Raw genomic sequence first — 91,612 nt, 5'->3', positions numbered from 1 at the left:
TCTCCATAAAGTGTTTGACTTGCTCGTTTTTGTGACTAAAAGTCACGTTGACGAAGCTTGCGCTTCATTCATTGTTTGTATCCGAAGATACGTTTTTTGCCTCATCGTTCAGTTTTCAAAGTTCGTCCGCGCCTGTTTTGGCGACTCAATTAGAATACCAAGTCTGGAACGATAAGTCAACAACTTTTTAAAAGAAGTTTTTCTCGTTCGTTTCAAGCGTGCGTCCTCTTTAGGACATGAAATAATATACCATGCGATTTATTATCGTGCAAGAATTTTTGATAATTAATTTTAATTTCTTTAAAAATTGTTTTATAGCTTTTGATTAGACTTTCATTTTTTGTTGGTATAAGTGGCTTTTGACACGTCTTCCTGTTTTTGAGCCGCACCTTTCGACTTTTCATCCTAAAGAGTATCTACCTTTTTAGGAAACCTGTCATGTGCGGCTCAAACAGAAATCTAACCTATTCCCATTAACTTAGCAGGTCGAGACAGGCAAATCCGACACGATAGCCCATCCCTGTAGACGCTCACTCTTCATGAAAGTTGATTTCCAGCCTGATTAAACTACGTGTTTCTTCTATATAGTAAGTTTGCTTTAATCCATCAGCTGCATGATGTTCAACTGCCGGTCTTCCATTAAGTCTTTCACGACTTGTTGATTATGTTCTTCGTACATGATGACAGGTCGGTCAAAGAGTACATTCTTTCGGGCGACAGTCGCTATTTTTCCATTACTCATCAAAACACGATCGCCGACATCGATGGGTAAAAGCAACTGTCCAAGCAACGTGACATATTTCGAATCATATTGCATCGGTCGCGCTTTTAAATGACAATACGCATCATAGGCAGTGTACGGCTCACGATATGGACGCCAGCTTGTCATTGCAGCAAACACATCTGCCACGATGAAGAGTCGTGTATGATCCATGATTTTATCACCGGTCGCCTTTAACGGGTAGCCCGATCCGTCTAAACGTTCATGGTGTTGGACGATTAAACGTTTAACCGTATCTGAAATGACCGTATCTTTTTGTAACGCTTGATATGCCATCGCCGGGTGCCGATGGAAAATCTCTTGTTGCATGGCTTCGTATTTTTTCGTGTGACGCCACTCCATGATCCGGGCGAGTCCATAATCAGCAAAGTAAGAAGCAGTCCAGAATTCATGAATCATCTTCCGTTCCTTCCCGATTGCTTCCCCTAACAATTGGGCAAGCGCGCCTCGGTAAATGGCATGGCGTACCGTATAGGCCTCTGTTCCCCGCTCGAGGAAGAACGGAAGGACATCTTCTCTTCGTACCGCAGTTGGCATTGATTCATTGACCCATTTTAAGGCTTCATATGTATTCGGAGCGAATCCTTGCTCCCACGACGTAAAGACTTGATTGTAGGAATCGACAAGCTTTTCGAACGGATTTCCGTTGATGTCCTGCAACTCGATCATCTTTTCTTGTCCGTCTTCTACTAACCCTTCCGGTCGTTCCTCGATATCGACTTCCTTAATCAAAAACCTCTTGATTCGTCGTAACTCATCTGCCCCGATTTTTTTTCCTGCTTCAACAATCGGCGTATCTGTATGTAGAAATACAGATTCAGTTATTCGATCCCCAATGATGAGTCGCTCACTTGCGATACGCATCTCGCCTCGTCCCTTCTCCCCTAGATTTCGTTGGTAGAAAAACAGCAGAGCTAAGACATCTACTGTCCTACTCTGCTGTGCTTCACTTCATACGTCGTCTTACTCTTCTGTGTCTTCGATGATCGGTGATACTTCTTCTGTTGAAGAAACCGTTTCTTCGTCCGAAACAGTCGAGAGTTCGTCAGCAATGACTTCTTCACTCTCTTCGTTCTCTTCTTTTTTCAGCTTCGCAACGGTAGCGACACGGTCACCTTCTTCAATCCGAATGACCTTAACGCCTTGTGTGTTCCGTCCGACACGTGAAATGTTTTGTGAATCGGTCCGGATGACGATTCCGCCTTCTGTCATGATCATGATGTCATCATCGACGTCAACAATCCGTAGAGCAGCGATTTGACCAATCCGGTCGTTCACTTTACTTGCGATCAATCCTTTACCACCACGCGTCTGGCTTCGGAACTCAGTCATTGGTGTCCGCTTCCCGAATCCTTTTTCTGTGATGACGAGGACATCTTGTTCGTCACGCGCAAGCTCCATGCCGATGACGATATCTTCCTCTGCTAGTTTCATCGCTTTGACACCACGCGCACCACGTCCCATCGAGCGAACGTTTGTGATCGGGAAACGAATCGCTTTACCACGGTTCGAAACGGTAAAGACTTCATCGTCTGTCGATGCGAGGCGGACAGATGTCAATTCGTCGTCTTCAAACAGACGAATCGCAATCAGACCGTTTTTATTAATCCGGGCATAAGCAGAGAGTGGCGAACGTTTAACGCGTCCTTTGCGTGTCATAAAGATTAATGATTTTTGCTCATCTTGCATGACTTCTTCTGCGTCAAGAACCTCTTCCGCTTCTTCTTCCGGTGCCACGTCGTCATCCGATTCGATCGTTGCGTCGATGATGGATTCTTCGACGACATGTTGCTCTTCCAAGTAACGTTTGAAGTTAACTGGAATCATCGTCTCGACCTTTTCATCCCGTTCAATCTGAATCAGGTTGATGATTGGTACACCTTTTGATGTCCTGCTCATCTCCGGTACTTCATACCCGCGAATCCGGTAGACTTTCCCACGGTTCGTAAAGAACAGGATTGTATCATGCGTCGAACAAGACAAGAGACGCGTTACATAATCCTCATCGTTCGTTCCGATACCTTGGACACCACGTCCACCACGACGTTGCGCACGGTACGAATCCGTCGTAAGACGTTTAATGTATCCGCTGCTCGTCAATGTGATGATGATATCTTTTTCAGGAATTAAATCTTCATCTTCGAATTCGATGTGATCCATTCGAATTTCAGTCCGACGTTTATCGTTGAAGCGTTCTTTCACTTCTTCGAGTTCCGTCCGAATCAATTCGAGTAATTCTTCATCGCTATTGAGAATTTTCTTGAGTTCCGTAATCAACTGCATGATTTCATCATATTCTGCATCGATTTTCTCACGTTCAAGTCCTGTGAGACGTTGAAGACGCATATCGAGAATCGCTTGTGATTGTTTCTCGGATAAAGCAAACCGATCCATCAACTGTTCCCGTGCCGCATCGGCTGTTCGGTTCGCCCGGATGATTTTAATGACTTCATCCAAGTGATCGAGTGCGATACGAAGACCCGCTAGAAGATGTTCCCGTGCTTCCGCCTTCTCGAGGTCGAACTGTGTCCGGCGACGGACGATTTCTTTTTGGTGCTCGAGGTAATGATAGAGCATCTCTTTGAGTGTCAACGTCTTCGGACGACCACCGACGATCGCGAGCATGTTGACGCCAAACGTCGTTTGCATCGATGTCTGTTTGTATAGGTTATTTAAGATGACACTTGCGTTTGCATCACGACGAATTTCCATGACGATCCGCATACCACGACGATCGGATTCGTCACGTAAGTCTGTAATGCCTTCAATTTTCTTCTCACGGACGAGATCGGCGATTTTCTCAACAAGTCGTGCTTTGTTGACTTGATACGGCAGTTCCGTCACGATGATCCGCTCACGGTCTTTTTTAGCCTGTTCGATTTCTGCTTTCGCACGGACGATGATTGACCCACGTCCCGTTTCATAGGCACGGCGAATTCCGCTCCGACCTAAGATTTCACCAGCTGTCGGGAAATCAGGACCTGGAATGTGTTGCATCAATTCGGAAATCGTAATTTCCGGGTTGTGCGTTAGCGCAAGGACACCATCGATGACTTCACCTAATTGGTGCGGTGGAATGTTTGTTGCCATCCCGACTGCGATCCCGCTTGATCCATTGACAAGTAAGTTCGGAAAACGAGCCGGTAAGACTTCCGGCTCACGTTCCGATCCATCATAGTTATCTTTGAAATCAACCGTGTTTTTATTGATGTCACGGACGATCTCCATTGCGATTTTTGACATACGGGCTTCCGTATACCGCATCGCAGCGGCAGAGTCGCCATCGACGGAACCGAAGTTTCCGTGACCATCGACGAGCTCATACCGGTAGCTGAAGTCCTGTGCCATCCGGACCATCGTGTCGTATACGGCAGAATCACCGTGCGGGTGATACTTACCGATAACTTCACCGACGATACGGGCGGATTTTTTATGCGGTTTATCTGCACGGATACCGAGGTCATTCATCGCATAAAGAATCCGGCGATGTCCTGGTTTTAAACCGTCACGTACATCTGGAAGTGCACGTGCGACGATGACGCTCATTGCATAATCCATGAAGGATGTACGCATTTCTTGACTGATATTTATATCTTTAATGATCCCTTGTTGATCGGACATTCGTCTGGCCACCCTCTCTATTCAACGTTAAATATCCAAGTTCTTCACGTAATGCGCGTGCGACTGGATAAAGTCACGACGTGGTTCTACCTGATCTCCCATCAAGATATCGAACACTTCATCCGCTTCGATGGCATCTTGAAGCTCGACCCGAAGCATTTGACGACCACTTGGATCCATCGTGGTTTCCCAAAGTTGCTCTGGATCCATCTCACCGAGACCTTTATAACGCTGAATGTCGTAACGCGCGTTTTCCGGAAGTGCGGCTAATGCCTCGTTCAGTTCGCGTTCGTTGTGCACATATGTGATGTTTTTCCCTTGTTTAATCCCGTAGAGCGGCGGCTGTGCGATATAGACATAACCGTGCTCGACGAGTGGACGCATATACCGGTAGAAGAACGTCAATAAGAGCGTCCGAATGTGGGCGCCATCGACATCGGCATCGGTCATGATGATGACTTTGTGATACCGTGCTTTTTCGATATTGAATTCTGAACCGATACTCGTCCCGAGTGCCGTAATGATCGTCCGAATCTCGTTACTACCGAGAATTTTATCGAGACGCGCTTTTTCGACGTTGAGGATTTTACCACGGATCGGCAAAATCGCTTGGAAGTGACGGTCACGACCTGATTTCGCAGATCCACCCGCCGAGTCACCCTCGACGATGTAGATTTCTGAAATCGTCGCATCCCGTGACGAACAGTCCGCTAGTTTACCAGGAAGTGAACTCACTTCGAGGACACCTTTACGACGTGTCAACTCACGCGCACGTTTTGCTGCCATCCGGGCACGTGATGCCATCATTCCTTTTTCAACGATGGCGCGGGCATTCGTCGGGTTTTCCATCATGAATTGTTCAAACGTAGACGAGAACAACGTATCTGTCGCCGTTCTTGCATCCGAGTTCCCGAGCTTCGTTTTCGTTTGTCCTTCGAATTGTGGATTCGGGTGTTTGATCGAGACGATTGCCGTCATACCTTCACGGACGTCTTCACCAGACAACGTACCGTCCGCTTCTTTCATCAGACCGAACTTCTTCGCATAGTCATTGATGACACGCGTCAACGCCGTCTTAAAGCCGGTTTCGTGCGTACCGCCTTCATGCGTCGGAATGTTGTTCGTAAAGGAATAGATGTTGGCTGCGAATCCGTCGTTGTATTGAAGTGCGACTTCGACTTCAATCCCGTCTTTCGTCCCGTGGACATAGACCGGTTCCGGGTGGACGACTTCTTTTGAGCGATTCAAGTGCTCGACGTACGATTTGATTCCGCCTTCGTAGTGGAAACTACGCGTGATCGGTTCATCCGCGCGGTCGTCCGTGATGACGATGTTCAAGCCTTTGTTCAAGAACGCAAGCTCACGGAGACGTGTTGCAAGCAAATCATAGTCATATTCGAGTGTTTCCTGGAAGATTTCACTGTCCGGGAAGAAACGAATCATCGTTCCTGTTTCTTCAGAAGTCCCGATGATTTCGAGATCTTGTGCCGGTACACCGCGGTGGTACGCTTGATAATAAAGCTTTTCGTTCCGCTTAACGAATACTTCAAGTTTCGTCGACAACGCATTGACGACGGATGCTCCGACACCATGAAGACCACCCGATACTTTGTAGCCTCCACCACCGAACTTACCGCCGGCATGCAGGACGGTTAAAATAACTTCGACTGCAGGACGCCCCATCTTTTCTTGAATATCGACCGGGATTCCCCGTCCATTATCCTCGACTAAAATCGAGTTGCCCGGTTCGATTGTAACTTTGATTGTGTCACAATATCCTGCGAGCGCTTCATCAATCGAGTTATCGACAATCTCCCATACTAAATGGTGGAGCCCTTTCGACGCGGTTGATCCGATATACATACCTGGACGTTTCCGAACGGCTTCAAGACCTTCAAGTACCTGAATCTGATCGGCACCGTACCCTTGTTCCAATTCCATATCTTCATGATTACTCATCGGTTTTCTCACCTACTGTTTCTTTATAGGATGTCTCTTCCAAAATAACTGCCCCTTGTTTCACGTGGAACAACTTCGCTTGTCTGATCGTTTCATGGGCGATTCCCTCGACACTCGTCGTCGTCAGGATCGTCTGGACCTTTTGTTGCATCGTATCGAGCAGATGGGTTTGACGATGGTCATCGAGTTCCGACAATACATCATCTAGAAGCAGTAGCGGGTATTCCCCGACTTCTTCATGAATCAGTTCGATCTCTGCTAGTTTCAACGAGAGCGCAGCCGTCCGCTGCTGTCCTTGCGAACCGTAGGTCTGAACGTTACGTCCATTGACCTCCATTTCGAAGTCATCACGGTGTGGTCCAAATAACGTCACGCCCCGTCTAATTTCATTATCTTTTATTTTACCAAACTTCTGCGTATAAGAAGCAGTCATTCCTTCGACATCTAGGGAATCATCACTAAATGTATCGGAGCGATAGCGTAGAACGAGTTCTTCCTGTCCACGACTGATTCCATCATGAATCGGTCGCGCCCACTTTTCGAGCTGGGCGATGAAATGATGACGGCGTTGAACGATTTTAACGGCAAGCGTAATCATCTGTTCCGTCAAAATGTCGAGGAACGTCTCGTCCCCCCCTTTGATTGACAACTGTTTCAACAACGCATTCCGTTGTTTCAACACTTTCAGGTATTGACTTAATTCATGCAGGTAGACCGGACTGACTTGACCAATCTCCATATCTAAAAAACGACGCCGGACTTGTGGACTGCCTTTAACGATATGCAAATCCTCTGGTGCGAACAATACGATATTGAGCGCCCCGATATAATCACTGAGGCGTCGCTGTTCGAGATGATTGAGTTTCGCCTTTTTCCCACGACTTGAAATCTGAATTTCCTGCGAATGGGGACCCATCCGCTTCATGACACGCCCTTCGACGCGTGCTGCCTCTGCGTCCCACTGGATCAGTTCCTTATCGTGTGTCGTCCGGTGTGATTTTGCGAGCGCCAATACGTGGATCGCTTCGAGCAAGTTTGTTTTGCCTTGGGCATTTTCCCCGATTAAGACGTTCGTCTTTTCAGAAAAGAACAATTCCAGCGACTCATAGTTGCGATAATGACTGAGTCGTACCGAATCTAATCGCACGTTAGTTCGCCTCGTTCTTGATGACGAATTGACCGTAATCCTCTACGTCAATGACATCTCCATCCCGTAGTTTACGACCGCGTCGCTGATCGACTTCACCGTTGACGAGAATAGGTACCTCCGCTAGAAATGGTTTTGCTTGTCCACCGCTCGAGATAATATCAGACAGCTTCAAGAACTGACCTAATGTGACATATTCCGACGTGATTTTGATTTGATTCATGGATTGACTCCTCCTACCTACATATTATAAATGACGTACTCTTTATTGTACTAAAAAACTCATGATTTAGCAAAATGAACGAACGTATATACGGATTACAAAAAAAGCCCAAGAAACCAAGTCGGTTTCTCGGGGAACGAATTACGCGGTACGGACAGGTAAAATCAATTGCAAGACGTTATCTTGGTCGACCGGATGAAGAATGAACGGTCGAATCGATCCCGTGAATTGAATTTCAATATCTGTCGCATCGAGTGCTTTCAAGGCATCCATCATGTATTTCGAGTTGAAGGAAATCTTCAGCTCTTCGCCTTCGAGCGATAAGATGCTCACTTGTTCGGAAACTTTCCCGACTTCCGGTGAGTGCGATGAAATTTCGACGGCCGTCGTACCTTCTGCGGCGAACTTGATGACGTTGTTGCGGTCTTCACGCGCGAGGAGTGACGCCCGGTCGATGGCTTGAAGCAAATCCTTCGCATTCATGCGGACGGCTGTGCGGTATTCTTCCGGAATCAGACGCGATGTGTCCGGATAGTTTCCGTCGAGTAGACGCGAGAAGAATAAGACGTGTTTCATTTTGAACAGAATTTGTTGGTTCGTGATCGTGATGTCGACATGACCGTCCCCTAACAGCTTTGATAGTTCGTTTAAGCTCTTACCCGGCACGATGACATTTTGGAACGAAATCTCGTTCTCTGTCTCAAACTGTGCCCGACGTAATGCAAGGCGATGACTATCCGTCGATACGCATGTCAAAATACCTTTATCTGCTGAGAAGTTAACACCCGTCAAGACTGGACGTGTTTCCTGGACCGCGACGGCAAAGCTCGTCTGACGGATCATCGAACGTAACAGATCCGCTGGTAAACGGAACCGTTGTCCTCCGTCGACTTGTGGAAGGCGTGGGAACTCGTCAGGATCAAGACCGTTCAAGTGGAATTCAGCTGTCCCCGATTGAATCCGTGTCATGAAGTTTGGAGAGACTTCAAGGATGACTTCGTCTGTTGGTAATTTTTTAACGATGTCGCCAAAGAAACGTGCATTGAGGACAACACTCCCTGCGCGGTGAACCGTTACATAAGAAGTCCCGTTCTCTTCCGCATAGATCGTCCGTTCAATTGAAATCTCTGTATCGCTTCCCGTTAACGTCATACCGTCACCATGGGCTTCAAGTTTGATCCCGGTTAAGATTGGAATCGTCGTTCTAGATGAGACAGCTTTTGCTACGTCTTGGATGGCTTGGATTAAAGTATCGCGTTGGATTGTAATATGCATATTGTCGTTAAGCTCCTCTCAAAATGGGCGTTACATCATCATAACATAATAATATATTTTTTTAATAATAGTATTAGGGCCTGTGGATAGTGTGGATAAGTCGGTGGATAACTTGGTATAGAGCCAAAACGCGTGTGGATAACTTGTGGATAACTAGCCTCTTTTATCCACAGCTTATCCACAGGTTTACGAATGTTTCAATTCATGCTTGATTTGTTCGATGACTTTTCCTGTTTCCCCATCCGATTTGACGAGCATGCTGATTTTTTCATGCGCATGGATGACCGTCGTGTGATCGCGTCCACCAAACTCCTCACCAATCTTCGGTAATGAGCTTTCCGTCATCTCGCGTGAGAGATACATGGCGATTTGTCGGGGGAAGGCAATCGATTTTGTCCGTTTTTTTGCTTTTAAGTCGTCAAACGGTAAGTTGAAATGTTTGCTGACCGACTCCTGGATGTCGCGAATCGTGACTTTTCGTGGTTCCGTGACCGGCATGATGTTATGCAGTGCTTCTGCCGCAACATTCGGGTCAATCGTCCGTCCGACCAAGTTCGCATAGGCGATGACGCGTGTCAAAGCCCCTTCGAGCTCCCGGATGTTCGTGTCAATTTGACTCGCGATATAGAGCATGACTTCGTTTGAGACATCGAGTTGCTCTGCATTGGCTTTTTTCCGCAGAATTGCAATCCGTGTCTCAAGATCCGGTGGCGTGATGTCCGTGATTAATCCCCATTCGAACCTGGAGCGAAGCCGATCTTCAAGCGTCGGGATTTCTTTTGGTGGTCGGTCGCTTGAGATGATGATTTGTTTTTGATCATTGTGTAGAGCATTAAATGTGTGGAAAAACTCCTCTTGCGTCTGCTCTTTTCCTGCGAGGAATTGAATGTCATCTATTAATAGAACATCGATGTTCCGGTATTTGTTCCGAAATTCAACGGTCTTATTGTCTCGAATCGAGTTAATGAAGTCATTCGTAAAGCGTTCGGAAGAAACATAGGCGATGCGAGTCCCGAGGTTTTGATCTTGGACGTACTGGCCAATCGCATGCATCAAATGGGTTTTACCAAGTCCGACTCCTCCATAGATGAATAAAGGATTATAGGCTTTCGCAGGTGCTTCTGCTACGGCTAAGGAAGCGGCGTGGGCAAAACGGTTACCTGATCCAATGACAAACGTATCGAACGTATATTTTTCGTTTAACTGACCGAGTTCACTCATGACAAGCTCATCGGTCGGTTTTCGTAACTGTTTCGTCCGAGAAGTTGTTTTCGCGGGTGCCAGGCTTTCTGACGCTTCCTCATTTTGACGATCAAGCATCTTCTTCGCTTGACCTTCCTCGATAAACTGAATATCAAGTCGACTCCCAGTCACTTCTTCCACCGTATCTTCGAGTAACGATAAGTATTGACGTTCCAGCCAAGTGACGGTAAATGCAGCTGGCGCTGAAATAATAAGTGTTGTTCCATTCAGCGTGACGCCCTCTGTGGATTTTAACCACATGTCATAACTTGCTTTTGGTGTCCGTTCTTCTTCCTCGATCACAGACAATACATTATGCCAAAGTTCGGCAGCGTTTTTCATAAATACCCCCCTTTTTCTATCATGATATAAAAAACTATACACAGGTTTATGCACAGAACAAGGTTAATGAAGAAACTCGACTTATCCCCACAACATAAAAACTGTGGATAACGTTATCCACAGGCAAGGAAATCTGTGTATAAAGTTATCCACAGGGTGTGTATAACTTGAATCTTCCATTTCGTTCGTGTCGTTGTTATGCACAATTAGTGTATCAAATGAAATGAGCCCTGGCAATGCCTAGAGTGATTTATCCACAAGTAAATAAAGATATACACAGGCAGTTACCCACAGGCTGTGGATAGTGTGGATAAACTGTGGATAAGGTGTGTATAACTTTTTGAAAGAGGAAGCGTAAAAAAATAGTTATACACAAAATCAAAAATGGATCGGGAAAGATGTCGAAAATCAAACCTTGACGACGATTTTAAAAAATACTATTGTAGACAAAGTGAAGAGTTATCCACGGAAAGTGTGGATAGTGTGGATAAGTCTGTGGATAGTTTTATATAGAGGGAGTTTACGATACTTCGTCCGGATCTGATTCCTATCCTGTCATACGAAGCATGAACTGGATTTCTATCGTAATGAACGGTTGGAATCAGCCAAGATAATTCTTACGAACTTTCATTGACAAGGTCCCTTTTGATTTATATAATGTACAAGACTGCCTTAAAGTAGAAAACGATGTTTTTTAATAGAGTACTTTTTAAAGGAGGTGCAGACTAATGAAACCAACTTTCAACCCAAACAACCGTAAGCGCAAAAAAGTTCACGGATTCCGTGCGCGCATGGCAACGAAGAGTGGCCGCCGGATCTTGGCTGCTCGCCGTCTTAAAGGCCGCAAAGCCTTGACTGTATAATCGAGCGATGATGAGATCACTTCTGGCGATGCCCGAGGTGATCTTTTTTTTGCTTTTTTTTAAGGGTGTTCGTGCTTTTGTCACAACCCCCTCTCGCAGAGCAGGATTATTCTATGATATGATGAAAGACGACGAATTTTCGTGATGTCAGGATGGAGTGTGATCAAGGTGAAGAAGGAATACCGCGTCAAGAAAGACAAGGAGTTCCAAGCGGTGTTTACTCGAGGAGCCTCTGTCGCCAATCGGCAATTTGTCGTATACGCACTAAAAAAAGACCAGCAAGCTCATTTTCGGATTGGTTTATCAGTGAGTAAGAAAATCGGAAATGCTGTCGTACGTAATCAGGTAAAACGGTACCTTCGTGAAGCATTTTTGTTACACGAAGCTTCGATTGCACCAGATTATGATCTTGTAATCATCGCCCGCAATCCAGCTGCGAAGATGACTGCGCAAGAAGTCGCAGATAGTTTGCGACATGTATTAAAGCGTTCCGGCGTCTGGAAGCGGCAAGTTAAATAAATACGTAGTATATTCTGTTTGATTTGTAGCGGTTTATCGCTTTCTTCTATATGTAGAGAGTGGAATCGACAATGTGTAAACATCATTAGGAGGAATTATGAACAAGAGAACTAAGATTTGGCTGACACTCGGACTGATGTCAGTACTCGCGGTCGTATTGTCAGGTTGTACTCCGAGTAACTACGGAGCACACGAAGAAATCACGGGAGACACGGAAGGATTTTGGAAACACTATTTCGTATGGCCGATGGCTTGGCTCATTCGGGAGATTTCACATTTAGTTGGAGATAACTACGGAATCGGGATTATCATCACGACATTGATCGTCCGTCTCGTCATCCTTCCATTGATGATTAAACAGACGAAGAGTATGGGTGGTATGCAGGTCATCCAGCCAGAAATGGTCAAGTTACGTGAAAAGTACAGTTCGAAAGATCAGGAAACACAACAGAAATTGCAACAGGAAATGATGAAACTCTACCAAGAGCATAACGTCAATCCGCTTGCCGGCTGTTTACCGATTTTGATTCAGATGCCGATTTTGATTGCTTTCTACAATGCGATCATCTATACACCGGATATCTTTTCGCATCAATTCCTCTGGTTCAACCTCGGGAAACCGGATCCGTATTTCGTCTTACCGATTTTGTCGGCCATCTTTACGTATCTGCAACAGAAACTCTCGATGGCGGGACAAGACGATAACCCACAGATGAAAATCATGTTGTACGTCTTCCCAATCATGATCTTCGTGATGGGTGTGACGTTACCATCAGCCTTGTCGCTGTACTGGGTCGTCGGTTACATCTTCTCGATCATCGTGACGATCGCAATCATGAAGCCGATGCGTGAGAAGATTAAAGCGCAAACGGAAGCAACGATTGCAGCGAAGCGTCAGCAAGAAACGGCTGAAGCCGCGCAAGCTCCGAAGAAACCGAAAAAGAAACGTTAACAGCAAGAGTGATACTCCGTTTTTACAGAGTGTCACTCTTTTTCTTTTGGGCTATTTCGTGTATAGTTGTCACGTTATACCCATTTATAATGAACCGATGCATTTAATCATAGAAACGATAGAAGAAAACGAGGTGTGAATGACGAATGATGGAATTTGATACGATAGCTGCGATTTCGACACCGATGGGCGAAGGGGCGATTGCAATCGTCCGGTTGTCAGGTCCGCAAGCAGTAGCGACGGCAGACCGAGTCTACCGCGGTGCAAATCAGTTACTTGAGGTACCGACCCATACCATCCATTACGGAAAATTGGTCGACCACGAGACAGAACAGGTCGTCGACGAAGTGATGGTCAGTGTCATGCGGGCGCCGAAAACGTTCACGCGTGAAGATGTCGTCGAATTGAATTGCCATGGTGGAGTTGTCGCGGTCAATCGTGTACTCGAACTCATTCTGGCACAACCCGATGTTCGGTTAGCAGAACCGGGTGAATTCACGAAACGCGCCTTTTTAAACGGACGAATCGACTTATCCCAAGCAGAAGCCGTGATGGACTTAATCCGTGCGAAAACGGACCGGGCGATGACGGTAGCGATCGGTCAAATCGAAGGACGGCTTTCGAAGCTCGTCCAAGATTTACGTGAGCAACTGTTACAGACGATTGCTTCGATTGAAGTCAATATCGACTATCCGGAATACGATGCGGAAGAAATGACGCAACAAATCGTCCAAAAAGACGCAGGCGAAGTCCGACGTATCTTAACGGAACTGCTCCGGACGGCGCGCCAAGGAAAAATCCTGCGCGAAGGGCTCTCGACCGCGATCATCGGGCGACCGAACGTCGGGAAATCGTCTTTGCTCAACACATTGGTGCAAGAAGCAAAAGCAATCGTGACCGATATCGCAGGGACGACGCGTGATACGATTGAAGAATACGTCAATGTCCGTGGAGTACCGCTTAAGTTGATCGATACGGCAGGGATTCGGGAGACGGAAGATATCGTCGAACGGATGGGTGTCGAAAAATCACGCCAAGCGCTCAATTCGGCGGATTTGATTTTACTTGTCTTAAACGGAAATAACGAATTGACGGAAGAAGATACGTTATTGTTTGAAGCGATTCGCGATATGAACGCGATCATCATCGTCAACAAGAGTGACCTTGTGCAACAAATCGACTTAACGCGTGTCGAAGAGTTGGCGGCAGGACGCCCTGTCGTCACGACATCCTTGCTTGAAGAAGCAGGTGTCAACGACCTTGAAGCAGCAATCGCTGCCCTCTTCTTCGAACAAGGCGTCGAAAGCCAAGACATGACGTACGTCTCGAATGCACGTCATATTCAATTGATTAAACAAGCGAGTCAGATGATTGAAGATGCGCTCGGTGCGGCAGAAGCTGCAATGCCGATCGACATGGTCCAAATTGATTTACGCCGGGCGTGGGATACGCTTGGAGAAATCAATGGCGATACAGCGCAAGATAGTCTGCTCGATAAATTATTCTCACAGTTTTGTTTAGGGAAATAACTGTACTGTCAGGTTGTTGATTCATAAAAGGAGGAACCGAAGTTATGGCTTATCAAGCAGGTGAATTCGACGTCATCGTCGTCGGAGCCGGACATGCCGGAATCGAAGCTTCACTCGCGTCAGCGCGAATGGGATCGAAGACGGTCATGTTAACGATGAATCCCGACATGGTCGGATTCATGTACTGTAACCCGTCGATTGGAGGTCCCGCAAAAGGGATCGTCGTCCGGGAAATTGATGCATTAGGTGGCGAGATGGCACGGGCGATTGACGCCACGTACATCCAAATGAAAATGCTCAACACGTCAAAAGGTCCAGCTGTCCGCGCGTTGCGGGCGCAAGCAGACAAATTCGAGTATCAAAACCGAATGAAAAAAGCACTCGAAGATGAACCGAACTTGTTACTCCGTCAAGCACTCGTCGAACGTCTATTGATTGAAGACGGACGTTGTGTCGGTGTCGTCACGAATACAGGCGCCGAGTACCGGGCGAATGCAGTCATCATCACGACAGGAACGTTCATGCGCGGAAAAATCATCATCGGTGAACTCTCATACGAAAGTGGCCCGAACAATCAGATGCCGTCCGTGAACTTATCGAAGCACCTGGAAGAACTCGGTTTCGAGCTCGCGCGCTTCAAAACGGGGACACCCCCCCGAATCGATGGAAAAACAATCGATTATTCGAAAACAGAAATTCAACCGGGGGACGACGTGGCCTTGCCGTTCAGTCATGAAACGACGCAAATGATCACGGAACAGATTCCATGTTGGTTGACGTATACGACAGAGTATACACACCAGTTGATTGACGCGAACTTACATCGTTCACCGATGTTCTCGGGCATGATTAAAGGAACAGGTCCACGCTACTGCCCATCGATTGAGGACAAAGTCGTCCGATTCAATGACAAACCGCGTCACCAAATCTTCCTCGAGCCGGAAGGTCGCGATACGGAAGAAGTCTACGTCCAAGGACTATCGACCAGCTTACCGGAAGATGTCCAACACGATATCTTACGCTCGATTCCAGGTCTTGAAAAATCAGAAATGATGCGTCCCGGCTATGCGATCGAATACGATGCAGTCATTCCGACACAACTGTGGCCGACACTCGAAACGAAACGGGTCGAAGGGTTATTCACAGCCGGACAAATCAATGGAACGAGTGGCTATGAAGAAGCAGCCGGACAAGGGATCATGGCGGGAATCAATGCGTCACTGAAAGTCCAAGGTAAAGAACCATTGATTTTGTCACGTTCACAAGGGTATATCGGGGTCATGATTGATGATCTCGTCACAAAAGGTACGAACGAACCGTATCGTCTCTTGACGTCACGCGCTGAATACCGTCTCTTGCTCCGTCACGACAATGCTGATCTACGGCTGTCTGAGATCGGCCATGAACTCGGTCTGATCAACGACGCACGCCATGCGAAACTGGAACTGAAAAAAGACGAAATCAGTCGTGAAATGAAACGTCTTGAAAAAGTCGTCATCAAAGCGACGCCAGACGTCAACGAAAAACTGACAGCAATCGGCGTCTCGCCACTAAAAGAAGCGCTTCATGCCATCACGTTGTTGAAACGTCCAGAAATCACGTATGCGATGATTGCAGACATGACAGAGCCACCCGTTGCGTTGTCAGCGGAAGCGGCAGAACAAGTCGAAATCCAAGTGAAGTATGCGGGCTACATCGATAAACAACTCGATCAAGTCGAACGTATGATGCGGATGGAACAAAAACGGATTCCGGATCGACTCGATTACGATGTCATTAACGGTCTCGCGATTGAAGCAAAACAGAAACTAAACCAAGTGCGTCCGCTCTCGATTGGACAAGCATCACGGATTTCTGGGGTTAACCCGTCAGATATCTCGATTTTGCTGATTTACATCGAGCAAGGCCAATACGCATTGACTGCGGAGTGATAACATGAACGAACAGCAATTCGTAACGGCGCTCGCTGAGCACGGACTTGATGTCTCAGAGCAACAATTACACCAGTTCAAACGCTACTATGAACTACTCGTCGAATGGAACGAAAAGATGAATCTGACGGCGATCACAGATAAAGAAGATGTCTACTTGAAACATTTTTATGATTCGATCACAGCGGCGTTCTACTTCGATTTCACAGACGTTGAAAGCGTCTGTGATGTCGGAGCCGGTGCTGGTTTCCCGAGTCTGCCGATCAAAATCATGTTCCCCCACTTAAAAGTCACGATCATCGACTCGCTCAATAAACGAATCGGCTTCTTGAACATGTTAGCGACAGAACTTGAACTTGAAGGTGTTGCGTTCCACCATGGTCGGGCAGAAGAGTTCGGTAAAAACAAACAGTTCCGGGAACATTTTGATGTCGTGACGGCACGTGCCGTCGCCCGGATGTCGGTTCTTGCCGAGTACTGCTTACCCCTCGCAAAAGTCGGTGGACAATTCGTTGCGCTTAAAGCAGCGAAGTTAGGACAAGAGTTAGAAGAAGGCGCAACAGCGCTCAAGGTGCTGGGTGGGAATTTACGGGAAAGTTTCCAGTTCCAATTGCCAGGCGAGGAAAGTGAGCGTAATATCGTTATTGTAGATAAAAAGCGATTAACACCCGGGAAATATCCGCGTAAGGCGGGAACACCGGCTAAAGATCCACTGAGTTAAACACCGTTTCATTAGGAAACGATGACTGATAAAGGTGAGGTGCGCGAACGTGAAAAATGCAATTGCCAAACTGCTTGGTAAAGGCGGACAACCTGTCCCGCTCGAGCTTGATCCGCAAGATACACTACGTGAATTGAAGCTGACGGAACTGGTCGCCAATCAATTTCAGCCCCGAACGATCTTTGATGGGGAACGGATTGAAGAACTGGCTGCGACAATCGAGGAACATGGCTTACTCCAACCGATTGTCGTCCGAAAACAAGGGAACGGTTACGAAATCATCGCGGGAGAACGGCGTTTTCGAGCGGTGCAATCCCTTGGCTGGGAGACGATTCCTGCCATCATCAAAGAAATGACAGACGAAACGACGGCTGCCCTTGCATTGATTGAGAATTTGCAACGGGAGGAACTGACTCCGATTGAAGAAGCAGAAGCATATGAACGCCTGCTCGCGATGCAACACATCACGCAAGAAGTGTTGGCACGGAAGCTCGGACGTAGTCAGTCGACGATTGCGAACAAACTACGCCTGTTACGGTTGCCAGCTGAAATTCGTGACGCATTAAAGCAACGGACCCTCACGGAACGCCATGCGCGCGCCTTGTTGCCTTTAAAGGATGCTGAACTCCAAATCTTAGTGTTAGGTGAAATCGTCGAACGTGAATGGAATGTGAAAGAGACGGAGCAACGTGTCGAACGTCTTCTGACGCCGAAAAAGCCGAAGAAACGTCATAAAAGTTTTGCACGGGATACACGAATCGCGTTAAATACGCTTCGGGACTCGGTCGACATGATTGAACGGACGGGTTTGACCGTCGAAAAAGAAGAAGTGGATTGTGAAGAATATGTCGAGGTGCGAATCCGCATCGTGAAGGCACGTCCGTAAACTGCGGTCGTGCCTTCCGCTACGTTTAGGAGAGATATGTGTGAATGAGATACCACTACGGGCGATTCGACCGAATCCCGGTCAGCCGCGTAAACAATTTAACGAAAACGCGTTACATGAGTTAGCGAATTCACTGAAACGCCATGGGATGATTCAACCGATCGTCGTTCGTCCCCGTGATGGATTTTATGAAATCATTGCCGGTGAACGGCGGTATCAAGCTGCCAAACAAGCGGGATTTACAACGGTTCCCGTTCTCGTCATCGAAGCGAACGAAACACGTGTGATGGAACTGGCGTTGATTGAAAACATTCAACGGGCCGACTTGAGTGCGATCGAGGAAGCGATGGCGTACGCGGAAATGTTGGAAGAGTTTGACATCACACAAGCTGAATTAGCAAACCGTGTCGGAAAAAGTCGTTCGCACATCACGAATAGTTTGCGATTGCTGCAGTTACCGATGTTCGTCCAGCAAGCGGTCATGGAAGAACGGTTATCGATGGGACATGCCCGTGCGCTGCTTGCGTTAAAAGATTCATTGAAAATCGAACGGATGGCGGAGCGGGTCATGGCGGAGAATTGGAACGTCCGTCGGCTTGAGCAAGAGCTGCGTGACCGTAAACAAACGAAAACACGACCCGTCCGGAAGCAGACGACAGAATTAGATTTCGTGGAAGAGGCGTTACGGGAGCGGATGGGCGCGACCGTCCGGATTAAGGCGACAAAGCAGGCAGGGAAAGTTGAAATTGATTTTATTGATGAAGAGGATCTGAACCGGTTACTCGAGATTTTGTTACCGGAAGACGAATGATTATTCGAAATCACGACAAGCCTCGACCTTAAGACGTTCACAACTAAACATAAAAAGACGAACGATGTAGATTTTTATCAAATCATCGCGCGTCTTTTTATTTGATTTTGATTTGAATGTTAAATCGAACGGGGGGTAAAGGAAATCGTCGTCCGTTTTGTTTCAGCAACCAGTTTAGCGTCGAGTAAGGCAAAACTATCAGCGACGAGTTCAGCTAATTCATAGACGAGATGGAGCCGCGTATTTTGCAAAATCATCATCTCCATGAAGCCACTGACGTTGACGACCGCTTTAATGTTGAAGTCACCAACAGCGGGCAACTCTTTTTGGACACCGGCGCCCGGTGCGAGTGGACCTTCTGAGAAAAAGACGTGACCGACGCTCGATAGACGTCCGAGACAAGCATCGATGGCGATGACAAGTGGTTTGTAATGTGTCGTTTGAATCGATTGGAGTGTTTCTGCTAAATTTAAGGCATGAACGGGTTTAGCAAGTGTTCCATAAACATGCATGTGTGCGGGACGTGATTTTTCGAGGAATGTACCGACGAGTGGTCCAAGGGAATCACCGGTCGAACGATCGGATCCGATACAAACGAGTACGACCGGACGATTTTCTTTTGTCGCGGCGACTTGCTCATGGAGTTGCTCAGCTAACCTTTCTTTCGCGAATGGTTCTGTATGCTCTAAAAAGAAAGAATAGGGCTTAGGCTCGTGGGAATGGAAGCGGAAATTCATGTCTAGATCATCCTTTCTTCTCTAGGTGTCTGCGTCATGGTGTATTGGCGAGAGTGAAGGTGTTCTGTAATGATTTTCCTTTCCCGGTTTTTCGGGAAAACTAACGTCGAAATCGGTTCTTTAGTTGAAACTCATATAAAATCACGTATACTGTCGTAATAGAGAGAAATGAAAGGATGAAGAGAATGGCTACCAATCAAGATGTGAAAGAATCAGTCGCCCAAGTCGATAAGTTGATTGCACAAGTGACGGATACGGAAATGTGGATTCGGTTTGGACTGAAGGTGACAATTGCGTTAATCATCATTGTCGGATTTTATGTCCTGACACGGATCATGACGGGAGCGGTCGCCCGCTTGTTTACGATCCGAAAGATTAATGAACATGACTACTTAGCGCAACGACAAAACGAAACGTTACTGAAATTATTGCAAAATGCGATTCGGTACGTGCTTGGAATCGTCATGTTGCTGACCGTACTCAGTCAATTCGGCATCAATATCACAGGGCTCGTCGCCAGTGCTGGTATCGCGGGTCTTGCGATTTCGTTTGGTGCAAAAAACCTGGTTCAAGACATCATTACGGGTGCCTTCATCATCTTCGAACGACAGTTTAAAGTCGGTGATTATGTAAGAGTCGGTTTGATTGAAGGCGTGGTCATCGAACTTGGCATTCGGACGACAAAACTAAAAGGGTTGACCGGTGAGATTCATATCGTCCCGAACGGGCAAATCCTACAAGTGACGAACTTCTCCGTCGATAATAGTTTTGCCTTAGTCGATGTTCAAGTTCCGTACGAAGAGGATCTCAACCGGGTCGAGACGATCCTGAACGACATCTCGGAAGCAACGACGAAAAAGTATGCGGACATGTTCATTGAACCGATTCAGATACTCGGTGTCCAAATGCTTGATACTTCCGGTGTTTCCTATCGTCTGATGGCAGAAGTACCACCGATGCAACATTTTCAAGCGGGCCGTTTGATGCGTAAAGAATTCAAACAAGGTCTCGAAGCGGAAGGAATTCAGATTCCTTACCCGCATATGGTCATGATGAACACTACAGGTCAAGGGAATGGTGAACAAATCAATGATGCCAAAAACGTACAATCTCCATGATTATGTCGAAATGAAGAAACAGCATCCATGTGGAACGAACCGATGGCAAATCATTCGGGTCGGCATGGATATCCGCATCAAATGTCAAGGGTGTGGGGCAAGCATCTTGATGCCCCGCCGTGATTTTGATAAACGGTTAAAAAAAGTCTTACCAGAATGACTGTGAAAAAGAATCCGCAGACCGCTTGAGGTCGAACCGGATTCTTTTTTTTGTTCGCGCCGCAAAAAAGAAGTCGTCCGTTATGTCAGATTACAAAAAAACGGACATCAAACAGCCGGACCGTTAAAAAAGAAACAGCATCTCCTTGCTTAAAAAAATTGAACTATCTATAATTGTGAAAGATGTGCTGACGTGGTGTAATCATTCTACCCACTGCGGCCGCTAGCACGGATTTCCTAGGAAATACCGAAAAGGAGGAATTCCAAGTGGGATTAACAGCAGGAATCGTTGGCTTACCAAACGTAGGAAAATCAACACTTTTTAACGCAATTACACAAGCAGGTGTCGAGGCGGCAAACTATCCGTTCGCAACAATCGACCCGAACGTAGGTGTCGTCGAGGTGCCGGACGCACGTCTGCGTAAATTGACAGAACTCGTCAACCCGAAGAAGACCATCCCGACAGCATTCGAATTTACGGATATCGCGGGAATCGTCAAAGGTGCGTCTAAAGGAGAAGGGCTCGGAAATAAATTCTTAGCCAATATCCGTGAAGTTGATGCGATCTGTCAGGTCGTCCGTTGTTTCATCGACGAAAACATCACACACGTCTCTGGTAAAGTCTCACCGATCGATGATATCGAGACGATTAACCTTGAGTTGATTCTTGCCGATCTCGAATTGGTTGAAAAACGGATTCAACGTGTCCAAAAACAAGTCAAATCACGCGACAAAAATGCAGCAGGCGAACTGGAAGCACTTGAGATCGTTCTCGCGTTGCTCGAAGATGAAAAACCAGCCCGTCTCGCAGAATTAAACGAAGATCAAGCGGCAATCGTAAAACACTTCCAGTTGTTGACGATGAAACCGATGCTTTATGTCGCAAACGTCGGGGAAGATGAAGTCGCAGATGCAGACAGCAACGAAAACGTCCGTCTCGTCCGTGAGTTCGCAGCACAAGAAGGCGCGGAAGTCATCGTCATCTGTGCCCGGATTGAAGAAGAGATCGCTGAACTCGAGCCGGAAGAACGTCAAGAGTTCCTCGTTGATCTCGGAATCGAAGAATCAGGTCTCGATCAATTGATTCATGCAGCGTATAACACACTTGGTCTCGCGACATACTTCACAGCGGGCGAAAAAGAAGTTCGTGCCTGGACGTTCAAAAAAGGGATGAAAGCACCACAATGTGCGGGTGTCATCCACTCTGACTTCGAACGTGGATTCATCCGTGCTGAAGTTGTCGCATACGATGACTTAGCAGCAGCTGGAAACATGGCGACAGTCAAAGAACAAGGACGTTACCGTTCTGAAGGGAAAGAATATGTCTTCCAAGATGGCGATGTTGTCACATTCCGCTTCAACGTTTAAGCGGAGCGAACGAATCGTTATTGCATAAACCAAAATACTTTGATAGTATTAACAAATGTGAGTAATGAATTATTGCTCCTTGCTCGATGAATCGAGCCGCCAGTCCAAGAGGAGGTGACAGATATGCGTAAATACGAAGTACTTTACATCATCCGTCCGGAAGTTGATGAGGAAGCACGAAAAGCTCTAGTTGAGCGTTTCAACAAAGTCCTCACTGACAACGGTGGTACAGTTGAAAAAACAACTGAAATGGGTAAACGTCGTTTCGCTTACGAAATCAATGATATGCGTGAAGGATTCTATGTTCTTCTTAACGTGACTGCTGAACCAGCAGCTACTAAAGAACTTGACCGTCTCATGAAGATCAGTGACGATATCGTTCGCTTAATGATCACAAAAGACGAGAAATAAGCTGAAACAGGAGAGTGATTCTGATGATTAACCGCGTCGTTTTAGTCGGTCGGTTAACTCGTGACCCTGAAATGCGTTATACGCAGAGCGGGATTGCGGTAACGCGATTCACACTCGCATGTGACCGTCCATTTACGGGACAAGATGGGAAGCGAGAAGCTGATTTCATCGATTGCGTCGTATGGCGCAAGCAAGCAGAGAACGTTGCTCAGTATTTGAAAAAAGGTAGCCTCGCAGGTGTCGAGGGTCGCCTACAGATTAGTAGTTATGACGATAAAGAGGGTCAACGTCGATATCGTGCTGAAGTCGTCGCGGATAGTGTTCGATTCCTAGAATCACGCAATGCAAGCCGTTCTTCAGATAGTGACAGCTATTCTTCGAATTCAAATACAGGTGGAAACGGGAATGCTGCAGGATGGGGTTCACAGCAACAGCAGAACAACTCTTCCTCGCCAGCACCCGCTTCATCTTCATCGAACTCGGGCTTCGGCGCTGATCCATTCAGCGGTGGAAGTTCGATCGATCTTTCAGACGACGATCTCCCATTCTAATGGGAACGTCGAACTGAAAAATTTACTCTAAAAAGGAGGTTAATCACATGGCACGTCGTCCAGGTGGAAAACGTCGTCGTAAAGTATGTTACTTCACGTCGAACCACATCACTCATATCGATTATAAAGACGTAGAACTTCTCAAACGTTTCATTTCGGAACGCGGTAAGATTCTTCCACGTCGTGTGACTGGTACTTCAGCGAAATACCAACGTCCACTTACAATCGCAATCAAACGTTCACGTCAAATGGCTTTAATTCCATACGTAGCTGACTGATTACGGTCCAGCGCTTTTCCTTCTCGGAGGAAGAGCGCTTTTTTTCGCTTCTCTTTCAACGCGTCCCGCTTTTCGGTTATAATATACAAGTTAACGATTTTTCTTTTAATTAGAGTATTTAAGGAGGACGCGATGGAGTCAGGTCAACAAGTATCACCAGAACGGGAACGACGGATTGTTCGATTCGTTCCGTATCTACTAATCGTCGGTCTACTTCTCGTCGTCGCAGTTAGTAATCCAGGTATCGCAGCGATTGGTGCAGTCTTGACAACTGCTTTGTTCGTTCTTCATCTATTAGAAGAACAACGTGCACGTAAATCCTGGGAAGCCTATGTCGAAGGGATATCGATTCAGGTCGAGGATACAGGGCAGGATGCTCTGACGAATATGCCAATTGGAATATTACTATATGATGAGGAAACACATGTCACCTGGTTCAATGATCCGATGCGCGAAATCTTTGATGACTTAGCGATGGGTCATGTCTTGATGGACCTTGATCCATTGTTCGTCGAGATGATGGTGACCGATGAAGATCAAGCGACACTTGAAATTGGCGAATCGGTCTATCGTGTCTTCTCGAATCGTGAAAATCGGACCTTCTATCTATTTGATATGACTGAAGAAGCACAAGTCGAACAACAACTTGTCGATAATCAGACCGTCATCGGTGTCATTTACCTCGATAACTACGATGAGATGACACAAGGAATTGAAGACCAACTGCGAAGTGAATTGAACAGTCGGGTGACCCAGTTATTAAATCACTGGGCGGCTGATCATGGAACGTATATCAAACGAACTGCTTCTGACCGTTACTTCATCGTGACGACGGAAGAGAATTTACGAATTCTTGAACGATCGAAATTTTCGATACTTGATGTCGTCCGCGACGAAACGAGTCAGCGTGGTGTTCAGTTGACGTTATCGATCGGAATCGGTTGTGGGAGTGATGCCATCCCGATCCTTGGTCAGATGGCACAATCGAGCCTCGACTTGGCACTCGGCCGAGGGGGCGATCAAGTCGTCATCAAGCGTGACGGGAAAGTCCGCTTTTATGGCGGAAAAACGAATCCGACGGAAAAACGGACCCGGGTCCGGGCACGCGTCATTGCCAATTCGTTACGTGATTTAATGCAAGAGTCGAGCCGCATCCTTATCATGGGTCATCGTAACCCGGACATGGATTCGCTCGGGTCCTCGATCGGGGTCCTCAAATTGGCTGAGATGAATGAGAAGGAAGCACATATCGTCTTACCGGATGTTGAGATTGGTCAAGGCATTCGCCGGATGATGGCTGAAATCAGTGAAGATGAAAAGCTTGCGAGTCGGTTCATCAACTCGTTTCAGGCGGAACAAATAATTGACGATCAATCGTTACTGATCATCGTCGATACGCATAAACCGTCGCTCGTCGTCGTACCCGAACTGCTTGAACGTTTTGAGCGGATGGTCGTCATCGATCACCACCGTCGGGGAGAAGACTTCATCGAGGAGCCGGTGCTCGTTTATCTCGAACCGTACGCCTCTTCGACGTCAGAGCTCATCACGGAACTGATTGAGTACCAACCGACGAATGAAAAATTGGCGATGCTCGAAGCGACTGCACTTCTCGCAGGCATCATCGTCGACACGAAAGGGTTTACGCTCCGGACGGGGTCGCGGACGTTTGACGCCGCATCGTATTTACGTTCACAAGGCGCAGATACGGTTCTCGTCCAGGAGTTCCTCAGTCAAAACCTCGAGACGTATGTCGAACAGTCGCATATTCTCGAGCGGACGGAAATCTATAAGGACGGCATGGCGATCGCGACAGCCGAACCGGGTGTCATTCATGATCAAGTGTTGATCGCCCAAACGGCGGACCAACTGTTATCCTTACAAGGGATCCGGGCCGCGTTCGTCATTGCAGAGTTGCAGGATGGGCGGACGGCAATCAGTGCTCGTTCACTCGGTGAAGTCAACGTCCAGTTGATCATGGAGACGTTAGGTGGCGGCGGTCACCTGACGAATGCCGCTACACAAATGACGGAATCGATCATCACCGTCGCGGACGAATTAAGACAAGCAATCGATCGTTATTTAGAAGATGAAACAAAGGGAGAGGAAATCGAATGAAAGTTATTTTATTGCAAGACGTAAAAGGGCAAGGTAAAGCAGGGGACGTAAAAGAAGTCGCAGATGCATATGCAAACAACGTGTTATTCAAGAAAAAATTAGCACGTCCTGCGACGACAGGGAACTTAAAGCAACATGAAGCACATGAGCGTAAAGCAGCAGAGCAAGCGAAACAAGCATTGCTCGATGCAGAAGCCTTAAAAGAAAAAATTGAAAAAGAGACGATCGTCGTTTCGACGAAAGCCGGCGAAGGCGGTCGTGTCTTCGGTTCTGTCACGAGCAAACAGATTGCGGACGCCTTGAAAAGCATGGGGTATAAAATCGACAAACGTAAAATCGAGCTTGAGCACCCAATCAAGGCCCTCGGATTCACAAAAGTGCCGCTTAAGCTGCACAATGAAGTCACAGCGACGCTGAACGTTCAGGTCAAAGAAGCGTGACTAGAAAAGGGGACCGGTGATGAGTGATGTAATGCAAAATACGCCACCCCAAAGTATCGAGGCGGAACAAGCCGTCCTTGGGGCGATCATGATTGATGCTGATCGATTGATCAGTGCGTCCGAACGATTATTGCCACACGATTTTTATCGGGCGGCACACCAACGGATTTTTGAAGCGATGCTTGTATTATCGGACCGGGGCGAAGCGATTGATCTCGTCACCGTCACGGCAGAACTGAGTACGCTTGGTGTCTTGGAAGAAATCGGTGGGCTTGCCTATCTCGGTGAGCTTGCGGAAGGTGTCCCGACAGCGGCGAATATTAATTATTACGTCAATGTCGTCGACCAAAAATCAACGCTCCGTCGTTTAATCCGGACAGCGAATGAAATCGTCACGGACGGATACGAACGACAAAATGAAGTCGACGTTCTGCTGAATGAAGCAGAACGGAAGATTCTCGAAGTCTCGCAAGGTAAAGGGAGTGCCAGTTTCATCCCGATTTCTGACGTCTTGACGAGTGCCTATGCGACAATTGATAAATTGCATAAGCAAAGCGGTGAGACGACCGGGATTCCGACTGGTTTCCGCGATCTCGATCAGGTGACGGCCGGGTTCCAGCGTAACGATTTAATCATCGTTGCTGCCCGTCCGTCTGTCGGGAAGACGGCCTTCGCCTTGAACATCTCGCAAAACGTCGCTACCCGTGCCGACGAAAATGTCGCCATCTTTAGTCTTGAGATGGGTGCGGAACAACTGGTCATGCGGATGTTGTGTGCAGAAGGCAACGTCGATGCGCAACGTCTCCGGACAGGGCAGCTCGAAGATGAAGATTGGGGTAAACTGTCGCTCGCGATGAGCAGTCTGTCGCAAGCAGGAATCTACATCGATGATACGCCAGGGATTCGGGTCAACGACATCCGGGCGAAGTGTCGTCGCTTAAAGCAAGAGCACGGTCTCGGCATGATCATGATTGATTACTTGCAGTTGATTCAAGGGAACGGTCGCTCAAGCGATAACCGGCAACAAGAAGTCTCGGAGATTTCCCGTTCTTTGAAGTCGCTCGCACGTGAACTCGAAGTGCCCGTCATCGCCTTGTCTCAGCTCTCGCGTGGAGTTGAGAGTCGTCAGGACAAACGACCGATGATGTCAGATATCCGGGAATCGGGAGCGATTGAGCAGGATGCTGATATCGTCGCCTTCTTATACCGGGACGATTACTACAACAAAGAAACGGAAGATGCGAATACAATCGAGATCATCATCGCGAAACAGCGGAATGGTCCGACCGGTACGGTCAAACTCGCGTTCCGAAAAGAATTTAATAAATTCGTCGATCTTGAACCGAGTAATTCGTATGCTCCACCGGCGTAACAGGCAACACCTCGATCTAACCAGGTCGAGGTGTTTTTGTTTGTAGAAAATCATGACTGGGATGTTAGTTTAGTTCGCGTGTGGACAAGATAAATTCAATGTTGTGAATGAGGCTTTCTGCTTTCTGACAACCGTTTCTTTCTTCTCGTGCTTTCCTCGGGCGAGGCGCAAGCCGTTGCCCCTTTGTTCTGACGAACAAGGGGCAGGGTCTTGCCTGCCTCTGACAGTGCAAGAAATCTTGCACTTTTTCCCGTGGGAGTCACGAAAAGCGAAACGGTTGTCTTGTGTAGCGGGGCGAATGGATCATCGGGGCAATCCATTCGCCGAGTCGCGTGTTCCGATTTAAATCGTAGTGTATCTGTAGCCTAGAATCATTCTTTGTCCGTCACGAAAAGTGAAGCATGTTTTATGAAAGAGGGGGAGCTGACAACTGTTTCTTTCTTCTCGTGCTTTCCTCGGGCGAGGCGCAAGCCGTTACTCCTTTGTTCTGACGAACACGGAGCAGGGTCTTGCCTGCCTCTGACAGTGCAAGGAATCTTGCACTTTTCCCCGTAGGAGTCACGAAAAGCGAAACGGTTGTCTTGTGTAGCGTGACGTATGGATCATCGGGGATCGATTTGCCGAGTCGCTCGTTCCGACTTGAATCGCTTTCGAGCGAACAGCAATCAGGCGCGACCCTGCAGCGAAGCGAAGCGGCGCAAGGGATTGCCGCTCAGAAGTCGATTCGGAGAGGAAAAGCGCGGCAGGCGGATGTAGAAGATTTAAATCGTAGTGTATCTGTGCCTCTAAAGCACATGAAGGAAGCGTCGCGATTTGGACAAGCGAAGCCATCTGGAACAATCATTATGTTTCGATATCTTGAAAGTAAAGGAAAAAAGTAAGCGGAAAGTACTAATTAAACGAACGAAACAGAAATGTATTAATTAATTGTTCGGTATTTGGTTGACTTCTGTTTTTTTCCGCGTTACACTTAGTCGTGGTTTTGAATCGTACGTGGAGGTGGATGAGAATATGTCATCAGTAGTAGTAGTCGGAACACAGTGGGGCGACGAAGGGAAAGGTAAAATTACCGATTTCCTTTCGAAAAAAGCCGATGTCGTCGCTCGTTATCAAGGTGGGGACAACGCAGGACATACAATCGTATTCAATAATGAGACGTATAAGTTGCACTTGATTCCTTCAGGGATCTTTTACTCAGACAAGAAATGTGTCATCGGAAACGGCTTAGTCGTCAATCCGAAATCGCTCGTCAAGGAATTAAAGTATCTACACGACCGTGGTGTTTCTACAGATAACTTATTAATTTCAAATCGTGCTCATGTTATCTTGCCATACCATCAATTGCAAGATCAGCTCGAAGAAGAAGCCAAAGGTGACGCAAAAGTTGGCACGACGCTAAAAGGAATCGGACCGTGCTACATGGATAAAGCAGCGCGGATCGGGATCCGGATGGCTGACTTGCTCGATAAAGAGACGTTTGCTGAAAAACTTCAGATTGTGCTTGAACAGAAGAACCGGATGTTTACAAAAATGTATGACGCAGAGCCGATCGCCTTTGAGGATATCTTCGAAGAGTACTACGCGTATGGCCAAGAATTCGCGAAGTACGTCTGCGATACATCGGTCGTCGTTAATGACAGCCTCGATAAAGGGGAAAAAGTATTGTTCGAAGGCGCGCAAGGTGTCTTGCTCGACCTCGACCACGGGACGTATCCATTCGTCACATCATCAAATGCATCAGCTGGTGGTGTCGCTTCAGGTGTCGGTGTCGGCCCTGCCCGGATCGACCACGTCGTCGGTGTCTGTAAGGCCTATACGTCGCGCGTCGGGGATGGTCCGTTCCCGACCGAATTGTTCGATGAAATCGGTCATCACATCCGTGAAGTCGGTCGCGAATACGGTACGACAACCGGTCGTCCACGTCGCGTCGGTTGGTTTGACTCGGTTGTTGTCCGCCATTCACGCCGGACGAGTGGTTTAACAGATTTGGCGTTGAACTCGATTGACGTGTTGACAGGCATCGAGACCTTGAAGATTTGTACATCATACGAATTCAAGGGCAAACAAATCGATGAGTACCCGGCGAGCTTCCGTGATCTTGAAGCATGTGTCCCAGTCTACGAAGAATTACCGGGCTGGAAAGAAGACATCACAGGAATCCGTAAGTTTGAGGATCTTCCGATCAATGCGCAAAACTACGTCAAACGTATCGCTGATTTGACAAACATTTCACTCGTGACGTTCTCGGTCGGACCGGGACGTGAACAAACGGTCGTGCTCCGTGACCTTTACGAAGAAGCATAAGTAGAATGAAACAGGCGGACATCGATGCAAGGATGCCATGCCTGTTTTTTGTATGTTGCGATAAGCGGAATAGTTCACAAACAAAAGAAAAAAAGCGTATACTGATAGTGATGTTTCACGTGGAACTATCTGCTTGAGACAGGCTGAATGAAAGGGACGTGGCGTCGGGAGTTTCCGTCGCCACCTTTCTATATGCCGAAAAAACAGGTAAAATAGATTGAATAGAAATTTTTAAGGGGGAACACCCATTGACGGAACGTAAAATTCTTGTCGTCGACGACGAACAACCGATTGCGGATATATTAAAATTTAAGTTAGAAAAAGAAGGTTACAGTGTAGCGGTCGCCAATGACGGCGTCGAAGCGCTTGAAAAAGTAGAGGAATTCCAACCGGACTTGATTTTGCTCGACATCATGCTGCCTTTAATGGATGGGATGGAAGTCTGTCGCGAAGTCCGAAAGACATCACAAATTCCAATCATCATGCTGACAGCGAAAGACTCAGAGATCGATACGGTACTGGGGCTTGAACTCGGTGCCAATGACTATGTGACGAAGCCGTTTAGCTCACGTGAGCTGCTCGCGCGTGTCAAAGCACATTTACGTAACGTGAATGTCGTCGAAGCGGCACCGACGACGGCTGGACCGGGTCCGTTAAAAGTCGGCGAACTCTATATCGATACGAATTCGCATACCGTGACGCGCCAAGATCAAAAAATCGAACTCACGCAACGTGAATTCGAACTGCTCCATTATTTAGCAAAAAATATCGGTCAAGTCATGACGCGGGAACATCTGCTCCAGACGGTCTGGGGCTACGATTACTTCGGTGACGTCCGGACAGTCGACGTAACGGTACGCCGTCTACGGGAGAAGGTCGAAGACAATCCGAGTACACCGATCTATATCATGACCCGCCGCGGTGTCGGCTATTATCTCCAAGATGGGGAGAATGAATAATCATGTTAAAAGGAACGAACTTCTTTAAATCCATCCAATGGAAGCTTGTCGTCATCTACGCGCTCCTGATTTTGGTCGCGATGCAAGTCATTGGTGTCTACTTCGTTCGTTCCCTTGAAAAGCAGTACATTACGAACTTCTCAAAATCTGTCGAGGACCGGGCCGGACTTGTTGCATACAATGTCGGGAAGGAATTTGATAAGGCAGGCGATGATGAAGCCTCTAAACGGCAGTTGTCTGATTCTCTTGGGCAACTGCTGTCTGAGTTTAGTAGTGGCTCCACTTCAAGGAACGACATTCTCGAAGTCCAAATCATCGATCAGGACTCCGTCATTCAAGCGACATCGGATGAGGATAATCAGTCGGCTGTCGGGCAGCGGGCAACGAACTCCTTAGTCAAAAAAGCACAGGCGACGAGTTCGACCCGAATCGATACCGTCCTGGATCCGAATACGGAAGATAAAATCCGGATTTTTGCCGTTCCGGTCACGTCCGAGAGTGATGGTTCGACGATCGGGATGATTTATGTCCGGGCATCGATGGAGTCAATCTATTCGCAGATGCAGCAGGTCACACGAATCTTAGCGACGGGAACAGTGATTGCACTTGTCATCACGTCGATTCTCGGTGTGTTGTTGTCGCGGACGATTACGCGACCGATTTCCGACATGCGGCGGCAAGCGATTGAGATGCGCCGCGGGAACTTCTCCCGGAAAGTAAAAGTCTATTCTGATGACGAAATCGGACAGCTCGCCCGTTCGTTCAATGAATTGACGGATGAGTTGCTCGAAGCGAACGCGACGACGGAAGCAGAGCGCCGTAAGCTGACTAGCGTCCTCGAAAACATGACGGATGGTGTGATCGCAACGGACCGGACGCTCCGTGTCATTCTGATGAACGATCAAGCAAAAGACATCGTCGGCGTCGAAGAAGCAGGGATGGTCGGTACGAACTTGAAGGATCTTCTCGCACTTGGGGACGACTTCATGATTCCGGAAGACGGAACGATGCCACCGCGCTTACTCGACTTCAGTAGTGAAGACGAACTGTTCCTCGTCCGCGCGTTCTTCTCGCCCGTTAAAAAACACAGTGGTCCGATTACCGGGATGATCATCGTCCTGCATGACGTCACGGAACAGGAGCAAGTCGAACAGGATCGCCGCGAATTCGTCGCGAACGTCAGTCACGAACTCCGGACTCCGCTGACGACGATGCGGAGTTATCTGGAAGCCCTCGCTGAAGGGGCATACCAGGACGAAGAACTGGCACCCCGTTTCCTTGAGACGACACAAAATGAGACGGAGCGGATGATTCGTCTCGTCACGGACCTCCTGCAACTGTCGAAAATGGACAGTAAGGAATACAAAATGAACAAAGTCCGGTTCGACTACATTCAGTTCCTCAATGATATTCTCGACCGCCACGACATGACGAAGCCGGAGCGGATCCGCTTCCGCCGGAAAATCATGAAACGGAAAGTCTATATTCGTGGGGATCAAGATAAGTTGATTCAAGTCGCAGATAACATTCTGACGAATGCAATCAAGTATTCACCGGAAGGCGGGACGATCACCGTCCGGACGATGTTACGGGCAAAACGGATCGTCATCAGCATCAAGGACGAAGGGGTCGGGATCCCGAAAGCGAATCTCCAAAAAATCTTCGAACGGTTCTACCGTGTTGATAAGGCACGTGCCCGGAAGATTGGCGGGACAGGTCTCGGTCTCTCGATCGCAAAAGACGTCGTCTCCGCACATGGCGGCGACATCTGGGCAGAGAGTGAATGGGGACGCGGCACGACGATTTACTTTACCCTTCCCTATGAGGTGATTGAAGAGGTGGATGCCGGATGATGAAGCAACGACTGAAAACGATCCTGCTGATTCTACTGGTGAGTGGTTCTATTTTTCAGACGGCAATGCTTTGGACGTATCATCCCAGCAGTGAATCGATTGAGCAGGAACAAGTCTCCTTTAATGAAATCGATGCCTCAAAGACGGTTGAGAGCAATCAGCTCGTCAATCCGGAACTCGTCGTCTACTCGAATGGGCAAGCGGCCTATCAGACGCAAATCATCGGACGGACGATGTTGAACCGGATTGGCGCATCGTTCGATGTCGGTGTCCTTGTCCTGACCGATAAGGCATCGAACATTCCGACAAGTAAACGAAGCGTCGAGATGATTTTCCCGACGCCCGTCAGTGCGGCGATGCTCGAAGAATTACTCGGTGAAAAAGAAATCGCGATGGCAGAACCGATCAAGCGGCTGTATCTGCTCGATTATGATGGACCGATTCTTCGGCTCGAGTCGGCGACCGGACGTTTCAAGGACTTTCAATTGGTCGGTGACGATACGGTCTTAAAACGTCTCTTCGCCTACAATAAAAAAAAGCCGATGACGAAAGTCGACCTCAAAGGAGGCGACTACACATATGTCGCGACTGCACCACCACGTCTTGAAGAAGTGTTCGTTTATGATGAAGTCGGACAGGACCCGAAACCGTTAGAGCGGATTCAAAATGCGTTATTCGCAGAAAATGCGAACGTCCAACAAATTAAAGGGCGGGACGGACTGGATGTGTTGACGGATGGTGTCAGCGTCTCGACGTATGACCGTGATTACAACGCCTATCGCTTCAACACGTTATCACCGAATACGCAGAGTGCGGCCGTCGATTACAGTACACTCGTCAGCTATATCAACATTCATGGCGGGTGGCTCGATCAAGTCACGCAGCGGAGCGGTTTCCGGTATTACTTCGATCAAATGAGCAGCGAGGACGAGCAACAGACGGCGCTCTTCCGCCTCTATTTGAACCGATACCCGGTCTTCGGCGAAGTCGGACCGTTGCTCGAACAGCCCGAATTTGATTTAGCGACGATTAAGATGACGTTTGAAGAAAATCAGATACGGTCGATTAGCCGCAGTATGTTGCGGGCGAACCGAAAACTGTTGTTGCGGGAGACGACGTTACCGACGATTGAACAGACGGTGACGGAGCTGAAACAAGCAGAAGTGATGCAAGACATCACCGGCATCCGTGTCGGGTATAAGATGACGTATAAACTCACGACGAGTCGCTATGCCCTGTTTGAACCGGCTTGGTTCGTCAAGCAGGACGGGGTATGGGTCACGGTCGATCAAGCAACTGGAAAAGAGGGGTAATGTTCGATGGATTGGAGTAAAGCAAAGACGTTGTTGATTCTGACTTTTCTCATCCTGAACGTCTACCTGGTCGTTCAGTTGATGGATCGGATGATTGAGCCACGCATCGTCTCGACGACAGCGTCTGGAAAAACGATTTTGAAGGATCGAAAGATTGATGAAAAACAATTACAGAGTGTCTCGCGTGATATCGGCTACTTGACGGCGGAAGTCGACACCGGTCCGCTGGCACCGACCGACAGTTCACCGATTAAAGATGCCATCACGTCGGTCCAGAATCAAGTCGAGTGGTCCGTCCGTTTAGCAAAGCCGGCTCCGCTCGATCCGAAGGCGATGCGTGATGCGGCGACAGCGTTCGTTCAGTCGTCGATCACCCATGGTTCGAACTACGCGTTTTGGAAGTTTGATAATAAACGAAATGAAATGACGTTCGTTCAAACGTACAAAGGACAGCCGCTGTATTCAACACCGGAGCAATCGCGGGAAGATGATGCGATGATTGGCCCGTCCTTGCTTGTCTTAGAGCTGAACGATGCCAAAGAAATCGTCAGCTACAAACAACGCCATTTGAACGACGTCGTCCGCCAAGCCCAGGACGTGACGTTGCTGTCAGCGAGCGAAGCGGTCATTCAACTGTCGGAGCAGGGACTGTTCCCGGCTTCAAAACGGATGACGGGACATAAACTCGGCTATTTCTGTCTCGTGACGGAAGGGACGAAATCCGTCCAGATTTTACCGCCGACGTGGCAGATCGAACTCGACGGGGAAGAGCTTTATTTCGTCAACGCGATTGACGGAGGTGTTCAGACGATTGAACGCCTCGATACAGTTTCAGAGAAATGAGGAAGATACGATGAGCCTACACTATAGCGTTCTTGCGAGCGGCTCGACGGGAAATGCCCTCTACATCGAAAGTGAAAAAAGCCGGCTGCTCGTCGATGCCGGATTGACCGGAAAAGCGATGCTTGCGTTGTTCGACCAGATTCACCGGTCACCGGAAGGCATCGATGGGCTGTTCGTCACCCATGAACATTCGGATCATATTAAAGGGGTCGGCATCCTCGCTCGGAAATACAACATTCCGCTCTATGCGAACCAAAAGACATGGGACGCGATGGAAGCGAAAATCGGCAAGATTGATCCCGCCTTGAAGTTCCTCTGGGAAGTCGGCGAAGTGAAACAGTTCGGCGATATTGAAGTTGAATCGTTTAACGTCAGCCATGACGCAGCGGACCCGATGTTTTTCCAATTCGCCCATGAAGGGAAACGGCTCGCCCACATCACGGATACGGGCTACGTCTCGGACCGGATGAAAGGGACGATTCGCGGAGCGGATGCCTACATCTTCGAAGCGAACCATGACATCGGGATGCTCCAGATGGGGCATTATCCGTGGAGCGTCAAACGCCGAATCCTCGGCGACTACGGTCACGTCTCGAACGAAGACGCGGCGGTTGCGATGAGCGAAGTGCTCGATGAGCGGACAAAACGGATCCATATGGCCCATTTGAGCAAGGACAACAACATGAAGGAACTGGCCCGGATGAGTGTCTCCCAGACACTGGCGAGCCGGGACGTCGACCTCAGCAAGATTCAATTGCTTGATACCGATCCCGTCATTCCGACACCACTCCTGAAGCTCTGATTATGGGAAATTACTGAATATGCTCAAAAGACCCCCACATTTGGCTAACTCGTCACGTGATGGGGGTATACTTGTCTAAAGAGAGTTTATGAAGGAGGCATGTGCCGATGGATCGACCTGAAGAACCACGGAATGAATCGGAACAGATCAATCAACCGACGGATGAGGAGAGCGGGTTTCCACCGCGCCGACCGACTGAAGACGAACCGGTCAGTCCTTACCGTGAATCATATGAAGAAGAACAGGAACCCCCGCGTAAACGGGGAGGTGGCGGCAAGGCCTTTTTCGTCGGTTTAATCGGCGGCATCATCGGGGCCTTATTGATCGCCCTCGTCGCGTGGCCGTTCGCCCGCGATCAGATGACGAGTCCGACACCGGCCGAGCCGACGACGGAACAGGCAGCGACGACAGCGACGGAAGCCGAGAACGATATCGTCGGAGCCGTCGGCAAGACGAAGGAAGCCGTCGTCAGTGTGACGAACTTACAAAGTTCGTTCCAAGGGACGGATCAAGAGACGGGATCAGGATCAGGGGTCATCTATAAAAAAGATGGCAATAAAGCGTATGTTGTGACGAACTATCACGTCGTCGAAGGGGCAAGCCGCCTGTCTGTTACGTTATCGGACGGAACGGCGCTCGAAGCGAAAGTCCTCGGCGAAGATCCGACGTATGATTTAGCCGTCTTATCCATCGATGCAGCAAAAGTGACACAGGTCGCAAAAATTGGTGATTCCGATACGTTACGTGCTGGTGAAACGGTCCTCGCGATCGGCAACCCGCTCGGGATCTTCGCAAACTCGGTCACGCGTGGTGTCATCAGCGCCCAGGAACGGACGGTGCCGGTTGATACGAACAAGGATGGGCAGCAGGACTTCAACACGGAAGTCATTCAGACCGATGCAGCGATCAACCCCGGAAACTCAGGCGGCGCACTGATCAATACGTCCGGCCAATTGATCGGTATCAACTCGATGAAGATTGCCGAAGCAAGCGTCGAAGGCGTCGGTTTTGCGATTCCGATCAACGAAGCGTTACCAATTATGCGTGACCTCGAACAGAACGGCGAAGTCGTGCGTCCGCAACTCGGGATTCAGATTCGGGACGTCCAGGAGTTCCCAAGCGGCTACCGTGAGGACCGCCTGAAACTGCCGAGTGACGTGACGAAAGGAATCGTCGTCGTCGGTCTGACGAAAAACAGTGGAGCGGCAAAAGCAGGGATGAAAGCAAATGATGTCATCGTCGAAATTGACGGGAAGAAAATCGGTTCATTCGCAGACCTCAAGAGTGTTCTGTACCGTGATGCGAAAGTCGGGCAGACCGTCAAAGTGATGTTCTACCGGAATGGGGATAAACAGTCCCTTGATGTGAAGTTGTCGGCACAAGCGGCGACGGTGCAATAAGAGAAAAGTAGAACTACCCGTGTTGCTGCGGGTAGTTTTTTTGTGAGGAATGGATTGTGTTTTTCATCGTGTCTTGCTGTCACGCGCTTTCCTCAGGCGAGGAACGAGCCGTTGGCTTCTTGCCTGACGGCAGATGCCAGGGTCTCGTGTTCCTCTGACAGCACGGCCGAGCCGTGCTTTTTCCTGTAGGAGTCGCGTGCAGCCGACACGATGAGCAGTAGGTTAATCATGAAGCGAAAAGAAGCGAGAATACCAAGCATGTGGATAACTTTTAAGCGGTTGAAGAAGCTGATTTTTGTTATACTGGTAGCGGATAACTGTGGATAACTAAAAAGGAGGAGAAGACCTGTGGATAAATATGTCTGTTTGGAACACGTCGAGTTAGCACTGGACGAAGTGGTTGATGAAACGGAAGAATACCCGATTTTGGAAGAAGTGAATTCAGAAAAAATCGTCACATGCGAGTACTGTGATCAGCCCGCAACATATCTTGTGTCAAGCAAAAAATAATTATCAACATGTGGACATGTGGATAACTCTGTGGATAACTCCTGAATTTTCTGTCAGAAAGCGAGAAAAATGATGCAAATTACCATTATCACGGTCGGAAAGCTGAAAGAGAAGTACTTGAAGCAAGGGATTGCCGAATATACGAAACGGCTTGGCGCCTATTATTCGATTCAAGAAATCGAAGTGCCGGACGAAAAAGCACCGGAACAATTAAGTGACGCCGAAATGCAGCAAGTGAAGAAAAAAGAGGGCGAACGGATTTTAGCAAAGATTGGACCGGATGTTCATGTCTACGCACTTGCTATCGAAGGAAAGCAACGGACGAGTGAACAGTTTGCGACAGAACTCGATCGACTGGCGACGTACGGCAAAAGTAAAATCGCGTTTGTCATCGGCGGATCACTTGGTCTCGCACCGGAAGTCATGCAACGGGCAAACGATACGATTTCGTTCTCGAAAATGACATTTCCCCATCAATTGATGAAGATGATTTTGTGTGAGCAGATTTACCGGGCATATCGGATTAATCGGAATGAGCCGTATCATAAGTGAATAGAATTGAAAAGAAAGACCATCTGAAACGTTAAGTAGCGTTCCAGATGGTCTTTCTTATGTACAGGATGCATTCTATTAGTGATGCATTATTGAAACAAAGAAGGAAAATTTAAAAGAGTACGTTTTAGAAACGGCAGTGAATGAGCGGAAAGGTACATCAGTATGATACTTCTGAATAAAAAAATGAGTAGCGACTGTTACATAGTAGTTAGCAAGTAATCTTTTTTTTATAGGCATTATGTTCGTAAGGTGAGGTATTACGGATAAATCACTATTGACAGTAAATAATAAAAAACCATTGTAAAATTAAGGAATGAAACCGATACTTATTATGAAATGCTATCTTTTATCAGTATAGAAATCAATTTAAGAATCGGGGGAAATAACGTGTTACCTATTTCTATTTCAGAGTTAGACCGTATTAAAGCAGAGTGTAATGCAATAGTGAATAAACGAGCATCGGCTTCAGCTGCAGTAGCAGTTGTACCCATTCCTGGAGCAGATGTAGGAGCAGATGTTGTCATCATGATGGAGCTTCTTCCTGCAATTAATCGAAAGTTTGGATTATCCCCTGAACAGATTGATCAGCTCGATTCTGAGATAAAAGGAAGACTTGCTGTTATCATTTCTTCAGTCGGTAGCGAACTAGTTGGTAAGTACATTACAAAAACAGTAGTGGCACAGTTACTGAAAAAAATGGGAGCTAAAATGGCAATTAAACAGGTCACAAAATACGTTCCCTTTGTGGGTCAGGCTGTATCGGCCGGAATTAGCTTTGGTGCGATGAAATACTTGGGAAATGCACACATCGAAGAGTGTTATGCGGTATGTAAACGAGCGATGGAATCCAATCAGTATCAAGAAGTCTAAACTCAAGAGGTGAGGTGATTGATATTGATTACTTCACCTCTTTTTAACGAAATTTTGACATATGCTCTAAGCCAGGAGTGTAATGATACAGACTTAAGGAGATTTTACAGATGAAGAAACTAATCATGAATATGTTTATTGTGTTATTAATTCTCGGAGTGGTCGGTGCGGGAGCCGTTTTCTATTTCAAACCTTCTCTCTTTTCTACGACTAAAAGCTCTGACACTGCTCTTGTAAAAGAACGGTTAGTAGAATTATCGGAATGGACTACTTTGAAATATGAATACAGCAAAGTCATAGTCAGTCGAAGCAGTAAAAAGATACCGTTCACCGACACGAAGCTAGCAGAGGCAATCAAACTAATTGAATATAATGGTTATTTAAAAGCGGGAACAGACCTTTCGAAATTACAGATCTCTTACGACGAAACAACCAAGCAATTATTCGTTAAAGTTCCAAACGCGACGATTCTTGATAATGTTGCGGATACAGATACAGCCAAGGTAACGGATGTCAAAGGGAATATTTTTTCTGACTATCCATCGCAGCAGATTTTCGATGACATTAATAAAGAAAAAAGAAAAATTGAAGAGGAAAAAATCGAGCAGGGTTTTTTGAAAGAAGCAGATGAACGAATTAAAAAACTATTAACCTCTTTCCTTAAAACAAACGGATATAACGATGTGAAGATTGAACTTTACTGAATGAATGATACAAGACGGTCATAGATGGCCGTCTTTTTCATCCGATACGTAGAAGTAACAGACCAAGGAAATTTACTGATGACAATCATAAGAAGAGGAAGGGTGAGAAGAACCATGAAAACACGATTATTAGGAAATACCGGAATCGAAGTCTCGGAAATCGGTTTTGGTGCATGGCAGTTAGGCAATGAAAAAGATTGGGGTAAAATGGCCGACTCGGATGCGGTACGGTTAGTCGAACAAGCAATCGATGAAGAATGTACCTTTTTTGATACGGCACCTAATTATGGAGCTGGAAAAAGCGAAGAATTGATTGGGAAAGCAGTCAAAGGAAAACGGGATCAAGTCGTGATTAGCAGTAAATGCGGGCATCATTCAAATGGAGAGCAAAATTTTGAACCGAAACAGCTCTTGTTATCAGTCGAAAACAGCTTACGCCGATTACAGACGGATTATCTGGATTGTCTTTTACTGCATAACCCTTCGTTTTCGACATTGACGAGTGAATCTCCACAGTTTGAATTACTCGAACGATTAAAAACGGAAGGTAAAGTTCGGGCCTTCGGTGCTTCGGTCGATACGGGAAAAGAAGTGAAAGAACTCTTAGATCGTACAAACAGCCAGGTGATTGAAGTGATGTTCAATATGTTTCATCAGGAACCTGCGCTGGCGATAAAATCAGCCCATCAACAAGGGGTCGGAATCATTGCTAAGATTCCGCTGGATTCGGGTTGGTTAACTGGAAAATATAATCGACATAGTACATTCAGTGGAATTCGGGATCGCTGGAGCGGCGAAGATATCGAGAAAAGAGCTGCGTTAGTCGCAACTGTACGCCACATTCTCGGTCAAGACCCATCGATGGTGCAAGCGGCATTACAATACATTCTTTCGTACGAAGAGGTGTCGACGACGATTCCTGGAGCTAAAAACAGTAAACAACTGCAGCACAACCTGTCTGCATCCGAAGGTGAGTTGTCGATGGGTGTCCTCGGAGAGATGCGGGGGTTGTGGGAGAATCAGATAAAAAATGCGAAGTTACCGTGGTGAAACAGTCTACGTAAATTAAAAAAATCTGTTTTCGAATTTACCATTTTGGTTTTTAAATTAGATTTTAAATATGGTAAAGTAATTATATGGATTTTATTGAAGGGGGTAATTATATTATGAGAAAATTGATGATTCTATTTTGTCTGATTGTTGCTACGGTTATGTTAGGAGCATGTGGTGATAGTGAATCTTCTTCCTCTAATTCTGAGAATGCTAAAAAAACAGAGGATATAAAAACGAAAGGTAAATTAAAAGAAGAAGATTATGAAAAACTGTATAGTGACCCTAAAAAATATAAAGGTTACGAATTAGAGATTACCGGAAAAGTATTTGCTGAACCTGAAAAGGATGAAAAAGGTACATACATTCAGCTTTGGGCTGATCCAGAAAATGCTGAAAAAAATACATTAGTAGCTATAAATGATCCGAAATTTAAAATTAAAACAGATGATTATGTAAAAGTAGAGGGAATAATTAAAGATGAATTTGAAGGAGAAAATGCTTTCGGAGGAACTATAACAGCACCAATCGTCTTAGCAAAAAATATTGAAGTTGTTGATTATTTAACTGCAGTTTCGCCTACATTGAAAGAAGTTAAAGTGAATAAAGAAATCGATCAATACGGAATTAAGGTGACTTTAAACAAAATTGAAATCGCTGAGAATCAAACTAGAGTTTATATAAAAATTAAAAATGATACAAAAGAAAAAGCTTCATTTTATCCTGGCTCGGCAAAATTAATTGTGGGGAATAAACAACTTGAAGAAGAGTATATTGATTCTGAAACTACCGGACTTCAAGAAATTCAAAACGAGATGTTACCTAATATAGAAACTGAAGGCGTAATTGTTTATCCTGCAATTGATTTAGGAGAAAAACAAATTAAATTAAACGCTGAAGTGTCTTCGGAGAATTATGATTTGGAATTCAAGCCATATATTTTTGATATATCGATAGATTAAAAAGTGCTTAAAAAAGAAGCTCAGGCGAATGTTTTCTACATTCTTGTCCTAGCTTCTTTTTTTATTTTAAGAGCGCTCAAGCACTGAAGCCAACATCCGGTGCACGACTTCGTGGTCGCGGACATCATGCAGCTGGTAATCCTTGCCGGGTAGCGTGTAAACATCGGTTGAACCGACGTAGGAAATCGCGAGTTCGAGTGTGCCGTCTTCCTGACAGGTTGTCCGTAATTCCAGTTCGCCACTGATGACACCGACTTCATTCGTCATCACACCGTGCGTGGCGGTAAACGTAGAGGTTTTCGTTTCCATCGAATCGACTCCTTCTTAATATGTACAGGTGTTCAGCATCGTTTGCAGTGCTGTTTTTTCACTCGACTGTAAACTGAGGTTCCAGCGGCTCTTCGTATGGATCCACATCTTCGAGTAACCACAGCTTGCACCCGCGCGTGTCGGTTTCCAGGTTGATGGATCCTGGTCTCCTTTTGAACGGTTCGAGCTTGCGGAGACGGCAATCAATTGCGGACCGGTAAGATCATTGGCGAACGCTTGGCGTGTCGTTGTCGTCCAGCTGCTTGCACCCGAACGCCAGGCTTCAGCGAGCGGTACGACATGATCGATGTCGAGGTCGGATGGGTTCTTGAACGTCAGTCCATCGTAATAACTGTACCATGAGCCGGACGTGACCGGACAATTGCCGACGTAAGAATCCGCATCGCGCTTGAGGACGACTTGACGGGTATCACAGCCGCTTCCTTGGCTGCTCCAATGCGGGAAGAGATCACGGGAGTAGCCGGTCATCGTGCTTTCGGTCTTGACTGTCAGTGCGTTGAGCTCAGACTGAACGGTGGCTTTTGATGGAAGCCCGGACGGGAGTGCGGAAACGGGTGAGAGGTCGAACTGAAACGCAGTGAGAAACAAAACAAACGATACGGCGAGTAGCTTGATTTTCTGGAACATGAACTGCCTCCTCTTATGTAAGTGTGATGAGAGAATCCTCTCAACTGACTCAGTATCCCATTGAATATTTTGGATAGGATTAAAATCATGTAAACATTACAAAAATTGAACGGAATTGACCTGGATAACATGGCGGCACAAAAAGTACATTCACAAAACTGCTTTAATGGTAAAATAAGGAACTTTTAATGAGGTGAAACGTATTGATTGAGGAAGGGAATGAGATCATGAAAAAAAGGTTACATGTATCCGTTACATCCATCGTTCTTTTAACCGGTTTAGCATTCGGGGTAGCCATTTCACTCGTCTTCGTCCAACGCCACCTCAATACGATTCAGATTGAATCGATTGTCGAGCAGGCAGATGAACGAGGTCTCGGCTACGAATTGGTGATTCATGAACCAATCACGAACTCCTACAGTTTTAGAGCATTCGAACAGGAGTAACAAGAACCCCATCGAAAGGAGAAGTCCGTTGAAAGCATCAGTCAATTTTTACTGTTTTATGCCGTCACGGTGATGATTATTTATGGCGTATCGATTTTTTTACCTGCCGCACTGAATTTCATCGTCTACTTTTCTATCGCGTTGCTGATTGTTCTTGTCGGTTATCTGATCCGGTATTATTTGTTCCGTTCCCGGGCGAAGAATTGAACTCTGTCAGCGAATCTGATTCAAATCTTGTATAGTAAAGGGGTACCTCTGTTCGATTCGAACAGAAGGCACTCCTTTTTTTAGGAGCCATCAGGAATTCAAACGCCAAGGAGCTGAAACGTTACCATGAACAAACAAGACATCAGTGATATCCGTCGCCATTTTAAGGTCGACTCGGAACTGCTTAAAATCAACGAAATTTATAATGTATATATCCGCAAGGAAACGAGTGAAATCTTCTATGAAGAAAGCCGTCCGTTCGCTTTTCTCGAGCTCGAGCAGCAGGAACTGTTCCTTGCGAACTTCAAGAAAGTCCTGACCGGGAAACTCGACATCAAACTGTTTGAGGTCAAGTTCCAGCAGCCGGAAGAAGGGGCGACCGGACATACGCAACAACTGTTGTACGAAGGGCTCTACACGGAAGAAACGGAAGACTGGACGGAGCAGATGCAACAGATTGCGCTGAAGATGGTCCAGGACGTGCAGTACGAAAACGATATCGTCGTCACGTTCATCCGTGGGCAGTATTACAAGACGACGAAACGTCAGGCAGACGAGACGGAGGTCGATAAAAACGATGAAGTCTATACGACACCGTTTATTCTGAGCAGTCTCAATCAGACGGAACTGCCGAAACAGTCACTCGTCTTTGACTATGTCGATCTCGAATTTAAGTCGAACCTGCTGATCAATCCCGTCATCAAACTCGCGTCACCGATCGGTGGCTTTTTATTCCCCTGTTTTACGGACAATGCGGCGGACGTCAACCGTGTCCTCTATACGGCGAGTAAACCGAACAAACCGGACCTTGCCTTCATCGAAAATGTTCTGAACGGGGACCAGATCGTGACGGCGGAAGAAGATAAAGCGGTGTTTGAAGAAATCGTCAAACTCGTCATCGGCGAAGAAGTCGATTCCAAAACGCTTGCCGGCGTCTATGAGGAAGTCAATCACCTGCTTGTGCTTGAGGATGAAAAAGAAGACGAGCCGGAAGAGATTCCGATGCTTGACGTCAAAGAAGTCGAACGGGTCTTAAAAGCGAGCGGCATCGAAGACGTCGACACGGAACAGGTCGAGCGAGCCTTTAAGACAGTCATCGATGATACGGCATACGAGATGAAGGCGAGCAACATCATCCCGAATTATGAAGCGAAGTCGATTAAAATCAATACGAAAGTCGCGAACATCACGGTCAGTCCGCAAGACTTGAAGTACATCAAACAGGTCAATTACAACGGTAAACAGTGTCTGTTGATTGAAGTCGAGGAAGATACAATCATTGACGGCTTTAAGCTTGTTTCGGAAGAAAATATTTTAAGTTAAGTCAAAAAGCCACTCATTTCACGTCATTCCGGTAAGGGAAACACGCGAAAGATGAGTGGCTTTTTTGGAATCATCCAGAATGATTGATTAATCGGATAAAGATGCGTATGATTGGTTTTGTAAGCGGTCTCTTTTGAAAATAAAGGGGGACCTAGAAAATTTTTTAACAATTTACGAAAGCGGTTTCGATACTTATTTTGACAAATGAATGATCTCTGATAAGCAAGCAAATGATGGAGTTAAAGGAGGAAGATGCATGGGACAGGATTATCAGCAATTGGCCGATCGGTTAGCGGGAAAAACGACTGGTGAACTGCAAGATGGCGTTGAAGTCGTCATCAAACCGGTACCGGACCGTCAAGAAAAAGGTGTGCTCGATCCACGCGTTTTGGAAGTCATGATGCAGCAGCAACATGACAGTTCGCCGGCAGGACCGTTTTCACTCGAAGCGGCGCGGGCCGGGATGGGTTGGGTCAATACCGATCTGACGACGACAGACATCACGATGGAAGACATCATGATTCCAAGTACTGAGCAACCGATTCCGGCACGAATCTATCGTCCCCGGTCGACGGAACCGTTACCGGCGGTTGTCTATTTCCACGGCGGCGGCTTTTTCGGCGGGACACTTGAGCCGGTCGAGCACCCGTGTAAGTTGTTGGCAGAACGAGCACACGTCGTCGTCATTTCCGTCGATTACCGGCTGGCACCGGAACATCCTTTCCCGAGCGGTCTGAACGACTGTTTTACGGCCGTCAAATGGGCATACGAACAGGCACATCAGCTCGGCATCAACCGCGAACAGCTGGCCGTTGCCGGCGACAGTGCCGGCGGAAACTTAGCGACCGTCTGTGCGCTACTCGACCGTGAACAACAAACAGAGATGATCCAGTACCAAGTCCTGCTCTATCCGGTCGTCAATCTCGCAGCTCTGCCGACGGATGACTTTGAGTGGCGTCTTGATGCCTACGAAATGAACGAAAATCGGGAGCTGCTTGAAGGGATTGTCACAGCCCTGGAAGACACGGATGGACTGTTAAACCGCTTGTACCTGCAAGGAACGGCGGACGTACAGGATCCGCACGTGTCACCACTTTTCAGTGACAAGCTGGCAGGATTACCGGAAGCATTAATCATCACGGCGGAATACGATTACCTTCGTCTTGAAGGCGAAGCGTACGGACGGAAACTCGCGCGGGCCGGTGTGAAGACAAAACGGATTCAATATAACGGCGTGGATCATGCTTTCATTGAAAAACTCGGACAGTATCCACAAGCGGAAGATTGCATCACGGAAATCGCGAACGGTCTCAAAACAAAATTTATTCAACCAACAGGAAATGAGGGGATGAGCAGATGACGACATATACATTGGATTGGAACGCTTATACGAAACTTGCCCGGAAGACGGTCGCAGAAGGCGCGGTCCTGTTAAAAAATGACTTGCAGACGTTACCGCTTGCTGCGGGGACGACGGTTTCCGTTTTCGGACGCAATCAGTTCAACTATTATAAGAGCGGAACGGGGTCAGGCGGGATGGTCAATGTCTCACATGTAGTCAGTCCGCTCGAAGCGATGCAACACCATCCGGATTTGAGCGTGAACCAGTCACTGCTCGACGTCTACGAAGCTTGGCTTCAGGATCATCCGTTTGATAAAGGCGAAGGCTGGGCGGCAGAACCGTGGTCGCAGGAAGAAATGCCGGTTACGGATGAAATCGTCGCTGCGGCAGCGTCGCAATCGGACGTCGCGATCGTCATGATCGGACGGACGGCAGGGGAAGACCGCGATAATACGGCGGATCCGGGTAGTTACCTGCTGACGGACGTCGAGTTGGCACTGATTAAAAAAGTCTCCGGAGCATTTTCGAAGACGGTCGTCTTACTGAACGTCGGCAATGTCATCGATATGCAGTGGGCAGTCGATTTCAATCCGAGTGCGATTCTGTATGGATGGCAAGGCGGGATGGAAGGTGGCAACGCACTGGTCGATCTCTTGACAGGAGCAGTCACACCGTCCGGGAAACTGCCGGATACGATTGCCCGCTCACTCGATGCGTATCCGTCGACGCCGTACTTCGGTCACGAAGACCGGGCGATTTACAAAGAAGACATTTATGTCGGGTACCGTTACTTCGAGACGTTTGCGAAAGACGACGTTCTCTATCCGTTCGGCTTCGGCTTATCGTATACGACGTTTGATGTCGCGACGGAGACGGTCGATATGACGGAGCAACAGGTGACGTTAACCGTCAACGTCACGAATACGGGGACGCACAGCGGAAAAGAAGTTGTCCAGGTCTATCTTGAGAAACCACAAGGGAAGCTCGGCAATCCGTCGCGCGGACTTGTGACGTTCGCGAAGACCCAACTCCTTGAAGCGGGTCAAAGTGAAACGCTGACTTTAACGGTTCCGCTGACGGAATACGCGAGCTACGATGACTCCGGTCTGACCGGTCATAAATCGTCTTACGTCATCGAAGCGGGAGCGTATCATCTGTACGTCGGAACAGACGTCCGGACGGCGGCGCATGTGGCGACGCAAACGATCGGGCAGTTACAGGTGATCGAGACGTTAAGCGAAAACATGGCACCGGTCACGGCATTCGACCGCTTGAAGCCGCAACAGACGGAGACCGGTTACGGCGTGTCGTACGAAGCGACACCGTTGCGGACGGTTGATCCGGAAGCCCGTCGCTTAGCGGAACGTCCGGCAGAGCGGACCTATTCGGACGATCAAGGACTGACATTGAAGGACGTCTCCGAAGGCAAGACATCACTCGACATGTTCCTCGATCAGCTGACGGATGAGGATCTCGCCGCAATCGTCCGTGGTGAAGGGATGAACTCACCGCGCGTCACGCCGGGAACGGCGGCGGCGTTTGGCGGCGTGACCGACCGGCTGACGGCGTTCGGTATCCCGGCAGCCTGCTGTGCCGACGGTCCGTCCGGCATCCGGATGGATATCGGAACCAAAGCCTTTTCGCTTCCGAACGGGACGCTTGTCGCCTCGACCTTTAACGTCGAGCTCGTGGCTGACTTATTTGAGATGACAGGTCTTGAACTTCGGAAAAACGGCGTCGATACCTTGCTCGGACCGGGGATGAACATTCACCGTCATCCGCTCAACGGGCGAAACTTCGAGTACTTCTCGGAAGATCCGCACCTGACGGGGATGATGGCGGTCGCTGAACTGGACGGGATGCACCGGGTCGGCGTCACGGGAACACTCAAACACTTAAGTGCCAACAACCAGGAGTTCCACCGTCACGACCTGGACTCGATCGTCTCGGAACGGGCACTACGGGAGATTTATCTCAAAGGTTTCGAACATGCCGTCAAACGCGGACAGGCGTACGCGATCATGACGACGTATGGTGCCGTCAATGGTCTCTGGACCGCAGGACTCTATGATCAGAACACCCGGATTCTCCGTGACGAGTGGGGCTTTGACGGTGTCGTCATGACCGACTGGTGGGCGAAAATCAATGCCGAAGGAACGGACGCCAACCGGCAACAGACGGCGACGATGGTCCGTTCGCAAAACGATCTCTACATGGTCGTCGGGGAACCGGGGGCGAATCCGTTTGAGGATGATACGTTGTCGTCGCTTGCAGACGGGACGTTGACACGGGCGGAGTTGTTACGGAGTGCGGCGAACATCTGTCAGTTCATCCTCCGGTCACCGGTCATGGAGCGAACGCTTGGTCAGGAAGCGACGGTCGACGTCACCGGATTACCGGAAGAAACGGATGATCTGCACGAACAGGCGGTGACGCACCAGCAACTTCAGAGTGGTGTTCCGATTGTCTTCGACGAACTCGATACGTCGACCGGAAGCAGTCATGTCTTTGCCGTGACGGCAGAAGAAACGGGCATGTATCACGTCACGTTCGAAGCCCGGTCGTACGCGGGGGAACTCGCACAGATGCCGGTGACGTTGTTTGCGAACAACATGCCGGTCGCGACGTTTACGTTCAACGGGACAAACGGCGAATGGGTGACGCAGACAAAAGACGTCTTCGTCTTTAATCCGCACAACTATTTCAAGTTGTACTTTGCACTCGGTGGGTTGGAGCTCAAAAACATCACCTTTACGTTAACGGAATCGTTCCATATGAAAAACGGGTAAACTAAACGTCAGGCGGTGTATTGCTGCCTGGTGCAGACTGTAGACAAAGTGCTATCGGGAGATCAAGCGTCTTTTTTCGTTGCTTTCCTCGGGCGAGGCGCAAGCCGTTGCTCCTTGGTCCTCACGGACAACGAGCAGGGTCTTGCCTGCCTCTGAAAGTGCGTTGAAAACGCACTTTTCCCCGTAGGAGTCAACGAAACGTGACGCTTTTTAGGTAATACCGTGTCGGAAAGCGGCGCATGCAGATGGTTTAGAGCGCAATCCGTCTTGATATCGCATGTTCACGCTTCTTAAGCGTTTGTCTACACGCTGGACCAGGCAGTCATTTGCTGTCTGGTGTTTGATGTGTTTAAAAGGAGGACCCGATGCAATTCTCAAAAATTAAAAAGCAGATCTTATCGTTCGTCGCACCACCGCTTCAGCCGCGTATAAATCTGTATGCGACCGTCGACCGTCATTTTCACGATGGTGAAGCTCGAGTCTGGATGACGCTGGATGGAGAACCCTTTTTTAAGGCGGAAGATTTGCGTTTTACGTTGGAAGCAGACCGGCGTTATGCGTTAGCAAAAGCACGGTTACCGAAAAAGCCGGAACGGATTACGTTGGAAATCTTTCAATCAGACTGGTATAAGGCATCAAGTGAATTAGACCAGCAAATCGAACGTGAGTTGGAACAAGAGGGATGGCATGCCAATTATGCCGTCCAGCAGGATTTGCTGCTGTATCCGACGCTCTCGATTGAAGAGGCGTTGACGCATCCCCATTCCTTCATCCGCGGCTTTGCCTTGCTCGACCGGCGTGTCGGAAAACGGCGGCTCGAACGGGTGACCTGCGACACACCATTTGAATTCACCTGTTTAAAGATTCGACTGGAAGCGGAAGCGAACTAACGACAAAAAAGAGCAAGGCGCGGGGCCTTGCTCTTTTGCATGATTACATTAAATCGAAAACGAATTAACGGCGTGAATGCCTTCTTGTTCGACGAACTCGTCGAGCAGCGCCCGGACGTCATCCGTTGAATTTGTCTCCATCAAACGGGCGCGCAGTTCGCTTGCCCCGCGGAAACCACGAACATAAATCTTAAAGAACCGGCGGAGCGGTTTGAAGAGACGGGGTTCGAATTCAGATGAATATTGATCGTGCAGGTCGAGTTGCAGACGTAACAGATCAAGTAACTCTTCGCTCGAGTGCTCTTTCTTTTCGACTTCGAACGCAAACGGATTATGGAAAATCCCGCGGCCGATCATGACGCCGTCGACACCGTACTGCTCGACGAGTTCCAGACCGTGCTGCCGGTCATTGATGTCCCCGTTGATCGTCAGGAGTGTTTGCGGCGCGATTTCATCCCGGAGTTTCTTGATTTCCGGAATCAGTTCGAAGTGCGCCGGGACAGCACTCATTTCTTTACGCGTCCGTAAGTGAATCGAGAGGTTGGCGATGTCCTGTTCGAGAATATGACGTAACCAGTCGTGCCACTCCTCGACTTTCGAATAGCCGAGACGTGTCTTGACGCTGACCGGCAGACCGCCGGCTTTTGCGGCCTGAATCAGTTCAGCTGCGACATCGGGACGGTTGATCAGTCCCGATCCCTTTCCGTTGACGGCGACGTTTTGCACCGGGCAGCCCATGTTGATGTCGATGCCCTTAAAGCCCATTTCCGCCATCCCGATACTCATCTCACGGAAATATTCCGGTTTGTCGCCCCAAATATGGGCGACCATCGGCTGTTCGTCTTCCGTGAACTCGAGTCGTCCACGGACACTCTGTTTGCCTTTCGGATGACAGTAACTTTCCGTATTCGTAAATTCAGTGAAGAAGACATCCGGCCGCGCTGCTTTCGCGACGACGTGACGGAAGACGACGTCCGTGACATCTTCCATTGGAGCAAGTACAAAAAATGGTCGTGGCAGGTCCTGCCAAAAGTTGTTTTTCATCGTATATAAAACCCTTTCCTTAAGGTAATTCGTTTTGCACAATTAAAATTTCATCAACTATATACTTTAAGCGTATTGCAGAAAAAGTGCAAGCGGCTGACTCTACAGGTCGTAGGAGTCAGCTGCTTGCACACGTCAATCATTTCAGTGGATTGTAGTTCAGTGCCGTCGCTTTCGTGACATGACCATTTTGGTCCTTGTAGATGATATGTTCAGCTGTCAGCTGTGTCGGGCTTTCAAGTCCGGCCGCTGCCGTCAAATTATAGAGACCTTCCCGAAGCGAGATGATGTAGTTCGTCACCCGGAAGCTCTTCTCGTCGACGATGAGGGCTTTTTGCAGTTTCGGATCCGTCGTCGCGACACCGACCGGACAATGGTTTGTGTGACAGACTTGCGCCTGGATGCAACCGACGTTGAACATCAGGCCGCGGGCGATGTTGACGAAATCAGCACCGAGCCCTAAGGCGACGGCAATCTTATCGGCACTGATCAACTTACCGGACGCAAACAGTTTGATTCGGTCACGAATCCCGTATGCGACGAGGAGCTGATGGACATAGGGGAGCGCCGATTTTATCGGAAGACCCGCCGCGTCGGCAAGCTCCTGGAACGACGCTCCAGTCCCGCCTTCGCCGCCGTCAATCGTAATGAAATCAGGGTGTTTGCCGGACTCCGCCATGTAGGCGACAAGATCTTTGATATCATCGACTTTCCCGACGACGATTTTGATACCAACCGGTTTCCCACCGATGTCACGCAACTTCTCAACGAACGTCAGCATCTCGGCATTCGTCTTGAACTCATTAAAGCGGTTCGGGCTATCGATGCCGACACCGGCTTTGACTTTCCGGACCTTGGCGATCTCCGGTGTGACTTTTTCGCCTTCCAGGTGCCCGCCGCGCGTTTTTGCACCTTGGGCAAGCTTTAATTCGAATGCTTTGACTTGGGGAATTTGACTTTTCTTTTCAAATTCTTCGAATGAAAAGTCACCGTCTTCCGTCCGGACACCAAACAGTCCGGGACCGATTTGGCAAATGATATCGACGTCGCCTTTTAAATGATGGTCGGACAGACCGCCTTCGCCCGTGTTCATCCAGGCGCCTTGAGCGCGTCCGAGGCCAATCGACAGTGCAGTGATCGCCCGGTCTCCAAGTGCACCGAAGCTCATCGCCGATTGTCCAATCAGTCCACGGACTTGAAACGGCTGGCGGCACGTCGCTTGACCGATGATGGGGGCGTCGTCGTCCCGTAATAAAAAGGGCGCGACCTGTTTTTCGACGAGATGTTCTTTCCGGGTGAATAAATTATCTTTATCGAGTTCATATAAGTAGGTCGGGACTTTGTTATCGTTCGCGACCCGGAGTTCATCGCGATTCGTCGGAAAGAGGGCATTCTGGATATAAAAACCGGCTTCATCGAAGTCACGTTCTGATCCAAAACCGAGAATCCGTGAATTGTATTTACCGGCGATGACGGCTGATTTGTAATCGTTTCGGGAAAATGGTTTCCCTTCATTATTGTTTAAGAACAGGTATTGCCGAAGTTCCGGGCCCATTTTTTCTAAGATATAGCGCATTTTACCGAGGACGGGAAAATTTCGGAGGACGGCATGTTCTTTTTGACGGGAGTCGGTCATCCATAAGTAGAGAACAAAGACGAGCGGGACGATGAAGACAAGCGCAATAAGTAAAAGTAAAGTAATCAAGATGACAGTATTGATGGGCATGAGTGGACCTCCTAAGTGGACTATAGTCTTATTCTGATACCACTCACGACACGCTAACAAACCTAACTAACTATGTGAAATATTCGTATTGTGTTGAAACTAAATGCTGGTGTGATGCGTAGAGTAGTAAAACTTCTGAATTTCGAAAGGATGAAGAGCCATGCACACACTTTACATGAAACAGAAAGTATTCAGTTTACGGGGACGTTTTTCGATTCAAGATCAGCAGGAACAGGATGTCTATCTTGTCGAAGGAAGCTTCATGCAGATTCCGAAGACCTTTTCGATTTCGAGCGTCGATGGGGAAGAAGTCGCCCTCATCACGAAGAAAGTATTCAGCCTGTTGCCGAAGTTTTTTGTTGAGGTCGATGGCGAAACACTGACGATCGAAAAATCATTTACATTCTTTAAAGACCGTTACACGATTGACGCGGCAGATTTGGAAATCGACGGCGATTGGTGGGACATGGATTTTCAAATCAAACGTCATGGTGAAGTCGTCGGGAGCGTCGAGAAAAAATGGTTCACGTTTGGTGACAGCTACGAGATTCAAGTCTTTGCTCCTGATGTCGAGAAGGTGTTGATCGCGCTGGTCGTCGCAATTGACTGTGTCAAAGAGGACGAAGAAGCAAGTTCATAACCAATCGAACCCAGGGAGGAACCGATGAAACTACTTTTGATGAACCAGACGATCGATTTGAACCGACGTTTTACCATTCAAGATGAAGCCGGACACGTCACGCATGAAGTGACCGGACAGTTGTTGCAAATGCAGAAAAATTGGCAACTCGTGCAAGAAGCTGCCGAGATCGGCCGCGTGACGAAACAGACGTTCAGCATGCTGCCGCATATCCTTGTGGAAGTGGACGGACGTGTCGTTGCGACCATTCAAAAAACCGGATTTTTGATGTTTTCGGATTACCGGATTGACAGTCGGAACCTGAAAATCGACATCAACTGGGTGACGATGACGTTTAGTGTCACGTATCAAGGAAACAAAATCGGTCAAGGCAAAAGACGGTGGGTTCGCCTCATCAAACAGTACGAACTGACACTGTTTGATGAGGCGGCGGAGACACTGTTTTTAAGTGTCGTGCTCGGACTCGACCGGGCGAAAGCAGACAAAACGGTCTCGGCGCTGTTTGCGGATAATTGGGCAGGGGGGAAGAAGTAAATGGAACAATGGGATATCTATACAGCGGACCGCGAGAAAACAGGACGGACATGGACACGGGGAAAGAAGTTACAAGCGGGCGATTATCATGTAGTCGTCCACGTCTGTCTGTTTAACTCAAGCGGCGAAATGTTAATTCAGCAACGGCAACCTTTTAAAGAAGGCTGGTCCAACTTATGGGACTTGACCGTCGGGGGAAGTGCCGTCGCGGGAGACACGAGCCAGCAGGCGGCAGCACGGGAGCTGTTTGAAGAGATTGGCCTGCGCTATGATTTTGAGGGCATGCGTCCACATTTGACGTCGCATTTTGATGAAGGGTTTGATGATGTTTACTTAATTGAGGCAGATATCGATTTGTCTACACTCGTCTTACAACAAGAAGAAGTGCAAGCTGTCGCCTGGGCGACGGAGGAGGAAATCATCGCCCGGATTCAAGCAGGGACGTTCATTCCGTACCATGAAGGGTTGATTCCGATGCTGTTTGCGTTACGTAAACAACGTGGCAACATCACATCATACGCGTTATTGTAACTAAAAACCCATCGTATTTCCGTCAGGAAACACGATGGGTTTTCGTGATGTTACGCCGTTTTTTCTGAAGCAGGTTGTGGCTGCTTCGGTTTTGTTTCAGGTAAGAAGAAGCTGAATAACAGATAAGTCGAACAGCTGACGAAAAAGACGACCATCGAGACGGTATAGCCCATATGACCGAGGGCATAACTCCAAATGATGGTGAAAATCGTCTGCGTCGCATAAGCGATTGCCCAAAACAGACCGAAGAGCACGGTGATTTTTTGCGGGGTCATCCCTTTCATCTCATGCGCCAAGTTCATGAAAATCGGATACTGGATGTACATCGCAAAACCGGAAATGAAGGCAAAGATGTACGAAACGAGTGGCGAGATGTTGCCGAACGCAACCGTAACGATGAAACTACCAATCATGATGAGGCCGCTAGTCAGGAGAATCGGTTTTCGCGGTGTTCCGCGACTGCCGATTTTCAGACCAACAAAAGTTCCGATGATTCCGGCACCGGAGACGAGCAGATTGACGAGTGATCCGTTTAGTTCGGTATACGTATCGAAAACCGGTTTGAGACCGACGAGCGACAAAATGTAGAGCGTCAAGAAGCCGCCGAACGCTAAGGCGTACATCCAAAGGAATCCGTCTTTGATGGCATCGCGATAGCCATAGGCCGTGACGACTTCATTTTGATCGCTTGCTGCATTTAAGTCGAATTCTTCACTGAACATCAACCAGGCAAGGAACAGGACTGCTGTCAACGCAGCAAAAATCGTCAATGTCAGTTGCCAGTTGTTCGTGAACTGGGTCGCAAAAAACGTAAACAGTAATGAAACGAGGAATGCTCCGACATTATACGAGACGGTATTGAGCGCATTGATTCGCAGTTTTTCCGTCGGATCACTGATGTAGCGGGTGACGACCGGATTCATGTAGACGATGACCATCGAACCGCCGAGACCCATGACCATCCGTGCTGCTGTATAGGCCCAGTAGTTCGGCAGATAAATGGCGACGATCGCCATCATCAGGAACAACAGGGCGAGCATCGGTGCTTTTTTCGGTCCCAGTTTCATCAGGATGAGTGCCGCCAGGATGTTCGCAAAGACGCGTGCGGTCGTGATCGAGTAATTGACGAGCTGTGAAATCAGTGGATCAACCGTCCGGTCCCCGAAGAAATGAGCCGTGATTTGCGGAGTCAGGGAGGATCCGGCGACCCAGTTCATGGCGAACGTCGCATACGCGAACCAGAGAACAGCCATCATCAAATACCCTTTTCGTGCGTGACTTGCTTGTGTAGACATAACATACCCCTTCTTTTCTTAAGACAATTCCCTGTAGAGACAGGGATTCGAACTACTTCACTTTGTTATCAATTCGTTAAATGTAGTCGAGTTCGAAGGGGAAGTAAAATAGATAATTCTTATAAGAACTATAAGTAAATAGCATGAATAGAAACTTAATTCATTCTTTAAAAGAATGAATTAATACTGATTCTTTTAATCCATTTTTTGGATATAATTAATAAAAGGAAAAGGAGGTCTCTACTGATGAAGCCTAATTTATTTGATTATGCCACGAGCGAACTGTCACAAGATGCTTTTTTATGTTGGCTGTTGAAGTGGGGGGAAGCGGGTCTGCATTCAGTCGATCAGGAGTTACATCGCGGTGCGACACGGTTCATACATAAAATTTTTTCACTGCACGATTACACCCTGGATGAGACAGTTCATCAGGTCCGTATCATTCGTCAATTCAAAGGGTTGGATGTATTAGCCATCATTAATGAAAAATATGCAATTTTAATTGAAGATAAGACATTCACTTCGGATCATTCCGGACAACTCGAGCGTTACTTGGAAGAAGTAAAAACGAATGTCTTAACACGAGACTGTATCCCTTTGCCGATTTATTACAAAATTGTCGAGCAGTCAAATCATCGCAGTATTTATAAAGCAGGTTATCAACTGTTCACCCGCCAAGAAATGATTCGGATTTTAGAACATGATGATCGGAAGCTTCCGAAGAATGCGATTTTAGCAGACTATCTTCAACATCTGAAGCGCCTGGACGATGAGATCAATTCGTATAAAACGCTTCCGGTCGCAAAATGGACAACGTTCTCCTGGCAAGGGTTTTATCGCGATTTACAAGACGTGCTTGATGGGAAGTGGGGTTACGTAGCAAACGCGAGAGGTGGATTTTGGGGGTTTTGGTGGAAGGGAAACAAGCAACAAAATCATTACTGGCAACTGGAAGAAACGGTATTGCGTGCAAAAATTGAAGCAAAAACAAACGATGACGTCAAAGCCTATCGTGACATGTGTATGTCTAGTCTATTAAAAGACTCTTTTGAGTATGAGTTGGACTTAAAAAGACCTAAAAGGATAAGGACGGGAAAAAATATGACGATTGCCTATCGCGAAAATTATTTACAACTTCAAGAAAACGGCTTACTCGACTTCGAGAAAACCGTTTTTGAACTCGAACGTTACGGTCGGTACAACCAATCAGTGGAATCAAAAGACATTTAACTGGTCGAAAATGAGAGCATCGTTGACTTCTTTCACGAGGAATATGTCGGGATTGCGAAGGTGTTGTCCCTGTTCAAAACCAAAAGAAGAATCGAGTGAGTGGAGGTATAGCGCAAGTAGATTGCCATGTGTGACAAGAACAGTCGTCTCAGCAGAATGAGACCAAACGTCATTCATGATATCTTGGATGCGCCGCGTTGCTTCTGCGCTCGTTTCTCCGCCCAGACACGCATAATCAAAATCAGTAAACGTCCTTTGGAGATGCTCCTGCCAATCGCTTAGTGGTTGACGACTCAGGACACGTTCGCGCAAGTCATCTTGGATTTCGATGGAACAATTTTTCTGAAAAGCAACAGCTTCGATTGATTCAATTGCTCGGCGAAAAGGGCTTGATAAGATACGGTCAACGGAATGGGATTCAAAAAAAGAAACCAATTCTTTAGCTTGTCTATGACCGTTCTCCGTCAACGGAGCGTCCGGTTCTTGTCCGGATGCTTCGCAGTGGCGGATCAAGTAAATTTTTTTCATGATAATCCTCCTGTTCGACTGTAGTAATTTACTTTTTCTAGAAAATCAACATCGATTCCTGTTTCAGTCTATGAAAGAAGAAATGAAAGAATGAATTAAAAGCATTGACAAATGATTGTAAGATTACTAGTATTAAAAACAATTCAGGTGATTATGTCACCTCAGCAACCGAATAAAAGAGAAAGCTATGATTGTCATGGGTCACACTATGGCAGGAGCAGCTTCTGGAGAGACCGTATATACGGCGCCGAAGGGTTCACAATCTCAGGCAAAAGGACAGAAGAGTACTAAATCTTGATTCTTTGAATTGGCGTCGCCAGTCAAGGGATGATTATTTGCTATTCTGATGATTTTTTTGAGATTGGACACCCGTCCAGTCTCTTTTTTTGTTGGACTGACAGAACAGTCCGGCCGGGGGAACTAGAGAAAGCATTCAAGGAGGAGTTCAGGTTTGGAACAACAAGAAGGATTGAAACGGGATTTATCAAATCGTCATGTCCAGTTGATTGCGATTGGGGGAACGATCGGGACAGGATTGTTTTTAGGATCAGGAAAGGCGATTCAGCTCGCCGGTCCGTCGATTGTATTTGCTTATCTGCTCGTCGGGATTGCGATTTTCTTCGTCATGCGGGCACTGGGAGAATTGTTATTGTCAAAAGCCGGATACGGATCATTAACGGATATCGCAGAAGATTACCTCGGTCCACGTGCCGCGTTCGTGACCGGCTGGACGTATTGGTTCTGCTGGATCATGACGGCGATGGCGGACGTCATTGCGGTCGGCGTGTACGTGAAATACTGGTTCGATATTCCGCAGTGGATTCCGGCAGTGATTTCGCTCCTGATTTTACTCGGCTTTAATTTACTGACAGTCAAACTGTTTGGGGAACTTGAATTTTGGTTCGCCTTGATTAAGGTCATTACGATTTTAGGTTTGATTGGTGTCGGGATCGTCTTACTGATCATCGGTTTCCAAACCGATTCAGGTCCTGTAACCGTCAGTAATTTGTGGCAACACGGCGGAATGTTCCCGAACGGTGTGACCGGCTTCCTGTTGTCTTTCCAGATGGTCGTCTTCGCCTATGTCGGAGTTGAATTGATCGGGGTTTCAGCAGCGGAAACGGCGGATCCGAAAAAGAACATTCCATCTGCCATCAACAAGATTCCGTTACGGATTCTGTTCTTCTACGTCGGAGCGTTACTGGTTCTCCTGATGATCAATCCGTGGACGGGACTAAATGCGACGGAAAGTCCGTTCGTCAAAACGTTCAGTTTGATCGGAATCCCGCTTGCTGCCGGCGTCATCAACTTCGTTGTCTTGACGTCTGCTGCTTCAGCCTGTAACAGTGGGATGTTCTCGACGAGTCGAATTCTGTACAACTTAGGAAATCAAAAACAAGCACCTGCTAATTTTTCGAAGCTCAACAAAAACCATGTCCCGGCAAACGCCTTGTTCATCTCGACACTCGTCGTGTCGGGCGGAGCGTTACTCAGTAAATTGATTCCGGGACAAGCGTTCAGCATCGTCACGACGATCAGTGCAATCTGTTTCATCTGGGTCTGGGGTGTGATTCTCGTTTGTCACTTGAAATACAAGAAAACACAACCGAAATTGCATGCGGCGTCAACGTTCAAAGCGCCATGGACACCGTTCGTCAACTACCTCGTCCTCGGATTGTTTGGTCTGATCCTCGTCGTCATGCTCGTCGCAGATGAAACCCGTCCGGCTTTACTCCTGACACCGGTTTGGTTTATCGGATTGTTTGTCCTGTATCAGTTGCGGATGAAAAAGCATCAAAAAGCAGAACGGCATAGTGCGTAAAAATGAGGCGCTTTTCTTCTATATAGGAAGAGAGGCGCCTTTCGTTTTCGTTGCAGCAATTCGGATGATTTTTTTAGGGACGAACACCCAATATTTTAATATATGAACGACCTGTGATAGGGTTATAATGGAAAGGTAAGTTGTCGTCATGAGAGCGCTCTATTTTTCATGGCAGGTCCATAATATCAACGGGGATAGGAAGGATATCATGAGCAGTATGCCTAAACAAACAGACGTAATATTGATTGGTGCAGGAGTCATGAGTGCGACGCTAGGGGTCTTATTAAAAGAGCTTGCGCCTGACATGACAATTAAAGTGTTCGAGAAGTTACCGAGCGCAGGGGAAGAAAGTTCGAATGAGTGGAACAATGCGGGCACGGGTCATGCCGCGTTATGTGAACTCAACTATACGACAGAGAATGCAGACGGAACGATCGATATCAGTAAAGCCGTGAAAGTAAATGAACAATTCCAACTGTCACGCCAATTTTGGTCGCATCTCGTCAAAGAAAACGTCTTACCGAATCCGGAAGAATTCATCATGCCGATTCCGCATATGAGTATGGTCGAAGGAGCGGAAAACGTCGAGTTTCTGAAAAAACGATTGGAAGCGCTATCAGCGAATCCACTCTTTAAAGGAATGGAATTTTCCGATGATCCGGAGCAGCTGAAGCAATGGATTCCGCTCATCATGGAAGGGCGGACGTCACCGGAACCAATCGCTGCAACAAAAATTGATTCCGGGACAGACGTCAACTTCGGAGCGCTGACACGGATTTTATTCACGCACCTCGCAGGACAGGGCGTTGAAATCAATTATGGGCACGGCGTCGAAGACTTGAAACGAGTCGACGGCGGCTGGGAAGTCAAAGTCAAAAACGAACAGGACAACCGGATTGAACATCATACGGCGAAGTTCCTCTTTATCGGCGGCGGTGGCGGCAGTCTGCCATTGCTCCAAAAAACAGGGATTCCCGAATCAAAACAAATCGGCGGATTCCCGGTCAGCGGTCTGTTCCTCGTCTGTAAAAATCCGGACATCGCGGAACGGCACCATGCAAAAGTGTACGGGAAAGCGAAAGTCGGAGCACCTCCGATGTCGGTCCCGCATTTAGACACACGGTACATCGATGGGCAGAAATCACTGTTATTCGGACCATTCGCCGGGTTCTCACCGAAATTCCTTAAGACTGGTTCGAATCTCGACCTGCTCGCGTCCGTCAAACCGAACAACGTCTTGACGATGCTTGCTGCCGGAGCAAAAGAAATGGGCTTAACGAAATATTTGATTGAACAAGTGCTGCTTTCGACAGAACAACGGATGAACGAGCTGCGTGAATTCATTCCGAACGCCAAAACTGAAGACTGGGATGTCGTCGTCGCGGGACAACGCGTTCAGGTCATTAAAGATACACCACAAGGAAAAGGGACGCTTCAGTTCGGGACGGAAGTCGTCAGTGCGGCGGATGGATCCGTTGCGGCCTTACTCGGTGCGTCACCGGGGGCTTCGACCGCTGTTCCGGTCATGCTCGAAGTGCTCGAAAAATGTTTCCCGGATCAAATCGACGGTTGGACAGCTAAAATCAAGCAGATGATTCCGTCATACGGAACATCGCTTGTTGCGCACCCGGATCTGTTTGACGAAATCCATGCGGAAACGACCGAGACACTTAAATTAACAGCCGCACAACCGATTCATTAAAAACGACAAATGAAAAAGCCCTGTTTCCTAATGTGTTAGGAGACAGGGCTTTTCATGTGGATTATCCGCGCTGGCGGAAAAATGCTGTTTTCTTTAAGGCTGCGCTGACCGGAATCGCAACGAGGATTCCGACGACGTTTTGAACGAGGTTACCTGGGATTGAAGCAACAGGAGCGACCCAGTTACTATAAAGAATCCCTTCACAGATATAGTAAACGCCAAGCATGAATGGAACAGAAGCAATCATTGCAAGTACGTTGACACTGACATTCGTTGCTTTACGACCATATGTCCAGGCAATATAACCGACAACGAAACCTTGCAGACCACGTCCGACGAATGAGAACGGAGCCCAAAGTGTCCAGCCTGATACGATATCGAAGAGTCCCATTCCGACTGCCCCGGCAATCATGGCAGTTCGCGGTCCGAACAAGAGGGCGATAATGAACAACATCGCCGTCCCCATGTGGACAAGTCCGCCGTTCGCTGCGATTGGCAATTTAATATTAATAAAGAATGTTGCGACAAAAACAAGTGCAATCGACATCGAAGTGATGACGAGTTGCCGGGTACGAGTGCTTGAATACGGTGTTGCGTTTTGCATGAGTCAGACCTTCTTTATAATAGATTTTGAATAGCTTAAATCTATCAAAATACTGGACTAGCTAAAAGTGTCAATATCGAACAATTTATAGGGGTCAGTTTGAATCTTAATCTTTACTAATGAAAGTATAGACGTAAAAGAGGAGTTCCCGTGACTTCTACGGGAAAAGCGTGTTTACACGCTGTCAGAGGCAGGTGAGACCCGGTTTTAAGACCTGTTGGTCGTAAAAGCCGCGGCTTGCGCCTCGCCCGAAAAAAGTACGGGAAAAATCCTCTTTAGTTGATGGAGCTTCTGTTCATACTAGATTTTGCAATCAAAAAACGCCTTGCCGAAGCAAGACGTTTAAACGATTAATTACGAATCATATGATCGAAGGCACCAAGTGCAGCTGTCGCGCCTGAGCCCATCGAGATGATGATTTGTTTATACACACTATCGGTACAGTCACCTGCTGCGAACACACCAGGGACATTCGTCGCACCATGACGGTCGACGAGGATTTCACCGAATTTGTTGCGTTCCACTGTATCACCAAGCCAGTCCGTGTTCGGCACGAGACCGATTTGGACGAAGACACCTTCCAGCTCAACGTGTTGTTCGACGCCTGTTTCACGCTCGACATACGTGATGCCGTTTACTTTATCCGTCCCCGTGATTTCCTTCGTCTGCGCGTTTGCGACGACCGTGACGTTCGGAAGACTTGCGAGACGGTTTTGTAAGACTGCATCTGCCTTCAGTTCAGGTGCGAACTCAAGGACCGTGACGTGTTTGACGAGACCTGCGAGGTCGATTGCCGCTTCGACACCGGAATTACCGCCGCCGATGACCGCAACACGTTTTCCTTCGAAGAGTGGACCATCACAGTGTGGGCAGTAGGCGACACCTTTGTTCTTAAACTCAAGTTCGCCTGGGACACCGACGTTACGCCAGCGTGCACCTGTCGACAAAATCAACGTTTTCGTTTTGAGGACCGCACCATTCTCAAGTTCAAGCTCAACGAGGTCTTTTTTCTCAAGGCGAGTAGCCCGTTGTAGGTTCATGACATCAATGCCATACTCCTTGACGTGCTCTTCAAGACTCGCGACGAGTTTCGGACCTTCCGTGTACTTCATGCTGATGAAGTTCTCAATGCTCATCGTATCCATGACTTGTCCGCCGAAACGTTCTGCGACAATCCCAGTCCGGATGCCTTTACGTGCTGCGTAAATCGCGGCACTTGAACCGGCAGGACCACCACCGACGACAAGAACGTCGTACGGATCTTTGTCAGCGAAATCGGCTGCATCTGTACCCGTACCGAGCTTCGCCAGAATCTCTTCGAGTGACATCCGTCCGTTCCCGAATGCTTCGCCGTTGACGAAGACGGTCGGGACAGCCATGATTTCTTTTTGCTCGACTTCTTCTTTGAACGCGCCACCGTCAATCATCGTGTGACTGATGTTCGGGTTGAGGACGCTCATGACGTTCAAGGCTTGGACGACATCCGGACAGTTGTGACAGCTGAGGCTGATGTACGATTCGAAGTGATACGTCTCTTTGATGCCTTTGATTTGTTCGATGACAGGCGCATCGATCTTCGGCGCACGACCACTGACTTGGAGCAAAGCCAAGACGAGTGACGTGAACTCGTGACCGAGCGGAATCCCTGCGAACGTGATTCCACTCACTTCACCAGCGCGATTGACGCTGAAGCTCGGTGTCCGGGCGAGCGTCGCCTGTTCGATGCTGATGCGTGGTGACATACTCGCGATTTCTTCGACGAGTTCGCTCATCTCGAGTGAGACGGAGTCCGTCCCGGCGCTGACGGCGAGGACGATGTCTCCTTCTAACAAGTCGAGGTATTGAGCGAGTTGTGCTTTAATATCTGCTGCTAAAGCCATCTCAAATCCGCTCCTTAAATTTTCCCTACGAGGTCAAGGCTAGGTGTGAGTGTTGCAGAACCCTCTTCCCATTTCGCCGGGCACACTTCACCTGGGTTGTTGCGTACGTATTGTGCTGCTTTGATTTTGTTGACGAGTGTACTTGCGTCACGGCCGATTCCACCAGCGTTGATTTCAACTGTTTGGATGACGCCGTCCGGATCGATGATGAACGTTCCGCGATCAGCAAGTCCATCTTGTTCGTTTAAGACTTCGAAGTTACGTGAGATGACGTGTGACGGATCACCAATCATGACGTACTCAATCTTACCGATTGTTTCTGAAGTTTCGTGCCAAGCTTTATGTGTAAAGTGCGTATCTGTTGAAACGGAGTACACTTCAACGTCAAGCGCTTTGAGTGTTGCGTATTGGTTTTGAAGATCTTCGAGCTCAGTCGGGCAAACGAATGTAAAGTCTGCTGGGTAGAAACAAACGACACTCCATTTTCCACGAAGGTTAGCGTCTGTAAGATCGACGAACTCTCCGTTGTGGAATGCTGATGCACTAAATGGTTTTACTTCACTTCCGATTAAAGACATGATAAAAATCCTCCTGTTGGGTTCTATTTAAGAATCTGTTCTAGTCGTTAAGAATAACTGTACTTATCACACTAGAATAATTCTAATCTAATACTAATTTCATATAGTGGGCTAGTTTTGTCAAGGTATAACCTGTAATTTCTTATTTCAAGAAATGAATTATGAACAAAAAAAGAACTCCATCTCCCTGAATGAAACAGGGTGATGGAGCTGTATAAGTCATTGCCATTCGGTATGGAACGTTCCTTCGCGATCGGTCCGGGCATATGTGTGGGCTCCGAAATAATCACGTTGTGCTTGCAGGATGTTGGCATTCGAATTCGCTGTTCGGTAACTGTCGTAATACGTCAGTGACGTGCTGAGACACGGAGAGGCAAGACCTGTGAGCGCACCTTCTGCGACGACTTGGCGGAGCGACGTTTGATACGCCTGCACCTTGTCCGCGAAGTACGGCGCGAGCATCAAGTTGTCGAGAGCGGCGTCCGTTGCAAAAGCTTCACTGATGACATTGAGGAACTCGGCACGGATGATACACCCGCCACGGAAAATCAAGGCGATTTCTTCAAGGCGTAAGTTCCAGTCATACAGTTCAGATGAGGTCCGGTACTGGGTGAAGCCTTGTGCGTAAGCCGCGATCTTACCCATGTAGAGTGCTTGGCGGATGCGTTCGATCCAGACGTCTTTGTCGAGCGCTGGACGGGCTTCCGGTCCACCGAGGACAGAGGCGGCAGCGACACGTTCTGCTTTGACGGCAGAAAGATAACGGGCGAAGAGGGCCTCCGTAATGATAGAGGAAGCAATCCCATTATCAATTGACTGCAAGCTCGTCCATTTGCCTGTACCTTTTTGACCCGCTTGGTCGAGGATGACGTCGATCAGGGGAAGACCCGTCTCGTCATCTTTTTTCCGTAAAATCTCAGCCGTGATTTCAATCAGATAACTTTTTAACTCCCCGTCGTTCCAAGAGGAGAAGATATCAGCGATTTCTTCGACATCGAGTCCGAGGCGGACACGGAGGAAGCTGTAGGCTTCTGCAATTAACTGCATGTCAGCGTACTCGATTCCGTTATGGACCATCTTGACGAAGTGTCCGGCCCCTTTAGGTCCGATGTAGACACAACATGGGTCGCCGTTCACTTGTGCTGCGATTTTTGTCAAAATCGGTGCGACTTGATCGTACGCTTCTTTTGTTCCGCCCGGCATGATGGCAGGGCCGGTCCGCGCACCAACTTCGCCACCTGAGACACCGACACCGATGTACTCGATGCCCTGCTCTTTTAGTTGATCAAAGCGTCGTTCCGTATCGAGGAAGTGGGAGTTCCCACCGTCCATGATGATATCGCCTGTCTCAAGGTGCGGGATAAGCGAATCGATGACGGAATCGATGGCACTTCCCGCCGTGACCATGACAAAAATCTTGCGTGGACGCTCGAGTGAGCGGACGAATGCTTCGACGTCATAGTACGGATGAAGCGGTAACCCTTCCCGGTTTGCGACGAGTTGTTCCGTTAAGTCTGGTGTGTAGTTATAGATAGCGACGTTTTCATCATGGCTCGCCATGTTCATGGCGATGTTTCGTCCCATGACACCAAGGCCGATGACTCCGATCGAATTTAGCATAGTGTAACGACTCCTTTTTTTAGACGACGAGACTGAGGAGGAGGACGAATCCAAGTCCGAAGACGGAAATGATTGTCTCAAGCAACGTCCACGTCGCGAAAGTTTCTTTCATAGTTAAACCAAAGTATTCTTTGAACATCCAGAACCCGGCATCGTTGACGTGCGAAGCGATTAAGCTACCAGCACCAGTCGCAAGTACGACGAGTGCGAGGTTGACGTCTGATTGACCGAGGAGCGGGATGACCAGTCCGGCTGTCGTCAGTGAAGCGACCGTTGCTGAACCGAGTGAAATCCGTAAGATTGCGGCAATCAACCAAGCGAGTAAAATCGGTGAGAGCGATGTATCAGCAAAGAGTTCAGCGACATATTTACCGACACCTCCATCGATCAAGACTTGTTTGAAGGCACCACCACCACCGATGATGAGTAACATCATTCCGATTTGTGTGATCGCTGTCGTACATGAATCCATGACGGTTTTGATTGGGATATTACGTGCAAGTCCCATCGTGTAAACTGCGACGAGTAACGAAATCAACATCGCTGTTGAAGCATTCCCGATGAACTGGATGGCAGAAAGGACCGCATTGCCATCCCAGCCGAGCGTTTTTTGTAACAATGTCAAAATCGTGGCGATCGACATCAAGAGCACCGGTAGCATCGCTGTGAAAACACTGATCCCGAATCCAGGTGTCTCGCTTAAATCAAATTCTTTTTGTTCGCCGAGTGACGCGATGTTACCTGTTTTTTTGAATGATTCTGGCACAAGCCGTTTCGCGAGTTTCGTAAAGAGTGGTCCAGCGATGATGACCGTCGGAACCGCGACGATGAAACCGTATAGCAGAACTTGACCTAAATCGGCTCCGTATTCACCCGCGATGACGGTTGGACCAGGGTGAGGCGGTAAAAAGCCGTGTGTAACAGAGAGTGCTGCGACCATCGGAATCCCGAGATAGAGAATCGAGACGCGAAGTTGACGTGAAATCGCGAAGACGATTGGAATCAATAGAACGAGTCCGACTTCGAAGAATAATGCAATCCCGATGATGAATGAAGCGACGACGACTGCCCATTGAATGTTCTTTTCCCCAAATTTCGCGACGAGCGTCATCGCGATTCGCTGTGCACCACCGGCGTCAGCAATTAATTTCCCAAGCATCGCACCGAGTCCGAAGATTAGCGCGAGGTGACCGAGTGTTCCGCCGAGACCGGCTTCAATCGTCGTGACGATTTGGTCGAGCGGCATTCCGAGTAGTAAAGCGACGACGAACGAAACGATGATTAATGAAACGAATGTGTTTAATTTCAACCCCATGATTAAACCGAGTAACGTGATGATCCCAATGGCAACGATGACTAACGGCATGTGACTTCCCCCAAAAGATAAATTAGTTTTCTTGCTGAATCAAGCTACGTTGATACTGTGCGATCCGCCGATGGTCGGCTGAAAGCGTCCGTGCCAAGCTGATGAAGATTGGTAGCAATTGACGGTATTCGTGCATTGCTTCTTCATTCGGCACATGACGATGTGTTTCCCCAATCATCTCAGCAGCTACTTCGAATGAATCGACTTCCCCAGTCGCATACAATCCGAGAATACAAGCCCCGAGACATGAACTTTCAAAACTTTCTGGAATGACGACTTCCGACTCAAAGATGTCGGCCATCATCTGACGCCACACTTCAGATCGAGCGAACCCCCCGGTTGCTTGAATTCGTGTGACAGGACCATCCATACATTCGATCAAGGCTAAGAAGACGGTGTACAGGTTGTAGATGACACCTTCTAACGCAGCACGAATCATATGTTCTTTTTTATGTGACAACGTCAATCCGAAAAATGAGCCGCTGACGTCCGGATTCCAGAGTGGTGCCCGTTCGCCCGACAGGTACGGATGGAACAACAGTCCGTCTGAACCCGGTCGGACGCGTGCCGCGATTTTCGTCAAGACCGCATACGGGTCCATCCCGAGCCGTTTCGCTGTCTCGACTTCAGATGACGCGAGCTCATCACGAATCCAGCGTAAGACCATCCCGCCATTGTTGACCGGTCCACCGATGACCCAGTGCTTTTCGGTCAAGGCGTAACAGAACGTCCGTCCCTTTTCGTCCGTCTGCGGGCGGTCGATGATCGTCCGGATCGCACCACTCGTCCCGATTGTGATGGCGATCTCGCCCTTACGGATGGCATTGACGCCGAGGTTCGATAGGACACCGTCACTGGCGCCGATCATGAAAGGTGTTGCCGGATCAAGTCCGATTTGTTTTGCGTATTCTGGATTGATATCTGAATACTGTGTCGTCGTCGGAACCGGTTCTGATAATTTTGAAGCATCGATGCCGGCGATCCCTAAGGCTTTCGAGTCCCACTTCATGTCATGGATGTTGAACAATCCCGTCGCCGATGCGAGTGAATGATCAATCACGTAACGTCCGAACAGACGCTGGAAGACGAATTCCTTGATGCCGATGTATTTTTTCGTCTGCTCGGCAATTTCCGGCCGGTCTTCGACGAGCCAAAAGATTTTCGCGAGAGGGGACATCGGGTGGATTGGTGTACCGGTCCGGTGATAGACGTCGTTTCCATACTCTTCCTTAATCCGGTTCGACCAGGCTTCACTTCGGCTGTCTGCCCAGGTGATGCAGGCAGTCAAGGGTTGATCGTCCTCGTCGATGGCAATCAAGCTATGCATTGCACTACTGAAAGCAACGAATTTTGGTTTTTGGTTCGGATGCTGCTTCGTCAGCAGTCGGATCGTTTCGAGGACGGCGTGGAAAATTTCTTCCGGGTCCTGTTCAGCAGTCGAACGGTTTGGTGTGTGGAGCGGGTAACCGACGTTCGTCTGACCAACGACTTCTCCTTTTGTCGTAAAGAGGACGGCTTTCGTACTCGTCGTCCCGATATCGATTCCTAACATGTATTCAGTCATGTGGTTCGACTCCTTTCGTCATCATCTGTTGCGATTGCCATAAATCTTCGACTTCTTGGACATCGTCGAAGTTTTGGTGGAGAGACGTGACCATCCGTTCGCGGTCTCCGGTTTCGATGGCTTCAATATAAAGTGCGTGGTTGGCGATGATTCGGTCGAAATCCTCCATTTGTCCTTCGAAGCGGGTCCGCATCGATAAGAGGATGAAACTTTCCATGACCGGTTTTAAGTTCTGCCAAATCATGCTGACATAACTGTGGTCAATCGACCGGATGATTGTCTCGTGGAACAAAACATCTTGATATGAAAATTCGTCGGCATCATTAAACTTGATTGCGACTTTCATCATTTCAAGAATCTTGCTCAGTTCGCGGACGAGTTCGTGACGCTCCATCCGAACGATACGCTCAAAGACAAACGTCTCGATTAACAGACGGACGTCATAAATCTCGCGGATATCTTTTTCCGACAAGCCGACGACGACGGCCCCCATGCGCTCAAGCCGGATGATCCGTTCAGCAGCGAGAACTTTTAAAGCGTCGCGAACGGGCGAACGACTGACGGAAAAATCCGTCGCTAACTTATTTTCGGAAAGGACGGTCCCTTGCTCAATCTTTCCGGAAATGATGCGCATCCGGAGCTCATGGGCGACACGGTCTCCGGTTGATGCTTTCGATAACCATTTAATCGGGTATAAGAAATCAGACATAAAAATCACCTGCTTTGTTTTATGAGTATACTTGTATACAAGTAGTATAAACGACTGAATCCAAAATGCAAGCGCTTCAATGAAAACGCTTTATTTCTTTTAGTTTACATTCGTATTACCATCAGTATGATAGGATGTAGGAAATAATTTTCAGAGAAAAATATGCTGTTCTTTAGACGAAGGAGGAGACATGATGAAGATTTTAGTCGTTGGTGCAGGGGCTGTCGGAGGATATTTCGGAGGACGCCTAGCAGAAAAAGGGGAAGACGTGACGTTTCTCGTCCGTGAGAGACGGGCGAAGGAGCTGGAGCGAACGGGTCTTGAAATCGTCAGTCCACACGGAGACGTATCGTTGACGCCACGACTGATTCAAGTCGGGACAAAAGAAGTGTTTGACGTAGTCATCGTGTCGACGAAAGCGTACCATCTGAAGCATGTCATCGGCGATCTCGAAGGATTTATCGGACCAGATACATATGTGTTGCCGGTTTTAAATGGGATGCAACATGTCGAACAACTCGTCGCTAAATTTGGCGAGACGCGTGTTCTCGGCGGCTTATGCTTCATTGAATCGACGCTTGACGCGACGGGACGTGTCATTCAGACGAGCCCTGCGCATCAACTTGTATTTGGCCCAAGAGATGGGGACTGGACGGATAGCTTGCTTAAGGTGAAAGAAGCACTAGCAGGAACAAACGCATCCATCAAGCCGTCAGACGAAATCATGCGAGACATGTGGCAAAAGTATCTCTTCATTACGACGTTTTCCGGAGTGACCTCGCTGTTTCGGACACCAATCGGTCCGATTCGCGACGATGCAGCAGGGAATCGAGTCATCCGGAACGTCTTACAAGAAGCAAAACAGGCCATGGAACGGCACGGCGCGATATTTATACAAGATATCGAACAGGAGCAGGAAAAACGGATGCATCAAATGGCCCCTGATATGAAGTCATCCTTGCAACGGGACATGGAAAAACAAGGCATGGTCGAAGCAGACCATCTGTTTGGTAACTTAATAGAAGGAGCGGAACAAACGATGTACCCGACGTTACGGATGATTCACACCAATTTGAAAATCTATGAACGTTTGCAAAGTGGCGTCTCCGTGTAAGGAATTAGTGCGATTTTTACTATACTGGTAAAATTAAGTGAGTTTGTTAATCCGTTTTTTGGTTAGTTGCAACTGAACTTTAGCTGAATCTCAGGGACAGAGCATTGACTTCCTTACTAGAATTCATCTATTCTTAATAAGATTGAAAAAACCATCAATATATTGTGTAGTGCCATTTGGATATAAAATTGAACAACAGATGTGAGAGGGGATTTAAATTACATGAAACGTATTATCATTCGCGCCGGTATGACACCGTTCGAACAGTTCGACGCTGAATACATGATGAAAGAAAACTCAATCGGGGGGAACGTCGGGAACTTGATCTATCAGTACAGTATCTTCCGTACATTGATGACAGAAGGAACGACGATCACACCTGACTATTACTACTACGATGAAGAGCGTGCAGACGAGATCAACGAAAACTTCGATCTTTACGTCATTCCACTTGCGGATGCATTCCGTCAAGAGTTCGCACCATCGCTCCGTAAGTACACACGTTTGATTAAGAAATTAAAAATTCCGGTCGTCGTGATCGGTGTTGGTCTCCGTGCGCCATTCGAGCCGGACTTAAAAGGTGGATTCCCGTTCGACGAGGATGTGAAAGCATTCGTCAGCGCAGTCCTCGAACGTTCAAGCATCATCGGACTTCGTGGTGAAATCACGTCGAAATACCTGACACGCCTCGGTTTCCGTGAAGGCATCGACCATAAAGTCATCGGTTGCCCATCGATGTATGCATTCGGTCGTGATCTCAACATCCGTGAGACAAACATCACGAAAGATTCGATGATCAGTGTTAACTCGTCACGTCTTTCGCCGAAAAACGTCCTTGATTTCATCACACGTGGAATGGAAGAGTATCCAAACCACTACTTCATCCCACAATGGATGAAAGAATTGAAGTTGACGTACACAGGAACACATCCGATCGCGGATCTTTCTGTCACGAACTATCCGGTTAAAATGTCTGACCCGACATATATGAACGACCGTGTTCGTTTCTTCTTGAACGCTCAAACGTGGTTCGACTTCCTCAAAGAAGCTGACTTGAGCTTTGGTGCGCGTCTCCACGGAAACATCACGGCGACACTCGCTGGAACACCAAGTATTTTGATTCCAAAAGATGCACGGATGCGTGAATTGACGGATTACCACCAATTGACTCACATCTGGGCGAACGATATCACGGCAGACACACGTCTTTCGGACATCGTCGAAACAGCAGACTTCCAAAGCCCGGCGCGGATTCAAGCGAAAAACTTCGACAACTTCGTCGATTTCTTGAATACAAACGAATTGGAGCACATCTACCAAGACACGAACTACCCAGAGAACGTGCCGTTTGATCGTGAAATGGCGAAAACAGAACTTCTCCCAGCGGTTAAACCGATTACAGGAATCAGCATGGAAGAAGCAATCGCTCGTTTTGAATCATTCTTCCCAGAAGAAGAGAAAAAAATCGCTGCGATCCAAAAACGTGATAAAGATAAAGATAAAAAGATTAAGACATTACAAGGTAAACTCAACAAGCAGACGAAGATGGTCAAACATCAAGAAGGTACATTGAACCGTAAAGCGGTTCGGATGGCACTTAAGACAGCCGATCTCTTCGCGAAGAAATAAAAATAAGACGTCTCCTGCCAATACGGTAGGAGACGTTTTTTTTGAATTCTATTATCTGAATTGTGTTGACAATTAAAAATAGGACTGCTACTGTTATGAAAAATTACATTCTTATCCAGAGAGGTGGAGGGACTGGCCCTTTGAAGCCTCAGCAACAGGTCGAAAGATACTGTGCTAATTCCTGCGGGTGTTGCGCCCGATCGATAAGCGCTCTTGATGTTATCGACCGACGCACCCTGTCTGTACAGGAGTGCGTTTTTTTTTTATTGAGCTAGAAAGAGGAGTGGTGGAGGATGGAGCAAAAAACAACATTTCGACGGAAGATGGAGTCCCGTCATATCGTCATGCTGTCGTTAGGTGGCGTCATTGGAACAGGGCTGTTCCTGAGTACGGGGTACACATTAGAGCAAGCGGGTCGGGTCGGGACGATTTTGTCCTACTTGCTCGGGGCACTTGTCGTTTATCTCGTGATGCTTTGTTTAGGGGAACTCGCTGTACATATGCCGGAAACCGGTGCCTTTCATAGTTATGCGACGAAGTACATTGGACCGGGAACCGGCTATACGGTCGCTTGGCTTTACTGGCTGACCTGGACGGTGGCGCTCGGGTCCGAATTCACGGCAGCAGGTTTATTGATGCAACGCTGGTTTCCGGACGTGCCGGTCTGGTTATTCAGCGGATTGTTCGTCATCATCATTTTAGTGATTAATGTACTGACAGTCCGTGTGTTCGCTGAAGTCGAATTTTGGTTTTCCGCCGTGAAAGTCATGACAATCATCGCCTTCATCGTGTTAGGGGCAGCAGCAATCGTCGGTTTTATTCCGCTGGCGTCAGGCGAAGCAGCCCCCTTGTTCGGACCATTGACGGAAGGGGAGCTCTTCCCGAACGGTGCCTTCGCGATTTTGATGACGATGCTCGCCGTCAACTTTGCTTATTCCGGTACAGAACTGATTGGTGTCGCGGCAGGCGAGACGGTTGATCCGAAGCGGACGATTCCTCTGGCCATTCGGACGACGATTGCCCGACTGGTCGTGTTTTTTGTCGGCACGATCATCGTCTTGGCGATTTTACTGCCGTCGGATGCAAATGGAGTGCTTGAGAGCCCGTTCGTCGCTGTCTTCGAACGGATCGGGATTCCGTTTGCGGCAGACATCATGAACTTTGTCATCTTGACGGCGATCCTGTCCGCAGCGAATTCCGGATTGTATGCCGCGTCGCGGATGCTCTGGTCACTGTCAGATCAACGGATGATTTCACCATTTTTTGCTCAATTGAGTCCAAACGGTGTTCCGACACGTGCCGTCATGTTCAGCATGCTCGGCGGATTGTTTGCACTACTATCGAGTGTTTACGCAGCGGAAAGCGTGTATATCGCACTCGTTTCGATTTCAGGACTCGCTGTCGTCGTCGTTTGGATGAGCATCAGTGCTTCGCAATATTTCTTCCGGCGGCGTTACTTGAAAGAAGGAAACGACGTGCAAGACTTGGTGTACCGGACACCATTTTATCCAGTCGTCCCGATTGTCTCCTTTTTGATTTGCCTGCTGTCGCTGATCGGAATTGCCTTTGATCCGACGCAGCGTATTGCCTTGTATTTTGGAATCCCGTTTATCGGTCTTTGTTATCTCGTGCATCACCTGACGAAAAAATCACAGAAACGGAGTGTGGAAGATGTCAAAACAGAAAAATCCAGTTGAAGCCTTACTTAACGAAAAACCGTTTATTTTACTTGATGGGGCGCTCGCGACAGAACTGGAGCGGCACGGGAGTGATCTCGCCGATCCACTCTGGTCGGCACGGGTCTTGGTCGAAGAGCCGGAGCAGATTCACCGCGTCCATGCTGACTATTTTCGAATCGGTGCGGACTGTGCCATCACCTCGAGTTATCAAGCAAGTTTGCAAGGGTTTAAACAACGGGGAATCGGGACGGATGAAGCGATTGAACTGATCAAGCAGACGGTCTACTTGGCGCAACGTGCACGTCAAGAAGTCGCCGGAGCCGGGACACGATCGTTGATTGCCGGATCAGTCGGTCCGTACGGGGCGTATTTGGCAGATGGATCAGAATATGTCGGACACTACGGCGTCGATGATGCGACCCTTGAGAACTTTCATCGTCCCCGAATCGAGGCGTTGATTGCGGCAGGAGCAGATCTACTGGCATTCGAAACGATTCCATCGCTTCAAGAAGCAACCGTCCTGTTTCGGATATTAGAAGAATTTCCGGAACACTCGGCCTGGCTCGCCTTTTCACTTCGCGATGCGGAACACATCAGTGAAGGCACGACAATTGCGGATTGTGTCGCAGCAGTCGGCCGCCATCCGCAACTCGCTGCGCTCGGGGCAAACTGCTTTCCGGCGTCGATCACGACAGATTTCGTAACGGGATTGAAACGGCTGACGGACGTGCCAATCATCGTTTATCCGAATTCGGGGGAACAGTATGATCCTGTCGAGAAAACATGGTCTGGTGAATCGGTATGTACAGCTTTTGATGAAGTTGCCAGTGAGTGGTATGCGGCAGGGGCACGCTTGATTGGTGGTTGTTGCCGGACGACACCGGAACAAATTGAACGAATTCATGACGCAATCGAAAGAACGTAATTTTTCTGAAATCAATCGTAGTGCCGGACGGTTCCGCCATGTATGCAAGAAACGCCGATGAACTCGTTTCCCATACGGAGTCATCGGCGTTTTTTATCCCTGTTCTTCTCGTTCATGACGTCTTGAGACGTATCTGGTCACCGTTCCCGTAGTTCACGGTTAAATTGTTGGAGCAATCGTCCGAATGTTTCCGCATCATCGCCTGACCAGTCTGTCAGTAAGCGTTCGATGCTCGCGAGGCGTGCCGTCCGGTAAATCGTCAGTTCTTCTTGCCCAAATGAAGTGATGTGGTAAAAGAAAGCACGGCCATCTGATTCATCGCGCACTTTTTCGACCAATTTCTTTTGATCGAGTGCTGCCGCTTGTCGGCTGACGGTAGAGACGTCAAGTTGCAATTCGCGTGCCAACGTCTTCACCCCGACTGGACCAGACTCGGACAGTTGACGCAGTAACAAATAGGACGCGCGATCTAAATTTCGATTATCGGCCGTCGCTGTCGTCAAACGACGAATCAGAATCGCAAGTTCTAGTTCAATCACTTCGAGTGCTTGATCAGACATGTTAATCCCCTCTTTTCCTAAGTTCTTCATGTTTCCCATCATTACGCAAGGACTTAGCCCCTGTCAATGAGAGGTCAGGAAACTTGACAGTTCTTTAGTTGTATTATACAATCATTTTTGTTATTTAATTGCATCATACAACTTATTTATTCAGAATGCACACAAAAGGAGAATTCCGATGAAAGCTTATGAATCGATGAAACAAGAAGTGATCACAGTCCACGAAACAGACGTCATCCGCCATGTCGTCGAACGTTTCATCCAATCCGGAATCAGCGGTGTTCCCGTCATCAATGACGAGAGCGAAGTCGTTGGGTACATCAGTGATGGTGACATCATGCGGGCGATTGGAAAGCACAAAGACATCATCGTCGATACGTTTTTATATGTAGATGTCATCAAAGGGGATGAAGAAGATTATGATGCACGGGTACGTCACATTCTGAACCGTCCGGTCATGGAGATGGCACGCCGGAAAGTCGTCACGGCAGACGTCGAGACGGAGATGGAGGAAATCGCAGCGACGCTCGGTTCGAAACGGATTAAAAAATTACCGATTTTAAAACAAGGAAAGCTTGTCGGAATCATCAGTCGGGGCGACGTCATCCGTCACTCCTTTAAACGGTTCTTATAAGAGAAAGAAGGGACAATATGGCACTTGCCAATAAAACAACGACGCTTGCGCCGGAAACGGTGTTAGAAGAAAGCAAGCATGGATTATTCCACCAACCGATTGCCGTGTGGGCAGTATTTTTTGCGAGTATCACGGCATTCATGGGGATGGGGCTCGTCAATCCGGTTTTACCGACGATCGCTGATAATTTAGAAGCCTCAAAAAGTGAAGTTACGCTCTTATTTACAAGTTATAATGCCGTCATGGCATTCGCAATGCTGATCACAGGTGCGATTTCATCACGGATTGGTCAAAAAGGAACATTGATGTTAGGCATTGCCGTCATCGCGCTCGTCGCTGGATTTGCATCGCAAGCCGATAGCATCTGGACGCTTGTCGCCTTACGTGGCGGCTGGGGGCTTGGGAATGCCTTGTTCGTCGCAACGGCACTTGCAGCCATCGTCTCCCTTTCGTCAGGCGGGACAGCAAAAGCGATCATCTTATATGAAGCAGCCGTTGGTCTTGGGATTTCGATTGGACCACTCCTCGGAGGGACACTCGGTTCGATCACATGGCGTGCACCATTCATGGGTGTCGCGACAATCATGGTCATCGCCTTCCTCGTCTTGTTGTTCTTGATGCCAAAACCAGTTGCGACAACGACAGCACCACGGCAAAAAATTTCCTTGCTCGCACCCTTCCAAGCGATGAAACACCGGTCGCTGTTGACACTCGGAATCGTCGCAGCACTTTATAACGTCGGTTTCTTTACGATCATGGCCTATGCGCCGTTCGTCATGAAACTGCCGGCACAAGGTCTTGGATTCGTTTTCCTTGGCTGGGGGATGTTGCTCGCAATCACGTCTGTCTTGACAGCACCGAAGTTAAAACAATGGCTTGGAACGATTAAAGCGATGGTATTGATGCTGTTACTGTTCGCCGTTCTCTTACTATTGATGGGGATTTTTACGGAAACACCAGCTGTCGTCATCGTCTGTGTGATTCTTGCCGGGGCAGTACTCGGTAATAACAACACACTCATTACGACAGCCGTCATGGATGCGGCACCAGTCGAACGTTCGACCGCATCTGCTGCATACAGCTTTTTACGTTTTCTCGGGGCAGCCATCGCGCCATTCATGGCCGGTAAATTGGCTGAAATCTTTAACGCAAACTTACCGTTTTACGTCGGGAGCGGATTCGTCCTACTCTCTGTCGTCATCATCGGGGTCAATCTCAAACACATCCGTCACATCGATACAATCGATAGCGGGCATTGATGTAAACTAACATCCTTTCTTCTGCAGAAGCGGAAGAGAGGATGTTTTTGGTTAGGTCGACAAAAAAGATGATCGTCGCTTACGATAGAAGAAAACAGGATGTGGGAAATGAATGGAACATACGATTGCTTTCATCGGGTATGAAGGGAAGGTCGAATGGCGTATTTTACAGGTCGACCGTCTAGAAGAACGACTAGAAATCGACGTCGTCCTATCGCAATCGGACAACCGGACCAGTCATCGATGCAGTCTGTCGTTTACTGAATATGACCGGTTTGCGCACGATTTTTTAACGGTCCATGAGCAACTTCGTGGGTTTGTGACGTATACGCAAGCGGATTTTCACATGACGTTGATCTATCATCGTCTTGGTCACGTCTCGATTGAACTCGGATGGAAGGGTCAAAACACAATCACGCTGCAAAGTGATCAGAGTTACCTCGGACAAGCGCTTGCCAGTATCGGGGTCTATACGTAAAAACCGCTCGAGTCTTCGAAAGAGAAGGCACGAGCGGTTTTTTGCTTAACCAAGACGTTCAAGTGCGATTTGCTTACATAACGCAATCGTTTGGAAATATTCCGACAGGGGAATCGATTCATCGACTTGATGGGCGAGACGGAAGTCGTGGAACGAAGCGACGGCAATCGGGAATGACTGGCTGGCTTGACTGAACATGGCCCCGTCCGTCCCACCCGGAATCGCAACACGGCGGGCCGGGTGACCCGTGATGGTTTCCATGTGTCGTGCAACTGTTTCGAGAAACGGAGCATCCGCATCGGTCTCACACGAAGGAATCTCTTTGATGACACGCAGGGTCATCGCGAACGTCGGATCTTCTTTAAGCAGATGTTGTTCGATATGCGCAAAAGCTTCTAGAATCTCGGCGCGTCCGAATCCGGGAATCGTCCGAATGTCCATGTAAAAGGAAGCGTTACTCGGGATGACGTTCAGACCTTCTCCACCTTGAATCGACGTAATCGAGGCGACGACAGGACCGAGTTCCGGATGGCGGTTGTCGGTTATCGTGAAACGATCCGACTTCACTTCCTGAATGACACGATACAGGTCATCGATGGCGTTTTTGCCGAGTTGCGGCGCTGAACTATGAGCCCCTTTACCGACGCACGTCACTTCGATCCCGACGACACCTTTTTGAGCATACCCAATCATCCCGCTTGTCGGCTCCGTGATCAACAGCGCATCTAAATCGTCGGCGTCACCACGTTCCGTCAAATGCTTCGCCCCAGTCATACCATTTTCTTCATCAGACGTAATGAGCAGTTTGAGATGATTGGGTCGGTCGGCACAGTCCTTTAACTCGATCATCGCATTGACCATTGCCATCACACCAGACTTCATATCGGACGCGCCACGACCGTAAATCTGTCCGTCTTCGATTTCACCACCAAAAGGTTGTTTTGTCCAACCGGTCGTTTGGACAGGTACGGTATCGAGATGACCCGAGAAGCCGATGGTTTTCGGGTCGACCGCCATGTCGTTCGCTGGAAGGGTCGCGACGAGGCAAATCCGTTTTGGCGCGACCTCAATCCACTCGGTCTCGATTTCATGAGTGGTCAAGTAGTCATAAACGAAACTCGCGACGTCTTGTTCCCCGTCGAGCGGATTAACGCTCGGAATTTGCAGGCAGTGTTGCAGTGATTCGATTTGTTGTTGTTGTGTCATGGTGATTCCTCCTTGATTTACATTCACTAGAGTATTCCCTGAAAAAAAGTCTTTCAGGAGATAAACAAGCGAGGAGAAAATTTAAAAGCGCGGTACTTCTTAGAATCAAATGGTCCGTTTTTAAGAGGATGCGTCAAAGGGCTGTGGTCGAAAGGCGCAAACCGTTGATTTAATAAGTCGAAGGACATACGAAAAAGAGGAGGACGATTCGTAATCGTCCTCCTCCTTATTTAGATGCTGCGATGCGTTATGCGTCAAATGGATCGTTATTCAGCATCCGTCTTCCATTTATCATCAATCAACATCTCACCAGGCCATGTGTAGGCCATGATGCCGCCGTCTGCTGTGATGTCTTCACCTGTCACATAAGAGCTATCATCGGAAGCGAGGAAGAGGGCGACCGTTGCCATCTCACGTGGTTTCCCGAGACGACCGAGTGGTGTGATCCATGCATTGGCATCACGGAATTTTTTTCCTTGGTCTTCGTCTTTTCCACCGACGAGCGTATCGATGAGTGGTGTTTCAATCGTACCTGGTGAGAGCGAGTTGACACGAATGCGGTCACGCGCATAATCGATGGCCATCGCACGTGTAAAGTTCGTGATTCCGCCTTTTGCCGCGTTATAACCTGAGCGGTTTAAGTCAGCAGCGCGACCTGACATCGATGACGTATTGATGATTGAACCGCCCTTTTCAAGCATTAAAGGAATCAAGAATTTACTCGTCAAGAATGTACCGCGTAAGTCGACCGCGATGATTTGGTCAAATAGTTCAATCGGATATTCATGGACTTTTCCGCCTTGCTGATCAATCCCGGCATTGTTGAACAGGACGTCAATCGTTCCGTACGTTTCTTTCAGCTGTGTCGCGAGTTGTTCGACACTATCGACTTGTGTGACGTCGACGTGAATCGCTTCCGCTTGTCCGCCAGCTTGTTTGATTTTTTCAACCGTCTCCTGTGCTTTTTCAAGATTGACGTCAGCACAAACGACTTTCGCCCCTTGCTCGGCAAAAACGAGTGCCGTTGCTTGACCAATTCCTGTTGCTGAACCTGTAATGACTGCTACTTTATTCTCTAATCGACCCATGTGTAATTTCCTCCTTCTAAGTACTCTTGCTCCGCATGTTGTTCACCTTATGAATCATTCCCTGGACTTCGGAGGATAAACCTACCGAACTGTCTAGCATCCTGCGAGAACGGGAACAGATGAAAAGTGAAAACCCGACAGGAAAGGAATGAGAACGCTGACATCTGAACAACGTGAATATGCAAAAAAATTACTCGATGAAGCGATTCTCCATCAAATCGAGTTAGAGAAAGATATATTTAAGGATGAGTTGATTGACCGGACGACACCGGTCTTATGGTTTGGTGACGTAAGCAAGCGGAGCTGGCTTACGATTGCGACGAATCCGTCGGCAGGACAGTTCCTGAACCGGGATGGTACGTTACGTCACGGGGCGGCGGGACCATTCGTCTTAAGGGAAGTCGATGCGCCGCTTACAGAGTACCGGACGGACCAACGATTCGACCAAATGATTGATTCCTATAATCGTTATTTTAAACAGCCTGAGATTTATAAGACATGGTTCGGGCGAGAACAGGGTGGGAAATTGGAAGGGTTCCTTAATGGATTCGGAGCTTCTTTTTACGGAACCGGAGAACCGGTCATCCATACGGATTTCTTTCCCTTTCCGACGAAACGGTATATGGGAACGATTGCTCAGCGGCACGAACTGGAAGAAACCGAGTTTGGGCAGACCTTTCTTTTGAAATTGATTCGTCTTTTTCGATTACGAGGAATCATTCTTCTCGGACGGGAACATACGGAACGTTACCGGACAATCGATCCGACGGCTACATGGCAAGCACCCGAGCCGGTCATGGGGTATCCGGATGCGATCGTCGAACTTGGTCATTCGGAACAATTTTCCGTTCCGCTAATCGGTCTTCATTTTAAACCGAGTGAGCAGTTCATCGGACTCGGGAATCGGCCGGACTGCCGTGGTGTCAGTCATGGCACATACGGGTCGGCGGAAAGCTTACGTAAAATCGGAAAATATATCCGCAGTCGACTCGAAGAAGGGGATTGACACTATTTTTCCAATCCGTGATAATAGATTTGTATTAGCACTCTTGTTGTTAGAGTGCTAAAAAAGAACTAGGGGGTATCGGAAATGGAAACGAAACAGTTCAAGGCAGAGTCGAAACGTTTACTCGAAATGATGATTCATTCCATCTACACACATAAGGAAATCTTTTTACGTGAGTTGATTTCGAACGCTAGTGACGCGATAGACAAGATTTATTACAAAGCATTGACGGACGAGACACTGACGTTCGAAAAGGATGCCTATAAGATTACGATTGAACCGAACCAAACAACACGTCAGCTCGTCATTCGTGATACCGGAATCGGGATGACGAAAGAGGAGCTCGAAGCGAATCTCGGAACAATCGCGAAGAGTGGGTCACTTGCCTTTAAGGCGGAGAATGCCGCGCAAGACGGACACGACATCATCGGACAATTTGGTGTCGGCTTTTATTCGGCATTCATGGTCGCAGACGTCGTCACGGTCATCACGAAACCATTCGGCAGCGAGACGGCGTACAAGTGGGAGTCGCACGGTGTCGACGGTTATACGATTGAAGAAGTTGAAAAAGCTGCAGTCGGGACGGAAATCACGCTGCATATCAAAGCGAACGAAGAAGATGAAAATTATGATGAGTATTTAGATTCGCATCGTTTGCGGACGATCGTCAAAAAGTATTCCGACTTCATCCGCTATCCGATCGAGATGGAAGAGACAGAACGTCAACCGATTGAAGGATCGGACGAGATGGAAGAAGTTACGGTCGTCAAGACGATCAACAGCATGGTGCCGATTTGGCGAAAAAATAAACGGGAGTTGACGGACGAGGATTATACGAACTTCTATCAAGAAAAACGATATGGATTTGATACACCAGTCAAGCACATCCATATCAGTGCAGATGGTGCCGTCCGTTATCAATCGATTTTGTTTATCCCGGAGCAACCGTCCTTCGACTACTATTCAAAAGAGTTTGAGAAAGGGCTTGAACTGTATGCGAATGGTGTCTTGATCATGGAAAAATGCAGTGACCTCTTGCCGGATCACTTTAGCTTCGTCAAAGGGATGGTCGACTCGGAAGACCTGTCACTCAATATTTCACGTGAGTTATTGCAGCACGACCGTCAACTCAAGCTGATTGCGAAAAACATTCAAAGTAAGATTAAGACGCAACTCGAAGGACTGCTTCGCGACGATCGCGAGAAGTATGAAGCCTTTTATCAAGCCTTCGGCCGTCAATTGAAGTTTGGGATCTACAATGATTACGGCATGCATAAAGAGACGGTCAAAGACCTCGTCCTGTTCCATTCGGCAAAAGAGAAGAAGCTAGTCACGCTCGCTGAATACGTCGCGGCGATGCCGGAAGAACAAAAATATATCTACTATGCGTCAGGAGAAAGCACCGACCGATTAGATAAGTTGCCACAGTCGGAGCTCGTCAAAGACAAAGGGTTCGACATTCTGTACTTTACGGAAGAAATTGACGAGTTCGCGATTCAGATGCTTCTCAACTATGAAGGAAAAGAATTTAAATCGGTGACGAGCAGTGATCTTGGGATCGAGCAAGCGGATCAAGCAGAAACGACCGAAACACAAGTCGAGATGTTTACAGCAATGCAGGAAGTGCTTGCTGGGCAAGTCAAAGAAGTCAAAGCATCGTCACGCTTAAAATCACATCCGGTCTGCTTCGCGACGGATGGTGCCGTTTCGATTGAAATGGAGAAAATTCTGAAGTCGATGCCGAACAACCAAGATGTTTCAGCCGTGAAAATTTTAGAGTTGAACACGTCACATGACGTCTTCCAAGCCATTGAAACGGCCTTTAAAGAAGACCGTCCGAAATTTGAACGCTATACGAAATTGATGTATCAACAAGCGTTGCTGATGGAAGGCTTGCCAATCGAAGATCCGGTCGCATTTGCAAATGAAGTGTGCGCCTTGATGGTGTAAGAATAATCGCTTCAGCGTGTAAACAAACTCTTATGAAGCGTGAACATGCGATATCGAATTGCAATTCGTTCGTGCTTTCCTGGATTTCCCTCACGGAATTACCTAAAAAGCAACGAAACAAGACGCTTTTTATTTCTTCATACCATGTTGTCTATAACTTAAAAGAAGGGATTGCACATCATCGTAGATGGCAATCCCTTCTTTTTTCTCGTCTCGGCTGAGCAGAGCGTTATTTTTTTATTATTCAGCGCGAAGTTCAGCTGGCACTTTGCCACGTTTCGAGACGACGTTGAGGACGACGAGTGACAACAAGAAGGCGATGAGTGCACCGATGAAACCGAAGATGGATGAATCGGTTAAGCCGAGCACAAGATATCCAATCGCTGATGTCGCTGCGCCAATCAACGCATACGGAAGTTGCGTCGTGACGTGATCGATGTGGTGTGAACCAGCACCTGTCGAGCTGAGAATCGTTGTATCAGAAATCGGTGAACAGTGGTCTCCGAAGACGGATCCAGCAAGAACGGCAGCGAGCGTCGGAAGTAAGAGATTCGGTTCGACCGCCATGATGAGGTCAGCACCGATTGGCAGCATGATCCCGAATGTGCCCCAACTTGTACCTGTCGAGAATGCCATCACACTTGCGATCAAGAACAATAAGAATGGGAGGTACGAAGCAGAAATCGACTTACTGACGAAGCTTGCCAAGTACTCACCTGTTTTCATGTCACCGATAACGGCGATGATTGTCCAAGCGAACAAGAGGATGACGACAGCCGGCCACATCGATTTCATTCCAGCCCAAATGCTGTGTCCATATTCGCGTGCCGGGATTTTCCGACCGATTAACATGATGAAAGCAACGACTAAACTGATGACGACACCCGCGACGAGTGAGCGTGTCACGTCAGTCGCTTCGAACGCACCAATTAATGTGAAAGCACGGTCGTCAGCAGCAAGTGCCTGAGCACCTGTAAAGAGTAACGCGGAAACCGTTGCAATGACGAGAACGACAATCGGAACGACGAGGTCACGGACTTTTCCACCTTCGTGTTCTTTGACTTCTTCCGCCATTCCCATTGGTGTGCCTTTACTCGTGTCGAAAAGTTCACCTTTTAATGCACGAAGTTCATGCGTCCGCATTGGGCCGACCGCAATTCCTGTGTAAGCGATATAAAGTGTCAGCAATAACGCGAAAATCGCGTAGAAGTTAAGCGGCACGATCATCATGAACGCACTGAATGCAGAATAATCCGTGATGGAATGCGTCGTTAAGATCCCGGCGATGATTGAGATGATGAATGCTCCCCAACTCGAAAGCGGGCTGATGACACAGACCGGAGCAGCCGTTGAGTCAATGATGTACGCAAGTTTTGCACGAGAGACGCCACGACGGTCCGTTAACGGACGACTGACATTCCCGACAGCAAGACTGTTGAAGTAATCATCGATGAAGATTAAAATTCCTAAACCGAATGCTGCGAGGCGGGCGCCGCGAGCCGTTTTGACATGTGTTGTTGCCCATTCACCGAAGGCATGTGCGCCACCTGATGTTTGGATCAGTGTCGATAGGACACCGAGTAATAGTAAGAAAACGAGTAATAAGACGTTCCATTCGTTTAACGCACCGTCTGCCCAAAATAGGCTGAAGATGTTTTTTCCGAGATAGACGACTGTATCGATTGGATTAAAGCGATGCAGCAATAAGGCGCCAATCAAAATACCGACACCAAGTGAGATGACGACTTTACGTGTCACGATCGCAAGGACGATTGCGATGACAGCTGGAATCAGTGCAACGATTGAATCTGAATAGTTGACCATTGTGTGGTTCCTCCTCTTTTTTTAGAAGATGAGACCCATTGCATACAAAAAAGCAAGGGCACCGGCAACAAAGCCGACACCCTTGCTGGATGCGTCTTTCTTAGCCGAATTGGAGCGCTCCATACAAAACACGTATGGCAATCGAACGGGTATTTCCCAATTCGACCAGTAACACCAAGTCTGACACTTGACGATACTTCGGCAGTATTACCTTTCCTTGATCGTCCTCGTTGTCATCCTCAGATCAAATACTCATTAAGACCGCGCCTCTACCTCATCGATAGAATAGTCATATTCTTTTAATAAGAAAACTTTATCATATTTCAGAAAAAAGTTTCAAGTCTGTTTTTTAAAAAAATATCAAAGGTGTTATTTTCGAATCCATAAATTTCTTAGTAAGAATTGGCAAAGTAACGCAGCAACTGCTGGGTAAGATAAGAATGATTTTCCTCGAATTGACGTTTGCGGTGACCATTTGCACCCGAAGGATGAGGAAAACCTGATAAAATCGTATGTTTTCGAAGGCGTCCTTGATTAAATAAGGATCGGACGGTCGCTTCGACGATTCGCCCGAGCGGCACGATCAGGACAGGATGGTCCAACTGTTTTAATTCTGCTGCAAAGTGTTCATAAGCATAGTGTTGGAGCAAGGGAGCACGATCAATCTTAGGTTGGTGTCCACTATAGTTTTTCCCGCGATAGAAAACGGGATGTTTTAAGATCGATGTCGCGTGCAACAAATCCTGATGTTGATTAAACAAACTCGCTGTCGTCGGGATCGACAACAAGGTCGCGAGTCCCAGGTCGTCGAGCATCGTGACGAGGTTGCGGCGCATCACGCCGGCGAAGCTTGCCGTGTAGTTGGCGGATCGGACTGCTTCTTCTAAAGTAGCGCCATGATGTAAGGCGTCAGCTGTCTCTTCGAACGCGATACGCATCTGTTCAAGTCCTGGTGTGATACCAACAAAAACGATTTTTGCGGAAGGATTGATATAGTCTCCGATGGGCGAATAGTAAACCGACAAGTCACCTTCCGTTTGCAATAAAAAATCGTCCGTACATATATCTTCCCGTGTCAAGGAACGATCAACGGGTAAAGCACGAATTACTTGTTCGAAAATCGATAAGGAATAGATCATAGTATGCCCTCTTTCTCTCGCATTGGACATACGATAACAATAATTGGAATTAAATGCAATTTAACCCTTATCAAAAATAATACTAGGTCAAGTGCGAAAACATGTTTGAAAACAAGCAACCCCCGAATCCATGAACGGATTCGGGGGTATGCATTCACCAGTCATGAATTTTAGAATTAACGTGTACTTTCTTTTACGGAAGCGACTTCATACGTGATGATTTCACTGCCGAGCATCGGTGATTCCTGTGCCTCGCCATCTTGCTGTGCAGGACGCTTATGCGATTCCTTGAAATCATCACTGTTCCGCCATGCTTCAAAGTGTTTCATGTCTTCCCAGTACATGTTGACGTTCATTTCGTCATGTTCTTCGATATTTTGTGTCAATAGAACTTCGACACGAATGAATCCGTCCATCGAGTCGAGACCACTCGGGCGTGTGAAGCGAGGTGCTAGTGCAGCAGCCATCCCTTTTTTGACTTTAATCCGGTTCGTTACGACGATCATAAAAACATCCCCTTTTATCGAATTACGTGCTTCTCTAGTATAGTACGATGGGAACAACAATGCTTGAAAGAAGGAAGGTAAACCGATGAACGAACAGGAATATGAAACACGGCTCCACATTAAAACGATTGAAGTCCAGCACCTCTATAACGTCTTCAGTCACTACAACCGTTATGAACCGACCCCTTACGCAGCCCTTGATGAGCTATGTGAAGCCTATCCGTTTCATTCTGAAGATACAGTGATTGATTTTGGGTGCGGGAAGGGACGACTGAATTTTTATCTCCACGATCGATTTGACTGTTCCGTCATCGGAATCGAGATGAATGGTCAGTTTTATGAGGATGCATTAACCAATCAGGTGAACTACTTAAAAAAAGTCAAAAAACGACGCGGGAGTCTTCGATTTGAACATGTCTATGCAGAAAGTTATCCGATTCCGGTAGAAGCGACAAAATTTTATTTTTTTAATCCCTTTTCCGTTCAAATTTTCATCAAGGTCGTCAATCATATTCTAGAGTCGGTCGAACAGACACCACGCCCCGTCGATCTGATTCTTTATTATCCGGCAGATGAGTACCGGTATTATTTAGAGCATCAAACGGTATTTGAACAGATTGAAGAAGTTCGTTTAAAGGAATTGTTTGAAAAAAATCACGACGAACGATTTGTCATTTATCGAGCGGACCTGTCCCAGAAAGTAGCAAAACGGGTATAAGGTACTAACGGTGATCCCCCAAAAAAGTGAGGCGATTCGGATGATTCATTTGGAACATGTGACGAAGGAATTTGCACCGAAGCGAGGTTTATTTGATGTCAGTTTTTCGGTGGAACCGGGAATGGTATTTGGTTTTATCGGACCGAACGGAGCGGGTAAGTCAACGGCGATCCGGCAACTGATGGGCTTGATTCGAGCTGACTCCGGTCATGCGACGATTGGTGGTTATGATTGCTGGAACCAAACAGAAGACGTAAAACACATCGTCGGTTACTTACCAGGAGAAATTAATTTACCTGGTGATTTTACAGGCGAGCAAATTTTACACTTGATGCAGAAATTACATCATAGTAAGCCGGAACGTCAAATGGAGTTGTTAGAACGTTTTCCGTTTGAGACGAAAACGAAAATTCGGAAGATGTCGAAAGGAATGAAACAGAAACTGGCATTAGTCGGCTGTTTTATGAAAGATGCACCGGTTTATCTGCTAGATGAACCGACGAGTGGACTCGATCCGTTGATGCAGGAACGTTTTTTAGCCTTGATTGATGAAGAGCGCCAACGGGGGAAAGCGATTTTGATGAGTTCACACCATTTTCCGGAAATGGAAAAATCGTGTGACCGGGCTGCCCTCATCAAAGAAGGACGTATCATCATCGAAGCGGATATTCATGAGCTTGTCCGATCGAGCCGAAAACAATACACGATTGAATTTGGGTTAGGAGTGCATGCGGAGCAATTCGCGCGACAAATCGGAAGTGAACGGATGCAGAATCAAGTGTCTTTTGTGACGACGAAGCAACTGACATTAAATCAAGTCATCCGTTTCTTGACGGAGTATGATGTGCGGACGATTCACTCTTCTGCAGATGACTTAGAACACGTCTTCTTACATTACTATAGTGAGGAGGAATCACCATGATGACCATCATTTGGTCGTTGTTGAAGCACAACGGAAAACCGATCACAGCGTATGCGATTGGAACGAGTCTGTATTTGTTGATGCTTGCGGCGTTGTACCCATCAATGATGAAGAGTGGTCTGCTTGAAGCGAAACTTCAAGCGTTGCCACCGGAAGTCTTAAAAGCCTTTCAATACGACAAGATGACCGGATTTGATAACGTCTTAGATTTACTTGGTGGTAATTATTACGGACTGATTTTTCAAATCATCGCGTCCCTGTTCCTATTATCGCTTGCCGCACGCCTGCTGGCACGACCGATCGATAATGGGGAACTGATTTTATACTTGGCAGCGCCGATCACACGGCATCAATATACGGCGGCTGCAATGATTGTCATGCTGCTCGCCAGTACATGCCTTGTGTTATGCAATACGCTCGTATTGCTACTAACGGATTGGTTTGTTTCCGGAGTTTCGATTGACGGACTGACCTTGATTCGTTTTCAATTGAACGCACTCTTGTTACTGTATGCTATCGGTGGATTCACGTTGTTTATCGCCACCTTGTTTGATGATGAGCGACGTGCCTTTTCGATTGCCGGTGGTGTGCTTATCCTGTCGATTGTTTTGACGATTGGAGCGGGTCTCAGTGAAAAAACGGAATGGATGCGTTACGGTTCGATTTTCAGTCTGTTCAACACACAACAATTATTAGAAGGAACTGATCAATTTTTGATTCACCTTCTGACTCTTGCGAGTATCAGCTTGATCTTCCATGTTGGAGCGTTTTTGAGTTTTCGGAAACGAAGTTTGTCGATTTGACACAACTGGACCGAAAAACAAGCCAAAGAAGACGCGGAAATTTACCATAATTAGGCGAGAATACGCCCACTTCTAAACAATCAGGGTGAAGCCCTAGTGAAAGTGGGAGATGAATCGCCAACCTTTCTTTCGGGTATATTCCCTTTGAAGGAGGTGAACATCATGTTGACACACAAAGCCTACAAATTTAGAATCTACCCGACAAAAGAGCAGGAAATCCTGATCGCGAAGACGATCGGTTGTTCGCGCTTCGTCTTCAACCACTTCTTGGCGAAGTGGGATGAGACGTATAAAGCGACAGGTAAAGGACTATCCTACGGGACTTGCTCGAAAGAAATTCCGTCGTTGAAGCAGGCGTTCGACTGGTTGAAAGAAGTCGATAGCACGTCTGTTCAGACGAGCGTCAAACATCTTGCTGATGCCTTTGACCGCTTCTTCAAGAAGCAGAACGAACGACCCCGCTTCAAGTCAAAGTGCAACCCCGTTCAATCGTATAAGACGAACATTCAGGGCAAGTCTCAACTTCCAGAAGTCTCGATCGTCGGCAACACGATTAAAATTCCAAAGCTGAAGTGGGTGCGTTTCGCCAACTCGAGGCAGGTCGTAGGACGCATCTTGAACGCGACCATCCGGCGGAACGCTTCAGGAAAATACTTCGTCTCCCTGCTCGTCGAGCAGGAGAGCAACGAAATGCCGAAGACGGGCTCATCCGTCGGCGTCGATGTCGGACTCAAGAACTTCGCCATCCTGTCGGACGGCACGGTGTACAAGAATGACCGTTACTTCCGTTCGCTTGAGAAAAAGCTGGCACGCGAGCAACGCAAGCTTTCTCGTCGTCAACGTATCGCCTTGGATAAGAAAGTAACACTTTCCGAGGCGAAGAACTACCAGAAGCAGAAGCGGAAGGTCGCCCGCATCCACGAGAAGATCGCCAACAAGCGAACCGACTTCCTGCACAAGGTATCGACCGAGATCGTCAAAAACCACGACGTCATCGGCATCGAGACCTTGCAGGTGAAGAACATGCAGAAGAATCGCAAGTTGAGCAAGTCCATCTCTGATGTCAGTTGGTCGGAGTTCTTCCGCATGCTCGGATACAAGGCGGAATGGTACGGGAAGACCGTCGTGAAAGTTGGCAAGACCTTCGCCTCTAGTCAACTGTGTTCCAGTTGCGGACATCAACACAAAGACGTGAAACATCTTGGCTTGCGTGAATGGACATGCCCGAGTTGCGGCATCCACCACGACCGGGATGTGAACGCAGGACTGAACCTCAAACAAGAAGCTGAACGCCTCCTAACTTCTTCAACCGTCGGGACGACGGGGTTAGCCTGATCAGGTTTCGACCGTTAGGTCGGATCACTCAGGAATCCTCCACCTCTAAGCGAAGCGTAGGTGGAGGTAGTTCAAAGAAAGTGAACATTTAGGATTTGAACGTTGCGTAAGCGGCTGATTTTTACTAAGATAAAGGAATGTTATAGTTCTGGAAAAAAGAAATGAGGTCTCACTAATGAATAAACCATCCATTTATGGATTAACAATTGAGCAGATGACAGAATGGTTATCGCACCAAGGTCACAAGCCGTTCCGTGCAAAACAAGTTTGGGATTGGCTCTATCGTAAACGTGTCACTACTTTCGCTGAAATGACGAATGTCAACAAGGATTGCCTTGAGTTGTTAGATCAGAGTTTTGCGATTGGCTCGATGACAGAAGCCGTTAAACAAGAATCAGCGGACGGAACGATCAAGTTCCTCTTCAAGTTATATGATGGTAGCTTGATTGAAACAGTTCTCATGCGTCACAAATACGGACTATCTGTCTGTGTGACGACACAAGTCGGTTGTAACATCGGCTGTAGCTTCTGCGCGAGTGGATTGATTAAGAAAAGTCGCGACCTTTCAGCTGGTGAAATCGTCGAACAAATCATGCACGTCCAACATCACCTCGATGCTGTCGGTAAAGAAGAACGTGTCAGCCACGTCGTCGTCATGGGTATCGGCGAGCCGTTCGATAACTTCGACAACATGGTCGACTTCTTGAACGTCATCAAGGATCACAACGGTCTTTCAATCGGTGCACGTCACATCACCGTTTCGACAAGTGGTCTTGCTGATAAAATCTACAAATTCGCAGATTTAAAACTTCAAGTGAACTTGGCGATTTCATTGCACGCACCAAACAATGAGTTGCGCACACAAATCATGAAAATCAACCGTGCGATTCCACTCGAAAAATTGATGCCTGCCATCGATTACTACGTCAAGACGACGAATCGTAAAATCACAATTGAGTACATCTTACTTCGTGGGGTCAATGACCAAAAAGCACAAGCAATCGAACTCGCGAAATTATTCGAAGACAAACGTCACTTGACGTACGTCAACTTGATTCCGTACAACCCGGTTGATGAGCATGGTCAATACCAACGGAGTACGTCAGAAGATATCACGACATTCTACGATACGTTGAAAAAGAACGGTCTCAACTGTGGTGTCCGTCTCGAGCACGGGACAGACATCGATGCAGCATGTGGACAGTTACGTAGTAAACAAATCAAAAAAGATAAAGTCGCAGCAAAATAAGCAAGTGGAGCTTCCTGTCACTCTGACGGGAAGCTCTTTTGACGTCCTGCGGAAAGTAGCGCATAATGAGAGGTCACGTCGGATTCACCAATCACACTTAAAAAATAAACTATAAAATAAATGAGGTATTCTTATGTCTAAAAAACCATTCACTGATTTTCAGCTCAGTTCACCGATCTTAGAGGCGATTGAACAACTTGGTTACCATACACCGACGGATGTCCAACAAGCCGTCATCCCGGTCGCTTTGTCTGAAAAAGATATCATCGTCAAATCACGCACGGGAAGTGGAAAAACGGCATCGTTCGGCATTCCGCTCTGTGAACTCGTCGAGTGGGAAGAAAACAAACCACAAGCGTTGATTTTGACACCGACACGCGAACTGGCGCTGCAAGTCACGGAAGATGTGATGAACATCGGGCGTTACAAGCGGATTAAGGCGACAGCCGTTTTCGGGAAACAGCCGTTCCGCGGTCAGGTCACGGAATTAAAACAGAAGACCCATATCGTCGTCGGAACACCTGGTCGTGTGCTCGATCACCTCGAGCGTGGCACAATTTCGCTTGAGAAGGTCAAATACCTTGTCCTGGATGAAGCGGATGAGATGCTGAACATGGGCTTCCTCGAGCAAGTCGATACGATTTTAAAGCAACTGCCAACACAACGGACGACGATGTTGTTCTCAGCGACGTTCCCACAAGACATTCACAAGCTAAGCGAACGCTACATGCAGTCGCCGAAAGAAGTCGAAATCACGACAAATGCAACTGAAATTGCTCAAA

The 91,612-nt window shown here is 47.8% G+C and carries 84 protein-coding genes and 3 riboswitches (1 of these 87 only partly in view); of the genes, 56 read left to right on the top strand and 28 right to left on the bottom strand.

The window, feature by feature from the left end:
* Positions 1 to 598: 598 nt before the first annotated feature.
* From KNQ04_RS07285 to dnaA, 7 genes are all read right to left on the bottom strand, one after another.
* Complete coding sequence (locus tag KNQ04_RS07285) at positions 599 to 1,645, bottom strand: HD-GYP domain-containing protein (RefSeq protein WP_214848716.1); 1,047 nt, start codon at positions 1,643 to 1,645, stop codon at positions 599 to 601.
* Positions 1,646 to 1,744: 99 nt separating this feature from the next.
* Positions 1,745 to 4,402, bottom strand: coding sequence for a DNA gyrase subunit A (gene gyrA / locus KNQ04_RS07280; RefSeq protein WP_214848713.1), 2,658 nt, complete (start codon positions 4,400 to 4,402; stop codon positions 1,745 to 1,747).
* 27 nt (positions 4,403 to 4,429) lie between these two features.
* Positions 4,430 to 6,343 carry a DNA topoisomerase (ATP-hydrolyzing) subunit B gene (gyrB, locus tag KNQ04_RS07275; protein WP_214848734.1) on the bottom strand — a complete coding sequence of 638 codons (1,914 nt, stop codon included), beginning with the start codon at positions 6,341 to 6,343 and terminating at the stop codon, positions 4,430 to 4,432.
* A 10-nt stretch (positions 6,344 to 6,353) separates the two neighbouring features.
* On the bottom strand, positions 6,354 to 7,508 hold the full coding sequence (gene recF, locus KNQ04_RS07270) for a DNA replication/repair protein RecF (RefSeq protein ID WP_214848710.1): 1,155 nt from the start codon (positions 7,506 to 7,508) through the stop codon (positions 6,354 to 6,356).
* Between the two features lies 1 nt (position 7,509).
* Positions 7,510 to 7,731, bottom strand: coding sequence for a S4 domain-containing protein YaaA (gene yaaA / locus KNQ04_RS07265; protein ID WP_029332174.1), 222 nt, complete (start codon positions 7,729 to 7,731; stop codon positions 7,510 to 7,512).
* A 141-nt stretch (positions 7,732 to 7,872) separates the two neighbouring features.
* Positions 7,873 to 9,006: a DNA polymerase III subunit beta gene (gene dnaN, locus KNQ04_RS07260; RefSeq protein ID WP_214848708.1), complete on the bottom strand. Its 1,134-nt coding sequence runs from the start codon at positions 9,004 to 9,006 to the stop codon at positions 7,873 to 7,875.
* Positions 9,007 to 9,192: 186 nt separating this feature from the next.
* Positions 9,193 to 10,590: a chromosomal replication initiator protein DnaA gene (dnaA, locus tag KNQ04_RS07255; RefSeq protein WP_214848706.1), complete on the bottom strand. Its 1,398-nt coding sequence runs from the start codon at positions 10,588 to 10,590 to the stop codon at positions 9,193 to 9,195.
* Between the two features lie 728 nt (positions 10,591 to 11,318).
* Between dnaA and rpmH the strand changes: the two genes are divergently transcribed.
* The 8 genes from rpmH to KNQ04_RS07215 all read left to right on the top strand — a co-directional run bounded on the left by rpmH (position 11,319) and on the right by KNQ04_RS07215 (position 18,802).
* Entirely contained in the window at positions 11,319 to 11,453 is a 135-nt protein-coding gene (gene rpmH / locus KNQ04_RS07250) for a 50S ribosomal protein L34 (protein WP_012371910.1), read from the top strand.
* A 168-nt stretch (positions 11,454 to 11,621) separates the two neighbouring features.
* A complete protein-coding gene (gene rnpA / locus KNQ04_RS07245) occupies positions 11,622 to 11,972 on the top strand; it encodes a ribonuclease P protein component (protein ID WP_029332171.1) in 351 nt (116 codons plus the stop codon).
* 97 nt (positions 11,973 to 12,069) lie between these two features.
* Complete coding sequence (gene yidC, locus KNQ04_RS07240) at positions 12,070 to 12,924, top strand: membrane protein insertase YidC (RefSeq protein WP_214848688.1); 855 nt, start codon at positions 12,070 to 12,072, stop codon at positions 12,922 to 12,924.
* A 146-nt stretch (positions 12,925 to 13,070) separates the two neighbouring features.
* Positions 13,071 to 14,453: a tRNA uridine-5-carboxymethylaminomethyl(34) synthesis GTPase MnmE gene (gene mnmE, locus KNQ04_RS07235; protein WP_285801175.1), complete on the top strand. Its 1,383-nt coding sequence runs from the start codon at positions 13,071 to 13,073 to the stop codon at positions 14,451 to 14,453.
* A 44-nt stretch (positions 14,454 to 14,497) separates the two neighbouring features.
* On the top strand, positions 14,498 to 16,384 hold the full coding sequence (gene mnmG / locus KNQ04_RS07230; RefSeq protein ID WP_214848685.1) for a tRNA uridine-5-carboxymethylaminomethyl(34) synthesis enzyme MnmG: 1,887 nt from the start codon (positions 14,498 to 14,500) through the stop codon (positions 16,382 to 16,384).
* A gap of 4 nt (positions 16,385 to 16,388) precedes the next feature.
* Positions 16,389 to 17,105 (top strand): 16S rRNA (guanine(527)-N(7))-methyltransferase RsmG, encoded by a 717-nt coding sequence (gene rsmG, locus KNQ04_RS07225; protein ID WP_214848682.1) that lies wholly within the window; start codon positions 16,389 to 16,391, stop codon positions 17,103 to 17,105.
* 49 nt (positions 17,106 to 17,154) lie between these two features.
* The gene (noc, locus tag KNQ04_RS07220) at positions 17,155 to 17,991 is read left to right on the top strand and encodes a nucleoid occlusion protein (protein ID WP_214848672.1); all 837 of its coding nucleotides are present in this window, start codon (positions 17,155 to 17,157) and stop codon (positions 17,989 to 17,991) included.
* A 40-nt stretch (positions 17,992 to 18,031) separates the two neighbouring features.
* Positions 18,032 to 18,802 (top strand): ParB/RepB/Spo0J family partition protein, encoded by a 771-nt coding sequence (locus tag KNQ04_RS07215; RefSeq protein ID WP_214848657.1) that lies wholly within the window; start codon positions 18,032 to 18,034, stop codon positions 18,800 to 18,802.
* Between the two features lie 119 nt (positions 18,803 to 18,921).
* On the opposite strand, the gene yyaC is transcribed toward KNQ04_RS07215, so the two are convergent.
* Positions 18,922 to 19,539, bottom strand: a complete 618-nt coding sequence (gene yyaC, locus KNQ04_RS07210) for a spore protease YyaC (protein ID WP_214848655.1) — start codon at positions 19,537 to 19,539, stop codon at positions 18,922 to 18,924.
* Positions 19,540 to 19,724: 185 nt separating this feature from the next.
* Between yyaC and KNQ04_RS07205 the strand changes: the two genes are divergently transcribed.
* The 9 genes from KNQ04_RS07205 to dnaB all read left to right on the top strand — a co-directional run bounded on the left by KNQ04_RS07205 (position 19,725) and on the right by dnaB (position 27,354).
* Entirely contained in the window at positions 19,725 to 20,657 is a 933-nt protein-coding gene (locus KNQ04_RS07205; RefSeq protein WP_214848642.1) for a mechanosensitive ion channel family protein, read from the top strand.
* On the top strand, positions 20,629 to 20,817 hold the full coding sequence (locus tag KNQ04_RS07200) for a DUF951 domain-containing protein (RefSeq protein ID WP_012371900.1): 189 nt from the start codon (positions 20,629 to 20,631) through the stop codon (positions 20,815 to 20,817). The genes KNQ04_RS07205 and KNQ04_RS07200 overlap by 29 nt, the downstream gene beginning before the upstream one ends.
* A gap of 266 nt (positions 20,818 to 21,083) precedes the next feature.
* Positions 21,084 to 22,184: a redox-regulated ATPase YchF gene (gene ychF / locus KNQ04_RS07195; protein ID WP_214848630.1), complete on the top strand. Its 1,101-nt coding sequence runs from the start codon at positions 21,084 to 21,086 to the stop codon at positions 22,182 to 22,184.
* A gap of 123 nt (positions 22,185 to 22,307) precedes the next feature.
* Positions 22,308 to 22,595, top strand: a complete 288-nt coding sequence (gene rpsF / locus KNQ04_RS07190) for a 30S ribosomal protein S6 (RefSeq protein ID WP_012371898.1) — start codon at positions 22,308 to 22,310, stop codon at positions 22,593 to 22,595.
* 23 nt (positions 22,596 to 22,618) lie between these two features.
* Positions 22,619 to 23,146: a single-stranded DNA-binding protein gene (locus KNQ04_RS07185; RefSeq protein ID WP_029332161.1), complete on the top strand. Its 528-nt coding sequence runs from the start codon at positions 22,619 to 22,621 to the stop codon at positions 23,144 to 23,146.
* Between the two features lie 47 nt (positions 23,147 to 23,193).
* A complete protein-coding gene (gene rpsR, locus KNQ04_RS07180) occupies positions 23,194 to 23,424 on the top strand; it encodes a 30S ribosomal protein S18 (protein ID WP_012371896.1) in 231 nt (76 codons plus the stop codon).
* A gap of 132 nt (positions 23,425 to 23,556) precedes the next feature.
* Complete coding sequence (locus KNQ04_RS07175; protein WP_214848622.1) at positions 23,557 to 25,542, top strand: DHH family phosphoesterase; 1,986 nt, start codon at positions 23,557 to 23,559, stop codon at positions 25,540 to 25,542.
* A complete protein-coding gene (gene rplI, locus KNQ04_RS07170) occupies positions 25,539 to 25,982 on the top strand; it encodes a 50S ribosomal protein L9 (protein ID WP_214848617.1) in 444 nt (147 codons plus the stop codon). The genes KNQ04_RS07175 and rplI overlap by 4 nt, the downstream gene beginning before the upstream one ends.
* 19 nt (positions 25,983 to 26,001) lie before the next feature.
* Positions 26,002 to 27,354 carry a replicative DNA helicase gene (dnaB, locus tag KNQ04_RS07165; RefSeq protein ID WP_029332158.1) on the top strand — a complete coding sequence of 451 codons (1,353 nt, stop codon included), beginning with the start codon at positions 26,002 to 26,004 and terminating at the stop codon, positions 27,352 to 27,354.
* A 558-nt stretch (positions 27,355 to 27,912) separates the two neighbouring features.
* Here dnaB and KNQ04_RS07160 read toward each other — a convergent pair.
* Positions 27,913 to 28,185, bottom strand: coding sequence for a hypothetical protein (locus tag KNQ04_RS07160; protein WP_214848615.1), 273 nt, complete (start codon positions 28,183 to 28,185; stop codon positions 27,913 to 27,915).
* Between the two features lie 180 nt (positions 28,186 to 28,365).
* On the opposite strand from KNQ04_RS07160, the gene KNQ04_RS07155 reads away from it, so the two are divergent.
* The 13 genes from KNQ04_RS07155 (at position 28,366) to KNQ04_RS07095 (ending at position 41,479) form a co-directional block, all read left to right on the top strand.
* Positions 28,366 to 29,658: an adenylosuccinate synthase gene (locus KNQ04_RS07155; protein WP_214848612.1), complete on the top strand. Its 1,293-nt coding sequence runs from the start codon at positions 28,366 to 28,368 to the stop codon at positions 29,656 to 29,658.
* A 248-nt stretch (positions 29,659 to 29,906) separates the two neighbouring features.
* The gene (gene yycF / locus KNQ04_RS07150; RefSeq protein WP_214848609.1) at positions 29,907 to 30,617 is read left to right on the top strand and encodes a response regulator YycF; all 711 of its coding nucleotides are present in this window, start codon (positions 29,907 to 29,909) and stop codon (positions 30,615 to 30,617) included.
* Positions 30,618 to 30,619: 2 nt separating this feature from the next.
* Complete coding sequence (walK, locus tag KNQ04_RS07145; RefSeq protein ID WP_214848607.1) at positions 30,620 to 32,470, top strand: cell wall metabolism sensor histidine kinase WalK; 1,851 nt, start codon at positions 30,620 to 30,622, stop codon at positions 32,468 to 32,470.
* Positions 32,467 to 33,783 (top strand): YycH family regulatory protein, encoded by a 1,317-nt coding sequence (locus tag KNQ04_RS07140; RefSeq protein WP_214848595.1) that lies wholly within the window; start codon positions 32,467 to 32,469, stop codon positions 33,781 to 33,783. Before walK ends, KNQ04_RS07140 begins: the two co-directional genes overlap by 4 nt.
* A gap of 6 nt (positions 33,784 to 33,789) precedes the next feature.
* A complete protein-coding gene (locus KNQ04_RS07135) occupies positions 33,790 to 34,626 on the top strand; it encodes a two-component system regulatory protein YycI (RefSeq protein WP_214848592.1) in 837 nt (278 codons plus the stop codon).
* Between the two features lie 10 nt (positions 34,627 to 34,636).
* Positions 34,637 to 35,428 carry an MBL fold metallo-hydrolase gene (locus tag KNQ04_RS07130; protein ID WP_214848589.1) on the top strand — a complete coding sequence of 264 codons (792 nt, stop codon included), beginning with the start codon at positions 34,637 to 34,639 and terminating at the stop codon, positions 35,426 to 35,428.
* Between the two features lie 107 nt (positions 35,429 to 35,535).
* Complete coding sequence (locus tag KNQ04_RS07125; protein ID WP_214848586.1) at positions 35,536 to 36,828, top strand: S1C family serine protease; 1,293 nt, start codon at positions 35,536 to 35,538, stop codon at positions 36,826 to 36,828.
* 348 nt (positions 36,829 to 37,176) lie between these two features.
* Entirely contained in the window at positions 37,177 to 37,338 is a 162-nt protein-coding gene (locus KNQ04_RS07120) for a CxxH/CxxC protein (protein ID WP_214848583.1), read from the top strand.
* Between the two features lie 72 nt (positions 37,339 to 37,410).
* Entirely contained in the window at positions 37,411 to 37,890 is a 480-nt protein-coding gene (rlmH, locus tag KNQ04_RS07115) for a 23S rRNA (pseudouridine(1915)-N(3))-methyltransferase RlmH (RefSeq protein WP_214848731.1), read from the top strand.
* 390 nt (positions 37,891 to 38,280) lie between these two features.
* Complete coding sequence (locus tag KNQ04_RS07110) at positions 38,281 to 38,763, top strand: hypothetical protein (RefSeq protein WP_214848580.1); 483 nt, start codon at positions 38,281 to 38,283, stop codon at positions 38,761 to 38,763.
* Positions 38,764 to 38,873: 110 nt separating this feature from the next.
* Positions 38,874 to 39,467, top strand: coding sequence for a DUF4230 domain-containing protein (locus tag KNQ04_RS07105; protein WP_214848577.1), 594 nt, complete (start codon positions 38,874 to 38,876; stop codon positions 39,465 to 39,467).
* A 114-nt stretch (positions 39,468 to 39,581) separates the two neighbouring features.
* Complete coding sequence (locus KNQ04_RS07100) at positions 39,582 to 40,517, top strand: aldo/keto reductase (protein WP_214848575.1); 936 nt, start codon at positions 39,582 to 39,584, stop codon at positions 40,515 to 40,517.
* A 116-nt stretch (positions 40,518 to 40,633) separates the two neighbouring features.
* On the top strand, positions 40,634 to 41,479 hold the full coding sequence (locus KNQ04_RS07095) for a DUF4352 domain-containing protein (RefSeq protein ID WP_214848573.1): 846 nt from the start codon (positions 40,634 to 40,636) through the stop codon (positions 41,477 to 41,479).
* Positions 41,480 to 41,545: 66 nt separating this feature from the next.
* Here KNQ04_RS07095 and KNQ04_RS07090 read toward each other — a convergent pair whose 3' ends face one another.
* Both KNQ04_RS07090 and KNQ04_RS07085 read right to left on the bottom strand, forming a co-directional pair.
* Positions 41,546 to 41,788, bottom strand: coding sequence for a hypothetical protein (locus KNQ04_RS07090; protein ID WP_214848571.1), 243 nt, complete (start codon positions 41,786 to 41,788; stop codon positions 41,546 to 41,548).
* Positions 41,789 to 41,803: 15 nt separating this feature from the next.
* The gene (locus tag KNQ04_RS07085; RefSeq protein ID WP_214848569.1) at positions 41,804 to 42,436 is read right to left on the bottom strand and encodes an HNH endonuclease family protein; all 633 of its coding nucleotides are present in this window, start codon (positions 42,434 to 42,436) and stop codon (positions 41,804 to 41,806) included.
* 227 nt (positions 42,437 to 42,663) lie between these two features.
* Between KNQ04_RS07085 and KNQ04_RS07080 the strand changes: the two genes are divergently transcribed.
* From KNQ04_RS07080 to KNQ04_RS07060, 5 genes are all read left to right on the top strand, one after another.
* Positions 42,664 to 42,882, top strand: a complete 219-nt coding sequence (locus tag KNQ04_RS07080; RefSeq protein WP_214848567.1) for a hypothetical protein — start codon at positions 42,664 to 42,666, stop codon at positions 42,880 to 42,882.
* Between the two features lie 333 nt (positions 42,883 to 43,215).
* A complete protein-coding gene (locus KNQ04_RS07075; protein ID WP_214848565.1) occupies positions 43,216 to 44,412 on the top strand; it encodes a DUF4317 domain-containing protein in 1,197 nt (398 codons plus the stop codon).
* A 256-nt stretch (positions 44,413 to 44,668) separates the two neighbouring features.
* Positions 44,669 to 45,772: an alpha/beta hydrolase gene (locus KNQ04_RS07070; protein WP_214848562.1), complete on the top strand. Its 1,104-nt coding sequence runs from the start codon at positions 44,669 to 44,671 to the stop codon at positions 45,770 to 45,772.
* Positions 45,769 to 48,543, top strand: a complete 2,775-nt coding sequence (locus KNQ04_RS07065; RefSeq protein ID WP_214848559.1) for a glycoside hydrolase family 3 protein — start codon at positions 45,769 to 45,771, stop codon at positions 48,541 to 48,543. The genes KNQ04_RS07070 and KNQ04_RS07065 overlap by 4 nt, the downstream gene beginning before the upstream one ends.
* Positions 48,544 to 48,908: 365 nt before the next feature.
* Positions 48,909 to 49,433, top strand: coding sequence for a FixH family protein (locus tag KNQ04_RS07060; protein ID WP_214848556.1), 525 nt, complete (start codon positions 48,909 to 48,911; stop codon positions 49,431 to 49,433).
* Between the two features lie 48 nt (positions 49,434 to 49,481).
* Here KNQ04_RS07060 and KNQ04_RS07055 read toward each other — a convergent pair whose 3' ends face one another.
* Both KNQ04_RS07055 and KNQ04_RS07050 read right to left on the bottom strand, forming a co-directional pair.
* Positions 49,482 to 50,477 carry a tRNA dihydrouridine synthase gene (locus KNQ04_RS07055; protein ID WP_214848553.1) on the bottom strand — a complete coding sequence of 332 codons (996 nt, stop codon included), beginning with the start codon at positions 50,475 to 50,477 and terminating at the stop codon, positions 49,482 to 49,484.
* 139 nt (positions 50,478 to 50,616) lie between these two features.
* Positions 50,617 to 52,203: an FMN-binding glutamate synthase family protein gene (locus KNQ04_RS07050; protein WP_214848550.1), complete on the bottom strand. Its 1,587-nt coding sequence runs from the start codon at positions 52,201 to 52,203 to the stop codon at positions 50,617 to 50,619.
* Between the two features lie 160 nt (positions 52,204 to 52,363).
* On the opposite strand from KNQ04_RS07050, the gene KNQ04_RS07045 reads away from it, so the two are divergent.
* From KNQ04_RS07045 to KNQ04_RS07035, 3 genes are read left to right on the top strand one after another with little or no spacing between them, the layout of a single operon-like run.
* Complete coding sequence (locus KNQ04_RS07045; RefSeq protein WP_214848547.1) at positions 52,364 to 52,843, top strand: LURP-one-related/scramblase family protein; 480 nt, start codon at positions 52,364 to 52,366, stop codon at positions 52,841 to 52,843.
* A 24-nt stretch (positions 52,844 to 52,867) separates the two neighbouring features.
* On the top strand, positions 52,868 to 53,377 hold the full coding sequence (locus tag KNQ04_RS07040) for an LURP-one-related/scramblase family protein (RefSeq protein WP_214848534.1): 510 nt from the start codon (positions 52,868 to 52,870) through the stop codon (positions 53,375 to 53,377).
* Positions 53,378 to 53,908: an NUDIX hydrolase gene (locus KNQ04_RS07035; RefSeq protein WP_214848532.1), complete on the top strand. Its 531-nt coding sequence runs from the start codon at positions 53,378 to 53,380 to the stop codon at positions 53,906 to 53,908.
* A 50-nt stretch (positions 53,909 to 53,958) separates the two neighbouring features.
* On the opposite strand, the gene KNQ04_RS07030 is transcribed toward KNQ04_RS07035, so the two are convergent.
* Positions 53,959 to 55,203: an MFS transporter gene (locus KNQ04_RS07030; RefSeq protein WP_214848530.1), complete on the bottom strand. Its 1,245-nt coding sequence runs from the start codon at positions 55,201 to 55,203 to the stop codon at positions 53,959 to 53,961.
* A gap of 246 nt (positions 55,204 to 55,449) precedes the next feature.
* On the opposite strand from KNQ04_RS07030, the gene KNQ04_RS07025 reads away from it, so the two are divergent.
* Positions 55,450 to 56,433: a PD-(D/E)XK nuclease family protein gene (locus KNQ04_RS07025; protein WP_214848528.1), complete on the top strand. Its 984-nt coding sequence runs from the start codon at positions 55,450 to 55,452 to the stop codon at positions 56,431 to 56,433.
* On the opposite strand, the gene KNQ04_RS07020 is transcribed toward KNQ04_RS07025, so the two are convergent.
* The gene (locus KNQ04_RS07020; protein ID WP_214848526.1) at positions 56,419 to 56,961 is read right to left on the bottom strand and encodes a histidine phosphatase family protein; all 543 of its coding nucleotides are present in this window, start codon (positions 56,959 to 56,961) and stop codon (positions 56,419 to 56,421) included. The two genes, KNQ04_RS07025 and KNQ04_RS07020, sit on opposite strands and share 15 nt — an antisense overlap.
* 214 nt (positions 56,962 to 57,175) lie before the next feature.
* A riboswitch (glycine riboswitch) is annotated at positions 57,176 to 57,251 on the top strand.
* 161 nt (positions 57,252 to 57,412) lie between these two features.
* Between KNQ04_RS07020 and KNQ04_RS07015 the strand changes: the two genes are divergently transcribed.
* A complete protein-coding gene (locus KNQ04_RS07015) occupies positions 57,413 to 58,783 on the top strand; it encodes an amino acid permease (RefSeq protein WP_159173172.1) in 1,371 nt (456 codons plus the stop codon).
* A gap of 208 nt (positions 58,784 to 58,991) precedes the next feature.
* A complete protein-coding gene (locus tag KNQ04_RS07010) occupies positions 58,992 to 60,485 on the top strand; it encodes a malate:quinone oxidoreductase (RefSeq protein WP_214848524.1) in 1,494 nt (497 codons plus the stop codon).
* A 61-nt stretch (positions 60,486 to 60,546) separates the two neighbouring features.
* Here the strand turns inward: KNQ04_RS07010 and KNQ04_RS07005 are convergent, their stop codons facing one another.
* The 7 genes from KNQ04_RS07005 to KNQ04_RS06975 all read right to left on the bottom strand — a co-directional run bounded on the left by KNQ04_RS07005 (position 60,547) and on the right by KNQ04_RS06975 (position 68,806).
* Positions 60,547 to 61,089 (bottom strand): ECF transporter S component, encoded by a 543-nt coding sequence (locus KNQ04_RS07005; protein WP_214848520.1) that lies wholly within the window; start codon positions 61,087 to 61,089, stop codon positions 60,547 to 60,549.
* 350 nt (positions 61,090 to 61,439) lie between these two features.
* Positions 61,440 to 62,969 (bottom strand): alkyl hydroperoxide reductase subunit F, encoded by a 1,530-nt coding sequence (gene ahpF, locus KNQ04_RS07000; RefSeq protein ID WP_214848517.1) that lies wholly within the window; start codon positions 62,967 to 62,969, stop codon positions 61,440 to 61,442.
* Positions 62,970 to 62,983: 14 nt separating this feature from the next.
* Positions 62,984 to 63,547: an alkyl hydroperoxide reductase subunit C gene (gene ahpC / locus KNQ04_RS06995; protein WP_012371860.1), complete on the bottom strand. Its 564-nt coding sequence runs from the start codon at positions 63,545 to 63,547 to the stop codon at positions 62,984 to 62,986.
* A 219-nt stretch (positions 63,548 to 63,766) separates the two neighbouring features.
* Positions 63,767 to 65,167, bottom strand: coding sequence for a decarboxylating NADP(+)-dependent phosphogluconate dehydrogenase (gene gnd, locus KNQ04_RS06990; protein ID WP_214848514.1), 1,401 nt, complete (start codon positions 65,165 to 65,167; stop codon positions 63,767 to 63,769).
* A gap of 19 nt (positions 65,168 to 65,186) precedes the next feature.
* The gene (locus tag KNQ04_RS06985) at positions 65,187 to 66,533 is read right to left on the bottom strand and encodes a GntP family permease (protein ID WP_214848512.1); all 1,347 of its coding nucleotides are present in this window, start codon (positions 66,531 to 66,533) and stop codon (positions 65,187 to 65,189) included.
* Positions 66,534 to 66,555: 22 nt separating this feature from the next.
* Complete coding sequence (gntK, locus tag KNQ04_RS06980; protein ID WP_214848509.1) at positions 66,556 to 68,097, bottom strand: gluconokinase; 1,542 nt, start codon at positions 68,095 to 68,097, stop codon at positions 66,556 to 66,558.
* Complete coding sequence (locus KNQ04_RS06975; protein ID WP_214848506.1) at positions 68,090 to 68,806, bottom strand: GntR family transcriptional regulator; 717 nt, start codon at positions 68,804 to 68,806, stop codon at positions 68,090 to 68,092. The genes gntK and KNQ04_RS06975 overlap by 8 nt, the downstream gene beginning before the upstream one ends.
* Before the next feature lie 193 nt (positions 68,807 to 68,999).
* Between KNQ04_RS06975 and KNQ04_RS06970 the strand changes: the two genes are divergently transcribed.
* The 4 genes from KNQ04_RS06970 to mmuM all read left to right on the top strand — a co-directional run bounded on the left by KNQ04_RS06970 (position 69,000) and on the right by mmuM (position 74,153).
* Positions 69,000 to 69,920 carry a ketopantoate reductase family protein gene (locus KNQ04_RS06970; RefSeq protein WP_214848503.1) on the top strand — a complete coding sequence of 307 codons (921 nt, stop codon included), beginning with the start codon at positions 69,000 to 69,002 and terminating at the stop codon, positions 69,918 to 69,920.
* Between the two features lie 222 nt (positions 69,921 to 70,142).
* Complete coding sequence (locus KNQ04_RS06965; protein ID WP_214848500.1) at positions 70,143 to 71,549, top strand: polysaccharide pyruvyl transferase family protein; 1,407 nt, start codon at positions 70,143 to 70,145, stop codon at positions 71,547 to 71,549.
* A 108-nt stretch (positions 71,550 to 71,657) separates the two neighbouring features.
* Positions 71,658 to 71,759, top strand: a riboswitch (SAM riboswitch).
* Between the two features lie 83 nt (positions 71,760 to 71,842).
* On the top strand, positions 71,843 to 73,246 hold the full coding sequence (locus KNQ04_RS06960) for an amino acid permease (protein ID WP_214848497.1): 1,404 nt from the start codon (positions 71,843 to 71,845) through the stop codon (positions 73,244 to 73,246).
* On the top strand, positions 73,221 to 74,153 hold the full coding sequence (gene mmuM / locus KNQ04_RS06955; RefSeq protein WP_214848494.1) for a homocysteine S-methyltransferase: 933 nt from the start codon (positions 73,221 to 73,223) through the stop codon (positions 74,151 to 74,153). Before KNQ04_RS06960 ends, mmuM begins: the two co-directional genes overlap by 26 nt.
* A 137-nt stretch (positions 74,154 to 74,290) precedes the next feature.
* Here the strand turns inward: mmuM and KNQ04_RS06950 are convergent, their stop codons facing one another.
* Positions 74,291 to 74,713 carry a MarR family winged helix-turn-helix transcriptional regulator gene (locus KNQ04_RS06950; RefSeq protein ID WP_214848491.1) on the bottom strand — a complete coding sequence of 141 codons (423 nt, stop codon included), beginning with the start codon at positions 74,711 to 74,713 and terminating at the stop codon, positions 74,291 to 74,293.
* A 178-nt stretch (positions 74,714 to 74,891) separates the two neighbouring features.
* On the opposite strand from KNQ04_RS06950, the gene KNQ04_RS06945 reads away from it, so the two are divergent.
* The 3 genes from KNQ04_RS06945 to KNQ04_RS06935 all read left to right on the top strand — a co-directional run bounded on the left by KNQ04_RS06945 (position 74,892) and on the right by KNQ04_RS06935 (position 77,084).
* Complete coding sequence (locus KNQ04_RS06945) at positions 74,892 to 75,347, top strand: CBS domain-containing protein (RefSeq protein WP_029332115.1); 456 nt, start codon at positions 74,892 to 74,894, stop codon at positions 75,345 to 75,347.
* Between the two features lie 17 nt (positions 75,348 to 75,364).
* A complete protein-coding gene (locus tag KNQ04_RS06940) occupies positions 75,365 to 76,606 on the top strand; it encodes an MFS transporter (protein ID WP_214848488.1) in 1,242 nt (413 codons plus the stop codon).
* A gap of 112 nt (positions 76,607 to 76,718) precedes the next feature.
* A complete protein-coding gene (locus tag KNQ04_RS06935; protein WP_214848485.1) occupies positions 76,719 to 77,084 on the top strand; it encodes a hypothetical protein in 366 nt (121 codons plus the stop codon).
* A gap of 45 nt (positions 77,085 to 77,129) precedes the next feature.
* On the opposite strand, the gene KNQ04_RS06930 is transcribed toward KNQ04_RS06935, so the two are convergent.
* A complete protein-coding gene (locus KNQ04_RS06930; RefSeq protein ID WP_214848483.1) occupies positions 77,130 to 78,290 on the bottom strand; it encodes an ArgE/DapE family deacylase in 1,161 nt (386 codons plus the stop codon).
* Positions 78,291 to 78,556: 266 nt separating this feature from the next.
* The gene (locus tag KNQ04_RS06925) at positions 78,557 to 79,378 is read right to left on the bottom strand and encodes an SDR family oxidoreductase (RefSeq protein WP_214848479.1); all 822 of its coding nucleotides are present in this window, start codon (positions 79,376 to 79,378) and stop codon (positions 78,557 to 78,559) included.
* 148 nt (positions 79,379 to 79,526) lie between these two features.
* Here KNQ04_RS06925 and KNQ04_RS06920 point away from each other — a divergent pair, with 148 nt between their 5' ends.
* Both KNQ04_RS06920 and htpG read left to right on the top strand, forming a co-directional pair.
* A complete protein-coding gene (locus KNQ04_RS06920; protein ID WP_214848475.1) occupies positions 79,527 to 80,384 on the top strand; it encodes a hypothetical protein in 858 nt (285 codons plus the stop codon).
* A gap of 84 nt (positions 80,385 to 80,468) precedes the next feature.
* The gene (htpG, locus tag KNQ04_RS06915; RefSeq protein ID WP_214848472.1) at positions 80,469 to 82,334 is read left to right on the top strand and encodes a molecular chaperone HtpG; all 1,866 of its coding nucleotides are present in this window, start codon (positions 80,469 to 80,471) and stop codon (positions 82,332 to 82,334) included.
* Between the two features lie 240 nt (positions 82,335 to 82,574).
* Here the strand turns inward: htpG and KNQ04_RS06910 are convergent, their stop codons facing one another.
* From KNQ04_RS06910 to KNQ04_RS06900, 3 genes are all read right to left on the bottom strand, one after another.
* Entirely contained in the window at positions 82,575 to 84,158 is a 1,584-nt protein-coding gene (locus KNQ04_RS06910) for a Na+/H+ antiporter NhaC family protein (RefSeq protein ID WP_214848456.1), read from the bottom strand.
* 104 nt (positions 84,159 to 84,262) lie between these two features.
* Positions 84,263 to 84,438, bottom strand: a riboswitch (Lysine riboswitch).
* Positions 84,439 to 84,550: 112 nt separating this feature from the next.
* The gene (locus KNQ04_RS06905) at positions 84,551 to 85,297 is read right to left on the bottom strand and encodes a uracil-DNA glycosylase family protein (RefSeq protein WP_214848455.1); all 747 of its coding nucleotides are present in this window, start codon (positions 85,295 to 85,297) and stop codon (positions 84,551 to 84,553) included.
* Between the two features lie 176 nt (positions 85,298 to 85,473).
* Positions 85,474 to 85,803, bottom strand: a complete 330-nt coding sequence (locus tag KNQ04_RS06900) for a heme oxygenase (RefSeq protein ID WP_214848453.1) — start codon at positions 85,801 to 85,803, stop codon at positions 85,474 to 85,476.
* 85 nt (positions 85,804 to 85,888) lie between these two features.
* Between KNQ04_RS06900 and KNQ04_RS06895 the strand changes: the two genes are divergently transcribed.
* From KNQ04_RS06895 to KNQ04_RS06870, 6 genes are all read left to right on the top strand, one after another.
* Positions 85,889 to 86,521 (top strand): methyltransferase, encoded by a 633-nt coding sequence (locus KNQ04_RS06895; protein ID WP_214848451.1) that lies wholly within the window; start codon positions 85,889 to 85,891, stop codon positions 86,519 to 86,521.
* A 40-nt stretch (positions 86,522 to 86,561) separates the two neighbouring features.
* A complete protein-coding gene (locus KNQ04_RS06890) occupies positions 86,562 to 87,443 on the top strand; it encodes an ABC transporter ATP-binding protein (RefSeq protein WP_214848449.1) in 882 nt (293 codons plus the stop codon).
* A complete protein-coding gene (locus tag KNQ04_RS06885; protein ID WP_214848446.1) occupies positions 87,440 to 88,246 on the top strand; it encodes an ABC transporter permease subunit in 807 nt (268 codons plus the stop codon). The genes KNQ04_RS06890 and KNQ04_RS06885 overlap by 4 nt, the downstream gene beginning before the upstream one ends.
* 162 nt (positions 88,247 to 88,408) lie before the next feature.
* On the top strand, positions 88,409 to 89,581 hold the full coding sequence (gene tnpB, locus KNQ04_RS06880) for an IS200/IS605 family element RNA-guided endonuclease TnpB (RefSeq protein WP_214848444.1): 1,173 nt from the start codon (positions 88,409 to 88,411) through the stop codon (positions 89,579 to 89,581).
* Positions 89,582 to 89,756: 175 nt separating this feature from the next.
* Positions 89,757 to 90,830, top strand: coding sequence for a dual-specificity RNA methyltransferase RlmN (rlmN, locus tag KNQ04_RS06875; protein ID WP_214848441.1), 1,074 nt, complete (start codon positions 89,757 to 89,759; stop codon positions 90,828 to 90,830).
* Positions 90,831 to 90,963: 133 nt separating this feature from the next.
* A protein-coding gene (locus KNQ04_RS06870) for a DEAD/DEAH box helicase (RefSeq protein ID WP_214848438.1) crosses the window boundary here: on the top strand, positions 90,964 to 91,612 show its 5' end (the start). 797 nt of this gene lie beyond the right edge of the window; only the first 649 of its 1,446 coding nucleotides appear in the window; its start codon is at positions 90,964 to 90,966; its stop codon lies beyond the right edge, outside the window.

Origin of the sequence: Exiguobacterium sp. s193 (assembly GCF_018618755.1) — a bacterium.
Taxonomy (GTDB): Bacteria; Bacillota; Bacilli; order Exiguobacteriales; family Exiguobacteriaceae; genus Exiguobacterium_A.
Note: the sequence above shows the minus strand (reverse complement) of the source record. Positions and strands in the feature narration are given on the sequence as shown.

Excerpts from the sequence above, each read along its gene's own strand:
- KNQ04_RS07100 (WP_214848575.1), top strand. The coding sequence starts at position 39,582 with ATGAAAACACGATTATTAGGAAATACCGGAATCGAAGTCTCGGAAATC.
- KNQ04_RS06930 (WP_214848483.1), bottom strand. The coding sequence starts at position 78,290 with ATGACACAACAACAACAAATCGAATCACTGCAACACTGCCTGCAAATT.
- KNQ04_RS07075 (WP_214848565.1), top strand. The coding sequence starts at position 43,216 with ATGAACAAACAAGACATCAGTGATATCCGTCGCCATTTTAAGGTCGAC.
- gntK (WP_214848509.1), bottom strand. The coding sequence starts at position 68,097 with ATGACTGAATACATGTTAGGAATCGATATCGGGACGACGAGTACGAAA.
- KNQ04_RS07020 (WP_214848526.1), bottom strand. The coding sequence starts at position 56,961 with ATGAAAAAAATTTACTTGATCCGCCACTGCGAAGCATCCGGACAAGAA.
- KNQ04_RS06970 (WP_214848503.1), top strand. The coding sequence starts at position 69,000 with ATGAAGATTTTAGTCGTTGGTGCAGGGGCTGTCGGAGGATATTTCGGA.
- KNQ04_RS07155 (WP_214848612.1), top strand. The coding sequence starts at position 28,366 with ATGTCATCAGTAGTAGTAGTCGGAACACAGTGGGGCGACGAAGGGAAA.
- rlmH (WP_214848731.1), top strand. The coding sequence starts at position 37,411 with ATGCAAATTACCATTATCACGGTCGGAAAGCTGAAAGAGAAGTACTTG.
- gyrB (WP_214848734.1), bottom strand. The coding sequence starts at position 6,343 with ATGGAATTGGAACAAGGGTACGGTGCCGATCAGATTCAGGTACTTGAA.
- KNQ04_RS07140 (WP_214848595.1), top strand. The coding sequence starts at position 32,467 with ATGATGAAGCAACGACTGAAAACGATCCTGCTGATTCTACTGGTGAGT.
- dnaA (WP_214848706.1), bottom strand. The coding sequence starts at position 10,590 with ATGAAAAACGCTGCCGAACTTTGGCATAATGTATTGTCTGTGATCGAG.
- rplI (WP_214848617.1), top strand. The coding sequence starts at position 25,539 with ATGAAAGTTATTTTATTGCAAGACGTAAAAGGGCAAGGTAAAGCAGGG.
- KNQ04_RS07130 (WP_214848589.1), top strand. The coding sequence starts at position 34,637 with ATGAGCCTACACTATAGCGTTCTTGCGAGCGGCTCGACGGGAAATGCC.
- KNQ04_RS07040 (WP_214848534.1), top strand. The coding sequence starts at position 52,868 with ATGAAACTACTTTTGATGAACCAGACGATCGATTTGAACCGACGTTTT.
- yidC (WP_214848688.1), top strand. The coding sequence starts at position 12,070 with ATGAACAAGAGAACTAAGATTTGGCTGACACTCGGACTGATGTCAGTA.
- htpG (WP_214848472.1), top strand. The coding sequence starts at position 80,469 with ATGGAAACGAAACAGTTCAAGGCAGAGTCGAAACGTTTACTCGAAATG.
- KNQ04_RS07010 (WP_214848524.1), top strand. The coding sequence starts at position 58,992 with ATGAGCAGTATGCCTAAACAAACAGACGTAATATTGATTGGTGCAGGA.
- KNQ04_RS07085 (WP_214848569.1), bottom strand. The coding sequence starts at position 42,436 with ATGTTCCAGAAAATCAAGCTACTCGCCGTATCGTTTGTTTTGTTTCTC.
- gnd (WP_214848514.1), bottom strand. The coding sequence starts at position 65,167 with ATGCTAAATTCGATCGGAGTCATCGGCCTTGGTGTCATGGGACGAAAC.
- rlmN (WP_214848441.1), top strand. The coding sequence starts at position 89,757 with ATGAATAAACCATCCATTTATGGATTAACAATTGAGCAGATGACAGAA.
- walK (WP_214848607.1), top strand. The coding sequence starts at position 30,620 with ATGTTAAAAGGAACGAACTTCTTTAAATCCATCCAATGGAAGCTTGTC.
- rsmG (WP_214848682.1), top strand. The coding sequence starts at position 16,389 with ATGAACGAACAGCAATTCGTAACGGCGCTCGCTGAGCACGGACTTGAT.
- KNQ04_RS07090 (WP_214848571.1), bottom strand. The coding sequence starts at position 41,788 with ATGGAAACGAAAACCTCTACGTTTACCGCCACGCACGGTGTGATGACG.
- KNQ04_RS07185 (WP_029332161.1), top strand. The coding sequence starts at position 22,619 with ATGATTAACCGCGTCGTTTTAGTCGGTCGGTTAACTCGTGACCCTGAA.
- KNQ04_RS07095 (WP_214848573.1), top strand. The coding sequence starts at position 40,634 with ATGAGAAAATTGATGATTCTATTTTGTCTGATTGTTGCTACGGTTATG.
- KNQ04_RS06885 (WP_214848446.1), top strand. The coding sequence starts at position 87,440 with ATGATGACCATCATTTGGTCGTTGTTGAAGCACAACGGAAAACCGATC.
- KNQ04_RS06985 (WP_214848512.1), bottom strand. The coding sequence starts at position 66,533 with ATGCCGTTAGTCATCGTTGCCATTGGGATCATCACGTTACTCGGTTTA.
- dnaB (WP_029332158.1), top strand. The coding sequence starts at position 26,002 with ATGAGTGATGTAATGCAAAATACGCCACCCCAAAGTATCGAGGCGGAA.
- ahpF (WP_214848517.1), bottom strand. The coding sequence starts at position 62,969 with ATGGCTTTAGCAGCAGATATTAAAGCACAACTCGCTCAATACCTCGAC.
- mnmG (WP_214848685.1), top strand. The coding sequence starts at position 14,498 with ATGGCTTATCAAGCAGGTGAATTCGACGTCATCGTCGTCGGAGCCGGA.
- KNQ04_RS06950 (WP_214848491.1), bottom strand. The coding sequence starts at position 74,713 with ATGTCTGATCAAGCACTCGAAGTGATTGAACTAGAACTTGCGATTCTG.
- ahpC (WP_012371860.1), bottom strand. The coding sequence starts at position 63,547 with ATGTCTTTAATCGGAAGTGAAGTAAAACCATTTAGTGCATCAGCATTC.
- KNQ04_RS07070 (WP_214848562.1), top strand. The coding sequence starts at position 44,669 with ATGGGACAGGATTATCAGCAATTGGCCGATCGGTTAGCGGGAAAAACG.
- KNQ04_RS06895 (WP_214848451.1), top strand. The coding sequence starts at position 85,889 with ATGAACGAACAGGAATATGAAACACGGCTCCACATTAAAACGATTGAA.
- KNQ04_RS07025 (WP_214848528.1), top strand. The coding sequence starts at position 55,450 with ATGAAGCCTAATTTATTTGATTATGCCACGAGCGAACTGTCACAAGAT.
- mmuM (WP_214848494.1), top strand. The coding sequence starts at position 73,221 with ATGTCAAAACAGAAAAATCCAGTTGAAGCCTTACTTAACGAAAAACCG.
- mnmE (WP_285801175.1), top strand. The coding sequence starts at position 13,071 with ATGATGGAATTTGATACGATAGCTGCGATTTCGACACCGATGGGCGAA.
- KNQ04_RS07065 (WP_214848559.1), top strand. The coding sequence starts at position 45,769 with ATGACGACATATACATTGGATTGGAACGCTTATACGAAACTTGCCCGG.
- rpsF (WP_012371898.1), top strand. The coding sequence starts at position 22,308 with ATGCGTAAATACGAAGTACTTTACATCATCCGTCCGGAAGTTGATGAG.
- rpmH (WP_012371910.1), top strand. The coding sequence starts at position 11,319 with ATGAAACCAACTTTCAACCCAAACAACCGTAAGCGCAAAAAAGTTCAC.
- KNQ04_RS07205 (WP_214848642.1), top strand. The coding sequence starts at position 19,725 with ATGGCTACCAATCAAGATGTGAAAGAATCAGTCGCCCAAGTCGATAAG.
- KNQ04_RS06910 (WP_214848456.1), bottom strand. The coding sequence starts at position 84,158 with ATGGTCAACTATTCAGATTCAATCGTTGCACTGATTCCAGCTGTCATC.
- KNQ04_RS07005 (WP_214848520.1), bottom strand. The coding sequence starts at position 61,089 with ATGCAAAACGCAACACCGTATTCAAGCACTCGTACCCGGCAACTCGTC.
- KNQ04_RS06940 (WP_214848488.1), top strand. The coding sequence starts at position 75,365 with ATGGCACTTGCCAATAAAACAACGACGCTTGCGCCGGAAACGGTGTTA.
- KNQ04_RS07045 (WP_214848547.1), top strand. The coding sequence starts at position 52,364 with ATGCACACACTTTACATGAAACAGAAAGTATTCAGTTTACGGGGACGT.
- KNQ04_RS07080 (WP_214848567.1), top strand. The coding sequence starts at position 42,664 with ATGAAAAAAAGGTTACATGTATCCGTTACATCCATCGTTCTTTTAACC.
- KNQ04_RS06960 (WP_214848497.1), top strand. The coding sequence starts at position 71,843 with ATGGAGCAAAAAACAACATTTCGACGGAAGATGGAGTCCCGTCATATC.
- gyrA (WP_214848713.1), bottom strand. The coding sequence starts at position 4,402 with ATGTCCGATCAACAAGGGATCATTAAAGATATAAATATCAGTCAAGAA.
- KNQ04_RS07030 (WP_214848530.1), bottom strand. The coding sequence starts at position 55,203 with ATGTCTACACAAGCAAGTCACGCACGAAAAGGGTATTTGATGATGGCT.
- KNQ04_RS07125 (WP_214848586.1), top strand. The coding sequence starts at position 35,536 with ATGGATCGACCTGAAGAACCACGGAATGAATCGGAACAGATCAATCAA.
- yyaC (WP_214848655.1), bottom strand. The coding sequence starts at position 19,539 with ATGAATTTCCGCTTCCATTCCCACGAGCCTAAGCCCTATTCTTTCTTT.
- KNQ04_RS06900 (WP_214848453.1), bottom strand. The coding sequence starts at position 85,803 with ATGATCGTCGTAACGAACCGGATTAAAGTCAAAAAAGGGATGGCTGCT.
- KNQ04_RS07035 (WP_214848532.1), top strand. The coding sequence starts at position 53,378 with ATGGAACAATGGGATATCTATACAGCGGACCGCGAGAAAACAGGACGG.
- KNQ04_RS06945 (WP_029332115.1), top strand. The coding sequence starts at position 74,892 with ATGAAAGCTTATGAATCGATGAAACAAGAAGTGATCACAGTCCACGAA.
- KNQ04_RS07135 (WP_214848592.1), top strand. The coding sequence starts at position 33,790 with ATGGATTGGAGTAAAGCAAAGACGTTGTTGATTCTGACTTTTCTCATC.
- KNQ04_RS06905 (WP_214848455.1), bottom strand. The coding sequence starts at position 85,297 with ATGATCTATTCCTTATCGATTTTCGAACAAGTAATTCGTGCTTTACCC.
- KNQ04_RS06975 (WP_214848506.1), bottom strand. The coding sequence starts at position 68,806 with ATGTCTGATTTCTTATACCCGATTAAATGGTTATCGAAAGCATCAACC.
- KNQ04_RS06935 (WP_214848485.1), top strand. The coding sequence starts at position 76,719 with ATGGAACATACGATTGCTTTCATCGGGTATGAAGGGAAGGTCGAATGG.
- KNQ04_RS06890 (WP_214848449.1), top strand. The coding sequence starts at position 86,562 with ATGATTCATTTGGAACATGTGACGAAGGAATTTGCACCGAAGCGAGGT.
- KNQ04_RS07060 (WP_214848556.1), top strand. The coding sequence starts at position 48,909 with ATGCAATTCTCAAAAATTAAAAAGCAGATCTTATCGTTCGTCGCACCA.
- KNQ04_RS06965 (WP_214848500.1), top strand. The coding sequence starts at position 70,143 with ATGAAACGTATTATCATTCGCGCCGGTATGACACCGTTCGAACAGTTC.
- KNQ04_RS07175 (WP_214848622.1), top strand. The coding sequence starts at position 23,557 with ATGGAGTCAGGTCAACAAGTATCACCAGAACGGGAACGACGGATTGTT.
- KNQ04_RS07050 (WP_214848550.1), bottom strand. The coding sequence starts at position 52,203 with ATGCCCATCAATACTGTCATCTTGATTACTTTACTTTTACTTATTGCG.
- KNQ04_RS07055 (WP_214848553.1), bottom strand. The coding sequence starts at position 50,477 with ATGAAAAACAACTTTTGGCAGGACCTGCCACGACCATTTTTTGTACTT.
- KNQ04_RS07285 (WP_214848716.1), bottom strand. The coding sequence starts at position 1,645 with ATGCGTATCGCAAGTGAGCGACTCATCATTGGGGATCGAATAACTGAA.
- yaaA (WP_029332174.1), bottom strand. The coding sequence starts at position 7,731 with ATGAATCAAATCAAAATCACGTCGGAATATGTCACATTAGGTCAGTTC.
- KNQ04_RS06925 (WP_214848479.1), bottom strand. The coding sequence starts at position 79,378 with ATGGGTCGATTAGAGAATAAAGTAGCAGTCATTACAGGTTCAGCAACA.
- rpsR (WP_012371896.1), top strand. The coding sequence starts at position 23,194 with ATGGCACGTCGTCCAGGTGGAAAACGTCGTCGTAAAGTATGTTACTTC.
- KNQ04_RS07105 (WP_214848577.1), top strand. The coding sequence starts at position 38,874 with ATGAAGAAACTAATCATGAATATGTTTATTGTGTTATTAATTCTCGGA.
- dnaN (WP_214848708.1), bottom strand. The coding sequence starts at position 9,006 with ATGCATATTACAATCCAACGCGATACTTTAATCCAAGCCATCCAAGAC.
- KNQ04_RS06920 (WP_214848475.1), top strand. The coding sequence starts at position 79,527 with ATGAGAACGCTGACATCTGAACAACGTGAATATGCAAAAAAATTACTC.
- KNQ04_RS07160 (WP_214848615.1), bottom strand. The coding sequence starts at position 28,185 with ATGGCTTCGCTTGTCCAAATCGCGACGCTTCCTTCATGTGCTTTAGAG.
- tnpB (WP_214848444.1), top strand. The coding sequence starts at position 88,409 with ATGTTGACACACAAAGCCTACAAATTTAGAATCTACCCGACAAAAGAG.
- KNQ04_RS07200 (WP_012371900.1), top strand. The coding sequence starts at position 20,629 with ATGATGCCAAAAACGTACAATCTCCATGATTATGTCGAAATGAAGAAA.